Annotated in this window: 100 protein-coding genes, 8 tRNA genes and 5 pseudogenes (1 of these 113 cut by a window edge); 72 read left to right on the top strand and 41 right to left on the bottom strand. The window is 42.0% G+C overall.

What is annotated here, in order from left to right:
* From aspS to GQR89_RS13980, 15 genes are all read left to right on the top strand, one after another.
* Window positions 1-1,542: the 3' portion of an aspartate--tRNA ligase gene (aspS, locus tag GQR89_RS14050; RefSeq protein ID WP_158770614.1), read on the top strand. Its footprint begins 237 nt before the window's first position; the window shows 1,542 of its 1,779 coding nt (coding positions 238-1,779); the start codon falls outside the window, past its left edge; it ends in the stop codon at window positions 1,540-1,542.
* A gap of 5 nt (window positions 1,543-1,547) precedes the next feature.
* Entirely contained in the window at window positions 1,548-2,012 is a 465-nt protein-coding gene (gene nudB, locus GQR89_RS14045) for a dihydroneopterin triphosphate diphosphatase (RefSeq protein ID WP_158772274.1), read from the top strand.
* Between the two features lie 83 nt (window positions 2,013-2,095).
* A complete protein-coding gene (gene ruvC, locus GQR89_RS14040) occupies window positions 2,096-2,617 on the top strand; it encodes a crossover junction endodeoxyribonuclease RuvC (RefSeq protein WP_158770613.1) in 522 nt (173 codons plus the stop codon).
* Window positions 2,618-2,643: 26 nt separating this feature from the next.
* Entirely contained in the window at window positions 2,644-3,267 is a 624-nt protein-coding gene (gene ruvA / locus GQR89_RS14035; protein WP_158770612.1) for a Holliday junction branch migration protein RuvA, read from the top strand.
* Between the two features lie 118 nt (window positions 3,268-3,385).
* Window positions 3,386-4,393: a Holliday junction branch migration DNA helicase RuvB gene (gene ruvB / locus GQR89_RS14030; RefSeq protein WP_158770611.1), complete on the top strand. Its 1,008-nt coding sequence runs from the start codon at window positions 3,386-3,388 to the stop codon at window positions 4,391-4,393.
* Window positions 4,394-5,024: 631 nt separating this feature from the next.
* Complete coding sequence (gene ybgC / locus GQR89_RS14025; RefSeq protein ID WP_158770610.1) at window positions 5,025-5,444, top strand: tol-pal system-associated acyl-CoA thioesterase; 420 nt, start codon at window positions 5,025-5,027, stop codon at window positions 5,442-5,444.
* A complete protein-coding gene (gene tolQ / locus GQR89_RS14020; protein ID WP_158770609.1) occupies window positions 5,434-6,147 on the top strand; it encodes a protein TolQ in 714 nt (237 codons plus the stop codon). The genes ybgC and tolQ overlap by 11 nt, the downstream gene beginning before the upstream one ends.
* Window positions 6,148-6,160: 13 nt before the next feature.
* Window positions 6,161-6,583, top strand: a complete 423-nt coding sequence (gene tolR / locus GQR89_RS14015) for a protein TolR (protein ID WP_158770608.1) — start codon at window positions 6,161-6,163, stop codon at window positions 6,581-6,583.
* A 13-nt stretch (window positions 6,584-6,596) separates the two neighbouring features.
* A complete protein-coding gene (gene tolA, locus GQR89_RS14010) occupies window positions 6,597-7,490 on the top strand; it encodes a cell envelope integrity protein TolA (RefSeq protein WP_158770607.1) in 894 nt (297 codons plus the stop codon).
* A complete protein-coding gene (gene tolB / locus GQR89_RS14005) occupies window positions 7,490-8,845 on the top strand; it encodes a Tol-Pal system beta propeller repeat protein TolB (RefSeq protein ID WP_158770606.1) in 1,356 nt (451 codons plus the stop codon). The genes tolA and tolB overlap by 1 nt, the downstream gene beginning before the upstream one ends.
* Window positions 8,846-8,894: 49 nt before the next feature.
* A complete protein-coding gene (gene pal, locus GQR89_RS14000; protein WP_158770605.1) occupies window positions 8,895-9,452 on the top strand; it encodes a peptidoglycan-associated lipoprotein Pal in 558 nt (185 codons plus the stop codon).
* 11 nt (window positions 9,453-9,463) lie between these two features.
* Window positions 9,464-10,219, top strand: coding sequence for a tol-pal system protein YbgF (gene ybgF / locus GQR89_RS13995; protein ID WP_158770604.1), 756 nt, complete (start codon window positions 9,464-9,466; stop codon window positions 10,217-10,219).
* A 240-nt stretch (window positions 10,220-10,459) separates the two neighbouring features.
* Window positions 10,460-10,535, top strand: a tRNA-Lys gene (locus tag GQR89_RS13990).
* 35 nt (window positions 10,536-10,570) lie between these two features.
* Window positions 10,571-10,646 (top strand) — tRNA-Lys (locus GQR89_RS13985).
* 449 nt (window positions 10,647-11,095) lie between these two features.
* On the top strand, window positions 11,096-11,941 hold the full coding sequence (locus GQR89_RS13980; protein WP_158770603.1) for an HDOD domain-containing protein: 846 nt from the start codon (window positions 11,096-11,098) through the stop codon (window positions 11,939-11,941).
* A gap of 117 nt (window positions 11,942-12,058) precedes the next feature.
* On the opposite strand, the gene GQR89_RS13975 is transcribed toward GQR89_RS13980, so the two are convergent.
* Window positions 12,059-12,871 carry an acyl-CoA thioesterase II gene (locus GQR89_RS13975; protein ID WP_158770602.1) on the bottom strand — a complete coding sequence of 271 codons (813 nt, stop codon included), beginning with the start codon at window positions 12,869-12,871 and terminating at the stop codon, window positions 12,059-12,061.
* Between the two features lie 219 nt (window positions 12,872-13,090).
* On the opposite strand from GQR89_RS13975, the pseudogene GQR89_RS13970 reads away from it, so the two are divergent.
* Together GQR89_RS13970 and GQR89_RS13965 are read left to right on the top strand one after the other, a co-directional pair.
* Window positions 13,091-13,519, top strand: a pseudogene (locus GQR89_RS13970) (MFS transporter); the annotation flags it as partial.
* 12 nt (window positions 13,520-13,531) lie between these two features.
* Entirely contained in the window at window positions 13,532-14,341 is an 810-nt protein-coding gene (locus tag GQR89_RS13965) for an alpha/beta fold hydrolase (protein WP_158770601.1), read from the top strand.
* Window positions 14,342-14,408: 67 nt separating this feature from the next.
* Here GQR89_RS13965 and glgC read toward each other — a convergent pair whose 3' ends face one another.
* Window positions 14,409-15,671: a glucose-1-phosphate adenylyltransferase gene (gene glgC / locus GQR89_RS13960; RefSeq protein WP_158770600.1), complete on the bottom strand. Its 1,263-nt coding sequence runs from the start codon at window positions 15,669-15,671 to the stop codon at window positions 14,409-14,411.
* Window positions 15,672-16,137: 466 nt separating this feature from the next.
* On the opposite strand from glgC, the gene GQR89_RS13955 reads away from it, so the two are divergent.
* Window positions 16,138-16,674, top strand: a complete 537-nt coding sequence (locus GQR89_RS13955; RefSeq protein ID WP_158770599.1) for an SRPBCC family protein — start codon at window positions 16,138-16,140, stop codon at window positions 16,672-16,674.
* Between the two features lie 109 nt (window positions 16,675-16,783).
* A complete protein-coding gene (locus tag GQR89_RS13950) occupies window positions 16,784-17,194 on the top strand; it encodes a hypothetical protein (RefSeq protein WP_158770598.1) in 411 nt (136 codons plus the stop codon).
* A gap of 46 nt (window positions 17,195-17,240) precedes the next feature.
* Here GQR89_RS13950 and GQR89_RS13945 read toward each other — a convergent pair whose 3' ends face one another.
* The 6 genes from GQR89_RS13945 to GQR89_RS13920 form a co-directional block, all read right to left on the bottom strand.
* The gene (locus GQR89_RS13945) at window positions 17,241-18,149 is read right to left on the bottom strand and encodes a hydroxymethylglutaryl-CoA lyase (RefSeq protein ID WP_158770597.1); all 909 of its coding nucleotides are present in this window, start codon (window positions 18,147-18,149) and stop codon (window positions 17,241-17,243) included.
* Window positions 18,146-20,173, bottom strand: coding sequence for an acetyl/propionyl/methylcrotonyl-CoA carboxylase subunit alpha (locus tag GQR89_RS13940; protein ID WP_158770596.1), 2,028 nt, complete (start codon window positions 20,171-20,173; stop codon window positions 18,146-18,148). The genes GQR89_RS13945 and GQR89_RS13940 overlap by 4 nt, the downstream gene beginning before the upstream one ends.
* Window positions 20,170-20,985 (bottom strand): enoyl-CoA hydratase/isomerase family protein, encoded by an 816-nt coding sequence (locus GQR89_RS13935; RefSeq protein WP_158770595.1) that lies wholly within the window; start codon window positions 20,983-20,985, stop codon window positions 20,170-20,172. The genes GQR89_RS13940 and GQR89_RS13935 overlap by 4 nt, the downstream gene beginning before the upstream one ends.
* Before the next feature lie 12 nt (window positions 20,986-20,997).
* Window positions 20,998-22,605, bottom strand: coding sequence for a carboxyl transferase domain-containing protein (locus GQR89_RS13930; RefSeq protein ID WP_158770594.1), 1,608 nt, complete (start codon window positions 22,603-22,605; stop codon window positions 20,998-21,000).
* Window positions 22,606-22,706: 101 nt separating this feature from the next.
* Window positions 22,707-23,876: an isovaleryl-CoA dehydrogenase gene (locus GQR89_RS13925; protein ID WP_158770593.1), complete on the bottom strand. Its 1,170-nt coding sequence runs from the start codon at window positions 23,874-23,876 to the stop codon at window positions 22,707-22,709.
* Window positions 23,873-24,268 carry a MerR family DNA-binding transcriptional regulator gene (locus GQR89_RS13920; RefSeq protein ID WP_158770592.1) on the bottom strand — a complete coding sequence of 132 codons (396 nt, stop codon included), beginning with the start codon at window positions 24,266-24,268 and terminating at the stop codon, window positions 23,873-23,875. Before GQR89_RS13920 ends, GQR89_RS13925 begins: the two co-directional genes overlap by 4 nt.
* A 257-nt stretch (window positions 24,269-24,525) precedes the next feature.
* On the opposite strand from GQR89_RS13920, the gene GQR89_RS13915 reads away from it, so the two are divergent.
* From GQR89_RS13915 to kynU, 3 genes are all read left to right on the top strand, one after another.
* Window positions 24,526-25,710: a thiolase family protein gene (locus GQR89_RS13915; RefSeq protein WP_158770591.1), complete on the top strand. Its 1,185-nt coding sequence runs from the start codon at window positions 24,526-24,528 to the stop codon at window positions 25,708-25,710.
* Window positions 25,711-25,881: 171 nt separating this feature from the next.
* Window positions 25,882-26,826 (top strand): S9 family peptidase, encoded by a 945-nt coding sequence (locus GQR89_RS13910; RefSeq protein ID WP_158770590.1) that lies wholly within the window; start codon window positions 25,882-25,884, stop codon window positions 26,824-26,826.
* A complete protein-coding gene (gene kynU, locus GQR89_RS13905; protein WP_158770589.1) occupies window positions 26,823-28,067 on the top strand; it encodes a kynureninase in 1,245 nt (414 codons plus the stop codon). The genes GQR89_RS13910 and kynU overlap by 4 nt, the downstream gene beginning before the upstream one ends.
* Window positions 28,068-28,120: 53 nt before the next feature.
* Here the strand turns inward: kynU and GQR89_RS13900 are convergent, their stop codons facing one another.
* From GQR89_RS13900 to GQR89_RS13890, 3 genes are all read right to left on the bottom strand, one after another.
* Window positions 28,121-29,737, bottom strand: a complete 1,617-nt coding sequence (locus GQR89_RS13900; RefSeq protein ID WP_158770588.1) for a response regulator — start codon at window positions 29,735-29,737, stop codon at window positions 28,121-28,123.
* A 1,016-nt stretch (window positions 29,738-30,753) separates the two neighbouring features.
* Window positions 30,754-30,829, bottom strand: a tRNA-Val gene (locus tag GQR89_RS13895).
* Between the two features lie 170 nt (window positions 30,830-30,999).
* A tRNA-Val gene (locus tag GQR89_RS13890) sits at window positions 31,000-31,075 on the bottom strand.
* Window positions 31,076-31,660: 585 nt separating this feature from the next.
* Here GQR89_RS13890 and gltX point away from each other — a divergent pair.
* The 6 genes from gltX to GQR89_RS13860 all read left to right on the top strand — a co-directional run bounded on the left by gltX (window position 31,661) and on the right by GQR89_RS13860 (window position 35,022).
* Window positions 31,661-33,070: a glutamate--tRNA ligase gene (gltX, locus tag GQR89_RS13885; protein WP_158770587.1), complete on the top strand. Its 1,410-nt coding sequence runs from the start codon at window positions 31,661-31,663 to the stop codon at window positions 33,068-33,070.
* Window positions 33,071-33,179: 109 nt separating this feature from the next.
* Window positions 33,180-33,255: transfer RNA gene (locus tag GQR89_RS13880), tRNA-Ala, on the top strand.
* 216 nt (window positions 33,256-33,471) lie between these two features.
* Window positions 33,472-33,547: transfer RNA gene (locus tag GQR89_RS13875), tRNA-Glu, on the top strand.
* 323 nt (window positions 33,548-33,870) lie between these two features.
* Window positions 33,871-33,946, top strand: a tRNA-Glu gene (locus tag GQR89_RS13870).
* 323 nt (window positions 33,947-34,269) lie between these two features.
* Window positions 34,270-34,345: transfer RNA gene (locus GQR89_RS13865), tRNA-Glu, on the top strand.
* A 272-nt stretch (window positions 34,346-34,617) separates the two neighbouring features.
* The gene (locus GQR89_RS13860; protein WP_233268975.1) at window positions 34,618-35,022 is read left to right on the top strand and encodes a hypothetical protein; all 405 of its coding nucleotides are present in this window, start codon (window positions 34,618-34,620) and stop codon (window positions 35,020-35,022) included.
* On the opposite strand, the gene GQR89_RS13855 is transcribed toward GQR89_RS13860, so the two are convergent.
* Together GQR89_RS13855 and GQR89_RS13850 are read right to left on the bottom strand one after the other, a co-directional pair.
* Window positions 35,015-36,040 (bottom strand): M48 family metallopeptidase, encoded by a 1,026-nt coding sequence (locus GQR89_RS13855; protein WP_158770586.1) that lies wholly within the window; start codon window positions 36,038-36,040, stop codon window positions 35,015-35,017. The two genes, GQR89_RS13860 and GQR89_RS13855, sit on opposite strands and share 8 nt — an antisense overlap.
* Before the next feature lie 4 nt (window positions 36,041-36,044).
* Window positions 36,045-37,244 (bottom strand): YjgN family protein, encoded by a 1,200-nt coding sequence (locus GQR89_RS13850; protein ID WP_158770585.1) that lies wholly within the window; start codon window positions 37,242-37,244, stop codon window positions 36,045-36,047.
* A 260-nt stretch (window positions 37,245-37,504) separates the two neighbouring features.
* On the opposite strand from GQR89_RS13850, the gene GQR89_RS21565 reads away from it, so the two are divergent.
* Together GQR89_RS21565 and dusC are read left to right on the top strand one after the other, a co-directional pair.
* Entirely contained in the window at window positions 37,505-37,633 is a 129-nt protein-coding gene (locus GQR89_RS21565; protein ID WP_233268974.1) for a DUF1289 domain-containing protein, read from the top strand.
* Between the two features lie 85 nt (window positions 37,634-37,718).
* The gene (gene dusC, locus GQR89_RS13840) at window positions 37,719-38,651 is read left to right on the top strand and encodes a tRNA dihydrouridine(16) synthase DusC (RefSeq protein WP_158770583.1); all 933 of its coding nucleotides are present in this window, start codon (window positions 37,719-37,721) and stop codon (window positions 38,649-38,651) included.
* Between the two features lie 128 nt (window positions 38,652-38,779).
* On the opposite strand, the gene GQR89_RS13835 is transcribed toward dusC, so the two are convergent.
* Both GQR89_RS13835 and GQR89_RS13830 read right to left on the bottom strand, forming a co-directional pair.
* Window positions 38,780-38,944 (bottom strand): hypothetical protein, encoded by a 165-nt coding sequence (locus GQR89_RS13835; RefSeq protein ID WP_158770582.1) that lies wholly within the window; start codon window positions 38,942-38,944, stop codon window positions 38,780-38,782.
* 92 nt (window positions 38,945-39,036) lie between these two features.
* Window positions 39,037-39,678, bottom strand: a complete 642-nt coding sequence (locus GQR89_RS13830; protein WP_158770581.1) for an arylesterase — start codon at window positions 39,676-39,678, stop codon at window positions 39,037-39,039.
* Window positions 39,679-39,694: 16 nt separating this feature from the next.
* Here GQR89_RS13830 and GQR89_RS13825 point away from each other — a divergent pair, with 16 nt between their 5' ends.
* Window positions 39,695-40,435 carry an ABC transporter ATP-binding protein gene (locus GQR89_RS13825; RefSeq protein WP_233268973.1) on the top strand — a complete coding sequence of 247 codons (741 nt, stop codon included), beginning with the start codon at window positions 39,695-39,697 and terminating at the stop codon, window positions 40,433-40,435.
* A gap of 3 nt (window positions 40,436-40,438) precedes the next feature.
* The gene (locus GQR89_RS13820; RefSeq protein WP_158770580.1) at window positions 40,439-42,967 is read left to right on the top strand and encodes an ABC transporter permease; all 2,529 of its coding nucleotides are present in this window, start codon (window positions 40,439-40,441) and stop codon (window positions 42,965-42,967) included.
* Between the two features lie 131 nt (window positions 42,968-43,098).
* Here the strand turns inward: GQR89_RS13820 and GQR89_RS13815 are convergent, their stop codons facing one another.
* Window positions 43,099-43,992 (bottom strand): TIGR01777 family oxidoreductase, encoded by an 894-nt coding sequence (locus GQR89_RS13815; protein ID WP_158770579.1) that lies wholly within the window; start codon window positions 43,990-43,992, stop codon window positions 43,099-43,101.
* A 17-nt stretch (window positions 43,993-44,009) separates the two neighbouring features.
* Window positions 44,010-44,375 carry a dihydroneopterin triphosphate 2'-epimerase gene (folX, locus tag GQR89_RS13810; protein WP_158770578.1) on the bottom strand — a complete coding sequence of 122 codons (366 nt, stop codon included), beginning with the start codon at window positions 44,373-44,375 and terminating at the stop codon, window positions 44,010-44,012.
* A gap of 193 nt (window positions 44,376-44,568) precedes the next feature.
* On the opposite strand from folX, the gene GQR89_RS13805 reads away from it, so the two are divergent.
* The 7 genes from GQR89_RS13805 (at window position 44,569) to GQR89_RS13775 (ending at window position 55,332) form a co-directional block, all read left to right on the top strand.
* Window positions 44,569-45,657, top strand: a complete 1,089-nt coding sequence (locus tag GQR89_RS13805; RefSeq protein WP_158770577.1) for an AI-2E family transporter — start codon at window positions 44,569-44,571, stop codon at window positions 45,655-45,657.
* A 232-nt stretch (window positions 45,658-45,889) separates the two neighbouring features.
* Window positions 45,890-46,876, top strand: a complete 987-nt coding sequence (locus tag GQR89_RS13800) for a DNA topoisomerase IB (protein ID WP_158770576.1) — start codon at window positions 45,890-45,892, stop codon at window positions 46,874-46,876.
* A 103-nt stretch (window positions 46,877-46,979) separates the two neighbouring features.
* Window positions 46,980-47,486 carry a DUF2059 domain-containing protein gene (locus tag GQR89_RS13795; RefSeq protein WP_158770575.1) on the top strand — a complete coding sequence of 169 codons (507 nt, stop codon included), beginning with the start codon at window positions 46,980-46,982 and terminating at the stop codon, window positions 47,484-47,486.
* A 1,206-nt stretch (window positions 47,487-48,692) separates the two neighbouring features.
* Window positions 48,693-51,347: a TonB-dependent siderophore receptor gene (locus GQR89_RS13790; protein ID WP_158770574.1), complete on the top strand. Its 2,655-nt coding sequence runs from the start codon at window positions 48,693-48,695 to the stop codon at window positions 51,345-51,347.
* 479 nt (window positions 51,348-51,826) lie between these two features.
* Window positions 51,827-52,603, top strand: a complete 777-nt coding sequence (locus GQR89_RS13785; RefSeq protein ID WP_158770573.1) for a hypothetical protein — start codon at window positions 51,827-51,829, stop codon at window positions 52,601-52,603.
* Between the two features lie 30 nt (window positions 52,604-52,633).
* Entirely contained in the window at window positions 52,634-53,869 is a 1,236-nt protein-coding gene (locus GQR89_RS13780; RefSeq protein ID WP_158770572.1) for a hypothetical protein, read from the top strand.
* Window positions 53,866-55,332 carry a serine protease gene (locus GQR89_RS13775; RefSeq protein ID WP_158770571.1) on the top strand — a complete coding sequence of 489 codons (1,467 nt, stop codon included), beginning with the start codon at window positions 53,866-53,868 and terminating at the stop codon, window positions 55,330-55,332. Before GQR89_RS13780 ends, GQR89_RS13775 begins: the two co-directional genes overlap by 4 nt.
* A 402-nt stretch (window positions 55,333-55,734) precedes the next feature.
* Here GQR89_RS13775 and GQR89_RS13770 read toward each other — a convergent pair whose 3' ends face one another.
* On the bottom strand, window positions 55,735-56,169 hold the full coding sequence (locus tag GQR89_RS13770; RefSeq protein WP_158770570.1) for a hypothetical protein: 435 nt from the start codon (window positions 56,167-56,169) through the stop codon (window positions 55,735-55,737).
* Window positions 56,170-56,368: 199 nt separating this feature from the next.
* Between GQR89_RS13770 and GQR89_RS13765 the strand changes: the two genes are divergently transcribed.
* Complete coding sequence (locus GQR89_RS13765) at window positions 56,369-57,448, top strand: metalloprotease (protein ID WP_158770569.1); 1,080 nt, start codon at window positions 56,369-56,371, stop codon at window positions 57,446-57,448.
* 507 nt (window positions 57,449-57,955) lie between these two features.
* Window positions 57,956-58,813: pseudogene (locus GQR89_RS21560) on the top strand (NAD(P)-dependent oxidoreductase).
* Between the two features lie 227 nt (window positions 58,814-59,040).
* Here GQR89_RS21560 and GQR89_RS13755 read toward each other — a convergent pair.
* The gene (locus GQR89_RS13755; protein WP_158770568.1) at window positions 59,041-59,355 is read right to left on the bottom strand and encodes a DUF1840 domain-containing protein; all 315 of its coding nucleotides are present in this window, start codon (window positions 59,353-59,355) and stop codon (window positions 59,041-59,043) included.
* Between the two features lie 909 nt (window positions 59,356-60,264).
* Between GQR89_RS13755 and GQR89_RS13750 the strand changes: the two genes are divergently transcribed.
* The 10 genes from GQR89_RS13750 (at window position 60,265) to GQR89_RS13700 (ending at window position 67,011) form a co-directional block, all read left to right on the top strand.
* Window positions 60,265-61,107: a site-specific integrase gene (locus GQR89_RS13750; RefSeq protein ID WP_158770567.1), complete on the top strand. Its 843-nt coding sequence runs from the start codon at window positions 60,265-60,267 to the stop codon at window positions 61,105-61,107.
* Window positions 61,104-62,201, top strand: a complete 1,098-nt coding sequence (locus GQR89_RS13745) for an IS91 family transposase (RefSeq protein ID WP_158770566.1) — start codon at window positions 61,104-61,106, stop codon at window positions 62,199-62,201. The genes GQR89_RS13750 and GQR89_RS13745 overlap by 4 nt, the downstream gene beginning before the upstream one ends.
* Before the next feature lie 795 nt (window positions 62,202-62,996).
* Window positions 62,997-63,455 carry a hypothetical protein gene (locus tag GQR89_RS13740; protein WP_158770565.1) on the top strand — a complete coding sequence of 153 codons (459 nt, stop codon included), beginning with the start codon at window positions 62,997-62,999 and terminating at the stop codon, window positions 63,453-63,455.
* A 122-nt stretch (window positions 63,456-63,577) separates the two neighbouring features.
* Entirely contained in the window at window positions 63,578-63,802 is a 225-nt protein-coding gene (locus GQR89_RS13735; protein WP_158770564.1) for a hypothetical protein, read from the top strand.
* A 101-nt stretch (window positions 63,803-63,903) separates the two neighbouring features.
* Entirely contained in the window at window positions 63,904-64,311 is a 408-nt protein-coding gene (locus GQR89_RS13730; RefSeq protein ID WP_158770563.1) for a hypothetical protein, read from the top strand.
* Window positions 64,312-64,370: 59 nt separating this feature from the next.
* The gene (locus GQR89_RS13725) at window positions 64,371-64,775 is read left to right on the top strand and encodes a hypothetical protein (protein ID WP_158770562.1); all 405 of its coding nucleotides are present in this window, start codon (window positions 64,371-64,373) and stop codon (window positions 64,773-64,775) included.
* A gap of 90 nt (window positions 64,776-64,865) precedes the next feature.
* Complete coding sequence (locus GQR89_RS13720) at window positions 64,866-65,216, top strand: hypothetical protein (RefSeq protein ID WP_158770134.1); 351 nt, start codon at window positions 64,866-64,868, stop codon at window positions 65,214-65,216.
* A gap of 101 nt (window positions 65,217-65,317) precedes the next feature.
* The gene (locus GQR89_RS13715) at window positions 65,318-65,977 is read left to right on the top strand and encodes a hypothetical protein (protein WP_158770561.1); all 660 of its coding nucleotides are present in this window, start codon (window positions 65,318-65,320) and stop codon (window positions 65,975-65,977) included.
* Between the two features lie 206 nt (window positions 65,978-66,183).
* Entirely contained in the window at window positions 66,184-66,516 is a 333-nt protein-coding gene (locus GQR89_RS13705) for a hypothetical protein (protein WP_158770560.1), read from the top strand.
* Window positions 66,517-66,612: 96 nt separating this feature from the next.
* Window positions 66,613-67,011: a hypothetical protein gene (locus GQR89_RS13700; protein WP_158770559.1), complete on the top strand. Its 399-nt coding sequence runs from the start codon at window positions 66,613-66,615 to the stop codon at window positions 67,009-67,011.
* A gap of 425 nt (window positions 67,012-67,436) precedes the next feature.
* Here the strand turns inward: GQR89_RS13700 and GQR89_RS13695 are convergent.
* Together GQR89_RS13695 and GQR89_RS13690 are read right to left on the bottom strand one after the other, a co-directional pair.
* Window positions 67,437-68,494 (bottom strand): annotated as a pseudogene (locus GQR89_RS13695) (transposase).
* A gap of 85 nt (window positions 68,495-68,579) precedes the next feature.
* Window positions 68,580-68,873 (bottom strand): annotated as a pseudogene (locus GQR89_RS13690) (transposase); the annotation flags it as partial.
* 358 nt (window positions 68,874-69,231) lie between these two features.
* On the opposite strand from GQR89_RS13690, the gene GQR89_RS13685 reads away from it, so the two are divergent.
* From GQR89_RS13685 to GQR89_RS13660, 6 genes are all read left to right on the top strand, one after another.
* Window positions 69,232-69,519, top strand: a complete 288-nt coding sequence (locus tag GQR89_RS13685) for a hypothetical protein (RefSeq protein WP_158770558.1) — start codon at window positions 69,232-69,234, stop codon at window positions 69,517-69,519.
* An 85-nt stretch (window positions 69,520-69,604) separates the two neighbouring features.
* A complete protein-coding gene (locus GQR89_RS13680; RefSeq protein ID WP_158770557.1) occupies window positions 69,605-70,234 on the top strand; it encodes a hypothetical protein in 630 nt (209 codons plus the stop codon).
* Between the two features lie 59 nt (window positions 70,235-70,293).
* Window positions 70,294-70,644 carry a hypothetical protein gene (locus GQR89_RS13675; RefSeq protein WP_158770556.1) on the top strand — a complete coding sequence of 117 codons (351 nt, stop codon included), beginning with the start codon at window positions 70,294-70,296 and terminating at the stop codon, window positions 70,642-70,644.
* Between the two features lie 141 nt (window positions 70,645-70,785).
* Entirely contained in the window at window positions 70,786-71,133 is a 348-nt protein-coding gene (locus GQR89_RS13670; protein WP_158770555.1) for a hypothetical protein, read from the top strand.
* 172 nt (window positions 71,134-71,305) lie between these two features.
* Window positions 71,306-71,656 carry a hypothetical protein gene (locus tag GQR89_RS13665; RefSeq protein ID WP_158770554.1) on the top strand — a complete coding sequence of 117 codons (351 nt, stop codon included), beginning with the start codon at window positions 71,306-71,308 and terminating at the stop codon, window positions 71,654-71,656.
* A gap of 481 nt (window positions 71,657-72,137) precedes the next feature.
* Window positions 72,138-73,217 (top strand): metalloprotease, encoded by a 1,080-nt coding sequence (locus tag GQR89_RS13660; protein ID WP_158770553.1) that lies wholly within the window; start codon window positions 72,138-72,140, stop codon window positions 73,215-73,217.
* Window positions 73,218-73,453: 236 nt separating this feature from the next.
* Here the strand turns inward: GQR89_RS13660 and GQR89_RS13655 are convergent, their stop codons facing one another.
* A complete protein-coding gene (locus GQR89_RS13655) occupies window positions 73,454-75,370 on the bottom strand; it encodes a glutathionylspermidine synthase family protein (protein WP_158770552.1) in 1,917 nt (638 codons plus the stop codon).
* A gap of 258 nt (window positions 75,371-75,628) precedes the next feature.
* Here GQR89_RS13655 and GQR89_RS13650 point away from each other — a divergent pair, with 258 nt between their 5' ends.
* The 5 genes from GQR89_RS13650 (at window position 75,629) to GQR89_RS13630 (ending at window position 83,702) form a co-directional block, all read left to right on the top strand.
* The gene (locus GQR89_RS13650) at window positions 75,629-76,747 is read left to right on the top strand and encodes a mechanosensitive ion channel family protein (protein ID WP_158770551.1); all 1,119 of its coding nucleotides are present in this window, start codon (window positions 75,629-75,631) and stop codon (window positions 76,745-76,747) included.
* 265 nt (window positions 76,748-77,012) lie between these two features.
* Window positions 77,013-78,185 (top strand): beta-aspartyl-peptidase, encoded by a 1,173-nt coding sequence (gene iadA / locus GQR89_RS13645; RefSeq protein WP_158770550.1) that lies wholly within the window; start codon window positions 77,013-77,015, stop codon window positions 78,183-78,185.
* 2 nt (window positions 78,186-78,187) lie between these two features.
* On the top strand, window positions 78,188-79,006 hold the full coding sequence (locus GQR89_RS13640) for a cyanophycinase (protein WP_158770549.1): 819 nt from the start codon (window positions 78,188-78,190) through the stop codon (window positions 79,004-79,006).
* A 169-nt stretch (window positions 79,007-79,175) separates the two neighbouring features.
* Window positions 79,176-81,992 (top strand): cyanophycin synthetase, encoded by a 2,817-nt coding sequence (gene cphA, locus GQR89_RS13635; RefSeq protein ID WP_158770548.1) that lies wholly within the window; start codon window positions 79,176-79,178, stop codon window positions 81,990-81,992.
* 21 nt (window positions 81,993-82,013) lie between these two features.
* Window positions 82,014-83,702 (top strand): Mur ligase family protein, encoded by a 1,689-nt coding sequence (locus tag GQR89_RS13630; protein ID WP_158772270.1) that lies wholly within the window; start codon window positions 82,014-82,016, stop codon window positions 83,700-83,702.
* A 25-nt stretch (window positions 83,703-83,727) separates the two neighbouring features.
* On the opposite strand, the gene GQR89_RS13625 is transcribed toward GQR89_RS13630, so the two are convergent.
* The 13 genes and pseudogenes from GQR89_RS13625 to GQR89_RS13565 form a co-directional block, all read right to left on the bottom strand.
* Entirely contained in the window at window positions 83,728-85,062 is a 1,335-nt protein-coding gene (locus tag GQR89_RS13625; RefSeq protein WP_158770547.1) for an ATP-binding protein, read from the bottom strand.
* 3 nt (window positions 85,063-85,065) lie between these two features.
* Complete coding sequence (locus tag GQR89_RS13620) at window positions 85,066-85,746, bottom strand: response regulator transcription factor (protein ID WP_158770546.1); 681 nt, start codon at window positions 85,744-85,746, stop codon at window positions 85,066-85,068.
* On the bottom strand, window positions 85,746-86,021 hold the full coding sequence (locus GQR89_RS13615) for a PepSY domain-containing protein (RefSeq protein ID WP_158770545.1): 276 nt from the start codon (window positions 86,019-86,021) through the stop codon (window positions 85,746-85,748). The genes GQR89_RS13620 and GQR89_RS13615 overlap by 1 nt, the downstream gene beginning before the upstream one ends.
* A 146-nt stretch (window positions 86,022-86,167) precedes the next feature.
* Window positions 86,168-88,942, bottom strand: coding sequence for an XrtA/PEP-CTERM system TPR-repeat protein PrsT (prsT, locus tag GQR89_RS13610; RefSeq protein WP_158770544.1), 2,775 nt, complete (start codon window positions 88,940-88,942; stop codon window positions 86,168-86,170).
* Window positions 88,943-89,108: 166 nt separating this feature from the next.
* The gene (locus GQR89_RS13605) at window positions 89,109-90,080 is read right to left on the bottom strand and encodes a choice-of-anchor A family protein (RefSeq protein WP_158770543.1); all 972 of its coding nucleotides are present in this window, start codon (window positions 90,078-90,080) and stop codon (window positions 89,109-89,111) included.
* Window positions 90,081-90,251: 171 nt separating this feature from the next.
* The gene (gene arfB / locus GQR89_RS13600; protein WP_158770542.1) at window positions 90,252-90,665 is read right to left on the bottom strand and encodes an alternative ribosome rescue aminoacyl-tRNA hydrolase ArfB; all 414 of its coding nucleotides are present in this window, start codon (window positions 90,663-90,665) and stop codon (window positions 90,252-90,254) included.
* 135 nt (window positions 90,666-90,800) lie between these two features.
* Entirely contained in the window at window positions 90,801-91,100 is a 300-nt protein-coding gene (locus tag GQR89_RS13595) for a YciI family protein (RefSeq protein WP_158770541.1), read from the bottom strand.
* An 11-nt stretch (window positions 91,101-91,111) separates the two neighbouring features.
* The gene (gene trpA / locus GQR89_RS13590) at window positions 91,112-91,930 is read right to left on the bottom strand and encodes a tryptophan synthase subunit alpha (protein ID WP_158770540.1); all 819 of its coding nucleotides are present in this window, start codon (window positions 91,928-91,930) and stop codon (window positions 91,112-91,114) included.
* Window positions 91,923-93,111: pseudogene (gene trpB / locus GQR89_RS13585) on the bottom strand (tryptophan synthase subunit beta). Before trpB ends, trpA begins: the two are co-directional and overlap by 8 nt.
* Before the next feature lie 54 nt (window positions 93,112-93,165).
* Window positions 93,166-94,560, bottom strand: coding sequence for a bifunctional indole-3-glycerol-phosphate synthase TrpC/phosphoribosylanthranilate isomerase TrpF (gene trpCF, locus GQR89_RS13580; protein WP_158770539.1), 1,395 nt, complete (start codon window positions 94,558-94,560; stop codon window positions 93,166-93,168).
* Between the two features lie 11 nt (window positions 94,561-94,571).
* Window positions 94,572-95,594 (bottom strand): anthranilate phosphoribosyltransferase, encoded by a 1,023-nt coding sequence (trpD, locus tag GQR89_RS13575; RefSeq protein ID WP_158770538.1) that lies wholly within the window; start codon window positions 95,592-95,594, stop codon window positions 94,572-94,574.
* A gap of 9 nt (window positions 95,595-95,603) precedes the next feature.
* Window positions 95,604-96,233 (bottom strand): aminodeoxychorismate/anthranilate synthase component II, encoded by a 630-nt coding sequence (locus GQR89_RS13570; RefSeq protein ID WP_158770537.1) that lies wholly within the window; start codon window positions 96,231-96,233, stop codon window positions 95,604-95,606.
* Window positions 96,233-97,831 carry an anthranilate synthase component 1 gene (locus GQR89_RS13565; RefSeq protein WP_158770536.1) on the bottom strand — a complete coding sequence of 533 codons (1,599 nt, stop codon included), beginning with the start codon at window positions 97,829-97,831 and terminating at the stop codon, window positions 96,233-96,235. The genes GQR89_RS13570 and GQR89_RS13565 overlap by 1 nt, the downstream gene beginning before the upstream one ends.
* A 410-nt stretch (window positions 97,832-98,241) precedes the next feature.
* Here GQR89_RS13565 and GQR89_RS13560 point away from each other — a divergent pair, with 410 nt between their 5' ends.
* From GQR89_RS13560 to GQR89_RS13530, 7 genes are all read left to right on the top strand, one after another.
* Window positions 98,242-99,120, top strand: coding sequence for a PHP domain-containing protein (locus GQR89_RS13560; RefSeq protein ID WP_158770535.1), 879 nt, complete (start codon window positions 98,242-98,244; stop codon window positions 99,118-99,120).
* 20 nt (window positions 99,121-99,140) lie between these two features.
* Window positions 99,141-99,761, top strand: a complete 621-nt coding sequence (locus tag GQR89_RS13555; protein WP_158770534.1) for an L-threonylcarbamoyladenylate synthase — start codon at window positions 99,141-99,143, stop codon at window positions 99,759-99,761.
* A gap of 18 nt (window positions 99,762-99,779) precedes the next feature.
* Window positions 99,780-100,640: a ScpA family protein gene (locus GQR89_RS13550; RefSeq protein ID WP_158770533.1), complete on the top strand. Its 861-nt coding sequence runs from the start codon at window positions 99,780-99,782 to the stop codon at window positions 100,638-100,640.
* The gene (scpB, locus tag GQR89_RS13545) at window positions 100,641-101,381 is read left to right on the top strand and encodes an SMC-Scp complex subunit ScpB (RefSeq protein WP_158770532.1); all 741 of its coding nucleotides are present in this window, start codon (window positions 100,641-100,643) and stop codon (window positions 101,379-101,381) included.
* Window positions 101,381-102,250: a 23S rRNA pseudouridine(2605) synthase RluB gene (gene rluB / locus GQR89_RS13540; protein ID WP_158770531.1), complete on the top strand. Its 870-nt coding sequence runs from the start codon at window positions 101,381-101,383 to the stop codon at window positions 102,248-102,250. The genes scpB and rluB overlap by 1 nt, the downstream gene beginning before the upstream one ends.
* Before the next feature lie 332 nt (window positions 102,251-102,582).
* Window positions 102,583-103,059, top strand: a complete 477-nt coding sequence (locus GQR89_RS13535; RefSeq protein WP_233269162.1) for an STAS/SEC14 domain-containing protein — start codon at window positions 102,583-102,585, stop codon at window positions 103,057-103,059.
* 48 nt (window positions 103,060-103,107) lie between these two features.
* Entirely contained in the window at window positions 103,108-103,353 is a 246-nt protein-coding gene (locus tag GQR89_RS13530; protein WP_158770530.1) for a DUF6868 family protein, read from the top strand.
* 460 nt (window positions 103,354-103,813) lie between these two features.
* Here the strand turns inward: GQR89_RS13530 and GQR89_RS13525 are convergent, their stop codons facing one another.
* Both GQR89_RS13525 and GQR89_RS13520 read right to left on the bottom strand, forming a co-directional pair.
* Window positions 103,814-104,356 (bottom strand): DUF6491 family protein, encoded by a 543-nt coding sequence (locus tag GQR89_RS13525; protein ID WP_233268972.1) that lies wholly within the window; start codon window positions 104,354-104,356, stop codon window positions 103,814-103,816.
* 133 nt (window positions 104,357-104,489) lie between these two features.
* Complete coding sequence (locus GQR89_RS13520) at window positions 104,490-106,658, bottom strand: response regulator (protein ID WP_158770529.1); 2,169 nt, start codon at window positions 106,656-106,658, stop codon at window positions 104,490-104,492.
* Window positions 106,659-107,160: 502 nt separating this feature from the next.
* Here GQR89_RS13520 and GQR89_RS13515 point away from each other — a divergent pair.
* Window positions 107,161-108,051 carry a pseudouridine synthase gene (locus tag GQR89_RS13515; RefSeq protein WP_158770528.1) on the top strand — a complete coding sequence of 297 codons (891 nt, stop codon included), beginning with the start codon at window positions 107,161-107,163 and terminating at the stop codon, window positions 108,049-108,051.
* A 648-nt stretch (window positions 108,052-108,699) separates the two neighbouring features.
* Window positions 108,700-109,980, top strand: a complete 1,281-nt coding sequence (gene eno, locus GQR89_RS13510) for a phosphopyruvate hydratase (RefSeq protein ID WP_158770527.1) — start codon at window positions 108,700-108,702, stop codon at window positions 109,978-109,980.
* 283 nt (window positions 109,981-110,263) lie between these two features.
* Here the strand turns inward: eno and GQR89_RS13505 are convergent, their stop codons facing one another.
* Window positions 110,264-110,470 (bottom strand): cold-shock protein, encoded by a 207-nt coding sequence (locus tag GQR89_RS13505; protein ID WP_158770526.1) that lies wholly within the window; start codon window positions 110,468-110,470, stop codon window positions 110,264-110,266.
* Window positions 110,471-111,034: 564 nt separating this feature from the next.
* Between GQR89_RS13505 and GQR89_RS13500 the strand changes: the two genes are divergently transcribed.
* Window positions 111,035-111,817: a DUF599 domain-containing protein gene (locus GQR89_RS13500; RefSeq protein WP_158770525.1), complete on the top strand. Its 783-nt coding sequence runs from the start codon at window positions 111,035-111,037 to the stop codon at window positions 111,815-111,817.
* Between the two features lie 156 nt (window positions 111,818-111,973).
* Here GQR89_RS13500 and GQR89_RS13495 read toward each other — a convergent pair whose 3' ends face one another.
* Genes GQR89_RS13495 through GQR89_RS13485 form a run of 3 tightly spaced genes read right to left on the bottom strand, consistent with a single transcriptional unit; the run spans window position 111,974 to window position 114,984 of the window.
* Window positions 111,974-113,599: a peroxidase gene (locus GQR89_RS13495; RefSeq protein ID WP_158770524.1), complete on the bottom strand. Its 1,626-nt coding sequence runs from the start codon at window positions 113,597-113,599 to the stop codon at window positions 111,974-111,976.
* Window positions 113,596-114,285: a hypothetical protein gene (locus GQR89_RS13490; protein WP_158770523.1), complete on the bottom strand. Its 690-nt coding sequence runs from the start codon at window positions 114,283-114,285 to the stop codon at window positions 113,596-113,598. Before GQR89_RS13490 ends, GQR89_RS13495 begins: the two co-directional genes overlap by 4 nt.
* Window positions 114,286-114,288: 3 nt before the next feature.
* Window positions 114,289-114,984, bottom strand: a complete 696-nt coding sequence (locus GQR89_RS13485; RefSeq protein ID WP_158770522.1) for a hypothetical protein — start codon at window positions 114,982-114,984, stop codon at window positions 114,289-114,291.
* Between the last annotated feature and the right edge of the window lie 359 nt (window positions 114,985-115,343).

Here is a 115,343-nt window from a genome sequence, read left to right as displayed (position 1 = left end):
GAAGGCCAAGTTAACAAAGATATGGGCACCGGCGAAATTGAAATCCTTGGAAAAGGTTTAACGATATTAAATAAATCAGCGGTATTACCGCTAGATAGTAATCAGGAAAATTCGGAAGAGCAGCGCCTAAAATATCGCTATTTGGATCTTCGACGTCCTCTGATGAGCGACCGTTTGAAATTCCGCGCTAAAGTTACCAGCGCAGTGCGAACTTATTTAGAAGGCGATGGCTTTTTAGATATCGAGACACCCATTTTGACTAAGGCAACACCAGAAGGCGCCCGTGACTATTTGGTGCCTAGCCGTACGCACAAAGGTAAGTTCTTTGCATTACCTCAGTCTCCTCAATTGTTTAAGCAATTGTTAATGATGTCTGGTATGGACCGTTACTACCAAATCGTTAAGTGTTTCCGTGATGAAGACTTACGCGCGGACCGTCAGCCGGAATTTACCCAAATTGATATAGAGACTACATTTTTGCGCGCCGACCAAGTGATGGAAATCACTGAAGGTATGATCCGTAATTTGTTTATGAAAATGCTAGATGTAGATTTAGGTGTCTTCCCGCAAATGACATATGCAGATGCGATGCGTCGTTTTGGTAGTGATAAGCCGGACTTGCGCAACCCATTAGAATTGGTGGACGTAGCCGACATTTTGAAAGATGTAGAATTCAAAGTATTTGCAGGCCCTGCCAACGATGCTAAAGGCCGTGTTGCCGTAATCCGCGTACCGGGCGGTGCGAGTATGACCCGCAAGCAAATCGACGAATACACCAAGTTTGTGGGTATTTACGGTGCGAAAGGCTTGGCTTGGATGAAAGTTAACGACATCGATGCCGGTGTTGACGGTTTGCAATCGCCAATATTGAAATTCTTGGGTGAAGATATTGCTAAACAAGTATTAGCACGTGTTGCAGCACAAAGTGGCGATATTCTATTATTTGGTGCGGATACCGCAACGGTCGTTACTGAAGCGCTGGGCGCGCTGCGACTTAAAGTTGGTGAAGACTTAGATTTGCTTGAAGGTGAGTGGAAACCGCTTTGGGTGATTGACTTCCCAATGTTTGAAGAAGTTGATGGTCAGTTCTATGCTTTGCATCATCCATTTACCGCACCACGGGATATGTCGGCTGAGCAATTGGCAGCTGATCCTGCTAATGCCTTATCTAATGCCTATGACATGGTGCTTAACGGTTGTGAATTAGGCGGTGGTTCTGTACGTATTCATGATCAGGAAATGCAGGCGAAGGTTTTTAGTATTCTAGGTATCAGCGATGAAGAAGCAGAAGCGAAGTTTGGTTTCTTACTGGAAGCACTAAAGTTTGGTGCGCCGCCTCATGCAGGTTTAGCGTTTGGTCTGGATCGGTTAGTAATGCTTATGACCGGCGCTACTTCTATTCGAGACGTTATGGCCTTTCCAAAAACCACCACTGCCGCTTGTCCGTTAACGAATGCGCCAGGTTTTGCTAGCGATGAGCAACTTAAAGAGTTGTCGATTCGAACGCAGCTAGCCAAAGATAAAGCGCCAAGCGCGGAGTAACGTTTCTGCTAGATAATAAAGACGTTTACCGACGGCCAGAGTCAGCATTGGTGGTTATTTATGACCGCCAATGCCGGATTTTGGTGATGCAAAGACAAGACGATCCACAGTTTTGGCAGTCAGTTACTGGTACCCTCGAAATGGGGGAGCTACCTATTTGCACGGCTTTTAGAGAAGTAAAAGAAGAGACCGGTATTGATATTCGTCAAGCCGGTTATCAATTAAGTGATCATCTGCAGACGAATCGTTATGCGATCCGCGATATTTGGCAATATCGTTACCCTCCAAACACGCCTTACAACACTGAACACGTGTTTTCCGTGCAGATCGCGGGAAATGATCAAATAACGTTAACTGAACACTTAAGTTATCAATGGTTAGATAAAACCTCTGCTATGGCTAAGGTATGGTCCGATACTAATCGCGCCGCCATCAAACATTGTGTGCCTGATACGTTCGTTTCAGATTAGTCCTGAGTTATACCTTTTAACCTGACATATTGAACGACGTTAGGCTATTTACAGCAACTACAACCGATAGGTAGACCCAAACCGTGGCAATTATTCTTGGTATTGATCCAGGCTCACGTATAACCGGATACGGTGTCATTCAACGAGTAGGACGCCAGCAAGAATATTTGGGTAGCGGCTGTATTCGTATGCAAGGTGATGCCTTGGCTCCGCGTTTACAACAAATATTCGACGGCGTCAGTGAGTTGATCCTGCAATATAAACCCGACATGTTTGCTATAGAGCAAGTCTTTATGGCGAAAAATCCCGATTCAGCTTTGAAGCTAGGTCAAGCACGAGGCGCTGCTATGGTTGCAGCAACTAATCAAGGTTTAGATGTGGCAGAGTATTCAGCTCGGCAAATTAAACAATCGGTTGTAGGCAATGGCAATGCCCAGAAAACACAGGTGCAACATATGGTGACGTTTATTTTAAAACTACCGGGCACTCCCCAAGCTGATGCAGCTGATGCGCTGGCTGTTGCGTTATGCCACAGTCATACGCACGAGAACTTAATCAAGATGTCTGGACAAGTGAAAAAAACGGTTCGTGGTCGATTACGTTAATTTAATAAACGAAAAAGAGAACAAATATGATAGGTAGAATTCGTGGCACGGTAATCGAAAAACAACCACCAGAGGTATTGATTGATGTTGCGGGGGTAGGGTACGAAATACAAATTCCTATGACCAGCTTTTATCAGTTACCCGAAATTGGTGCGCAAGCCTGTGTTTATACCCATTTCGTTGTCCGTGAAGATGCCCAATTGTTGTTCGGTTTTGCCGATAAGAATGAGCGTGCTGTATTTCGGGAGCTAATTAAAGCCAGTGGTGTTGGGCCGAAATTAGCGCTGACTATTTTATCTGGTATGTCAGGCCAACACTTTATGCAATGCGTTGCCCAAGAAGATATCACTGCCCTGGTTAAGCTTCCTGGCGTAGGCAAAAAGACGGCTGAGAGATTAGTTATCGAGATGCGCGATCGCTTTAAAAAGCTGACCTTGGAACAAACGTCGAGTGATGACTTTACATTACAGGGGAGTAGCAACATTGAAAATACGTTTGTGACTTCCAGTGACGCAAAAGAAGAAGCGTTAAGTGCGCTTGTCGCTCTTGGCTACAAGGTGCCACAAGCGAGCAAGGTGATTAATGCTGTGTACGTGAAAGATATTACCAGTGAAGAGCTAATACGTGAATCTTTGCGAGCAATGATCTAAGTAACAGGTGATAGGCGGGTGCCTAGGAAATTGTGGAGGTAGATGCTTGAGTATCCGGCTCGACTCTCATAGACTAGGCACTGTATATAAAACCACTACCAAAAGTTAAATTATCCCCATGATAGAAGCCGATCGTCTAATTCAACCCACCGCTATTCGCGAAGATGAAATCATCGATCGTGCTATTCGCCCAAAAATGCTGGCCGATTATACTGGGCAAGATCATGTGTGTGAGCAAATGGATATATTTATTCAGGCGGCACGTAAACGCAGTGATGCGTTGGATCATTTACTTATATTCGGTCCCCCAGGTTTAGGTAAAACAACGCTAGCTAATATTGTTGCCAATGAAATGGGGGTTAGCATTAAAACCACCTCTGGGCCGGTACTTGAAAAAGCCGGTGATTTAGCTGCTTTGTTAACCAATCTTGAAGAAAATGATGTGTTGTTTATCGATGAAATTCATCGTCTTAGCCCAGTTGTTGAAGAGATCCTTTATCCTGCAATGGAGGATTATCAACTGGATATTATGATTGGTGAAGGGCCAGCCGCACGCTCTATCAAGCTTGAACTACCGCCTTTTACGCTGATCGGTGCGACGACAAGGGCGGGTTCATTAACGTCGCCATTGCGCGACAGATTTGGCATAGTTCAACGCCTAGAGTTTTATAATATTAAAGATTTGACCCAAATCGTTAAACGCTCAGCGAATTATTTAGCGCTCGATTTAGACGCTGATGGTGCTATAGAGATAGCTAGACGTTCCAGAGGTACACCGCGCATCAGTAACCGATTGTTGCGAAGAGTGCGAGATTACGCCGAAATTAAGGCTGATGGGATTATTAGTAGTGAAGTTGCCTCAGCAGCACTTGATATGCTCGATGTAGATAAAGAAGGATTTGACTACATGGATCGAAAATTGCTCGTCACTATAATTGATAAGTTTATGGGCGGACCCGTCGGGCTCGATAACTTAGCGGCAGCAATTGGTGAGGAGAAAGATACGATTGAAGATGTTATTGAGCCATTTTTAATTCAACAAGGATTTTTACAACGAACGCCCAGAGGACGGATTGTTTCCCAGCGAGCGTATTTGCATTTTGGCTTTGATTATACCCCTACCTGATAGCGTTAATGACCTGCTAATTTTTAGGGCGACTACTTTGCTCATACTGAGTAAATAGTAATGGGCTAGTTTTTTAAGATAAAAAAAAGCCCGCAAAAAATGCGGGCAAAGCAACAAATAAAGTTGAATGGAATAAAATTCCAGGGAACATGTCAGTCAACAGGGAGTCAACATCAGCATCTGATTAACAATCGGTTGGAAACGTTTGCTAATCGAGAAAACAAGATCATTATAGCCCTGAGAACAAAATCTGCAATTGAGAAAAATTACCAGCCTGCCATTAGAAAAACTAATGGTTGCTAGATTTCATTTGATTGTATATAAGTTGTTAAAAGCATATATATATTTTATTTTCCTTATAAAACAAAGATTTATTTAATTAGCTTGTTATTTAACCTATTATTTTTTTTGTTACAAATTTCATTAGGTTATGTATTTTTGCAAATATTTTGAATATCTATGCAGTTATCGAATTTGAATGAAGAGAGTTACCCATGCTAATGTCTGATTTTATGTTTTAAATCATTGAATTTAAAAATATTATTTTTGATTGGGCGAGGTTTGTTTATTGTTCATTGTGCATATATATGCGATACAAGCAGAACAGGTTTAGATATCTTGGAATAAAGCCATGTCAGAAGATAAGTTAGCTATATTTGAGCATCACATTAGGGTGTATTATGAAGATACTGATGCGGGAGGGATCGTTTATTACGCCAATTATTTAAAGTTTCTAGAGCGTGCCAGAACTGAGTGGTTACGTACGTTAGGTATAGAGCAAGATGAGTTATTGGAACGATCCGTTGGTTTTGTCGTCAAACGAGTCGAAATGGATAATCATGCCCCTGCAAGGTTTAATGAACTATTGAGAATTCAAAGCGAAATAGTAGAATTAAAGCGCGCTAGTTTGATGTTCAAGCAAACAATAGTCAGTCCAAGCGGTCAACGCTTGGTCAGTGCATTAATCAGAGTGGCTTGTGTGGATCTTCAAGCAATGAAGCCACTGGCCATTCCGGCATTTATTTTAGAGGAATTTACGCGTGTCGTCTGAGTTATCAATATTTGGTTTATTTTGGCAAGCTAGCTTGTTAGTACAGTTAGTGATGTTGTTGTTATTAGGGGCGTCGGTCGCATCTTGGACATTTATTTTTCAACGCTCTCAAGCGCTCAGGCGTGCTAAAAGCGAAATGAAAAAATTCGAAGACAAATTCTGGTCAGGAGTCGATCTCAATAGACTCTATCAAGAATTAGTTGCTCGTCAGTCAGTACAGGGTATGGCGAGTCTATTTTGTGCCGGATTTAAAGAATTTGTACGTCAGCGTAAGACGACGTCAACGCCACCAGAAGCTGTTATGGATGGAACTTATAGAGCCATGCGTGTTTCTCTTTCTCGTGAAGTTGATGAACTTGAAAGCCGCCTGCCATTTTTAGCTACCGTTGGGTCTATCAGTCCTTATATTGGTCTGTTTGGGACGGTTTGGGGGATCATGAATGCATTTATTGCCCTAGGTGAAGTACAACAGGCAACACTAGCAATGGTGGCCCCTGGTATTGCGGAAGCATTGATCGCGACTGCGATGGGTCTATTTGCCGCAATTCCAGCTGTTATAGCTTATAACCGATTTAGCCATCAAGTGGAAAAACTAGAGAATAATTACGGTAATTTTATGGAAGAGTTTTCTAGTATATTGCAACGTCAGGCGTCAGTAGCAAAATCTGAATCGTCTATGTCTAGCGGACAACCCCAAGGGTAAACAGGCTTCTATTATGTATGTAAGAAAACGCCGTCGTCCGGTCTCAGAAATCAACGTTGTACCTTATATTGATGTGATGCTAGTGCTGCTGATCATTTTTATGGTAACAGCACCACTTGTCACCCAAGGTGTTAAGGTCGATTTGCCTAAAGCACAAGCGCAACCATTACAGGATGACAGTAAACCGCCTTTGATCGCTTCGGTTGATGCAGAGGGTAACTATTATCTCAATATTGCTGAAAACCAAGAGTTGGCTATGTCTGCAGTAGACGTAGCCACATTAGTGGCTGCGCAATTACGCATCGAGCCTGACACTCCAGTTGTGGTCAAAGGTGATGGGGCAGTGCCTTATAGTAACATCGTGCAATTGATGGTCTTGTTACAAAGAGCCGGTGCACCGTCTGTCGGTCTTATGACTGATGCACCTGAAAATTAGGCATTAAACGAAGATGAAAAAAATGCCAATACCGCTGATCAAGTCTGTGAGTTTACATTTGGCTTTTGGTGCGCTTATTTTTGCGGGTATGGATTTTAAGTTACCCCAAGAAAGCACTGATATGGCTGTATCTGAACCTATTATTGAAGCGGTTGCCGTGGATGCTAATGCGGTTGATGATCAGGTTAAGCGAATTGAAGACAAAAAAAAGCAACAGCGAAAAGCTGAAGAAGACCGTACCGCCGATTTAGAGCGCCGTGCTCGTGATGCAGAGCGCAAGCGTAAACAGCAAGAACAAGAAGCGATAGATATTGAACAGCGTACCAAGCGTCAACGCGAGGAGCGTAAACAAGCAGAGCAGGCCGCAATTTCTGCGCGTAAAAAACAGCAACAAGAAACAGCCAAGGCTAATGCGGCTGAAGCTGAACGTAAGCGTAAAGAGTTAGAACAGAAAAAAGCCGAAGAACAGGCTAAAAAAGCCAAAGAGGCTCGTGAAAGAGAAGAAAAAGCGTTAAAAGAAGCCCAGCGTAAAAAAGCTGAGGCAGCTGATAAAGCTCGCCAGGAAAGAGCATTGCAAGATCAGCTTGAAGCAGAACAAGCTGTGCGTCAACAACGACGCAGCAAGCAAGTATTGACGGAAGTACAGAAATACCAGGCTTTAATTCACCAAGCGATTCAGCGGCAGTTGATAGTCGACAACTCAATGAAGGGAAAGTCCTGTCAATTGAATATTCGACTAGCATCGTCAGGGTTAGTTATTCAGGTAAGAGAATTAAGGGGAGATCCTATTTTATGCCGAGCTGCTAAATCTGCTGTATTTAAAGCAGGTACCCTTCCGGTATCCAAGGAAGCTGATGTGTATGAAAAACTTCGAGATATTAATTTAACCGTAGAGCCCGAATTATAATGACAAGAATTACCCGAATTATTACTTTATTAGCCGTATTACTAAGTGCATCTTCCCATGCTAGTTTAGAGATTGTGATCACAGAAGGCACCGATTCTGCTCGTCCTGTTGCGGTTGTACCGTTTAAATGGAATGGCCCAGGTCAGATGCCGGAACAGCTATCTGAGATCATCAGCGGAGATTTATTACGTAGCGGAAAATTCAGCCCTATTGATATTTCTAGCATGCCTGCGCAGCCATACTCCGATGCAGGAATAGATTATAGTGCATGGGCAGCGACTGGCGCTGAAGCAATTTTAGTTGGCTCGGTTACACCGGAAGGCCCTGACAAGTATCGTGTTAGCTTTAGTTTAATAGATGCTATTCGTGGTCAAATTACCGGCGGCAAGGCGCAAGCGTTAAGTGGCGGAAAGCTCACGAATAGCAATGACCATATATTAGATAGTCGTCAAACCGTTATTACGGGTCAAGGATTTAGGCAATACGCGCATCGTATAAGTGATGTGGTGTATGAAAAGCTAACGGGTGAGAAGGGCGCGTTTATGACGCGTATTGCTTATGTCGTGGTACGTGATCGCAAAACGACTGAGTTCCCCTATCAACTTGTTGTGGCTGATTATGACGGCGTAAATGAAACAATGTTATTGCGCTCAAAAGAGCCATTAATGTCACCTTCATGGTCACCTGACGGGACTAGATTAGCTTATGTAACATTCGAAAATAAACGTTCACAAATATATATCCAGGATTTGTATACTATGAGTCGCACACAAATGACGGACTTTCCCGGCATTAACAGTGCGCCTATATTTTCGCCCGATGGTAAAAAACTGGCCATGGTACTTTCTAAAGATGGCAACCCTGAAATCTATGTAATGGATCTGGCATCAAAACGTCTAGAACGCATCACTCGCAACCGTGCTATTGACACAGAACCAAGCTGGACTCCGGACGGAAAGAGCTTGATATTTAGTTCTGAACGGGGTGGTAAACCACAAATATATCGCGTAGATTTAGCGTCTAACAGCGTCAGAAGGCTAACGTTTGACGGCGATATGAACCTAGGGGGAACTATTACCCCAGACGGTAGTCGCATGGTGATGGTTAACCGTACAAGAGGTAATTATCATATTGCGGCCCAAGATTTAAATAACGGTAATATACAGGTATTGACCAAAACGTATTTGGATGAATCTCCGAGTATTGCACCCAATGGAAGTATGATTATTTACAGTACGTTACATCAAGGTAAACAAGTTTTATCCTTGGTTTCTTTGGATGGTCGCTTTAAAGCGCGCTTACCGGCTTCTGATGGCCAGGTGAAGTCGCCTAGCTGGTCACCATTTTTGTTGTAACTTATTTCACAAGCAATTTATAACTTTGATAATAATAAGGATTTAGAAAATGCAACTTAACAAAATATTCAAAGGCATCACACTTGCACTACCAATCGTAACAATGGTTGCTTGTTCATCTGGGCCTAGCGAAGAAGAATTGGCAGCAGAAAGTAACCGTGTTGCGGCTGCCCAATCTGAAGCTGACCGTCTAGCTGAAGAAGAGAAAGTGCAAGCTGGCAACCTTATGCCAATGCTATCCCCTGAAGAAGTCATGCAAAAAGAGAAAAGTGCATTGATGGAAGATCAGGTTGTTTATTTTGATTTTGACCGCTCTAGCGTAAGCTCAAAATATTATTCTTTGCTTGATCAACATGCTGCATTTTTGGTGAAAAATCCACAACAGTCTATTGTTGTTGAAGGGCATTGTGATAGCCGAGGCACACCAGAGTATAATATTGCTTTGGGCGAGCGTCGCGCTAAATCTGTAGAAACATATTTAATGAATGCTGGTGTGAGTGCATCACAACTTTCAGTTGTTTCATATGGAGAAGAGAAGCCAATCAATACTTCAGGCAGCGATGCTGCATTTACTGAAAATCGTCGCGGTGTTTTGGTTTATCAATAAAAGTTGGACTTATGAATAAACGCATTATTGCGCTTACTCTGTCAGCGATATTTGGAGCCGCAGTTAATGCGGCTCCTGCGCCTGTTGCAGACGTAAGCAGTGGCAGTACAGAGTCACGTTTAAGTACCTTAGAACGTATTTTCAATACTCGAACTGAGCAACAGCATCGGGTTCAGGAGCAGCTTGATCTTCTGCAGAATGATGTAAACGAACTCAGAGGCAGTATTGAAAAACACAATTATCAACTAGAGCGGATCCTGGAACGTCAGAGAGAGCTTTATTTAGAGATTGATAAGCGTATAGCTGCGGTGATGACACAACCATCTTCTGGAGGCTCTGAGTCGCTTTCTCAGGGTGAAGTAACAAGCCAGCCATCTCATCAGACGACCTTAAATGAAGATCAAGCCTACGACAAGGCTGTGAATCTCATTCTAAAAGATAAATTGTATGATGATGCAATACCTGAGTTTCAATCTTTCTTACAAAACTTCCCCAATTCAAGTTATGCGTCAAATGCACATTATTGGTTAGGGCAATTATTGTTCAATAAACAGGATTGGTCAGCAGCAGCTTCTCAGTTTGAAACCCTTATTAATTCATTTCCCGATTCGTCGAAGCGTGCAGATGCGATGTTAAAATTAGGAATATGTGAACAAGAGCGCTCAAATATTGCGCGGTCAGTAGAATTATGGAAAAAAGTCGTATCAGAATACCCTACGTCTTCGGCTAGAAAACTGGCAGAAATAAAATTAAAAGCAGTTAATTAATTAGCCAGTCGGTATATTTTATTAAAGTTAGAGCTTCGTATAGTTCAAAAAACAACCTTGTAAACCGTGATTTGTATGCTTTTTCAGCAAACGATACGATTTATGAAAATAAAGCTAAATTTAAGGTTGCATGAAGTTTCGAATTCAGTATTATATGCCGCCTCGTTGCAGTGAGACGAGATGCGAAGCAAGAAAGGAATTTATTCCAATTAATTGATTTGCAGTAAGATTTAATTAGATGGGTCGTTAGCTCAGTTGGTAGAGCAGTTGACTTTTAATCAATTGGTCGCTGGTTCGAATCCAGCACGACCCACCAATTAAATCAAAATATTTATAGCGTTACAATTAGATGGGTCGTTAGCTCAGTTGGTAGAGCAGTTGACTTTTAATCAATTGGTCGCTGGTTCGAATCCAGCACGACCCACCATCTTATTTTAGTTACTTTACATTCAAACCTTATTTCTTTCCTGATACCAGCATTAGCTACTTAAATATCTCTGATGAATTCTAAGTTTCTTTTAATACATTTTTTATTTTGAATTAAATTCCAATTTCTTAGTTACTGTCTATCCATCCATTTCAAAATTATGTTTATACAATGAAGTGTTAAAATTTATAACATCATTGATTAGATCTTCTATCGACTATTGATATTTGTTACTCGCATATCTAAGCTACTGAAATGATTTATGTAAGCGTAATTCAGATACCTCAAAAAAATACCCAATATTGGTTAATTCTTTCATGGAATTAAATTTACCATGGGGCTATCCTTTTATCTTTCTAATTACGACTCAGTGTTCACTTTTAACCTTGAATACTGGGAATACGATGGATTACACTAAATTCATAATCTAGTTAAGGATATGTGCGCGTATGAATGCTCTTGAGTATGCAGAAAAAGCAGGTGATCTGTTTGTTTTACCGGATTCTGTCACAAAAATTAAGCAGCTCATTGATGACGGCAGTGCATCGATAAACGAAGTCGCAGAGGTCATTAATCATGATCCCGCCATTGCGGCACAAATCCTAAAAATTGCTAACAGTGCGTTATATAAGTTCCCCGCCGTGATCACGACTGTGAATAAAGCGATTCAAATCATAGGAACAGACTCAGTATACGATTTAGTGCTCGCCTACGGTATCTCACACGCTTTTAAAGATATGAATGACAGTGACATTGATTTCACTGTCTTTTGGGAGCTAGGCGTGAGCTGCGGCTTATTAGCCAAGTACTTGGCGCAAGAAACGGCAGCTAAAAACCCTGACAAGATGTTTTTATGCGGTTTATTACACAACATCGGTGAATTAGCCATAGTTCAACTTGAGCCCGCTCTTGCCAAAAAATGTAGCGCGTTCAGCGAGCAAAGCTGCCCAGTAACCTTACAAAATGAGTATCTTGGTTTTACCTACGCAGAAATTAGTGCCGAGTTGCTAAAACTGTGGGGGATCCCAAGTGAAATATACGGACCTATTGCTCACCAACACGCCGCTTTACACAAGCCACAAAGTCATGAAGAAAAAGTGTTGCAGCTTGCCGCTAACTTAGCCTTAAATAATGTTTACGGCGAAATTTATAATCGTTTAGATAACATCATTCCGGCGCAATATGAAATGTTGAACTTAGATTTAGATGATTTAGATGCAGCACTGGACTTTACTAACATGCAATTAATTAGCACGTTAGCGATTTTTAGTCCGTCGACATTTAGTATTTATTAAAGATAAAATGGCATAGATCATAAGTAGCAAAATTATTTTGCTAAAGTTCTTAAAGCTAGAGCGCATTTGTGCGCTCTTTATCAAGTTGCCTAAAGGCATTTTGTGTATTTCAAATAGTTAATCAAATACTGCTATTGTTTGGCGACTGATAGCTATCAATTGTCCTTTTGAATCCCAAATATTGGCTTCCGTCTGTGCATAGCCATCCGCTGCTTGGCGGGTACGTACTTGATACGCGAACCATTCCAGGGGGGAAAATGCATAATGCGGATAAACAAACTCTATATTCCAACTCATTGTGCTGGCAGGTGCGGGCCAATTAAGCATTTGTAATGTGGTCGGTGGCCAACCATCTATTAGGGCAATCAAATGTGCATCAGTTAATACTTTTGGTGGTTTAGTAAAGCGCATCCACCCATCAATCTTACTTTCTTTACTGCCTGTAAATGGTAGTCCACCTGCTTGGCGAGCTAAATCTATATGGCGTAAAAATTTAGGGGTTATTTTAGGAATTTGCGGTAAAAAATCAGCCTTAGTTGGCGCTCGCATAGAATGATGGTCAGTGTTTGGAACGTCGATTTTTGAATCTCGGGACACACCAAAAGCAGCTTGAACCATAACGCATACATTTCCGTCCTGTATTGCCTTACCGATTACCTGTGTCACGTTTTTACCTTGGCGCAAAACCTCCACTTCGATATCGTAAGGCGCTTCGGTTATGACAGGACCAACGAAATTACAGGCAAATGAACGCAGTAATCTGTCATTGCTGACTTTCTCCCGAATAGCACTGTAAACCAAAGCACCCGTTAGTCCGCCGTAAGCAGTTCGTCCCTGAGCCCATTCTTTAGGAATACTCAGCTGAGGTCGGTCTTGTTCTTCGCTATTAATATAAAGATTTGTAGCGTCGATAAGGTCATCAATATGCATAAATCCATTCACTTATGTAGGGCCTGTGTTTAAACAGAGCTGGTCGGATGTGTTTAGGTTATTCTATCACGGAAAAATTCTAACACTGTATGTGTTCAGGAGAACAATTTGTCCCTGTTATTTGTGTATATAAGTACTTGTTATGTTTACATTTATTTTACACTATTGTCACAATAATGGTTGTTATTTAGACACTGACAAGATTAGTATGGAATTCGAAAAACAAACAAAGGCGCTTATGATTGGGTGCCAGCAATAGGACGCGTGCTTGGTGTCCCAGCATATATAGTATCCGTGCAGATGGAAGATCTTAATACATCCCTAGCGTTACTGACTATATTGCTATTTGCCAGTGGGTTCTATTTGGGTCCATCGTTTGCGTTAGCGCAAACCTTAGCACCTGTAAAAGTACGGGCTATGTCTACCGCCTTGTTCTTTTTTGTGTTAAATATCATAGGCCTTAGCGGTGGTCCGACCTTTATTGGTATTTTAAGTAAGTCGTTAACAACAGAGCATGGTGAAGTTGAGGCCCTGCGATTCTCCTTATCAGCCGTTTCAGTACCATATGTATTAGCGATCATCGCTTTTATTTGGACCGCTAGAAGGATCCCAGCAGATTGGGCAGCAGCAGAAAAACGTAACGGTTAAAAGGAAGACAAGTTGGAACATAATAACGAAGTGAATGTGCATTTTGCCCATGCGAATGGCTTTCCTGCAGGGAGTTATCGTAAGTTATTTGATGCACTTAACGACGACTATGGCTTATGTGCCCTAGAAAAATTTGGTCACACCAATCGATTCCCTATTTCAAAGAACTGGCATAATCAAACTCAGGAATTGATTGACTATATTGAGTCAACGCAGCGACAACCTGTTTATGCGGTAGGGCATTCGTTTGGTGGGGTCGTCTCATATATGGCGGCATGTACGAGACCTGACTTATTTAAGGGCCTGATTATGCTCGATCCGCCTATGATTACCGGATTAACTCGCTGGTTTTTTGGGGGAATAAAAGCTACGTCCTTAATAGATAAATTAACACCTGCAGGGAAAACCGCTAATCGTTGTCGTCGCTGGGGAAAAGATCAGGATTTAGTTGCGTATTTTCAAGCTAGAACGTTATTTAAAGGCATGGATAAGGACTGTATTGCTGACTATGTAAACAGTGTGACTGAGCAACGAGATGAGCATCTACATTTAAATTTTAAACCGGAGATTGAAGCGAATATATTTCGTAACGTTCCTGATGATATTCCGCGCTACTACGGTAAGCTTGTCTGTCCGGCACTATTGGTAACAGGGGAACATACTATGGTGTGCACAGAGCGTCTTATACGCCCCTTTATTCGCGGTAATCATTTAGAACATAGAGTATTTTCTGGTGGTGGGCATATGTTCCCTCTTGAATCCCCAATTGAAACCGCTGTGTTAATTAATCAGACGATTGAAAGGTGGCGCACAGAACAGTAAAAAATGGGATAAAATCAATCCATAAAAAAACCAGACTAAGTCTGGTTTTTGGGTTTATATCTAGTGATTAGATCCCGACTTTAAGACCAAGCATTTCCCTGGTTACTAAAACAACACCTTTGGCGGTAACGCGAAACCCTCTTGCCCTGTCTTCGTCATGATTGTGTCCAATCACCATGCCTTCTGGCACGATGCAACCACGATCGATAATGGCTTTTTTTATCTTACAATTACGCTTAATTTCTACATCGGGTAGCAAAACAGACTCTTCTATTTCACTAAAAGAATGAACGTGTACATTTGAGAAACACAAGCTCTTACGCACGGTCGCGCCAGATATAATACAACCACCACTGACAACAGAGTCAATCGCGGCACCACAGCGGTTATATTCTTCCCAAACGAATTTTGCTGGTGGCAACTGCTCTTGATAGGTCCATATTGGCCACTTTTTGTCATACAGATTAAGCGGTGGTTTAGGTGATACTAATTCCATATTCGCTAACCAAAAAGAATCCAAGGTGCCTACATCTCGCCAGTAGGAAACTTCTCCGTCTTCGTTGGCAAACGGATAAGCATAAACAGCATGCTCTTTTATGATTGAAGGAATAATATCTTTACCAAAATCACGCTCAGACCCTTCATTTTGAGAATCTCGTTTCAGGTGTTCAAACAGAAAGTCAGTATCAAAGACATAATTGCCCATGGATGCAAGACAGCGCGTTGGGTCATTAGGTAATGGGGTAGGGTGTTCTGGTTTTTCTTCAAAACCTAAAATACGATAATTTTCATCAACCGACATAACGCCAAATGCACCTGCTGCTTCTTCGATTGGAACAGGCATACAGCTCACAGTCATCTTCGCGCCAGACTCTACATGGTGTGCAAGAATATTCGCATAATCCATACTGTAAATATGGTCACCAGATAAAATCATGACATATTTAGGTATTTCATCACGAATGATATCGATGTTTTGGAACACAGCATCGGCCGTACCTTCGTACCAATTACCTGATGAGCGCTGAGATGCAGGTAAAATTTCTACAGATTCTCCTAATTCTTTTCTGAAGTGGCCCCAACCTCTTACGAGATGACGGATCAAAGAGTGAGATTTATATTGGGTCACGACGCCAATACGTTTTATCCCTGAATTTATACAGTTTGATAATGGGAAGTCGATGATTCTAAATTTCCCACCAAAATACAAAGCAGGCTTAGCCCGCCAGTCGGTCAATTCGTGGAGACGAGAACCTCTACCGCCAGCTAAAATCAAGGCGTAGGTTTCGCGGGTCAGGTTGCTAATATAACGAGGACTTGGATTGGGCATAACAATTGACTCCATTCTTATTTGATTTTTTTTTTGACGTTCGTAGTGCACAGATGAGACACAATAACGGACTTTAATTTATTCGGTAGCCGTTTTCGTGAATCCCAGTGTGGCACGGGCTGGCTTTGATTTCAATTTGCTTATTGTCGAATTGACTCGAATTTTTTACAATTTAGTAACTTAATTGATATGAGCCGATAGAGTCTTCGAATGAACAGGTTTTACTTTCTTTATCTGTTATTCCAAACTCGCTTTGAGTTAGTCCTTATCTATGAAGTGATGCATGTTTTTGAGAGTTTACTTGATTGGTCGTTTTTCTTCTCGTATGGTGCTGTTAGGCTATGATATATTTTTGATTAATATAATTTTTTTTCCAAGATCTGAGTATATGTATTCGCGGTAAATCATGGGAAAGTGTTAAGTAAATGTTATATATTTCACACACTGTTGAGTGAGGAGCTGCGTCATGTTGAAAAAGTTAGGCTTGGGGATTGTTGCATTTTTGATTTTTTTAGTTGTGGTAGGTTGGTGTTTACCTTCAGATTTTAAGGTTGTACGTACCATTAGAATAAATGCTCCGGCAAATATCATATTCGACAATGTAAAAGATTTACGTCAATGGCAAAATTGGGGCGTGTGGTTCAAGCGCGATCCTAATATGCAAGTGGCATACGCAGGTCCTGATGCAGCTGTAGGGATGAGTTCAACGTGGCAAAGTGAGTCCCAAGGGAATGGAGAAATGGAAGTGATTGCGATCGAAGAAGATCAGCGATTTATTTACACGTTGACCTTTCCCGATATGGGGATGGGTTCAACAGGCGAACTTACGTTGCGTGATAAAGACGGTGAAACTGTTGTTATTTGGCATGATTACGGCGATGTAGGTGGAAATCCGTTGTTGCACTATGTTGCTTTCTTTATGGATCGTATGATTGGCGAAGACTTGCAGATGGGTTTAGAAAATTTGAAAGTTATATCCGAAGCAGAATTTCAGCGATTGTAAAGTGGGGTTCGCACGGGTTTAATCTAGGTGTGATCCATAGCTTTTAGTTGAAAACATCTCAATCTCCCATTATGGGATAACTGTGAAAGTAATTGATTTGAGAGGTGATATGAGTCGATTTCCCACCCATGGCAGCGTAGAGCTTGATGTTGTTGATAACATTTTATTGGTAGAAGGTCATGGACCGTGGAATTTGGAATCTGTAATGGAGTCTGAAAAGCACATGGAACCCATATTGAAACAACTGAGCGGTAGTCGCTGGGGGGCATTAGTTGTGCTGCATGGAGACCCGATTTATGTTCCTGACGCGGCAGCATTTTTATCAAAAGTTATACAAGCTCAAAAAGCGTTGGGTAGAGTCGCAACGGCCATGGTCGTAGAACAGTCAAATACACCGGCATTTTCAAAACGTCATTTGGCACAAGTATTTGATGACGCCGGCGAAAATTACCGTTTTTTCCCTGATAAAAAGCAGGCTAAGTGGTGGTTAATACAGCAAATAATGAAGCTATCAGATTAAATAGCTTACCTGTAATTACAGCGTAAAAACTGGAGTAGCTTATTTGCTAATCATTTTGGGCTAATATATTGGCAACCTTTGAAGTCGAATTAATGCCCAATTTAGCACAGACATGACGACCGGCCTGTGCTAACAAAGTCAAATCTATTCCACTTGAAATACCCATACCATTTAGCATATAAACCACATCTTCGGTGGCTACATTACCCGATGCGCCTTTTGCGTACGGACACCCTCCTAACCCCGCTACTGCGCTATCCACCGTATTAATACCTAGTTGCAGGGCAACTAAAATATTGGCTAATGCTTGGCCATAGGTATCGTGAAAGTGAACAGCAATTGCTGATTTAGGTATGATTTCTAATACGGCTGTAAGCATAGATTCGGTTGCGATGGGCGTACCCACACCGATAGTATCTCCCAAGGAAATCTCGTAGCACCCCATGTCGAGAAGGGTTTTTGCTACCCTAGCAACGCTTTCGGGGGGGATATCCCCTTCATATGGGCAACCTAAGACACAAGAAACATAGCCTCTAACTTTTATACCCTGTGCTTTAGCTGCAACTATAACAGGCTCAAAACGCTCGAGGCTTTCGCCAATAGAACAATTTATATTCTTCTGAGAAAAGGTTTCAGATGCTGAGCCAAAAATAGCGACTTCATCGGCACTGGCCAGCATTGCGGCCTCAAAACCTTTTAAATTAGGCGTTAATGCACTGTACGTCACCCCTTTTTTGCGATCAATAGCACAGAATACCTGTGATGAATCCGCCATTTGGGGTACCCATTTGGGTGATACGAAACTGCCCGTTTCAATCATCGTTAAGCCCGCTTTCGCCAGTTCTTCGACTAAGGTTACTTTGGTCGCCAAATCGATATTTTGCTTCTCATTTTGCAGCCCGTCCCTTGGACCGACTTCAACAATTTTGACATATTTAGGTAAATTGCGGTTCACGATGAGGGCTCCTCACTGGCAATAAAGTCCAATAATGTGGCTCCACCGTCTACGAGTTCACCTGCCTGATAATAAAACTCGCTTACTAAACCGTCTTGCGTGGCTTTAATTGCATGTTCCATTTTCATGGCTTCCATTATCATCAATGTATGTCCTTTTTTAACGCTTTGATTGGCCTCAACTAATAGCGCTACAATCGTACCGTTCATCGGCGCAACAAAGGCACCGTGTAGCTCATTGTCATCGCTCACCCCTAAGTCTTTTTGCACATGGGTAAATTTAGCGATTCCATGGCTATGAAATACTGCATATTCATGTTCAATTTGGTTTACGGTGACACTTTCGCTATGTCCGTTGATGGTAGCGAGTAGTCGATTACCAGTTAGTTGCCCCTCACATTGATAAGACTGACCCTGCAAAACAATCATAAACGTACCCTGTGGTGTGCACGCTTGATTATCGACTTTTAGTCTTTGTACTTTGACTTCATGCTCTTGATTATCCAACAGAACCGAGTAGTTATTTACGTATATATCGTTTGCGCGCCAGTCACAAATAAGATCCCAAGGTGATTGACTGTCCCGGTTATTTACTGATGTGAGAGGCTGCTCAGACAAAGACAAGTACATGGCTAAATTTAGTAGTTGGTTTTTGCTGTCCAAGCTATTTTTTTGGAAGATTTGCTCATGATGCTTTTCGATAAAGCTCGTATCAATTTCTTCATCTTTAAAGGCTTGAGTATCGATTAAGCGACGTAAAAATGGGATATTGGTGGTAACACCGTCAATACGGTATTCTCCAAGAGATTGACTTAATCGTGCTAACGCTCTTTCTCGGTCTGTATCCCATACTATTAACTTAGCGATCATCGGATCGTAATAAACAGATACTTCATCACCTTGTACTACTCCGCTGTCGATCCGAACATGAGCAGATTCTTGTGGCGTTTCCAGTAAGTGTAGAATACCGGTCGCGGGCAAAAATTCGTTGTCTGGATCTTCAGCATAAATACGCGCCTCAAAAGCGTGACCATTAATGCGTAATTCATCTTGAGTTTTAGGTAAGGTTTCATTGGCTGCGATGCGTAATTGCCATTCCACTAAATCTTGTCCTGAAATCATTTCGCTGACAGGGTGCTCGACTTGTAATCGAGTATTCATTTCCATGAAATAGAATTTGCCATCCGTATCAAGTAAGAACTCGACGGTTCCTGCGCCTACATAGTCAATCGCTTTGGCTGCTTTTAACGCTGCATCACCCATGGCCGCGCGTAGGGCTGAAGACATTTTGAAGGCAGGTGCTTCTTCAATCACTTTTTGATGGCGTCTTTGCACAGAGCAATCACGCTCAAAGATATGCACACCATTGCCATGATGGTCACAAAATACTTGAACTTCGACGTGGCGAGGTTGCGTCAAATATTTTTCAACCAGCATGATATCGTCGCTAAAACTCGACATGGCTTCACGCTTTGCGGCCGCTAGCGCATCGTCAAATTCGTCTGCGCTCCATACTTGGCGCATGCCTTTTCCGCCGCCACCGGCGGCGGCTTTAAGTAAAACAGGGTAACCCATGTCGTCTGCGTGTTGTTTGATAAGCGCAGCTGATTGGTCTGCGCCATGATAGCCGGGTACTAGAGGTACATTGGCTTGTTGCATAATATGCTTGGCTGCAGATTTAGAGCCCATCGCTTCAATGGCATGAATAGGGGGGCCGACAAAGATGATATTATTATCAGCGCAGGCCTTGGCAAAGCCCGCATTTTCCGACAAAAATCCATAGCCTGGATGAATAGCATCAGCACCCGTTGCTTTGGCAGCAGCGAGCACTTTATCAATTTTTAGATAACTCTGGTTGGATGGCGATGGACCAATATGAATAGCCTCATCAGCCATTTTGACATGCAGTGCTTTACTGTCCGCGTCCGAGTATAAGGCAACGGTTTGAATACCCATGCGCTTCGCTGTGTTGATAATACGACAACAAATTTCGCCACGATTGGCAATTAGGAGTTTTTTAATCATGAGATATACCAATTGGGTCGACGTTTTTGTAAAAAAGCACCTAAACCTTCTTGGCCTTCGGTTGATACCCGCGTTATAGCAATACGTTCGCTGGTTGTATTCCTAAGGGCCTCGTCAGGAATACGATTTACTACATCAAATATCAGCTGTTTGGCTGCCGATACAGCGTGGGGACCATTTTTAAGAATATTATCCAACATGCTATCAATAGTGCTATCTAGCTCTTCTTCGGTGACACTCTCACTTAATAAACCAATGCGTCTGGCTCGGCGCGAAGAGAATACTTCAGCTGTGGTAAAATAACGTCGCGAGTATCGTTCACCGATCGCTTGAATGACATACGGACTAATCGTGGCGGGTATCAACCCCAATTTGACTTCACTTAAGCAAAACTTGCTTAACTTACTGCCTACCGCCATATCACAGCAAGCTATTAAGCCTACAGCGCCACCGAATGCAGCACCCTGCACTCTAGCAATGGTTGGTTTTGGCAAGGTATTAAGCGTGTGCAACATAGTTGCTAGATTGTTAGCATCGCTTAGGTTCTGCTCATAGGTGTATGACGCCATGCGCTTCATCCAGTTCAAATCAGCGCCCGCGCAGAAACTTTTACCTGTCGCAGCAAGAATGACTGCGCGTACCGTTTGATCATTGCCAAGTTGAGTGAATATTTCGCTTAAACGAGCAATCAAAATGTCGTCGAAGGCATTGTGGACCTCGGGCCTATTTAGGGTAACGGTCGCCACCCCACGTTGGTCAATTTCACAGATTACATGCTCTGTAACAGTATTTGAGATTATAGGGTTGTCCATACTCAGGCGTCCTTACATTCTGAACACCCCAAACTGGGTGTCCTCAATTGGTTTATTTAAACTGGCCGAAATTGACAGCCCAAGTACCATGCGCGTGTCGGCCGGGTCGATTACACCATCGTCCCAAAGGCGAGCTGAGGCGTAATAGGGGTGTCCCTGACGTTCGTAAGTATTAATAATGGGTTGTTTAAAGGTTTTTTCTTCTTCGTCACTCCAAGTTTCGCCTGCTCGTTCACGTTGTTCGCGTTTTACTTGGGAGAGTACGCCTGCAGCTTGTTCACCGCCCATTACCGATATACGTGCGTTAGGCCACATAAACATAAAACGTGGGTCATAGGCTCGACCGCACATGCCATAATTACCAGCGCCGAAACTACCGCCAATTAAAACGGTAAATTTCGGGACGTTAGCACATGCGACAGCTGTCACCATTTTAGCGCCGTGCTTTGCTATGCCGCCTGCTTCATATTGCTTGCCGACCATAAAACCGGTGATGTTTTGCAAGAAAATAAGAGGAATTTTGCGCTGGGTGCAAAGCTCAATAAAGTGAGCGCCTTTTTGCGCCGATTCACTGAATAAAATTCCATTATTGGCGATAATGCCGACTGGATAGCCAAATATACGAGCAAATCCACAAATTAAAGTACTACCATATAGTGCTTTAAATTCGTCAAATTCGGAACCATCCACCACCCGGGCAATCACTTCACGTACGTCGTAAGGTTGGCGCGAATCCTTAGGGATAATGCCGTAAATATCTTCTTTAGGATAAATAGGATCTACGCTTACCTTCACATCCAAAGCCAAAGGTTTAACGCGATTCAATCGTGCAATTGCATCCCGGGCGATATGTAGTGCGTGCTGGTCGTTGTTGGCTAAATGGTCGACCACACCCGATGTTCTGCAGTGAACATCCCCACCACCTAATTCTTCAGCGGTGACCACTTCGCCCGTAGCCGCTTTAACTAAAGGTGGTCCACCAAGAAAGATAGTACCTTGGTTTTTCACGATAATTGATTCGTCTGCCATGGCTGGTACGTAAGCGCCACCGGCGGTGCAACTACCCATTACGACGGCAATTTGCGGTATGTTTTGTGCTGACATGGTGGCCTGATTAAAAAAGATACGGCCAAAATGCTCTCTGTCAGGAAACACTTCATCTTGACGGGGTAGGTTGGCGCCACCTGAATCAACCAAGTAGATGCAGGGTAAGTTGTTTTGTTGCGCGATGGTTTGTGCGCGCAAATGCTTTTTCACAGTTAAAGGGTAGTAGGTTCCACCTTTAACCGTGGCATCGTTGGCGACTATCATACATTCGATACCTGAAACTCGTCCGATACCTGCAATAACGCCAGCGCTGGGCACATAGTCGTCGTAAACTTCCCATGCCGCCAGTTGAGATATTTCTAAGAATGGAGAGCCTGCATCAAGTAATTCATCAATACGCACTCTTGGCAGCAATTTACCTCGATCGGTATGGCGCTTATTCGCTTTCTCGCCACCACCTTGTTTGATCAAACTAATTTTTTCGTTTAGATCATCTATTTGCGCCTGCATATGCGCTGCATTTTCTACAAACTCTTGTGATTTGGAATTTATTTTACTGATTATGCGGGGCACGGTATTGCTCCAAATTAATGGCCGTCAAGTCTGCTGATGGCACTGTGTTGCAAAGTAACGTTTAACTCGTGATGGGAGTTATATGCTTTTTTCAGGTTAAATTAAGCTGACTCTTTGAATAGTTCGCGACCAATTAACATACGACGAATTTCTGATGTTCCCGCACCAATTTCGTACAGCTTCGCATCACGAAGTAAGCGACCGGCTGGAAATTCATTGATATAACCATTGCCACCAAGAAGCTGAATCGCATCAAGGGCCATTTTGGTCGCCAATTCTGCTGAATATAGAATAACGGCCGCCGCATCTTTGCGGGTTGTTTCGCCCCTGTCACACGCACGCGCTACTGTGTATACATAGGCTCGGGCGGCGTTCATTTGAGTGTACATATCGGCAATCTTGCCTTGTACCAATTGAAACTCGCCTATGGACTGTCCGAATTGCTTACGGTCGTGAATATAAGGCACCACTAAATCCATACAGGCTTGCATAATCCCAAGCGGACCACCGGATAGAACAAGGCGTTCATAATCTAATCCGCTCATTAGCACGCGAACACCATCACCCTCATTACGGATCATATTTTCAGCTGGAACAGGGCAATCAATAAAGACCAGTTCGCAGGTATTCGATGAACGCATGCCTAACTTGTCGAGTTTTTGTGCTTGACTAAAACCCTCTGTACCACGCTCAACGATAAACGCACTCATTCCTTTTGAACCTGCGCTAAGATCAGTTTTGGCGTAAATCACAAAAGTATGGGCATCTGGTCCGTTGGTGATCCACATTTTATTACCATTGAGAATATAGTGGTCGCCTTCTTTATCAGCGCGCAGCTTCATACTGACAACATCGGAGCCTGCATTAGGTTCACTCATCGCCAAAGCACCGATATGTTCGCCACTGACCAACTTAGGTAGATATTTTTCTTTTTGCGCCTCAGATCCATTTTTATGAATTTGATTCACGCATAAGTTTGAATGAGCGCCGTAACTTAAGCCAATACCGGCAGATGCACGACTGACTTCTTCCATTGCTACAACATGGGCTAAGTAGCCCATATTAGAGCCACCATATTGCTCGGCAACCGTTACACCTAAGAGTCCCATTTCGCCTAGTTTTGGCCATAATTGATTGGGAAAGCTATTTTCCAGATCTGATTTTTCAGCTAGTGGTGCTATCTCACCTTGAGCGAAGTTATATACATGCTCGCGTAACATATCGATGTCTTCGCCAAGACCGAAGTTCAGAGTAGGGTAAGGGGCATTCATGCTGTTTTTCCTTGCTTAATTGTGGTCAGTTCGTCTTTACAACGGGCTTCTACGTCATCGAGCTCCATCATTAAGGCTTTAATATCTTCTAGTTGTTGATTCATCACGATACGTTTTTGCTCAGTCATACTAAGCATGGCTTCTAGTTGGGCTTCTGAATTTTGATTGCTGTCATATAAGTCAAATAGGGTCTTGGTTTCAGCCAAGGAAAAACCCAAGCGTTTACCGCGTAATATTAGCTTTAAACGTACTTTGTCTTTTTTCTTATAAACTCGGTTTTGTCCATTACGCGTAGGGTTCAGTAGTCCTGATTCTTCGTAAAAACGAATTGAACGTGAAGTAATATCAAGATTTTTTGCTAATTCGCCTATCGTGTAAATTTTTTCGGTCATGGTTCGGCCTTGTGACAAAATTATGGGTTATTAGGTAAATATTTATTACGTCAGCCTTTACGTTAACGTAAAGTGTAGGTTAATGTAAGGTAAAGTATGAGTTACAATTCGTCAACATTGATAGATAAAAAATATTTTTCTGTCATTTACTTTTTGTTAAAAGAAGTCTGGTTTATTTTTACGTAACGTTAACTAACTCCGTGTTTTTATTGACTTAAAATGATGCGGTGTACTGAAATAATATTGAGGAGAGCAAAATGAGTAGCGATTCGGTGGTAATTGTAAGTGCGAAACGCACCCCTTTGGGTGGGTTTATGGGCGGCTTGTCGGCACTAAGTGCATGTGATTTGGGAGCGAGTGCTATCCGAGCGGTGTTAGATGAAGCCGGCGCTAATAGACCTGTAGTAGATGAAGTTATTATGGGTTGCGTTTTGCCGGCTGGACTCGGCCAAGCCCCAGCACGACAGGCGAGCATAAAAGCTGGCCTTCCTTTAGCAAGCGGCGCAATCACACTCAATAAAGTGTGTGGTTCTGGTATGAAAGCGGTGATGTTAGCCCACGACTTAATCAAAGCGGGGAGTGCTAAAGTAGTGGTCGCTGGTGGTATGGAAAGCATGACCAATGCTCCTTATATCTTGCCAAAAGGACGTCAAGGCTATCGTATGGGCCATGGCCAGATGCTGGATCATATGATGTTAGATGGTCTCGAGAATGCTTATGATGGCAAGGCCATGGGTTGTTTTGCCCAATCTAAAGCTGATGAAGAAAATATCACTCGAGAGCAAATGGATGAGTTTGCGCTAAGTTCTTTGACAAAAGCCAGTGACGCTATTGCCAATGGATTATTTAAAGACGAAATTACGCCCGTCACCATTACGTCTCGCAAAGGTGAGGTTGTGATTGAAAATGATGAAGGGCCTGGTAATGCGCGTCCTGAGAAAATACCTTCTCTACGTCCCGCATTTACCAAAGATGGCACCGTGACCGCAGCTAATTCAAGCTCCATATCTGATGGTGCAGCAGCGTTATTAGTAATGAGTGAATCAGAGGCTAAAGCGCAAGGGTATACACCGTTGGCCCGTATTGTTGGACATAGTTCAAATGCGATAGAGCCAGAAAACTTTACCGTGGCACCAGTAGGCGCAATGGAAAAGTTATTCGCTCAAACTGGTTGGTCAAAAGATGACGTTGATTTATTTGAGATCAACGAAGCTTTTGCCATGGTGACTATGCTGGGTATGAGCAAACTTGGACTTGATCCCGCTAAAGTCAATGTAAAGGGCGGAGCATGCGCTTTAGGTCACCCAATTGGTGCATCAGGTGCGCGTATCATCGTGACTTTATTACATGCTATGAAGCAACGTAATTTGAAAAAAGGCGTTGCGGCTATTTGCATCGGTGGCGGTGAAGCAACCGCAATTGCATTTGAAATGCTCAACTAACGTAATATCGCTGTTAATTGCAACAGATGGCGTATCTGCGTCATCTTCTTATCCTGCTTGGTTTTCTTCCAGTAACTCTTTGTATCATATCGTGATAAATTGGTTTTAATTTTTAAAATGTAATGAATTAAAGCGTTATGTTGCTTGGTGAGCTAGCGCTATGGAAATAATATGGAATTTATACATCTCACTATTTTTGCTATTTTTCTCGGTGTATTAAGCGCTTGTGCAGATACCCCATTTAAGCAAAATAGTGCGAACGAAGACAAGGCATTGGAGTCAGTCAAACGGGGTTCGACCCTACTCAGTAATGTCAGTTTTGAGCAAGTTATGGCACTCAATATGACTATGCTCGATGAGGGAAGTGACAGCAGTATACAATTGGCATATGGAAATTCGCCATTGCAGTATGGCCGTTTGTACTTGCCAAAAGTTAGTGATGCAGACGGAGATCAGCATAAAGCACCATTGGTTATATTCATTCACGGAGGGTGTTGGTTGAATGCATATAATATTGAACATAGCGCTGCATTTAGTCAGTCATTAGCGCAACAAGGCTTTGCGGTTTGGTCCCTGGAGTACCGACGTACTGGGGATACTGGGGGCGGTTGGCCCGGTAGCCTGAATGATGTACTCAAAGGCGTGAGCTTCGCCCAATCATTTAGAGATTATCCTATTGATTTGAAAAATATCGTGCTCGTTGGCCATTCTGCCGGTGGACACTTAGCGTTACTAGCAAGCTCACCCCAAAGAAATTTGTTTAAAGGTGATGAACGGGTAAAAGGCGTAATTGGTTTGGCGGCAATCGTTGATGTGGTTAACTATTCTAAAGGACAAAATAGTTGTCAAACTGCCACTTCAGCTTTTTTCGGTGGAGATGCTGAGCAAAAACAAAATGCCTATCGATTAGGCTCACCTTTGTCTTACCCTTTACTTGAAAATACCCTCATGTTACAAGGCGATGCCGATACTATTGTAGAAATCGGCCAAGCAAGTAATAGCGGTTTGACGTATCAAATTGTGGCGGGGGCAGGGCATTTTGATTGGATCCATCCACAGACTAATGCGTATCAAGTTTTTTTATCTGCTTTAGAGAATCGAGTCAGTAATCCATGAAAGTCGTCAACCAAGAACAAATAGAAAAAAGGGATTTAGAGGATCCACTGGCATCTAAACGCTTAGCGTTTTCGTTGCCCGATAATATAGTTTACCTAGACGGCAACTCTTTAGGGGCCATGCCCAGTGGTGCAAAATTACGCGCTAAAACTGTGCTGGACGAGCAATGGGGTAATGATTTGATCACCAGTTGGAATAAGCATCACTGGATTGATCTACCGCTAAGAGTTGGCGAAAAAATAGCACCTCTTATTGGGGCGGCGTCTGGCCAAGTAGTTTGTTGTGATTCTACCTCTATCAACTTATTTAAAGTGCTAAGTAGTGCGATGGCATTGCAGAAACCACGCTCTGTGGTTTTGTCTTTAGCGGGTAATTTTCCCACTGACTTGTATATGGTTGAGGGCTTAGCTTCCGTCTTGGGCGAAGATGCATGTTACTTACAGCTTGTTGACGAGAGCGCGTTAGAAAACGCCCTCAATGTCAACGTTGCGGTATTAATGTTGACCCAGGTCGACTTTAGGTCAGGGAGATTGTTAAACATGCAGCGCTTGACTCAGATAGCACATGAGCATGGTATTTTGGTCATTTGGGATTTAGCCCATAGTGCTGGTGCTTTGCCAATCGAGTTAGACGTTTGTGAAGTTGATTTTGCAGTGGGTTGTGGTTACAAATATTTAAATGGTGGACCGGGTGCGCCTGCTTTTTTATATGTTGCACAGCGTCACCATAAGAATGTGTCTCAACCCCTCAAAGGGTGGATGGGTCATAAACATCCATTTGCCTTTTCCGCTGGCTATGAACAAGCAGACGACATCAGCCAGTATCTATGCGGTACCCCAAATGTGATATCTATGAGTATTTTGGATGCGGCGCTAGATGTGTTTGCCGATGTCAGCATGTATGCATTACGAGAAAAATCGGTGGCGCTTAGCGAACTATTTATTACGCTTGTGGAGAGCCAGCCAAGTTTAAGCGAGTTATATTTGGCTTCGCCAAGAGATGCCAAATTAAGAGGAAGTCAGCTTGCCTTTCGTCACGAACATGCTCATGCCATCTGCCAAGCATTAATCCAGTATGGGGTGATTGCCGATTTTCGCGCGCCTGACATATTGCGCTTTGGGTTTACACCGCTGTATTTGCGCTTTCAGGATATGTTGAAAAGTACCGATATATTAGCCAAAATTATTAGTCAAAAAATTTATCAGCATCCTCAGTTCAATCTTCAGCAAAAAGTAACGTGAATAAATCCAATGTAAGCTTTGCGATTTGGTAAAGCTTACATTGTGAAGCTGCGTTAAGCGATATCATCTAGCAGTTCGCGGATTTTGGTGTAACGACTTTCTTGTTCATCATTTAATACGCTGCTTTCAACTGTTTTGACGCAGCGTTGAATGGTTTTTTTGTAAGCTTCATCACAGTGTAACTGCTTGATAGTGAGAACTTGTAATAGGTTCAACGCGATGGCTGAATTTTTAGGCATCAAGGTAAAAGCATCAACGAAAGTGTGAAACGCGCTATCTATATCACCTTCTTGAAAACGTTGAACACCTGAATTATTAAGCTCTTTTGAACTTAATTTAATACGACCCTTCTCAACCTTTTCTTGCTCAATGTAGTGCAAGAAAATTTCGCTACTTTGATCATTCTCGTCACATCGACGAGCTATTTCTAGCAGTATTTCCTGACTGCGTGCATGTAGGCCTATTTCGTGGAACGCTTTGGCTTTATCAAGTAACGCTTCAATCGATTCATTTTCCCAGTTTTCATCGTCTAATTGTTCGAGTAGCGACTTAGCATTGTCTTTTTCATCAGCCAAATACAGCATTCGCGCATTGATGACGTTGATTTGATCTTGCATATCGGCCTTCGGAAATGCCTGACGGAGTTGACGGATATATTCATTCGCTTGCTTAACGAGGGTTGCAGTTTGTTCTTCATCTGCGGTCATGGCGTAATCAATACCCGCTCTAGCCACATTTAAATAATGTTCGGGCATATCATGAATAGAGTTTTTGGCAAACTTTACGATTTTTTTTGCTGCCTCAAACTGGATATGATAATCGTGGGTGATGCGCGATAGATCTAATGCTGTTTTATGTCTTCTAATGTTCCTTGGTGATATCTCTGACGCCATTAAAACGCATTCTAATGCGGTGTCAAAGTCACCTTGTTTTATTTGCAAAGACATTAATAAGTCATATGCGGCAAGCTGAGATTCTGGCTTAAATGCGAGACGTAATACGAGTTTTTCTGCCGCTTCATCTTCATTCAAAAAAAGATGGGTTTTGACTAAACCCAATTGTGCCCAAGTAAATTTCTGTACGTTCAATATGGCTTGATAAAATACTTTTGCTTGTGAGTATTGTCCACAAGCCTGCAAAATTTCGCCTTTTATCTTTAAAGCCAGTGGAAAAAACTCGGAGTTTTTGGGTTCACTCAAAAATATCTCTACTTCTGACAACGCTTTGGGGAATTGTTTTTTTTCTATACACCAATAAATATTTTGTAAGGCACGTTTACGGCTTAGTATTCGAGTAAGGCGGCGATCTAACTCTTTAACGGTAAACGGTTTAGCTAGGAAGTCGTCAGGTTGTAATTCGACAATACTTTGTACTAAATCTGCGGTGGTATCTGCACTGATAAAAACAAAAGCAGTACTGGGAGGTAATTCCCCATTACGATTAATTTCGTCGTAAAAGTAATAACCATCTTGCTCATGTTTGAGGTTATAAGAGCACACGATAAGGTCATAGCGCTGATGACGAATCTTATTAAGGGCAAGATTTACCTTGTCCACATAGGTAATGTCGCTAAAACCAAGCTCCTCCAGAGAATATTTCATGTATCCCTTGGCGAGAACCTGATCGTCAACAATCAGTACCTTGGTTTCTTTAGCAATCAGTGGGTTCATGTAAACAACTCAAAATGTTGATTATTAAAGGTTATCGTACTTTTACATAAAATTATAAGTACAAATCATAATCTTGAGAGATATTTTACACTGATAGTCTCGATCGTTTATTAAAATTAGCGAAATGTGTGCACAGAGGGCATCTGCTAGAGACGATTGTGAATATAAATTTATGGTGCTTACGCTTTGGTAAAAAAAAGCGATGCTTAACGCTGGAGAGGCTATGCAAATAGGGTTTTTTATAATAAATATGGATAGCAGGTAAAACAAGAAGTGGTGGTCGCTACTAGGCTTGAACCACGTCGCCTGTACTTTTAAAGAACGGCGAGGCTTATCGCTGGAGATGCTATACAAATAAGGTTTTTTTTAGAATAAATATGGATAGAAGGTAAAACAAGAAGTGGTGGTCGCTACTGGGCTTGAACCACGTCGCCTGGATTTGCAAAGAACGGCGATGCTTATCGCTGGAGATGCTATACAAATAAGGTTTTTTTTAGAATAAATATGGATAGAAGGTAAAACAAGAAGTGGTGGTCGCTACTGGGCTTAAACCACGTCGCCTGGGTTTGTAAAGAACGGCGATGCTTATCGCTGGAGATGCTATACAAATAAGGTTTTTTTTAGAATAAATATGGATAGAAGGTAAAACAAGAAGTGGTGGTCGCTACTGGGCTTGAACCACGTCGCCTGGGTTTGTAAAGAACGGCGATGCTTATCGTTGGTTATTCTATGAAGATAATTTAATATAGAGGGTGTAACAAGAAGTGGTGGTCGCTACTGGGCTTGAACCACGTCGCCTGGATTTGCAAAGAACGGCGATGCTTATCGTTGGATATTCTATGAAGATGATTTTTTTAAGATAATTTAATATAGAGGGTGTAACAAGAAGTGGTGGTCGCTACTGGGCTTGAACCACGTCGCCTGGATTTGTAAAGAACGGCGATGCTTATCGTTGGGGATGCTATACAAATAAGGTTTTTTTTAGAATAAATATGGATAGAAGATAAAACAAGAAGTGGTGGTCGCTACTGGGCTTGAACCAGTGACCCTCGCCTTGTAAGGGCGATGCTCTCCCAACTGAGCTAAGCGACCATATATTGAAATGTTGTTTATGCACTAGGCTTAACTAGTGCCCCTCGACCATTTCTTGTAGAGAGTGGCTATGCTTTCTCTTTTTCCAACTGAGCTAAGCGACCATATATTGAAATGTTGTTTATACACTAGGCTTAACTAGTGCCTCTCGACTATTTCTTGTCGAAAAGTGGTGGTCGCTACTGGGCTTGAACCAGTGACCCTCGCCTTGTAAGGGCGATGCTCTCCCAACTGAGCTAAGCGACCGTTTTCTTACTGCTTACTGAGTTACCTCGGTAAGTGGAGCGCTATTATAGGTATGCTCTTCTAAGTGTCAACTGTAAATTTAAAAAAACTGTTTAAGTGGGTGAAAAAGCAACGACAAGCTTAAAACTTGTGCGAATTTGGGCTGTAGCTGTCTTAAATAACCAGAAAAATCTAATCTTCAACGATGTTTACGTGTGCCATTACCATTTAAATGAATTAGATCTGCGACCTGATTTCAAATAAATTAACGATTAATTGCAGAATATTGCTGTTAAATTTTAGAAATATAGCGAAAAAAATAATTTTTATAACCTAATCTGCGTTTTTATAGCACTCAATAAAAAGATTACTCCGCTTTTAACCTTAAACTTGCAGCTTAAAAGCAGATACTTATACAACCATGTTTAAACGTTAATCTCGACGAGGGACCAATTACTCCGCTTCAAGCGTAATCTTTTAGCTTAAACGTAACGACTTACACCAATTTGTTTAGAACTTAACGGCGCATTCTTCGTTTAACCTTTCTTCTGGGGGCCATTGACTGGTAAAATGCCGGCAATTTTTAGCAATAGGATTATTTATACCATGACCGTGGTTACCCGTTTCGCTCCGAGCCCTACCGGATTTTTACATGTCGGCGGTGCACGCACAGCGCTTTATTCTTGGTTGTACGCTAAAAGCCAAGGTGGAAAATTTGTTCTTCGTATTGAAGATACTGACATTGAACGTTCAACCCAAGAAGCAATTGATGCAATTTTAGAGGGCATGGAATGGTTAGGTTTGACGTGGGACGATGGTCCCTATTATCAAACACACCGTTTTGACCGCTATAAAGCGTTGATTAATGAGATGCTAGAAGAAGGTAAAGCATACAAGTGCTTTATGAGCAGTGCTGAGCTTGATGACATTCGAGAAAAGCAAAAAGCGAATGGCGAGAAGCCTCGTTATCCTGGTACTTGGCGTGACCGAACAGATTACCCAGAAGACCAGCCATTTGTCGTTCGCTTTAAAAATCCACAGGAGGGTACGGTCGTTGTTAAAGACCATATTCGTGGCAATATCGAAATTGCTAATAGTGAACTCGATGATCTCATTATTTTACGCAGCGACGGCACGCCTACTTATAATTTCTGTGTAGTCGTAGATGACTGGGATATGGGGATTACTCATGTTGTGCGCGGAGAAGATCATATTAACAACACGCCTCGGCAAATTAACATATTAAAATCACTTGGTGCGCCAGTGCCAGAATATGCACATGTCTCGATGATCCTAGGCGATGATGGTAAGAAGTTATCTAAGCGTCATGGAGCGGTCAGTGTCATGCAATACCGTGATGATGGTTTTTTACCACAAGCATTGTTGAATTACTTGGTACGTCTAGGATGGTCTCATGGCGACCAAGAGATTTTTTCGAAAGAGGAAATGATTGAGTTATTCAGTTTAGATGCGATAGGCCAATCTGCGTCTGCTTTTAATACCGATAAGTTGATTTGGTTGAATCAGCATTATATTAAAGAGCTTCCGGCTCTTGAAGTACTGCCATATGCAAAATGGCATTTTGACCAACAAGGTATCGACGTAAGCAACGGACCCGCTCTAGAAGATGTTATCAGCGTGCAAGCCGATCGCGTGAAAACGTTGAAGGAACTTGCTGAGATAAGTAGATATTTTTACCAAGAATATGACAGTTTTGACGAAAAGGCGGCTAAAAAGCATCTTCGGCCTGTAGCGCAAGAAGCACTTGAAGCTGTTAAAGCCTCGTTGGAGGCACTGGAGACATGGAATGCTGAAACGATTCATGCTGCCATTAACCAAACTGCTGAAAATTTAGGCGTCGGTATGGGCAAAGTCGGTATGCCCTTACGTGTGGCTGTGACAGGATCAGGTAATTCACCTTCATTGGATGTGACATTAAATTTGTTAAAAATCGAGCAAATTGTTCAACGGATAGACAAAGCGCTCATATATATAGCAAACAGACAACAATCCTAGATAAAATTTAAAAAAATCGTTGACATAAAAGGGGGGGGTGCCTAGAATGCGCCCGCTGTCACGGAACGACACCCACTTAGTCAAAGCGAATGCGCTTTACGTTAAGTATGGGGCCATAGCTCAGCTGGGAGAGCGCTTGCATGGCATGCAAGAGGTCGGCGGTTCGATCCCGCCTGGCTCCACCATATCAAGGAGCATTTACGGCATACCTAGGCCAGTGAATGTGATGATATAGATATTGTTTTTTTGTAAATATAGATTGCTGCTCTTGCAGGTTTAAATCGCTTTACAGGAGACAATTGAGACAAATTAAGGTTTTTGTATGGGAGAAGGTTACGCGATTTAGTAACCTACTTTGTATTACAGGAATATCGAAAGTTTACTTTCGAAAACCGTTTTTTGTCCCCATCGTCTAGAGGCCTAGGACACCGCCCTTTCACGGCGGTAACAGGGGTTCGAATCCCCTTGGGGACGCCATATAAATGAACGAAGTGATAGCATTCTTTGCGTCACGAGGGGTGAGAGCCCCTTAGTTCGACAAATTCGTAGGAAACGAATTTGAACGTGCTTAGCACGGCCGCGAAGCGGTAAAATACAGGATGTATTTTATAATCCCCTAGGGGACGTCATTTTTAAGTAAACCTACGGATTGGGTTTATGTAGTACAAACAAGGACATTTACGGCATACCTAGGCCAGTGAATGAATCGTTTGGATAGAGTTTTGGTTTATGTAATGAAAGGACGTTAGTTAACCTTAAGTTACGGAACCTATCGAATTTTTTCGATAAAAAAAGTTTCTGTCCCCATCGTCTAGAGGCCTAGGACACCGCCCTTTCACGGCGGTAACAGGGGTTCGAATCCCCTTGGGGACGCCATATAAATGAACGAAGTGATAGCATTTTTTGCGTCACGAGGGGTGAGAGCCCCTTAGTTCGACAAATTCGTAGGAAACGAATTTGAACGTGCTTAGCACGGCCGCGAAGCGGTAAAATACAGGATGTATTTTATAATCCCCTAGGGGACGTCATTTTTAAGTAAACCTACGGATTGGGTTTATGTAGTACAAACAAGGACATTTACGGCATACCTAGGCCAGTGAATGAATCGTTTGGATAGAGTTTTGGTTTATGTAATGAAAGGATGTTAGTTAACCTTAAGTTACGGAACCTATCGAATTTTTTCGATAAAAAAAGTTTCTGTCCCCATCGTCTAGAGGCCTAGGACACCGCCCTTTCACGGCGGTAACAGGGGTTCGAATCCCCTTGGGGACGCCATATAAGAAAAGCCGTACATCACTGTACGGCTTTTTTTTTATTTTTTTATTCTAAATATTTCAAGTTTTAATCGGTGATATCTGAATGGTCTAATTTCAATATAGCGACGTATAGGTTTATATTAGATTCTACCTTAGCGTTTTGATGCTAATATATATGGTAACTGCTCTATGCGCTAACCCAGAGCATTTTATCGCCAAGTTAAATACAACAAATGCAGTATATTGATATTGAGTAACTCTAAATCATCTCCTCCATATTACCGAATTACGGTGAAATCACGCCTTATTGTTGTGCAAATTAAAGGTCATTGGACATTGCAAACTGACATGGCTTACCTGTCTGACTTAGGTGAAACTATGCACGCAATGCGCGGAAATACTTGGGCTGTGCTGGTTGATATGCGAGGCTGGGTTGTTCCTAAGTCAGTTAGTTCATCGCCACTTAAATCCGCTGTTAATTTGGACCGACGTAATCAAAAGCTTGAATGCTGGGTGGTAGATTCACCTTCGCAAGGTGACGCGCTATTGCCGTATTTTACGGAATCAGGCATCGTCCCTCGTTGCTTCAGTGACGGTTATGAGGCTTATGGCTGTTTACAAAATGCCGGATATATAGACAAAACGGAGTCTATTTGTGAAATCAATTGGCTCGCAAGATATTTAGCAACTAGTTAGGGGCATCTTGAACGGCTCTAGCGTTAGCAATTCGCTCACGTAGCAATGGATGAGTTTGTAACCAGCTGTCGACATTTGACTCTTTCGGTATCGTTTTCATCAGTTTTTCTAGCGCTAAAGCAAAAGCTTCAGTATCAAGCGCAGCAGTTTTCATCTGTTTCAGTGCGAAATTATCTGCTTCCCATTCCAATTCTGATGAAAACTGATTTTGTACCAGTGTTGTCGATATACCAGCAAAAGCATCAATCAGGCCACTTACATCGGCAAAAAAATAATCAATCACAAGAGACGAGAATAGACTTTGGGAAATAAGCCGCATCGAGTGATGATGTTCCACATGTCCTATCTCATGCAATAATACGGCTTGCAGCAAATCTTGACGACTTTCTATTAGTTGTATGAATTCATCGGTAACCACAATCGTGCCGTTTGGCAAAGCAAATGCATTGGCACCGAGCGACTCGCTTTTTCGAAAGAGTAGTGTGTAATATGCATTATCGAATGTAAGTTGACTCACTGCGCGCTGCCAGTTGGACTGAATTGTTTGTTGTTCGCTAAGAGTCAGTTCACTTGGCTGTAACATACTCTGATCCAATGCTTTGAGGGTATGTATAGACGCTAAATTTATTGCACTATAAGGGATTACTTCAGCAAAACGCTCAGCTGCAAGCGGAATAATATATTTAAAAATAATAAACAAACAAAGCGGCACCAATAATAAGCTAATGGCTATTGCTTGGTAGCTGCTTTCAAGCGTAGATGCCCATTGCTTTTTGCCGGAGGAATATATCAAAGAATCTAGCTCGGGCGTTGGCTCAAATGACAGTAAACCCATGTTCGGCAATATGACTTCGCGACGTGTTGCGGCTAATTTAGAGGTAGGGTTTAGCTGGCTTAATGGGATTGTGTGCAGTACTTCATTATTTGCATTGAGCACCCGCACTTCTTCTGCACTAAAATCGAGCTGAACTAGCAGGCAGCGAGCGCTGCCTGCAGGATAAAACATCGCGTTATGCATCGCTTTATCCTAAAGCAATATCTACGTCGAATACATTCGATATTTCTTCGCCTATCGCGCTTGTATCGTCCTGTGCTCCCTCAACTACATCAGTAATACCTTCTAAGACAGAGATTTTGGTCGCATTAGCATAAAATATCGATGTACGAATGTGGATCCACGGCAGCGCTAAGCCGAGCGTCACCACCAGTGCGATTAAGTTGCTCAAATGAAGCCATATTAATCTTGCTGCAGAGACACTCGAAGTGAAGCTAGCAACGTTGTTTATTTGCATCGAGTTGAATAAGTGATTGCGAACATAAGCTTGGTAAAAACTAGAAGCAATAAGGAATATCACCAGATACCCAAACATAATTCCCATTGTGAGCAAGGAAAACGATGGTCCCTGAGCGGCCTGAGCCTCAAACGCTCTAAATGATGCGCCTAGTGCTAACAAAGATAAAGCACCTATAACCAAAGCTAAGACCAATGCGCCGAACGAAGCAATGTAGTATTGAGAGCTACGCAGTTGAGTGGTGAATTTTTGCTGACCGTAAGTCATATTATTATGTAAAAATTCGTCCATTTTCTTAAATACCCAGGGAAGCGCAGTATAAAGGGTAAATACGCTGACGATTGGCAGTAAAACGAAGACAACAAATGCATCGCCATACTTTCCGTTGAAGCCAAATCTTATGTTGCGATATGCTGTCATACGCATTTTAAATCGAACCGCTAAGATAATCATCAATGGCGTTAGAAAGATAAAAGCCACGATGAAAACTAGCATCAACATAGGACTAAAAGCAGCAGCGATTGAATAAATAACAAATGCGACTACTGCTATAATTCGTCCTTTTAAAATTTGTATCGGGTTGGCTAAATATGAAAAGCAATGCCCATCAATCTCAGTGTTCGAGTAGAAATATCGATGAGTCCGCACGGTAGCCCAAGCTGAATAAATACCTAAGGTCACGATCGTCAGTAATATATTAACGATCCATATACCAAAAAACTCCGAGGTTTTACCATGAAACTTGACTTGAACTTGGCGTAATACTGCACTTTGGCCTGTGCTATCTGCTGACTCTAGCTTTGGGGCCCTTTGTGCGATCAGTCTATCAAGCTCAACTGCGCGCTCAGGATAGACGTCTGTGTCTATACCTGCTCTGGCGCTGAGTAAATCTTCATAGCTGTAGTTCGAATAATCTATATTATCGGTCATGTCGTTTTCCCTTCTTATTGATATTTATTTACTCAGTTCCCTGATCCCTGCGAGATACGCAGTTCGATAATACGGTAAAATGGTACGGAGTTAACCGATAAATTTGCTATTTCGATCTATGTTTAAGCTGATCAACGCTGTGGTACAATTAAATTTAAAGTTTCGCCTTAAGGAAACATGTGGAAAGTAAAGAAATAACGTCGCCATGCGTGCGAAATTGTTGCTTAGATCGGCAAGATATGTGCGTGGGGTGTTATCGAATGTTGGACGAAATAGTTGGCTGGGGGGATGCGTCCACTGAACGGCGAGCAGAAATTCTTAATCGTTGTTCATTAAGGGCTGAAAAGTCTGACCTTGAGAAAAATAAGCCGCTAAATCTAACACGATAGAATTTTCATATTTCGACTTTTCGTTTTACGTAAGGCTACTGATAGTCTTATGTTTTTTATTGGTTTTATTTACAGAGTAAACAAGTTGCAAGTAATTTTAGCGCCGATGGAAGGGGTGGTTGATCACCTCATGCGAGACATGTTGAGTAGGGTCGGTGGCTTCGACCTATGTGTCACTGAATTTGTGCGAGTCGTGGAATGCTTACTCCCTAAGAAAGTATTTTATCGTTTTTGCCCCGAGTTACATAACGATGGTTTTACCCCAAATGGTACTCCAGTGCGAGTGCAGTTACTTGGGCAGCATCCTCAACCGTTGGCCGAAAATGCTCAACGAGCAGTTGAACTGGGTTCTCACGGGGTAGATTTAAACTTTGGCTGTCCAGCCAAGACCGTGAATAAGAGTAAAGGGGGGGCCATTTTGTTGCGCGAGCCGCAAACTTTATACGATATTGTTAGTGCGGTACGCCAAGCCGTGCCAAGCGAACATAAAGTGACGGCAAAGATGCGCTTGGGTTTTGATGATAAAAGTTTAGCATTCGAAAATGCAGCGGCTATTGAAGCTGCGGGTGCAGATTTGCTAGTGATACACGCACGTACCAAAGTGGAAGGATATAAACCTCCCGCTTATTGGTCCTGGATCGCAGATATCAAACAGAAAGTGAATATCCCGATTATCGCTAATGGTGAAATATGGTCTTTTGATGATGCGATTAACTGCCAGCAGCAATCTAACTGTCAGAATATTATGCTTGGGCGGGGCATTCTCGCAGTACCTAATTTAGCGCGGGTTGTGCGTGGCGAGCAAGAAATCATGCCTTGGTCAGAGGTAAATCAACTACTATTAGATTACTCTGGATATGAAATATTTGGTGATAAGGGAAAATATTTTCCTAATCGTCTTAAGCAATGGTTAGGCTATTTAAGCCGTCAATATCCAGAAGCTGAAAGCTTATTTATGCAAGTACGCAGATTGAGCGACTCTCATGAAATAGTGCGCGTTTTACAGCAGCGGCACTAGACGTTTTTCATGGGCCAATGTAAAAATAAGAGGGTGTTGCAAGTGGTGTTATCACTCTGGTTTTTTCTCTTTTACCTTTCGATAAAGCGTTAAATCCTAACGTCTGCAATTGAACCCACCCGCTGGTTTTAATCTGTTGTTTGAGGCGCTTCAAACACTTGGGTGAACGCTGCTGGGTTACAAAATTCACTCGATTGAGTTTCTTGTGCTGGTGGTGGTCTGCGTTCAACCTCCTGCCTTGGTGATAGTTGAGTGGTTTGAACAGCATTCGCACTTGTTGAATTGACGCCCATAATGACGCTCCTAAGGAAACTCTTATTTGAGCTTAGTCTTGGTTAGCTAAGCCTGTCAGTGCGCCAATTATGTTAAAAACAAGCAACGGGTATTATGGCGCCACAAGTGGTTTTAACGTTTGTGCCATTGATTCAGCGATAATGGGCTGTGCTTTGGCATTTGGGTGAATACCGTCAGCTTGCATTAAGTCACTGTTTAGGGCGATATCTGCGAGGAAAAATGGTAGCAACACCACGTTATGATCTTTTGCTACTGCGGCGTAAGCGCCAGTGAAAAGCTCAGTATAGCGGCGCCCATAGTTTGTAGGTATCTGCATTTCTTGTAAGATAACCGTTGCCCCTGACGATTGACTGAGTTCAATTATTTTTGCTAGATTACTACGCATCTTAGCGACCGGATGACCCTGTAACCCGTCGTTGCCGCCGAGTTCGACAAATACATGACTAGGAGTATGTTGGTCTAACAAGCGTGGCAACCTTGCTAGTGCTCCGTCTGTTGTTTCGCCACTTATCGCAGCATTTACAACACTTATGTCGCTTTTTTGCCACGCATCTTGTAACAAACTTACCCAGCTTTGCGCTTGCGTCAAACCATAACCAGCACTTAGGCTATCACCTAGGATTAACAATTTACTCGATTTAGCCCAAAGTTGATCTGAAACCAGTAAAATTGGTAAAAGAAACAACATAACTTTCGCGCGCTTGCGCAGTGAATTACTTATCAAATTAAACACCATGGCTCCTACAAATATGATTAAAACGTCCGTGATTACGAAAACTGTTACTACGTCTCAAGGTGAGCTTTCGATCCTCAAGCCAATTAGTTTCGAAGTCAAGGCGGGTGAGTCGATTGCCATCGTGGGTGCGTCAGGCTCCGGTAAATCGACTTTACTAAGCCTTTTAGCGGGCCTTGATGAGGTCAGCAGCGGAGAAATTTATTTAGATGGACAGGGCTTGCATAACATGGATGAAGAACAGCGTGCTCAGTTACGCGGTGAAAAAGTCGGCTTTATCTTTCAAAGCTTTATGTTGGTGCAAAGTCTCACCGCATTAGAGAATATTATTTTGCCAGCTGAAATTGCCGGATTAGCTGACGCAAAACAACGTGGGCAAGATATTCTCGATAAGGTGGGCCTTGGACATAGAGGCGATCATTATCCTAATCAGTTGTCCGGTGGTGAACAGCAACGGGTAGCCATTGCTCGCGCCTTTATTACCAGGCCTAAAATACTTTTTGCTGATGAGCCTACCGGCAATTTGGATGCCGCCAACAGCGATAAAATAGAGCAATTATTGTTTGATCTAAATCGCGATTCGCATACTACGTTAGTTTTGGTTACTCATGACGGTGAACTGGCAAAACATTGTGAGCGTCAATTGTTAATGAATGCTGGCGAGTTGAGTGAAATAACGCCAGCTAATAATGCGGTAAATTCTGATGAGTCAGATGTGCCTGAAACGGCGCAGACTGCACAAAATCAGGTAGGGTAATGCATGACTAAGCAAACCTTTAATCTTGCTTGGCGATTGTTCAAGCATGAGGCTAAGCGCGGCGAGTTAACTATTATTTTACTCGCCATAATATTGTCAGTGGCCTCAGTGCTGTCTTTATCACTTTTCAGTGAACGTCTTCAATCAGCGTTAACCGCTAAAAGTGCCGAGTTTATTGCGGCGGATCGCGTCCTTAAGTCTCGTCAACCAGTGGATCAGAGCTGGATAGAAAAAGCACAAGAATTTAACTTGGATACGGCTAATCAGGTGTATACCCGCTCGATGGCGTTTTCTGGCGATAATATGATGCTAGTTGACTTACGCGCTGCAGCGCCGGGTTACCCGTTGAAAGGTACAGTAAGAGTTGCCGAGCAACCTTTTGCGCCAGGTCAAGCTATCAAGTCATTACCTAAGCCTGGTCACGCATGGATAGAATCTCGTCTTTTTCAAAACTTAGACCTAACACTTGGCCAAGATATTGAAGTAGGTGATAAGAAATTTACTGTCACTAAAGTGCTATCTGATGTACCGGATGCTGGTTTTAGCGTTTTTGGTGGCGATCCTAAAGTGCTGATCGGTGAGCAGGATTTAGCAGCAACAAATATTATCGGCCCGGGTAGTAGGGCTTCTTTTAGCTATTTTTTTACCGGTAGCGAAGCTGACTTAAATGCGTATTACGATTGGTTGATGCCAAAATTAGATAAAGAATTACAGAGTTGGATATCGGTCAGTGATGATGATTCTGCTATCGGGCGTTCCATAGCCAAAGCTGAGCAGTATTTTTTATTGGCAAGCTTGCTGGCGATTGTTTTGGCTGCAGTATCCATTGCTGTTGCCGCTCAGCGCTATAGCCAGCGACACTATGATCCCGTTGCCATCATGAAAACGTTAGGCGCGAGCAAAGCGATGGTGCAGCAAGTCTACCTATTGCAAATAACGTTTATTACGTTGTTAGGCATAGTGATAGGCACTTTATTGGGCTTTATACTTCAGCAGGTTGTGGTCTGGGCTCTGGCAGGCAGCGTTGAAGTATCATTGGACGTGTGGTTCTGGCGACCACTGATTATTGCTGTATTTACCGGTGCCATATGCGCAGTACTGTTCTCGCTTTATCCTTTGCTTAAGCTTTTTTCAGTTTCACCCTTGCGAGTATTACGTCGCGATTTGGGGGCATCGCTTAGTTCGCGCTTTATTCAGTTTTTAGCCTCAGGGGGCGCAATATTCAGTCTAATGTGGGCATATAGTGGTAATTTGGGCTTAAGTGCTATTTTATTTGGCTCAGGCATTCTATTGGTTATTAGTCTGTTGCTTGTGACATTTGGTTTGATCTGGTTGGGGCGCAAGCTCGGTAAAGGTAAAATGGGCGCATGGCAGTTAGCTTGGGCTCGTATTAGACGCCGGGCCATGGACAACGCCATTCAGCTCATTAGTTTTGCGGTAACGATTATGCTGCTCTTGATCGTCTTAGTTATGCGAAATGACATGATTGCTCAGTGGCAAGACCAACTTCCTAAGGGCACACCAAATTACTTTCTGGTGAATATTACTCAGCAGCAGTTGCCTGATTTAAAAACGCATTTTACTCAGGAAAATGTTGATATTGAAAATTTTTATCCTGTTGTACGAGGTCGTTTTGTAGCCATTAATGACGAAAAAGTTTCGACGGCTGTGAGCAAAGAAGATGCTGAAGCTGGCGAACGTCAGGGCCGTGAGGGATTAGGGCGCGAAGCCAATTTAACTTGGAGCGATACCTTACAGCATGAAAATACAATCGTCGCAGGTCAGTGGTTTGATACGAGTGAGCCGTTGGCCAGTGGTTTATATGGCGTGTCTGTTGAAGCGCGCATTGCACAACGGTTAAATATTAAGCTTGGGGATAAACTCACCTTTAATGTGGGTAGTGAAGTGATAAATACAGAGGTATCAAGCCTGCGTGAAGTTGACTGGCAAACTATGCAACCAAACTTCTTTTTTGTTATTCAGCCTCAAGCAATGAAGGATTATTTGCCGACATATTTGTCTAGCTTTTACTTAGATAAGTCTCGTAAATCAGATATTACAGAACTTATGAAGCCATTTGCCAGTGTGACGTTATTTGACGTCGATGCCAGAATTGAACAACTTCGAGGGATCGTCAAACAAGTGTCTTTGGCGGTAGAGTTTATCTTAGTACTGGTATTAGCCGCAGGTGCATTAGTGCTTATTGCGCAAGTGCAGGCAAGTATGGATGAACGACAGCAGGAACTGGCCATACTGCGGACATTGGGGGCTAAAGGGCGGTTGATACGCGCGAGTGTATTGTTTGAATTTGTTATTATTGGTTTAGTTGCAGGTTTAATGGCTGCGTTCGCTAATGAAGTCAGTTTATTTTTCTTACAAAGCCAAGTGTTTGATATGGACGCTTCTTTACACTGGGAGTATTGGTTTATTGCGCCTGTTGCTGGGGCAATTGTAGTAGGGGCTTTAGGTATGGTTGGTTGTTGGCGCTTGTTGCGTTTAAACACCAGTCATTTATTACGCCAAATGGTGTAAATTCAATTTCAAGCATTGGGTAAAATAAAAAAGCCGATAACTCGTAAGTGAATTATCGGCTTTTTTGTATGAACGCTCGAATTAATAAAATGAATTTGTTATTCGATTTATCTTAATGAGGGTCAATATGTCTATAAACGCAAGCACTCAAGAGCATGTGCTAATTCAGGGTAATGAAATTGATAACCACTTTCTTGCAAACGCTTAGGGACCACGCGCTGACCATGTAAAAGTAAATCTGCGGCATCACCCATGATTGTGCGTAAGACAAATGCTGGCATGGGCAAAAAGCACGGGCGATGTAACACCGATGCAAGCGTTTGACTAAACTCTGCATTGGTTACCGGCGTAGGTGCTGTGAAATTAAACACTCCGCGACATTCTGTGTGCTCAATTAAATGAATCAGCCCATCTATCATGTCTTCTAAATGTATCCATGACATATATTGACGACCTGTGCCCATAGGCCCACCTAAGCCAAATTTAAACGGCGGCACCATTTTCATCAATGCTCCACCGCGACGGGTAATCACGATACCGGTGCGCACTATACAAACTCGAGTGTGCTGCGACTCAGCTTCTTTAGCTAAACTTTCCCAGCGCTCACACAACTGATGACTGAATTCATCGTAAGGGCTGTCAAACTCTTCATCAATAATTTGATCGTCTTGACGGCCATAATAACCAATGGCCGAACCACTGATAAATAAAGAGGGTGGGCGGCTACTCGCTTTGATTAACGAGACTAACTTTTCGGTCATCCCCCAGCGACTTTGCTCAATGCGCTCTTTTTGTTCAGGTGACCAGCGCTTATCAGCAATTGGCTCGCCAGCTAAATTGATTACTACATGAAAATCATCAAGATTTTCAAAATCATCTAGTGATGAAATTAAAGTCACTTTGTGACCCAATAGCAACTCGGCCTGAGATACGTTGCGGGTGATCACTGTAATGTCGTTTGGTTTTAACTTTGGGATAAGGTTCGAACCAATTAATCCTGTACCTCCAGTAATCAAAATACGCATATAAAATCCTTGTTGTGTTACGTTTTAAAGCACGAAAGACAAAGGGAAACTGAATCAGAAAACCTTAGAGCATGGGGTTTATCGACTTCAGCTTCAGCATAAATTACCCGCGGATGTTCAGCTGCGATAGCCAATACATCTGCGGTCAATTTTTCTAATAGTGCAAATCTATTATCTTCGACCAAATGAATAATTCGTTTGGTGATAACCTTATAATTAAGCGCATCGTCCATATTATCAGACCCAGTCGCTTGGTCCGCCTTATATTCTATTTTCACATTCACGATCACATCTTGCTTATTATTTATTTCATCTTGATTAATACCAATATAGGTACGTAAACGTAGATTTTTTATCCGGATCGTCGCTGGATTTAACTTCATATTATTATCACCCTTGTTCTAGGACGTAAAAATAACCTAAAATCAGTACGTTAATATCTTTTAACCGTTTTGTACACGGATAATAAACGAGATGTCGCCAATATGCTCCATAATACTAAAAACGTGGCTTAAGGCTATAAAATAAGCTTATTATCTGATAGTTTCCCAGCTCACTTTAATAATGACCCAATCTATGCAAATGAAATACTCTCCTTCGCTGAAAATTTTAATAATATTAGCGTCTTTGGTAATTGTACTCGCAGGTATTAAGGCAGCCAGTGCCATCGTAGTACCGTTCTTGTTATCCATTTTCATTGCGATGTCATGTAGTCCCATTATCAACTGGGCTAACCAATATAGAATTCCCAGAGCAGTATCGGTGATATTAGTGATACTGCTAATGGTGGTTTTCGGATTTATGCTGGCGGGTTTGGTTGGTCAATCAATGAACGATTTCAGTGATAATTTACCAAAGTATCGCGAGCAACTCGTTGATCAGTTTGCATGGGCAATAGGGCGCTTGAACGACTTTAATATTCAAATCAACAAAGATCAGTTGCTGTCTTATTTAGACCCAGGTGCAGCCATGAACATGGCCACCAGCTTATTGACTAGCTTAGGCGGGGTATTAACTAACTTTTTGCTTATCCTACTTATTGTGGTTTTTATGTTATTTGAAGCGGAGTCATTTCCGCGCAAGATCCATATCGCGTTAGACGATCCAAACATGAAAATGCGTCAAATCGATAAATTTCTGATGTCAGTTAAAAACTATTTGGCAATCAAGACACTTGTCAGTTTAGGCACCGGCCTTATTATTGGGTTATGGTTGTATTTCCTCGGAGTAGATCATTATTTACTATGGGCTACGTTAGCTTTCTTACTTAACTATATTCCTAATATCGGTTCGATTATTGCCGCAGTACCGGCGGTATTACTGGCGTTAGTGCAACTTGGGCCAGGCGTCGCGGGGTTGACTGCACTTGGGTTTATTGTGACTAACACCGTGATGGGCAACATTGTCGAACCACGCTATATGGGGCGAGGCCTAGGGTTATCGACTTTAGTGGTCTTTTTGTCGTTGATTTTTTGGGGCTGGCTACTGGGTACTGTGGGTATGTTGCTGTCTGTTCCGTTAACGATGATCGTTAAAATTGCTTTTGAATCAGGACAAGATACTCGCTGGATTGCTCAATTACTGGCCAGTGATGGCCCTGAGCTTAAGGAGTTAGAGCATCAAGATGAAAAAGACCAAACTCAAGAAAATAAAGGCGCTCAATAATAAGTAACTTCCCTTATTACGCGTACTTCATGTATAGGCTACCGTCGGACTTGTTTGGTGCGTAGCCTTCATAATATGAAACGATCTCACCAATTCTGTATGTTTAACATTAATTTTTAGCATTACGGCTATAAATATGTCTATTTAGCCCTTATCAAGTGCCACAAAAAACTGAACCACACAGCGCTAATCTGTGTAGTAATTGATTTATGACCACTCAATAGGAGATAAAATGGTCCGCTATATCGTTCGCAAACCCTTTGGCAAAACGTTTACTTATAAATATCCGTCTGGTCGTACGGTCAAAAGTAAAGGCATTAAGCGTTGGGTAGACAGTTTAGCTATTCCACCTGCTTGGCAAGACGTACAAATCGAATTGGACCGCAGCGCTAAAGTATTGGCCTTTGGCCGTGACGAGAAAAATCGTAAGCAATATATTTACAATCAGAATTGGACCGAACAGGCGAGTAAACAGAAATTCGAACGTATTTTGCGTTTTGCCAAACAGTTGTCAACCATGCGCCGGGCAACCGGGCAGCATATCACTCAGCGACCGATTGACGAGAACGCAGTTCTCGCATGTATGACACGTATGTTAGATGACGCCTTTTTTCGTCCCGGCAGCGCTTCCTACACCCGAGACAATCAGACCTACGGCTTAACCACGCTGCGGGCAAAACATATGAACTTCGAACGTAAACATGTGGAGTTTGATTATGTTGGTAAAAGTCATCAGCAACAGCACAGGGAAGTGACAGATAAACACGTTAGAGATGTGCTGGCCCAATTAGAAACGATGACCGGTTATGAATTATTTGATATCACCTTGCCTGACGGAGAGCGCAAAAATTTAACGGCACAAGACCTGAATCAATATATTGCTGAAGTTATGGGGGAAGATTTTAGCGCTAAAGACTTTAGAACTTGGGCGGGCACAGTGTTAATGGCCGTAGCACTAGATGAATTAGGCCCTGTTGAGGATAAAAAACTGAATCAAAGTAATGTGCTTGCTGCGGTCAAAAAGGTCGCCAGTCAACTGGGTAATACCCCTGCCGTTTGTCGTTCAAACTATATTCATCCACACGTGATTATGCAGTACGAAAGCGGTCGAACCTTGGCTTATTTTCGTCAACAACTAAAACGTACCCGTTCTAAATATTTCAGCCCAGACGAAAAAGCGACCTTGAAATTACTAGAATATTTGATCGCAAGCGAATGAATAATATGTATTTTTATCATGATGACAATTTGGCTACTATAGCAACTTAAAACAACACCTAAAAAGAATGGCTCAGGCCCTAACTACACTTAAAGGACTAATAATGAAAATACGAATTTTCCTCTTCACCTTGACATGTTTGACCTTCGGCGCGCACGCTGAGAATAAAGCATCTCGGGAGTCAGTTGAACAGCTGATGGTGTTAACTGACGTATCGAAAATGATGCAGGCCATGCAAGAGCAAGTCAGTAACATGTTCAATAACATGGCGACTCAAATGAACATTTCTGAACAGGAAAGACCCGCATTTCAGAAGTATATGGGAAAACTAGATATCTTATTTAAAGAACAAATGACTTGGCAGCAGTTTAAAGATCCCATGATCAATGTGTATTTAAAGCATTTTAACCAAAAAGAAATTAATGGATTGATTGCATTCTATCAATCTGACGTTGGCCGCAGCATGACGCAGAAAATGCCCCTGGTGATGCAAGATTCTATGTTAGTTGGCCAGCAAATGATGCAAGGCGTGATGCCGAAAGTGCAAGCCATAGCGGAAGAATTGCAAGGTGAAATTCAACAAGCTAGAGAGCAGGAAGACGCCCAGTAAACTCGCTTCTATATACAGGGATTGGAAAATAAGCCGCTATGATACCAGTGGCTTATTAATTTGATAAAAATAAATACCTCACCCCAGATGCTCTTTAGTTGCTCGAAAGCCCCTTTAAGCGCTTCATACCTAGACTATACGCCTTTTCAAACATTCTGTGATTACGTCTTATAAAGCACATGCTGACCTACACATGACAAAAAACCATAAGAGGAACATAACATCTCTTAAAGATGCCTTTGTGACCCAGTTCGCAGGCGCAACAGTATTGATGGAATTAACACTGAATGTTGTAACATCATGCTGGGTATCTCCCATTCAAGAAATGAATGAGTTTATTATTGGGTATGTATTTAATGTAGAGGTATATTGATATGATACAAAGTTAAACGGAAAATAAGATAAGCTGCTAGTTACTTAAAACTAGCAGCTATTAGCACCAGGGAGGCACATAACAGTTCACTACGCTGTCGAAGGGTATTATTACTAATTTTGTGACTAATTATTAGTGTTTGAGTGTAAGTTATTAGTAAACAATGTGCATAAACTGTGCATTTAAATTCTTTTTTCACATATTTATCTTGTTAAATAAGCTTAATATATTCAGCAGAGCACATTGAATTGACTAAGATCTCATAAATTAAATATTGTGCTGAAAACGAAATATAAGCATAGATGTATTCCTATTGGTATTTTGCAAATGCCTATTCTTAGTATTGCCAATCAACCCTTCCCAATGCCCCATAAACGACGTGATTTACCAGATAATATGGCCTTCCATCATCAATGTATAGCTATTTTTCGCTATATGGCAGCTACTGTTGTGCATAGTTATTAACCATCATCACCCCTCTAAAAAGTAAATAGATCGTCTTCTAATCTTCTATTATGAAGATAAAAACCAAAAAAATACGCTATTGAACTCACCTTATACCAATCACCTTGGCGATTCTCGATTCTTCAAATGTGCATAAATATGCAATTTATCGTCAAGGTCTGTAAAGGTTCAGTCAGCGAAGCGTAAATTTCCGTTTAAGTGGATATTTTTTAACCACTTTGAATTGATTCTCGACTTGGCTAGGTGCTTAATTCGCCACTTGGGATGAGTCCCATAATCACATGTCGACGCACGGCTCATACAGCAAAATAATAATTAAATGACATTCAGCTTATTTATTTCAAATGGTATGAATGCGGGGAATTTATATGTTCAAAAATAATACATTAGCAAAGGCGATTAAACTTTCATTTATGGTCGGTGGCGCAGCTATGATTCTACCCAGTAGCTTTGTTGCTGCTCAGGTAAATGAAGGTGGTGACGCAAATTTAGTTGAAAAAATCCAAGTGACGGGGTCGCGTATCAAGCGTACTGATCTGGAGTCAGCAAGTCCCATCTCTATTATTAGCGCTGAAGATATTAAACTCGGTGGCTTTACGTCTATAGAGCAGGTACTGCAACAGAGTACCGCATCTAGCGGTATGGCGACTGGCGCCGCGACCAATAATGGTGGAGCCGGTGCAGCGCGCATTAACCTACGTGGTTTAGGTAGCAACCGTACGCTTGTATTAGTGAACGGTCGTCGCATGGTCAACTCGGGTACTGGGGCTGACTCGTCAGTTGATTTAAACACTATCCCGTTGGCTACCATTGAGCGGGTTGAAGTGCTTAAAGATGGTGCATCTGCGGTATACGGTTCAGATGCGATAGCAGGGGTAGTGAACATCATTACCAAAACTAATTTCGATGGTCTTGAGTTGTCAATGGGATACGCGGGTTCTGCAAAAGGTGATGCGAATACTGGCGATATTAGTTTGGTTACCGGTGGCGGTGGCGAAAAAGGTCACTTCGTTCTGGGATTAAGTTATGTTAACCGCGGAAAAGCCATGCAAGGTGATCGCAGTTTCTCTGCTTGCCCTGATAATGATTTTGATTCTATTGGTGCTTGCCAATCAGGCAGCTCATATATACCAGGTGGTAATTATAATTCTGGAGATGGTTGGGGAACGCTGGACAGTGATAAAAATTGGACTGAAGGTTACGACGCCTATAATTACGCAGATAGTTCATACCTTTACACGCCACAAAAGCGTATCGGCTTATTCGCAAACGCCAATTATGATGTGAATCAAGATACCCAAGTTTACCTAGAAACCTTATATACCAAGCGCACCTCTACGCAGCAAATGGCACCATCGCCTATTAGCGCTACACTAACGGCGGATGCAACGGGTAATCCTTTTGGCGTGGCAACATCCATGCGTCGTCGTATGACGGAAGTGGGTGATCGTGTGTTCGATCAAGTTACTGACACGCTTCGCACGGTTGTCGGGGCTCAAGGCTTATGGGATGTGGGCTCTGGCTATGAATGGGACGTGTCATATTCCTATGGTCGTAACGATGCCACTGACCGCTCGTCTAACTATATTAACCTAACCAAACTTTATAATACGATGGACTCGTCAGTTTGTAATGATGTGGGCATTCCATGTCAAGATTGGTTTGTTGGGGAAGGGGAGTTGTCGGCTGATACAATTGATTACATCTCATATACCGACCAAGCAACCGGTGGCAATGAATTCAATATCGTTAATCTTAATCTAACGGGAGATTTATTTGAGCTTCCCGCTGGTTTTGTTGGGTTTGCCGCAGGTGCAGAATATCGTCGTGAAAAAGGGTGGTATCAACCTGATGCAGTAACTGTAGCGGGTGATGGCAGTGCCTCTGCGCAAGAAGCCACCTCTGGTAGCTTTGATACTACGCAATTTTACGCTGAGTTTGCTATTCCTTTGTTAGCTGATTTACCTTTGGTTAAAACGTTATCGATTGACGCGGCTGTACGTTGGTTTGATTATAGTACGTTTGATTCAGATACCACGTGGAAGATGGGATTAAGCTGGCACGTAAATGATGACTTGATGATTCGAGGCGTAGCGTCAACGGCCTTTCGTGCGCCAACCGTTGATGAGTTATATGGCGGTGATGTGGGTTCATACGATTACTTAACCGATCCCTGTTCTGGTTACGGTGGCAGCGATTCAAGTTCAAGCCTGTATCAAACTTGTCAGTCAGAAATTGGCAATACAAGTTACCAATATACTGATGGACAAATTGAAAATACCTATACGACTGTGGCGAATTTAACGCCTGAGCAAGCGGATACGGTGACGGTTGGGGTAGTGTATAACCCACACGATATTGAAGGTTTATCGCTCACTGTGGATTACTTTAATATTGAAGTCAGCAACGCGATTTCGCGTATTTCGACACAGACTTATCTGGATCAGTGTTATGCAGGCGAATCAAGCTATTGTGATGTGTTAAATATCACCCGTGATGAAGTAACAGGTAACATTGACTACATGGAATCTCCTTTGACCAATGTTGGCACAATTGAAACCCGCGGCGTTGATATGAACATGGCTTACGTTTTTGAAGCGATGGGCTTTGATTGGTCAGTAGATCTGGATGCAACTCGTCTTCTTGAATATACCGAAGATGAAGTCGAATACACGGGGAAAATTGACGGCACTAATGGCGGGTTCGCCAAATGGAAATCTAACCTAGGCATTAAAATGGGCCAAGACGACTGGACCCTAAGCTGGAAGGCGCGTTATATCGGCAGTATGACCGACGACTATTATGCATCTTATGATCTAGTGCAAGATGTCAGTTCGGTGACGTATCACGATCTAGCGGCGCAGTATTTCGTCAATGACACTTGGTCAATATCTGCCGGCGTGGATAATTTGTTTGATAAAACGCCTCCATACATCTATTCATGGAATAACGCGAATACCGTCCCTGAGGTATACGATGTGATGGGACGTTATTACCATGCAAAAGTAACGGCGCGTTTCTAAGCTCATTCTTTGCCAAGTCCATAACACGCGATTTAGGCTTAACGAAGATCGTTAAAGCCTAAATCGTTTAACGACATACTAGTGGGCATTGCATGTAAAGTGGGTAAACGAAGTAAATCACAATCCGGTAAATGACCTTTACCGGATTTTTTTATGGGTATTTTATGTGTAATAGCGTGACGAGCAGGGGGGGATGTATTGATCGGCTGAAGGTTATTATCTTGTTTTAAAAAAGCTTTAATCGATCAAAGTTAGTAAGTTGCAATATAGGGTAGTTATAGCTATTCTTTTTTTAACTTTATAGACAAGTAGCCTTCCATCCCTTGAGTCTAAGTTAATTGCTTATAGTGGGAATTTGTCAAGTGGTATAAAGATGAGATAAAAAATACAATTCAATCAACTTCGGATTTGTAAACCGTAGTTAGCACATATTTTTTTTAATACTCAATTTTAAACACTTACTTCCACAAGGATGGCGTATGGTTAAGTTTATAGAACGTGGTGTTGCTTCGCATATATTCGCACTTGCTACATTATTCTGTCTTATCCTTTCTTCTCCATTATTCGCTCGAAATTGCAACATTAGCGTTAACATTAAGTCGATTGAAGGTGAACTTGGATACCAAAGTCGAGGGCAATTTTGCGAGGGGCTTTATGAATCGAAAATTTCAGCTGACTTCGAACTTGTCTCACTATTATATTCTCCTTTCCCCACATTTTCTGTAAACGACGTTTTGAATGTGTTTGTTCCTAAGCTCTCCTCTGAGCTTTTCCCCTCAGGCGCAAGTATAACCGCGTTGTCACTCAAACCACGAATGTATTATCGAATGGATGCAACCATGGCGGACAATTCATCACTTACATGGCCGCTTAATCAAGTTATTTCTAAAATACCATTGACTCATGCTGAAATAGGTATGTTTGGTTGGACAAATAGAAATACCGATATTCTTTATACGCCGTTAAGCATCCAATTAGAACGTGAAAAACTATTTTCTATCAAACCTGAGACTGTGCAAGTCGCGGTGCGAGCGGGGGTGAATATTGAGTACCTTGTATGGCGAGTGTTTTCACAAAACATATACGGGGAAGAGCATTTAATAGAAGAGTTTCATGCCGCTGGTCATCCGATTCGATTTAATTTTGAGTTACTTGAATTTACCAATGGCATTTACCAAATTCAATTAGATGCAAAATCCGTAGGCAGCGATGAGTGGTTAACACAAATATTATCAGTTGCTGCACCAACGGAATAGTCGTATCTAATTAGCTAAAGGATAAGCAATTTGAACAACGAAACGCACAACTCTGATGTTGAAGAACCAGAACCAGAACCAGAACCAGAACTAAAACCAAAACCTCAATCACAAGCAGTAAAATTCAGTCACCAAATAGCGAGCATTGTTGCGCGTGAAAAATCCTTAAAAATTGAAGTTGTAAAAGCGTTGGCTTCGGGCCGATACGAAAGGGTTAAAGAAAAATTACTTGTTATAGAACAATTACAGAAAGTCATGGAATGGCACAGACATTCCTACTTAATGAAGTTCAGTATAATGGCATCCGCTTTGTTAAGTATTTTAGTTTTTTTGGCTGTTATCCCGTCAAATTCATTATCGCTTTCTACACCTGGTTATTTAGATATCAGCACCCAAAGTGTCAATTTCACTCTCTCTGAGGATTTAAATTGGAGCGGAAATGCCTTGTTAAGTAAGCATCGAGCGATTGCAGTTGAGAACTTTAGAGAATTACATTCTGGCAACCACCCACAAATTGATCTTAAGATTGACGCTAATTATACACTTCTATTATCTCAAAATGGTGGAGGTTTAACGTCACTCTTTATTCCCAGGGGGAGTAAAATTTGGCTTACGAAAAATGTCTCTGAGCAAGTATTGAAAATAGATATTTCTACCGATACAGACCAGCTTGATAGTAAAGCTGAAACGAAATTAACGGTAAAATTGTATGGAGATTTATTGATAGGCCCGACTAAAAGCAGTCAACAAACCTATCGTGCTAGAAGATGCCCTGCTAACTTAAAAAACTGCCAAATTCCCAGACTTGTTTCACTTACAGGCGGTAGAGCGGAATTGCTGCGTATTACCTTACCTTTAAATGACGAATTAGATATAACTGGCATCGGTTTAAAGAATCTATCATTTTCTGATTTTCAACTTAGCCCTTCACCTATACAAACCTTAAGGTGTGCAATTGATATAGGTCGCTTTCAACTTAGTAGTGATGCAGCGCCCATCAGCATCAACAAAGGTGAATGTGTTGGTTTAGTAAGTGATAGCAATAGATTTAGTATTTTAAGCGCCCCTTCTTTGCCAATAAAGGTTAAGTTTTTTGGTGAAATTACGTCTCTTTTACTTGGTACACCTGAATTTAATAATCAACAAACCCCTAGTATGCTGAACTGGCTTCTAGCATTACCAAGCGCCCGTGAAATAGGGGCTTTGTTCGCAGGAATTATTACTGTTATTGGCATAATAATCACCACAATAGGTATTAAAAAATGAAAAGAAACATATTGGTTCTCTTCGTCATTTGTATGTTATCCAGTGTCTCTACGCATACTCTAAGTAGCGGAGTATTCGAAGACGCGAGGTCGTTACGTCATAACGTTGTTGCCATTAGGGCTAAATGGGAAAACAATAAAACTAATAACGGATTTGGTTGGGTAGTGGGTGTTCACGACAATAAAGTTTATATTGTGACTGCTAATCATGTAGTGCGAGGTAAGAAGAGGGGGGCTATTGACAGATCACCAACAGTCACACTTTATTTAGAGAAAAAAGAAATTATAGGGACAGTTACTTTACTCCCTCAGAGCGATAGTACGATGGACTTAGCTATTCTCGAGATGCCTCTACCTGATAATCTACTTCTAAAATTCGCAGTCGCTGATTTTGGCGAACCAACACAGTCAACTCGTGTTAGCTATATTGGCGCGGCTAATCAATGGGATGTGCCAAGCTCACCACAAGGTATTATTACAAACTCAAGTGAAACCCAACTATTTGTAGAAGGCTTGAATGTTGATGTCGGAACTTCAGGAGCTCCCTTAGTCGGAGAAAATGGTATTTTGGGAATGTTTATATCGAATGCGGCTACGAGTAGTGCAAAGCTGTCAGCGAGTACCGCAACAGTTTTAAAAATTAGTGCCATTAAAAATAAAGTCGAGGAATGGCACTATCCATGGTCATTGGTTTCTTCAGTACCAATATCATACGTTTCGGGAGATTGGCATTATTTATACCCAGGCGACAAACCAATTAAAGCAAGCGCGTTTGCGTATGATGATGCGCCACATCACTATGCCTTTAAAGCATATCTTGAGTCAGGCGATCAAGTTGCTTCAGGCGCTGGGGTAATGGATGGAGGTAAGTTTCGTATTGTGTATGAATCAGTTTTAATTCCATCAACCATTAAAGCTGATTTACTTGTAAAAGTATCGCAAGCCTCGAGTAATCAAAATGAAGCGCTGTTGATGGAAGGAGTCGTTAGCTTTATAGATGAATTTGGCGAGCCTACTACAGAGTTTATGCGTTTGGTGAAACTCAATAGCAATGGTCGTTATTATGCTCAAGCGAACGCCTATATGAAAAATAACGCTAACCCAGAATTAGAACGAGTTAGCGAAGGCGAAGCCATTGTTAAAAAGCTATTGCGTGATCAAAATGAAGGCAAGCAAATGTCACAATCTCCGCAAATACCTAAACAGCATTCTAACGATTATACTAACACGCCAAATATCCCTGCTAATCCTCAAATTGCCGCTATGATGATACAGCAAATTCAAACTATGCTTAGGTTGTCAAATATGACCAATGTCTCACTTTCAATTAAAGATAATTGCATTGTTGCTGAAGGACAAGTAGATGAGTCAAGCTCAATTGAGAAAATAGGCGGTTTACTGCGAGTTATTGGCACCCAAGGCGGCATGCAAGCTTGTAATAACGTTACTTTGGCTATTCCATAATCAGAACTATATGGTAAATACACGGTGCAAATACATCCATGATGAAATGGTTAACCTTAAACTTTGGACAATTGTGTTTCACGTTATTCATTTCTGCTGGGCATTAATAATAATTCAGGTCAAAGCTAACAGTATCATCAGGCGAGCTAGAAGAGCGTTTATTGTTTTATTGACCGTATTTGCGATTGATATTTCTGCGCTGCGGATTTGAGTATTAACCCAATCTCATTTCTTGGCGGAACGCACTGGTGACATTTGTCTGTTGGGTCCCACTGTCATTCTTATTGTCAATTCGAGCATCAGTTAACACTTGCACAAACTACGTAGGTGTGAGGTTTCGGTTAAAGACAGCTTCTGTAAGTTTGTATATAGAGCACTTGCGCCTGCATCAACTCGTATAGCTCATCTTTCTTGTAGGGTTTCTAAAATATCAAGTACGTTTGCCCTTAGTGCCGCACCTTTGCTTTGCGCCGCAGAAAGGGATTGATCAAATGCGACGGATTTTCGTGCCGAGGCTACAGTGTCGTATTTTTCATCAGGATCGAAGTCTCTACTTGGAGGTGCTCTCATGGCTAAGCCCTCTTGCGACGTTATTAACCCGTTTAATTGTAATTCTGACGACATACGTGTTAATTCGCTATATGACATATTAGTTGGATCATACTTGTTGGCCATTTGTTTCAGTTTTCTTTCTGCACTCAAGCCAGCATCACTAATCGTTACTGTGTCTGTAGTGGTTTCACTTCGTGATAGAGGGCTGGCGTTAGGTGATTTATCGTTAATAGTATTGTCCATTTGATAGATACTCGTCATGTAGCTACTACTATTTATCTGCATAAGATCCCCTTAATTAAATCCAATGATAATGAATACTTTGCACGAAGAAGAGCAATGACTATGCCAGTGGGCTTTATCCCGCCCAGCCAGACTAAGATGGACTTTCACTGTGTCTTATAAAGTAAGAAGGAAAATTATTGCCGACTCTGACACAATAATGGCAATAATCGGGTTAGATTTTATATGTTGAGTTTTTATAGTGCATTTATTAGAAGTAGAGTGTTTAGGTAAAACACTTAAGTTAGAAGGTTCAATGGCTGGGTGGCAACAGCTTTTTTGGGGAGATGACTGCGTTTCGCAAATTAATGCTAGCGCTGACAATGATAACTTTTCACATCAATTTTCTCTAAAAAGTGAGCAAGGCGAAATTCAAGTAGAGCTCAGTGGTGTTCTGCAATGGCAACCTTTTGATCTGCAGTATCAGCTTTTCGTTAATGAGCAGCTGTTGCATGAAAATACGCTCACTGAAAAAGACATTGAGCAAAGGCAAGTTATCCAAGGTGAAAAACAACCGATGAAATTTAGTTTCATTGGTTTGGCGGGTTTAGGTTTAAAACTGTTAAAAAGCGCCAAGGTAATTAAAGTGTTGTTTGCTGCGGGCAGTTTAGCCGCTTATAGCTGGTTATTTTCTATTGAGTTTGCCATTGCTTTGATCTTGTGTCTGGTATTTCATGAATACGGTCATATCAAGGCGATGAAGTACTTTGGTTTGAAAACCAAAGGTATTTACCTTATTCCTTTTGTGGGAGGTTTAGCGCTCAGCGACGACAAAATTAATACCCGCTGGCAAGATATTGTTATTTCAATTATGGGGCCATTTTTTGGCTTGATATTGTCTATTGCTTGTTTAGTGGGGTATTGGCTTACCGATATAGAAATACTCGCAGGTTTAGCGGTATTTAATGCGTTGCTCAATTTATTTAATATGTTACCTGTATTGCCTTTAGACGGAGGGCATGTACTTAAAAGTATCGCATTTTCAATTAACTCTCGAGTAGGAATAATCGCCTGCGCACTGGGAGCCATTTTAGGTGTTTACGTTAGTTATCACTTCGGTTTGGCCTTGTTAGGTTTTTTACTTGCTATAGGTAGTGTGGAAATATTCTTTGAATATAAACGCCGACACTTAAGTGAGCTATTGCCCCTTAACCGTTATGCTCAAATTGTTTCCATTTTGTGGTATGTCACCACTTTGGGTGGCCTAAGTGCCATTATTTGGCTTGTGGGTCAAACAGATAACGGGGCGTTGTCATTACCTCTTAAAATATTGAGTAGTTAATGAGAAATATTCTTGGACCTGTACGTTAAGCGTCGTTGAAATCAGTATTTGTAGAGCCAGAACATGTCGTTTTTAACAGGAGCAATCTGCAGAATTGTGATGTGTGCTTATGCTGTTAACGTGTCATACGTTACAAACAAGACGCATGATCGTTGAACGCGCAAAGCCGCTAATGTACCATGTACTAATGGCGGTAATAGCTGATGAAAAGGATTTCCAACGTAGGTTAAATATTTAGAGGGATTTTTATTCCAGCTGTCGAAGTTCTAGTGGAGAGGGTAAGAGCATCAGATTCATGCTTTTAATAAAGTATAAGTTAAAAAAATCATCATTCTATACCGGTGATGCGATACTCAAACTCATTGCCAAGCGGCTTATTGATAAGCCTAAGGCTCACCTTAAACACATTATAGAGGACGGAATTCAGTGGAAAAAACAGCAAAAATCTTAGTGATGCACCCAGAGATGTAGACCTTGTTTTCGAATAAACCAAAGCGCTAGGAATTCATTGAGGCGCTTGATGATATCGATCGAACGATCTCCGAATCGGGTGCTACTGTAGAAGTTTTACTATCCGCTAGCATTGAAAAACTGGATAAAGAAATGCTCGACCGTCTCCCGAATCTCAAGATGATGGCATCTATTTCAGCAGGATACAGCAATGTCGATCTTGATGAATGCAGAGCTCGAAAAATATCGGTTACCAATGCCCTAGGTTTGAACTCGGGTGATGTGGCTGATGTCGCCGTCACTATGATGACCTCGTTGCTGATGAGTTTGCCGCAAAATCACCAATACATCATGACCGATCAATGGGTTACGAAGAGTGGTTTCGTTCGACATTCCATCCGGAACATGCCCATTGGTATCGTTGGCTTAGGTTCAATAGGTAAGGAGGTGGCTAAACGACTTGAAGCATTTGGCGTCGATATTAAATGGTGGGGCCCAAGACAGAAACCAGAAATACCCTATCCTTATTTTTCTTCACTCGAATAATTAGCAAAACAATGTCGAGGTCTTATCGTGTGCTGTCGATCTGACCAGTCAACATATCATCTGTTCAATGAAAAAATATTGGATCAACTCGGGAGTGATGGCGTTATCGTCAATGTGTTCAGAGGAAATGTTGTCGATCAAAAGGCGCTAATTGCATATTTAAAAGCTCAAAAAATAGCTGGCGCTGGGCTTGATGTGTTTGATCCAGAGCCGACAAACAGCTCTACGTGGACCGACGTGCCCAACATTATTCTATCTCCGCATCAGGGAGGGGCTACGTTTGAAACGCTATTCGCGCAAGCGAAAATTGCGCAAAACAACATTAAAAACTACCTCGATGGAAAGCCACTGCTTATCAGTATTTTCTAAGAGTAAGTGAAATGACTTTTTATAAATAAGTTTTGATATGGCGGCTCCGTGCTTATAGTGGGCATAGCTGATTAGCGCAATCAACGGTCCCAAAGAGCAAAAAGCCGGCAGTCAGGACTTTGTAAAGTGTTTCGAGTTGGAGCGGATCTAGCAATGCTTAACGCCTTGCCCTTGCTGGTAAAAATCTTATGTGCATTATCTTTTTACTTTAATATTACGCAACGGGCCTAATTATTGTCCGTCCACTGCACGTTACTTTCGTCTTTGACTGCGTTCTTTAGTAAATCGATTAAAGGTAAAGCACGGTGAGAAAGGCTGACAAAAGGCGTTTCCTCGATATCGTCCGTAGGTTCTTCTGATTCGGGTTGTTGTTCGTCTGCCCCGAGCGCAGCTTCCAGATTCGCCAGTGCTGCGGGTACATCTTTTGCAAGTATTGCACTAGGCACAGTACCGCTATGGCCCATCATTTTCAGTAATTGTACTGCTATATCTGCGAACATAGTAATGTTGGCGCTTGCCTGATTAGAAAAAATGACTAACATAATGATTTAACTCTTAAGGGTTGCTTAATAATTGTAAGGTGAGTGTACACCTAAACAAGACCCTTTACTGACTGCACCAGCTAACTAACCTTAATCGATCAGTCTACCCTCAGCTCAAATGACTATTAGTCCAAACCCAGAGTCCAATCATCCGAACATATTTTGACTCAGCAATACGGGCGCATACTAAACAATTGGTTTCGAGTATTGGTTTAGAGCATACTCAGTACAGCACTCATTCAATGGGAAGAAGCAAACCTGCTTTGATTTACAAGAAGACAAAAAACCTGAGAGCTTGCCAATTGCTCTTAGGTCACCGCAAGTTTGAAAGTGCCGAGATACCTAAGTATCGAGGTTGATGGCGCCCATGAAGTATCAAAGATCATTGATTAATAGATAATGAGTCAGGCTCTATCACGGAGTCTGGGCTGATCGTGCGTACTGCAGATATTATCAATCCAACAAATGAATGCGGCCATTACTAATTAACAAACACGGTTGATTAACAGTTAAAACGGCAAACTTGATGACCTAGAATACCGACTTCGCAGGTTTCAGATGTGGGTTAAAGAAGGTAGGTTTTCATTATATTCTATTACACAATAACTGTTTTTTTATACAGTTTCAGTCTCTCACCCGTATATATGCAAGATCTTGTGTAATAGCCGTATTTCCCCCGTATTTCCCCCGTGTTTAAACACGGTAATCAGAAAAACACTTTATATTGTAATAACTTACTTTATATGACTAAAATAGTTGAAAAATATATACGGCGAACGCCCGTGTTTAAACACGGGCGTTTGCGTCTTATTAATATTGTTGAACTAAGCCGCTGCGCGGAGCCTGTAATTTTTTACCTTTGAGTCACACTTATCTGTGGGCATGAGCCCAATTAATCGGAGATAAGTTATGACCCCTTTACGTCAAGCGCTGATCGATGAGTGTAAGCTCAGAGGTTATTCAGAGCGCACTCGTGACAGTTATCTTTATGCTGTTACGCAACTAGCCAAGTATTATCACCAATCCCCCGACACTATCAGTGACGAGCAACTAGAACAGTACTTTCGTTCACTGAGTTTGGAGCGTGAATTGTCAAGTGCCACCATCCATTTGCAGTTGAATGGCATTCATTTCCTCTACAAATATGTGCTTAAGCGCACGTTTTCTATTGATATTGTCTGGCCTAAACGACCACGCAGTATTCCTACATTGTTATCTAAAGTGGAGGTAAAACAGATAGTGGCGCACTGTCGTCATGAGAAGTACCGCACCATGTTGAAGGTTTATTATGGTTGTGGGCTGCGCCTCAACGAATTGGTGCATGCGAAAGTAGAGGACATTGACCGGGCACGTAAGACGTTACGCATTCACAATGGGAAAGGGAATAAAGACAGAGATGTGGTACTCACTGAGTCTGTATTGCATGTGTTACGCGGCTATTGGTTACATTTTCGGGCGACGGATTGGTTGTTTTATTCCAGCCGGGGCATGGAGTTTCAGGTGGGCGCTACGTCCGTGCAAAAAGCCTTTCGTGAAGCAGTGAAGCTGGCTGGGTTAAGTAAGAAGTGCAGTATTCACAGTCTACGCCATGCCTATGCGACCCACCAATTGGAAAGCGGGATGCCGCTGAATCAACTGCAACAGCAGTTAGGGCATGTGGATATTCGCACCACACAAACCTATTTGCATTGGTTACCTGAATTGAATAATAGTGCCCAAGACTTAATGGCCGATTGGGAAGGTGTGTCATGAGTGCTCTGCATGTGGCGGATGTGCTGCAGCAATTCCTGCCTGCGTATCGACAACATCATACGCTCAGTTATCAACAAGATAAGGTATGCCGGCATATTACAGATTGCCGAACGGGGCAACTAGGCATGCAGCAGTGTCGATGCGGGGCGTGTTCGTTTGAGAAGGTGGTGTATTGTTCTTGTCGGGACAGGCACTGCCCCCGTTGTCAGGGCAGGCAAACCGAGCAATGGGTTGAGCAGCAACAGGCGAATGTGCTGCCCTGTAAATACTTCCACCTGGTGTTCACCTTGCCCCATGAGTTAAATGTGATAAGTCAGTATGCACCAGAAAAACTGTACAAAAGTCTGTTTCAGGCTGTGTGGGCAACGTTGAGTCAGTTTGCGATGTCGCGCAAAACACTCAAGGGTCAACTGGGTATGACAGCGATGCTGCACACGTGGGGGCAAACCTTAACGCAACATATTCACCTGCATTGTCTTATTCCCGGTGGGGCCGTGGATGCAAAGACACACTGGCGAGGCGTAAAGAAGGCGTATTTATTTCCCGTGAAGGCGTTATCCACCGTATTCAGGGCAAAGATGTTGGCGGCACTAAGGGCATATGAGTTGGTCATCCCCCAAGCGCAGTTGCTGATGAGTAAACCGTGGTCTGTGTATAGCAAACCCTGTTTATGTCAGCCCAAAACGGTCATTCGTTATCTGGGGCGTTATACGAAAAAAGGCATGCTTAATGAGTCGCGATTGCAGCGTATAGACGAGGAGAAGGTCACCTTCAGCTATAAAGATTATGCTGATGATAACCGACATAAAAAAATGGTACTGACAGGTGAGGAATTCATTCGGCGCTACCTCAGTCATATTCTGCCCAAAGGTTTGATGCGAATAAGGCACTTTGGTTTTTTAGCCAATTGTTGTAGGCGTAAAAGATTAGATGTCATTCGACGACAATTACCGGACTTAGCAGAGCAAAAGGCCGATGATGAAACAAAGCAACCAGCTAAATGTTGGCCCTGTCCGGCTTGTAAAGCAGGTGTGCTGATGTTGATGTCAATCGCCTTGCCTTCTATTAACGTCCAGAGGATATCAAGTGGTTAAGATTATTGTATGACGGTCTAATACATACCGACAAACACGCAGTAACATGGCAGGTAAATCACTGTCACGGGGCAGGCTGGCCTATTGCATGGGAAACAAAATAAACAGGTGGGAATATGTTGTTCAGTAACGTGTTTAACATAACTATATCGCCCACGATGGCAGATATGTACGCGAATAAACTTGCCCTTCAGACGACATCATGTATTCCTTTCAAATACAAATTCCATTAGCATAAAAAGTACCAATAAATTTAAGGGCGGAGTCTCGGCTTTGTCCAACAAGGTGATTATTCGTCACACACTACGTGCCGTATAATCACTAAGTAGTTAGCCACTTAAAGGAAATAATATGACAGGCAGGTTTTTTAAGATCGCAACGGTTATCGTCGTGCTACTACTTCTAATAAGGCCAGACACTATAATGTTGGCTTTGTTTATAGATTCTGTTGGTTTAGAACTTTTTTTATTTCTAGTCAGCCTTCAATTTAAAACATTTACAATATTTTGGGGCGTGTATATCCAGCCTATCCTCCGAGTTATCACTAATAAATTTAAATATCGTGATAGTTTCTATTTTTGGCCTTCACTGAAATCAATTAAAATGCAGCCCGCAATCGCTTGTCACGCAATCCCTTACTATGGCTATTTATTAAATGCAGTGTGGCTAATAAGAGGGCAACCTCGTTGTTTTTAAAAACGTGGCTAACAAAAACATCATAGTGGGAATTTTACGCGCTGAAAAAGCGCTCCTAAAATCCCCATATGTTAAGCGTTAGGTGCTATGGAGAGTTCGTTGGTAGTTTACAAGGTTAAATGGAAAGAGTTGGCAAAACATATGACACGCCAACTTTTTTATATTTTGGCATTTGGGTTCATAGCTTTAATGCTTATTAGGTTTTTTTCAACAGGCTTTAGCGTAAGTATTACTTTCGAACATATTAAGATCTTTCAAGTACCTATAGCTTTCGTGTTAATTTACTTATTTAGTCTTACTTTTGGCTATGCTATTAGCGTTTTCTTTAAATGTGCATATGTCACAATTGATGATGATGTTATTAGTGGTAGAAATTATTGGTTATTTAAAAAATGCTTCAATTTAAATGATATTGAAAAAGCTTTTCCATTTAATAGTAATGGAATGCCTGTAGTCATTGTCGATGCAGGCAAGAAAGGTGAAATTTACATACCTGTTCATATAGAAAACTCAGAAGAACTTTTCTCTATATTGGATAAGTATGTAAAAAGCACCTAACAAAAACATCATGGTGGGAATTTTACTCGCTGAAAAGCGTTCCTAAAATCCCCATATGTTAAGCGTTAGGTATTTAGCGAATTTTGACGAGTAATAAGTTGATAATAAGTGGTAAATAACAAATGAAAATGGCAGATAAAATTGTTGTGAAAGAAGCGAAGTTTGTTTTTATTATTATGTTTCTTGCCATTTCCATCATTGTAGCAGTTGGTATAAGTGTTAAATATGCCAAATATGGAGTTTTCAAACCGGAAGGCTTGTTGCTCGCATGTGTTATTTTCATCCCGGTATTAATTATTTTTTCGTGGGTATATGCCTACTTTGAAGTAAAGAAAAACGTAAAGTGAAAAAGTTAACTTTGAAAAAAATACCTAACAAGCCAAGTCAGCGGGAATTTTACTTGCTGCACAACGCTCATAAAATCCCCTGCTTGGGGCGTTAGTTGCCTATGAAGCTTAAGCGCGTAATTTATGAATTGTTTGAAATTGACTTTGGTTCGTTAGCTGGACAATCAGACTCTGAATCTCATGAAATAGATCGTGAAATTTATTTGGAATTTGAAACGGGCGAAAAATTTTATTTCTCTTGGTGTAATGAGCCAGTTCAATACTGTATTGGATTTAAACCTGAGAGGTTTAATGCATCTGAACCGGATCATACAATTGATGTCAGTAACTGGGAAGTTTGGCGTGTGCTAATAGGACAAGAAATAGGATTTATATTCACTGATGATTCCCATCAAATATTAGAGTTAAAAGGGCAATCATCATCTGCCTATTTATCAAGTCAAGAAAGTGGAGTATGGCTCACGGATGTTTTACATATATCAAAAAAGTTGCCAATTTTCGGCAACTGACAAACAAAGCCACACAGACGCGCAAACTACGCGCGCCCGTGCTTTGAAGCGTTAGGCATATGAATACGATACTCTCCGAATCACCTGATAATTTTTATTTTCACAATATGTCATTTGGCTACAACAAAAATGAAGATTGTGATGAATTAACTCTGTTCCTAGTAGAGGGTAAATATGCTGACGATGAAATTCCGAGTAGACTCGCGAAAATCACATTCCTTGCTCCGATAATGTGGCAGCAAATGGAAGAGTCGCATTCATCATTTGACGAGTATGAAATACGTGATGACGGAGGTTTAATACAATTAATTGAAAGGTCGCGTTATTTCGATTTTGTAAATACAACTTACCCTTGGTACAAAGATATTCGTGGAGAAGCTCAACATATTCGTGTTTGGAGCCAAAATATAGTATCGGAAGTTATTACGAAAGAGATACCTTCTGTGTCGTGGCAATATGCCTAACAAAACAATAAACCACATTCGCTTCGCTCATTGGGAAAAAGCCTCGCTGTCGCTCAGCTTTTCCCGTTATTGTAGGCGTTAGGCATTAAAGTGAACATCAAAGATTGGAAGTTACTAAGAAATCTATCAATAGCTTATGTTGTATTGGTTGTAGGATTGATTATCGGCAATATTATAATCTTTAATTTAATAGAGTATGGTTCCAAACCGTCAGAATTCGTCGGGTGTTACGCTTATGACGCCATGCTGGTCGGTTTTAAATGCTCTGGTTTTGTTGGTTCAGAAGCTTTGGGCTTTGCTCTTAACGTTCCTCTTTATCATTTTTATATGCCTTTCTTCGTATTGTTCAATCCTTTGCTAATATTTGTAGTTTTAGCACTGTGGTTTTTTCCAGTGATGTTACTAGTTTCGTTTGTAAAATTACGGGGGCAAAATGCCTAACAAAACAATCAACAACATTCGCTTCGCTCATTGGGAAAAAGCCTCGCTATCGCTTAGCTTTTCCCGTTATTGTAAGCGTTAGTATTCAAAAGGAGTATCGAATGAATCAAAAGCTGTTGATTATTGTTGTTTCGGTGATTTTGGTGCTACCGATGGCTGCATATACCTTTCAATTTGGGTTTGGTTTCTGGCAATCCCCTTCGGAGTGGTCTGACTTAGGTGGGTATATTGGAGGAGTTTATGCTCCGATACTTGCACTGCTTACCTTGACCGTATTGTGTGTTCAAATCTACCTCCAAGTATTCCAACATCGGCAACATCTGGTCAGTTTGCAAGAAAAAGAGTTGGGCGAATATTTGACTCAATTAAATTATGAGTTGGATAAAAAGATAGAAGGTGAACTTACATTACGTCAATTCTTACTTAGTCAATTAAACGAGAGAAATATAGATGACATATCGCAAATGGATCTCAGTTTAATTTTGGGGCTCAACCAAAATCACCATAAACTTTACTCGATGTGGAGCGGGGTAAGAGCTTGCCTAAAAGATATAGAGAATCACTCAAAAATTAAGAATTATGAATCTACTCATTATGCTGTACAAAAAAATAAAATTGTTGCATACATGAGTCCTCAAGTTTGTAGTTCACTTGATAAATTTAACTACGCGATACTTATGTCTCTTCAGCAAATCAATGGAACCAGCATTAATGAGATAGCAGTGCAGTATGAGTTTTGGCAAGATAAGTCGCTAGCTTGAATACTAACAATCTGTTTAAGAGTGATTCGCAACGCGTGGCATTTTTACTATGCGTTTGTTTTAGTGTTTAAGGCGGTGTGCGTGTGCTTCGGTATTGCGTTGCTCACACCTTAACAGGGCGTTAGGTATACAATAGGATTCCGCTAGCCATGAGAGCTTTTTATCTGTTTGTTTTGTTTAGTTTCAACGCGGTTGGAACAACTTGCATGATAAGTGAACAGACTTTCGAAGAATGGAATGAAAAGTACGATTCTATGATCAATGTTGAAATTAAAAAGTCTACGGATGGAGAAAGCTACGCAGTCTTAGCTACATTCCCAAGCACTATAGAGAATAAGCTGCTCTCCTCTGTTTTATTGTATTTAGGTAAAAAGGATCAACCAACTTTTTCTTCGCAATTAGCAATATTTGAGGAAGACGGTAAAAAAGCAGTTTTTTACACTACGAATTTAAAACAAGGGCCGAACGGTTATTTAATCGCGGGTTACGGTTCTGATTGTGGCTTAGATGTGGGGAAGCCTGTTGTATTATCAAAGTAAACCTAACAAGCCAAGTCATCGGAAAACCACTCACTGGCTGCGCCAAAACGTTCGTGTTTTCCGCTGCTTGGGACGTTATACCCGCAGGAGAGTTCAGTGCTAGTTTGTGCAGAAGATGGATGGGTCGACTTTTGGTCTGACGGTATTCCTTCGGATTGGAACTACATGGGATGTACCAAATACCAATCAATTTTAATATATTGTTTACTTCCTGATGGCCAGCTTCAAAAAGTAAAACCAGTTTCACCTAATTTAAATTGGTTTGAGAAAACTCTTTGGAAAGTCACTAACTCTTCTAAAGAGGTTACGTTTGAAATTGCTGTTATAGGACAGTCATCGATAGAAAAGTTTAAAGCCATACTATTACAGGCTGTAAAAACTGATGACGATCTGTTGACCCAGTTTAAATCGGAGGATGAAATAACCCTAGGCATTGAAAAATCTAAGAGCTACTCAGATTTAAATACGCTTTTTACGGAGTGTGGCTGGGTATAACTAACGCATCAAACCTGACTCCGCAAGCAGGCCGGTTTTTTGCAAAATACACGGCGCAAAAAAGCGTCCAACTTGCTCCGCTGTTTATACGAAGCGTTATGTTGATGGTGCGAAATCACTAGTGTGTAATTGAGGTAATGCTTTGGCAAAGAACAAAGAAAATCCATCTGAAAGATTATTCGCTGAATTATGTGCGAAACAATATCTAAAGCAATTACATAGACACCCATTATAATTTTTAGGTAATAATTACACCCACATTCAAGTTGGAACTCCCCCAAAATAATTAGAATGATCTTGGTTCGGTAGATTTAAGATTTTTACTGGAATCTTGAGCGTTGAGGAAGGAAATGTCGCGCGAGGTCAGTTCTTAGGCAAGAGACTAGGCTACAAGATATGTATGGAATGTGTTCTTTAGGGTTGCTTCAAGCGCGCTTTAACAATTCTTTCGCTTTGGTTATTCCTCGCAGCCGTTGATGATGGGTGTGGCGTTTAAATGCATTCATCATTTGCTCTGCGCCCGCAGCGTAGCAGAAGTGTTTCTCGAACTCAGTGGTTAAGGTTAACCACTGAGCAGAGTCTAATCCTAATCTTTGTAGGATAGGGTTTTGGGTATTATCGATATGACCGGCTTTATCGTCCCTTATACATCGGCCAGTGGTATCGACAAGCTCACAATAGTCTTTGAGCGAATACGCGATACCTTTGGGCATTTCTTCACGAGAATTCCCTACAAAGGGCATTAAAACACTTGGTTGTGACTGCTGATTTTTAGCAGCATGAATTCGCTTGTTTATACTTGTGTATTTTGACGTTTCGGGTGTTTTTTCTATTTTGGCACGGATAGGGTTTAAATCCACATACGCCATGCACGCTAGCACAGCACTTTCATCTAGTAGTGCTTGCGACTTAAATCGTCCTTCCCAGAAACGACCGGTGCAGCCGTCCTCTTTATTGGCTTCGCGAGCAATATGCTCATTCAAGTCACGCATAAACCAGCTTATGTCGTACAAACGTTGTCGATAGGTTTCAACGGTCTCATCAAAGGTGATTAGCTCTCCTTGGCTCAGCGTATCGCCGTTCATAAACTTCTGGGTCAGCAATGTGCCTCTGTGTAGCTTGTGGTAGCGCCTCAACACTTCATGGCTATCCCAATTATCAGCCAACACTTTATCCACACATAGCACCACATGCGTGTGATTATTCATGACGGCATAGGCACAAATGTCGATGGAAAATACCGTAGATAAAAACAGTAAACGTTCTTCTACCCAACCACGGCGATGCTCGTAGCTCTGGCCAGAATACTTATCTATTCCACACAAAAAAGAACGTCGCACACACCGGGAAACACAATGACAAATTTATCGGGAATAAAATTTGAACAGCTTTAGCTGGCTTCGAAGAAGTGAACGACATGGATGTTGTGAATAAAATAAGGGGTATCGATTAAACTAATTTGGCTTTTTCGAGGTTGAAGCATAATCCATCTACCTGATAAAAATGAGATACACATCAAGTCTAGTTTAGCCCACAAAAATCACCATTTTTAATATGGGTGTCTATCTTTTTCTTTTCTGACCTATTGCCCCAGCGAAGCGCTTAATGTGAATAGGATTGGCGACAACGAAAGGTAAATTGGCATTTGCACATGCGATAATAAACGGCATTTCTAATCGGCCAGTTGCTTCAATAATAATGCGCCCAGGTGCGTGTTGTTTGATTATTTTTATGGCTTCTTTGATACCTTTTTCATCATTCGAAACGGTGAAATAAATATCGAGAGGGCGGATGTAAATATCTAATTGAAACTTGCCTATATCGACACCCACGTTAACGCTTTGATTTGTTTTTGTATTCATAATAAGCTAACTCTTACTTGCATAATGCGGGTTGAGACCCAGTAGACTATTCGAGTGTTTTGCTTGGAGTCCTTTGTGGCGTTCTTTCTTGTTATCGGTCTCTCAACTGAGGAGCCATCAATCAATCGAACTACCACAAAAGAAGGCTTTAGTTGCTGCTAAAGCTTGGGTCTCACTTTACCTCACCCCGATTAAAATCAGGATGATTTACATGAGTTATTATCCATACAAGCGCTCAAGCAAGGACGCGCTAACGCGCGCCGCTTAGCTTTGCGTTAGCATTACACGGAGACATTGTATCAACCTCAAGCTAAAAAGAAGAAACGCCAGACTCTCTAACTACCCATATGCCGCTCTAATGTTACCGGTATTAACTCTGGGAAATGGCTTTTGGGAAATTGGTGTTTTGTCTGCTACTGCATTTACTGTGTTATTTTATTTTGATCCTGTATTCAAATTTTATCGCAGTAAAGTACCGAATTTTCAAACTTTTATGCTCTGTTCGTTTTTACTAGGTATGTCGCTAGCGACTATCGCTTTTTTCATACCTGAACATTCTGGTAAGGTATTATCTTTATGGGGCTTACCTACATTAATTGGTGGTTTAATAATTGTTAAACAACAAGGCAAACTCCAGTATAAGTAATGCTAACAAAAAGATTATGATGGGAATTTTACTCGCTGAAAAAGCGCTCCTAAAATCCCCATATATTAAGCGTTAGCAAAACTAAATGAGTATTAAGGAATCAAATTTGAGAAAATACCTAATAGGCATTCTATTCGTAATTACGGGTTGCGCAACAACAACTACAATTCAACTGGAAGGGAAAGCCGGTGGGCAGCCAATCAAAAATGGTCTTGACTTTGATATATCAGTTAAAGAAGGACCATCTTCAAACTTTACAAAGCACTTTTCTAAGGGCTTTTGCGGTTTAAATCTTGATGCGAGTGTTACAAAGGTCAATGCTGAAGGGGAGTGGGATCCTTACTCAAAAATATCATTTTCAAACTCGGATAAAACTAAGCGTTTCGACATTATGTTTTATTATGATCGTTCAACATCAATGATAACGCCATTAATTATGCATAGCGATGATGACTCGGCCGAACCATTTGGAGCTACTTTCAACTTAAAAGAAGAAATAACAGTGGTGATCTATCGCGATCAAGCTGAACTTGGCATATCTGTAGAACCAGCGTCAAAAATGAAAAGTATTTTATCGTTAAATGGTTCTAAGGAGAAAACGGAAAACTTTGATTTTTCTATTGTAGACCTTGATTTTATACCTGTTAGCGTTACGTTTTTTGGAGTGTCATCCGATTCTCTATTTGAAAATATTACCTTTAGAAATGATTGCTAACAAGCCGCTGAATTCGACGAGCGAATTAGCTCTGCGTTAGGCTCTACAAGGAAAAGTTTATGAACCAGCTCTTTATATTTATGTTATCTATCGTACTGCTATCTGGTCCCACGCCAGTTAAAGCTGCGAGTGACGTCACAGAACTAGAAAAATTAGTGACTACCTCAGAGAAGCTTGCAGTGATAGCAAAGGAATGCACGGATTCTCAGGATACAAAATCCTCTTCCTGTAGAAACTTCATAAACGAATTTAACAAAGGCAATGCTAATCAACAGATAAAAGTTTTCGGAGCGAACCTTAGTCAGTATTTAAAATTAGATAAAGAGTTAACATTTAAAGCATTAACTGCAACAAGCACAATTTCAGCCGCGCTGGCTTTTGTACTTGAAGAAACAAACCAGAATTTATAAAAGCGAACATAAAAAACAACTGTTGGCACTCACCGCGTTCGCTGGGTCAATGACACGTAGGCTTAGTCGCTTCGCTCCAATTTTAGCCTACGTATTATTGCCCCAAAGTCGAGCCGTTATGCACAAATAAGGAAATGAACTATGGCATGGAATCCGAAAGAAGCTGAAACAGCGTTAAATGACTCTCTACTGGTAAAAGCTACAAGATCTGTGAAGAAGATTGCTGGCTATAAATTCAATTCAGGTCGTGAACTTGTACTTTTAAAAGAAAATGACTCTAAAGTTTCAATTTATGTCGATGTAGCTCCAACGAACATGCCTGACATTGTAGTAGAGACAGAATATCAACCCAACCCAAACAAAGAAGGCCGTCACGCTGATCTAGAGGCTGTAGCGCGATCGCTAGGCTTTTCTTTTACGGCTTATAAAGTACACGTAAAATCTAAGGCGGGTTTAACTATGCTACTTAATTGGATTCAATATGCATAACAAGGCCAGCCAGCTTCGCCCATGCAAAGGGCCGCATGGGCTCGACCTCGTTACACTCGGCCGCTGCTGGCGGCATTATGCATCAAATTAAGCTATGAGCAGACGGCCTTTATCGACAGGACCAGTAGACACTTACCTCCTTTACAAAGGAGCTTATTCGAATTGGTTTTTAGTGTTAATTGCACTAACGCTTTTAGGTTTTGCAATTAAAATTGCAGAGCCAGAAAGTATTATTTTGGCTTTAGTAGGCTTAACTTTTCTTTATTTGTTTTTTGATGCTGTTAATGACGGGCTAGAAATATCGATAATGTATAAAAATATCAGCTGGTACAGAAAATATTGCAACGCAACTTACATATCAGGTGCGTTAATTGGATCTCTAATTCCTTTTGATAGCACCCAGCTTATTTCATTATTAATGGCTTTACCTGCACTTATAAATGCAGCTTTAATATGGCCGCAGATAACAGTGAATACTTATAAAAAGAACTACACCAAACTATTTGGACTTGTTGATGCATAACAAGCCAAGTCAGCGGGCATTTTACTTATTGAAAAACACTCACAAAATCCCCGGCTGGTGGCGTTAAAACCAATGAGTGACTCTCGCTCATATTTGACGTTCCGCTCGGTAAGTTATTTAGTCCGTTTTGGGCGTGAAGCAGTTGTGCAATAGTGTCCGGTTTTGGTCGAAGACAATAACTAGAATACTGCGTAGGCAAAGCACTTGGTTCGCATGACTAAGGTGGTTGTCTTTATCATTTTTACTTATAATAAAAATAGAGAAAAAATTAATTAATTCAATTGGATATGAGTTTTTGGCTTTATTGGGAACCGTTTTAAGTCAGTCTATTTTAAAATTATTTCTCCGTGGTATCTTTTTCTTGTGGTCTTAGTCACTAGCCAGTGCATTTATCAGTTTTTTAATCTTTATTGTCGATAAGCCTTGTTGCGTCAGAAAATATAGCAATAATCGGGCTAGGTTTTTATGTTGAGTTTATATAGTGCGATTATTAGAAATAGAGTGTTTAGGTAAAACACTTAAGTTAGAAGGTTCAATGGCTGGGTGGCAACAACTGTTTTGGGGGGATGACTGCGTTTCGCAAATTAATGCCAGCGCCGATAATAATAACTTTTCACATCAATTTTCTCTAAAAAGTGAGCAAGGCGAAATTCAAGTAGAACTGAGTGGTGCTTTGCAATGGCAACCTTTTGATCTGCAATTTCAGCTTTTAGTTAATGATGAGTTATTGCATGAAAATACACTCACTGAAAAAGACATTGAGCAAAGGCAAGTCATTCAAGGTGAAAAACAACCGATGAAATTTAGTTTCATTGGTTTGGCGGGTTTAGGTTTAAAACTGTTAAAAAGCGCCAAGGTAATTAAAGTGTTGTTTGCTGCGGGCAGTTTAGCCGCTTATAGCTGGTTGTTTTCTATTGAGTTTGCCATTGCCCTGATACTGTGTCTGGTATTTCATGAATACGGTCATATCAAGGCGATGAAGTATTTTGGTTTGAAAACCAAAGGTATTTACCTTATCCCTTTTGTGGGAGGTTTAGCGCTTAGCGATGATAAAATTAATACCCGCTGGCAAGATATTGTTATTTCAATTATGGGGCCATTTTTTGGCTTAATATTGTCTATTGCTTGTTTAGTGGGGTATTGGCTTACCGATATAGAAATACTCGCAGGTTTAGCGGTATTTAATGCGTTGCTCAATTTATTTAATATGTTACCTGTATTGCCTTTAGACGGAGGGCATGTACTTAAAAGTATCGCTTTTTCAATTAACTCTCGAGTAGGTATAATCGCCTGTGCACTGGGAGCCATTTTAGGTGTTTACGTTAGTTATCACTTCGGTTTGGCCTTGTTAGGTTTTTTACTTGCTATAGGCAGTGTAGAAATATTCTTTGAATATAAACGCCGACACTTAAGTGAGCTATTACCCCTTAATCGTTATGCTCAAATTGTTTCCATTTTGTGGTATGTCACCACTTTGGGTGGCCTAAGTGCCATTATTTGGCTTGTGGGTCAAACAGATAACGGAGCGTTGTCATTACCCCTTAAAATATTGAGTAGTTGATGCTACGTTATCTCGGATTTGTACGTTAAGCTTTGTTGACGTGACGGGCAATATAGGTTGATTCAACATATCAATAATGCATGTTGAAAAAGTCCTTTTATCGTCCTTTTATCGTCCTTTTATCGTCCTTTCGAGTCTATTATTTTACAGTGATTTACCCGCTTAATCGATGTGCTGGGCTGGGCTTTATCTTAATATGTAAAGCCCAGTATTGATTATTTATTTTGGCGTGATGTTCACAACATCAAGAATGCTTCATCATCTAAAGTACGAAGTGCCATACAGTCGCTGTCTTTGCCAATGATCATCGATTTATCGACCCGTACATTACTTCCGGCATAGTGGCCAGCTGCGGTAAATGTGCATATTTGTACGTAATAATTATCAATTTTGGGTAAGGCAAAAAGTTGTTGGTATATTTGTTCCCGCTCGCCAAATGCACCGCCTTTATCTTCTAGTACGGTATTGTCTGCATCGATAAGTTGAATGTTTTCACCGCAGCGCCCGACGATAGGTTTGCTTACATAACCTGTTGCTTTAAGCTCTTCGCTTAGCGCGAAACTGGTGTTAAGTAATAAAGGATGATTTGGAAACAAAGACCACAGCACGGGCAGTATCGCTTTGTTGCTGGGTATCAGTGTCCACAGTGGTTCGTATACCATAATGTCATCATTCAGTAATACATCGGAAAGTTGTACTGCGTGCGCGGTATCGTGTGACTCCAAGGCATCTTGCTCTTCTTCTTGGCGCAGTTGATTTAGCGCGGTTTCCCAGGCCCACGTTTTCCATACCCAACGGATAGGATTACCGTGCTGATCAAGGATTTTTCCTTGTTCGCTAATGGTTAGCGTGCTTAAGCCAATGACTCTGACGCAATTAAACCCGGCTGCTTCGATGGCTTTTTTCATAAATAGCGCGTGATAGTCTTCTTCAGGGTCAACATCTTGCAGAACATGTATTGTTCTATCTGGCGCATCGACCACGTCACACTCTTGCCATGCAGCTACTAATTCTTTGAATAAATCGGCGCCGTTATCAAGGCCATTTTTGACCCCCACATGGCGAGCCCACTTGCCCTGAACCTTGCCTGCTTCCATGTAGCAAGAGGCAGAATCACAGTTGTACTCATAAACTTTAAGCCCTTGTGCGGTCATGGCGAAATCAAATCGGCTGGTGATCAGTTGATTGTTACGGTTGTCCCATGAGCGCGTCACTTTTGGCAGTATTGCGCTGGGTAATTCGAATGAATGCAATAGTTCTGGGTGCTGCAATACATAGTCGGTGGCGTGCATAAATAAACCATGCAGTTCATCGGTGGCCGATTCCAATGCGTCTACCGCGCTTTGTGATACCGCAAAGTATTTGAAATAATCTTCTTCTACCGACGTTAACCAATGTCCTTTCATCATATCGACATAGGCCGCTTCGTCTTCGTTAGCAATATTTAACCAAGGATGCTCAATGGCATCAGAGTGGCTATGCTGGGCCAATTTTATTTGAAATAATGCAGGTGAGGGTTCGGGCAGCTGAACACTGTGTAAGGTATCTGCTGTTTGTATCACCCAGCCTAAAATACTCGAGCCCGTAAACGCGCATTTAAGCCAATAGTCGCCTTTAGCACCTATTTTCGCTTCAATTTCCCGCGAATAAGGTTGTGCATTTGGCCAGGTCGTAAAATTCATGTTTTGCTCGGCCACGCGGATCTTATCGTCGAAGACTTCAGTCACTATGGCAATGTGGCCCGTGTGCTCAAATTCGCCGCCTTCATCCCAAATTAGCATACTGCCCACTTCAGGTCGGCGAACTGAGCCATTGGCAAAGGCATTGAGCGGCAGTTCAATGTTGTTTACCACATCGCGAATAGAGCGCAGCTTGAATATTTCATAGGCCATGGACACATCATTAAAGATGTGGCCCAAATTGATATATAACCAGCGCCTTGCGAACTCAACACATTGCCATTTGTAGCCCATGTAAATGCCATCGTAATAACTGCGAAATGCCTTACGATTCGGGTATTTAGCTTCGTCTACTGTGTCATAGTCAGACGAATAACTGACCACACCGTTAGCGGTAGTACCTTGTACTTTACCAAAGGCCAAAGAATGGGCTTTTTCGTCTAGCGACATTGATTTGCTGTGCGGTTGTGACATGGGTATTCCTTAACGAAAATAATATCTGATACTTGTTATTTGAGTCGTAGCTGCAAATAAGCATTCTTTGCAAACAATGGCCAATAGACGCAGTTATTCCTATAAAAGTCACAACCATTTACGCTGAAAAATATTACTGTATGGGCTTATAACAGGTTGATGGGATGATCGGTAAATAACGTCTTGCGATTGCACTGTACCTCCTTTAAACAAGTAATTCGGTTATACTTTATTTTCGAATTACTTTTGGAACGCAACATGTTTGAGCAATTTCACCGAGCGATAGCGCCTTTTTTAACGTTTTTTGGCGACAATCCCTACACACAGGCGGGGCTGGTTATTGTACTTTCGTTTGTGGTTGCTTCCCTTTTTAAATATGTGCTGATAGTTGGTTTGCAAGCTGTGATTGCACGTATTCATATTACCTTAGATAGCAGCTTTTTAACGTTACTGCACACGCCTATTTATTACAGTTTATTATTGATGGGATTTTCTAGCGCGGCACTGATAATTGCGCCAGCGGATCTTTACGCCCATATTATTTTTTCCTCGTTGCAGTCGGTTGCGATATTAATTTGGTCAGCGTTTTTCCTGCGCGCCAATCATGCGTTGTTAAGTAAAATAGCCGGTAACCCTAATCGCTTTCATGCGGTGAATAATAAAACCTTACCCTTATTCTTAAATTTGGTGAATATCATTATTTTGGTGCTTGCCGTGTACTTTGTTTTCTCCGTTTGGGGTGTAGACATGACCGCGTGGCTCGCGTCTGCAGGTATAGTGGGTATTGCTGTGGGTTTCGCCGCAAAAGACACCCTGGCAAATTTGTTTTCAGGGGTGTTTATTATGGCTGATGCACCCTACAAGATTGGCGATTACATCGTACTAGATTCCGGAGAACGAGGTGAAGTGACCCATATTGGAATGCGCAGTACGCGCATGCTGACCCGTGAAGATGTAGAAGTCACTATTCCTAACTCGGTTATGGGAAACTCGAAAATTATCAATGAGTCAGGCGGCCCCCATGAAAAATCTCGTTGCCGGATACCAATTGGTGTTGCCTATAATGCTGATATTGATGAAGTGCGCGAAGTGTTGATGCAGATTGCTCACGCAGAAAAAGAATATGTCTGTGACGATCCAGAACCGAGAGTGCGTTTTCGCCGCTACGGTGCTTCTGCTCTTGAGTTCGAATTATTAGTTTGGATAACTAAGCCTGCACTCAAAGGACGAGTTATCGATATTTTGAATAGCCAAATTTTCAAGCAATTCAACCAACATAAAATTGAAATTCCTTATTCTAAGCATGACTTGTACATTAAAGAGATGCCCAGTCGCGAGCCAAAAGTAATTAACGATGAAAATAATAGGCCAATTTAGACTAGGCTATGCCGTAAATACATTGATTGACTATTCATCGGTAGAAACGTTTTCTGGGGGAAATAGCCTGACAAATAAAGATATGTCTAACAAGCAATGCTTGGCATGTCTGATTTACTACTCGTAAATAAAGTTTGCTGTCAGTTAAAAGGAGCGTGGTCTGTTTTACATATCAGTATCAGTATCAGTGTCGGTGCGCTTTCGCTATCAGCATCAGGTGCTTTAGGGTAAAATGCCCCATAGAAATGTCTAAAATAGAATAAATGTGAATCAAGCCAGCCCCATCATATTGATAAAAAATGCCACAGTGTATTCACCTAAGAACCTTGGTTTGGTTCATTTGGTGATCGCCGGTGGTAAAGTCGTTTATATTGGCAAAAAATGTCCTTCTCTGGGTGACGAATTGGCCATTCAAACGATAGACGCCCAAGGTCAAGCTGTGATCCCAGGATTTATTGACGGCCATACGCATATTACTGGCGGCGGCGGCGAGGCGGGTTTTTCAACACGCGTTCCTCCCGTTCCCCTAAGTCAGTTTACCCGTGCTGGAGTAACTACTGTGGTCGGATTGTTAGGCACAGATGACTTGACGCGTAATACCGAATCAATCATTGCTCAGGTATACGCATTGCGTGAAGAGGGGTTATCAGCGTATTGCTATACAGGTGGATATCACTTGCCGCCGACTACGCTGACCGGCTCTGTAAAATCTGACATCGTATTTATTGAACCCATTATTGGTGTAGGTGAACTCGCGATCAGCGATCACCGTTCTAGCCAGCCCACGTTAAATGAGTTATTAAAAATAGCATCAGAAGCGCATGTGGCGCGTTTAATGACCGGCAAAGCTGGGATTTTACATCTGCATTTGGGTGATGGTGAACGCGGTTTGTCGCTTATTCGCGAAGCACTGTGTACGGCCGAAATTCCTGCTAGAACGTATAATCCGACGCATATTAATCGACGCAAAGCATTATTTGACGAAGCCTGTGACCTTGCCAAACAAGGTTGTTGGGTGGACGTAACGGCGTTTGAAACAGGAGACGTTGGCTATGAACCTGCTGAAGCGTTAATGCGTTATATGGGGCAAGATTTGCCGCAAGACAAATTGACCATTAGCTCTGATGGCGGAGGCTGTTTACCCTGCTTTGATCAACATGGTCATATGACCAAGATGGATTTTGCTAGTTCTTCATCAATGACGGATGTGTTTTATCAATTGTTAGATGAAGGTGTCACAATGGAAGCCTGTTTGCCATTTTTTACCAGTAATGTTGCAGACTTGATGAATTTTAAAAAGAAAGGCCGATTAACCCTAGGGTGTGACGCTGATTTGTTAATACTAGACCCTAAAATGCGTATCAAACATGTAATGGCACAAGGCCAATGGCATGTATTTGATACGCAAATAATTAAAAAGGGGTCGTTTGAGGAATGAATATGCCGTCTCCCGACGTAAATGGTACCCAACGAGGTTATATTATCCCTATTGGTGGTGCTGAAGAAAAAATAGACAAGCCAATGATATTACAACGCTTTGTAGATCTGGCTGGTGGCAAAGATGCCGTTATTTGTGTTATCCCAACAGCATCTCAGCTTGATGATACTGGTGATCGTTACGAAAAAATATTTCAGGAACTGGGCGCCGGTAGTACGTACTCTTTACCCATCACGGAACGTGCTGATGCGCAGAAACAGGAATATGTGGATCAGCTTGAAAAAAGTACCGCGATATTTATTACTGGCGGTAATCAGCTAAGATTATCCACTATTTTGGGGGGGACGCCCATCGTCACCGCTATACGCCAGCTCAATGCCAAAGGCGTGCATTATGCAGGTACGTCAGCAGGAGCCGCTATTGTGTCTCAGCATATGATAACGGGTGGGAATACTGGTATTGTGCCTACAGCGGACGGTGTAAGCCTTGCTCCAGGAATGGGGCTAATCAATACGGTTGTGATTGATCAACATTTTAACCAGCGCAATCGTCTGTCAAGGTTGCTCAGCGCTGTGTCTTATAATCCATTTCTAATCGGAATGGGACTAGACGAAGATACTGCAGCCTTTATTGATGGTGATAATGTATTGACCGTGGTCGGTAGTGGTGCGATTACAATAATAGACCCATCGGACATTGAGCATTCCTCAATGGCTGATGCTGGTGGCGACGAAGCGCTGACGTTATTGAACTTGAAAATGCATATACTGGCACCAGGCAGTCGTTACGATATAACGAACAAACAGGCCTATATTAAATAACATCTGCACTAGATTTATTTATGCTGTGCCCTTATAGAAAACAGTAGCTTAGGCTACTGTTTTTTTATACCTTAGGTACATACAACTCGGTGAGAAAATCAGTAAACATCTTCACGCTAAATTGTCTGCTCGATGTCCTACAACAAATTAAACTAAAGGGAAGAACGCTATGAAGATAATTAGCACAAATGTGTATGTTGGCCCCAATGTGTACGCAAATTTTCCTGTTATCCGACATCAGATCGATATTGGTGAATTAGAAAACTGGCCTTCAGTAAAGCTGGGGGATAATTTCATAAATGGTTTAGTTTCTGCTCTGCCTACTTTGCAAAGTCACGGATGTTCCTATCGCGAAGAAGGGGGGTTTTTACGTCGACTCAAAGAAGACGAAGGCACTTGGATTGGTCATATCTGGGAGCACGTTGCATTAGAATTACAACACCTAGCTGGTTCAGACGTTACATACGGTAAAACCCGTAGCGCAGGAAAACACGGCTGTTACGACGTGGTTTATCAATACAAGCAACGTGATGTGGGGCTTGAAGCAGGTCAATTGGGCTTGCGCTTACTAACACATTTAATGCCACGGGAAGTGCAAGAAACACTTGTGACAAAAGTCAGCGACGATTTTGATTTTTCAGATGAGCTACACGACTTTATTCGCATGGCTCAACGAAAAGAGTTTGGCCCCAGTACCGGTTCATTGGTCAGCGCCGCTGAAGCGCGTGATATTCCGTGGTTACGGCTCAATAATTACTCTTTGGTACAGTTTGGTCATGGCAAGTTTCAAAAACGTATTCAAGCCACTATTACCAGTGAAACGAAACATATTGCCGTTGAAATATCTTGCGATAAGGAAGACACCCACAATCTGTTGAATGATTTAGGGCTGCCCGTACCCCAGCAAACCATGGTCTATGGTATTCCTCAAGCTATTCGCGCTGCACGCAAAATTGGGTACCCTGTCGTTGTGAAACCGCTTAACGCGAATCATGGCCGTGGCGTAACGATTAATCTGCTCAGTGATGAGCAAGTAGGCATTGCATTTGAAGAAGCGCAGCAATATGGAACCGGTAAAGCGGTGTTGGTGGAGAGTTACCTAAGCGGATTTGATCACAGAATGCTAGTGGTCAACGATGAGTTGGTGGCTGTAGCCAAACGTGTGCCTGGCAATGTTGTGGGCGATGGTAAGGCGACGATTTCCCAGTTGCTGGATATCGTCAACTCAGATCCGCGCCGTGGTATCGGTCACGAAAAAGTATTGACCCGATTGGAACTAGATAATCAGGCTATGCGTCTGCTTGAAGACGCAGGTTATGACGAAAATACTGTGCTTGAAGAGGGACAGCTATTTTATTTGCGCTCTACCGCAAACCTCTCCACCGGCGGTACGTCTATTGATGTAACTGATATCGTGCATCCCGACAACCGCGATATGGCGGTGCGAGCCATTAAGGCAATTGGATTGGATATTGGTGGGGTCGACTTTTTAACTGAAGACATCAGCAAATCTTACAAAGAAATTGGTGGCGGGATCTGTGAGTGTAACGCTGCGCCTGGTTTCAGAATGCACGTCGCACCCAGCGAAGGCAAACCGCGAGATGTCTCAGGTAAAGTGATGGACATGCTATTCCCACTGGGAAGCGAAGCACGCATACCTGTAGCAGCTATTACCGGGACTAATGGTAAAACCACCACTAGTAGAATGCTCGCCAGTATCGTTAAAGCCGCAGGTTACACCACAGGCATGACTTCTACTGACGGGGTTTATATAGATGGTCATTTAACCGTGAAAGGAGATATGACTGGGCCAACTTCGGCGCAAATAGTGCTACGGGATCCCAGTGTCGACTTTGCCATTCTGGAAACCGCTCGAGGCGGGATCCTAAAGCGTGGCTTGGGTTATACAGAAGCGAATGTGAGTGCATGTCTCAATGTTACAGCTGACCATTTGGGTCAGCGAGGTATCAACACTGTCGAACAATTAGCGCAGATAAAACGTGTTGTGGTTGAAGTAGCCAAGGACTGCGTCGTGCTTAACGCGGACGATATTTTATGTCTGCAAATGGCTGACTATTGCGAAGCTGAACATATTTTTTATGTGACCATGGATCCAGGACACGGCTTAGTCAGGGAGCACATTCGCCGAGGTGGTTTGGCTGCTGTGCTGGAAAAGGGCATTAATGGTGACATGATAACTATTTATGACAAAGGCGCACATATTCCGTTGTTATGGACGCACCTTATCCCCGCTACGATAGAAGGCAAGGCAATGCACAATGTGCAAAATGCCATGTTTGCTGCTGCGATGGCTTATAGCTTTAAGATTTCTCTTGAAGATATTCGACAGGGCTTAAGAATTTTCAACACGTCTTTCTATCAAGCGCCTGGCAGATTGAATATTTATGACGAGCATCCGTTTAAAGTCATACTCGATTACGCTCACAACCCTGCTGCTATTCAGACTATTACTGATTTGGCTGGGCGACTGGATGTAACGGGTAAGCGACGTTTAGTGATAGCTATGCCCGGTGATAGGCGTGACGAAGATATTATCGAAGCCGCTAATATTACAGCCAAAGGTTTCAATACCTTTATCTGTAAAGCGGACGATGACAGACGTCGTCGTGGTCATGATGAAGTACCGCAATTATTGAAGAAAACCCTACTCGAAGCGGGTGTAAATGAATCTGATATTCAGGTTATCCCCAGTGAACAAGAAGCAATTGAAGCTGCCTTAAACCAATGCGAACAGGGAGATTTGTTGATCATATTAGGCGACGACATCACGCGTTGCTGGAAGCAAATTGTTCACTTCAATGGCGGCGAAAGCGTGAAACCAAGTCAGGAAGAGCCTTCTCATGCTTATCCAGAGAAATTATTTGAGTCCATTGAGCATAAGTTCGAATTGGCTGAAGGACAGCGTCTGGCGCACGATGAACGTGGTGTACGTTTAATCGTCGAACACGATGAGGAGTCAGATTAATTGAGCGCAAGTGCGAGTAGCATGATAGAGCTTGATGAAGTCAGGCGCCTGACTGGGCCCAACCTTTTATGGGATAGGCCTGGTGCCATCGTGGATGTTTTATTGTCAGGTGTTGATAAACCTACGGTGCTGAAGCATTGGCAAACGTGGATTGAGCGGCTGTTAGTTGATTTTGGCTGGCAAAACGAGACGCATATTTATCGAGAACATGAATACGGTTTTAATTTTGCCATTAGCGCTCCTGTTGATGCGCTTTACACCGCTTGCGAGTTAGCTGAACTAGCGTGGCATTGCTGCGCTAGTGAACTACAAAATATTGCCCTACCGGCATGGCGGGAGCGGCTAAAAGAACTCGAAGTTGAACTTGCTGAAGAGATAAATCCGCAGCTGCTGAGTATTCTAAATGCGGCTGAGCATCATCGGGTGAGCTGTCTATTTGACGATGATGAATTGAGTTTAGGCATGGGGGGCAACCTAGATAGTTGGCCGGTGCGAGCGTTACCTGAGTTACATCAGATAGATTGGAGCAAGTATAAGGATATTCCCTGTGCACTGATTACCGGTACCAACGGAAAATCTACCTGCGTACGATTAGCCTCACAGATAGCTAAAGCACAAGGGATTTGTGCAGGGGTTACCTCCACCGACTTTATTCGAGTGGGGGACGAAATCATCGATCATGGGGATTATTCGGGACCGGGCGGAGCACGCATGTTATTGCGCGATAAACGCACCGAGCTCGCTTTTCTTGAAGTCGCTCGTGGCGGGATCCTGCGTCGTGGTTTGCCGGTAACCAGAGTGGACGCGGCGCTTATCACCAATGTAGCCAGTGATCACCTTGGCCAATATGGCATCAATACTGTAGAAGAGTTAGCAGAGGCTAAGTTCGTGGTGGCCAAGGCGCTGGACGAAAATGGAGTATTGGTACTTAATGCAGATAATGCATTAGTTATTGAGCAGTCAAAGAAACTCGACAAAACGCTGTGCTGGTTCAGTCTTGATGAGTTCAATCCACTTGTTCAACAGCAAATCGCCGAAGGCGGCCGTGCCGTTTTTGTGCGCTCGAACGAGTTGTTTTATCATCACACTGGTGTGTTTGAGGCCATCTGTAAGGTAAGTGATATTCCTATGACTTTACAGGGCGCTGCTGAGCACAATATACAAAATGCACTTGGCGTTGTGGGATTAAGTAAAGCATTGGGGTTATCGAATAACGCTATCGTTTCTGGGTTGATGAGCTTTGGTAGCAATGCCCAGGATAATCCAGGGCGAGGTAATATTTATCAGCTTAAAGGCTGCCAAGTCATCGTGGATTTTGCCCATAATGAGCACGGTATGAAAGCGGTGGTCAATATGGCCCGCCAGATGCCTGCGAAGAAGTATATCGCCATGTTTGGCCACGCGGGAGACCGCAGTGACCAGGAGTTGTACGCCCTTACTGACGCTGTTCTTGAGCTTAATGCTGAGTTGTATATTCCTGTTGAGGTTGAAAAGTATTTACGCGGTCGAGAATTTAATGAAATCTCTACATTAGTGAAGCAATATATGTTGCACAAAAATATCCCAGAAAAACATATTCAACTTGCTGGGAGTGCGTTAGAGGGCACCAAATTAGCGTTGGCACATGCATCCCCCGGGGATGTTATTTTGCTATTTGTGCTCGATGAACGCGAGCAAGTGCATAAATGGCTTAGTAATATTACAGACTAAGCGGTGCATACTTTTAGATTCAGCGTCACTTAAGTGAATGCGGGGTGGTAAATCTTAAGCTAATTTTAGCCCCCCCTAATTCACTATCTTCGATAATCAAGGTGCCTTGGTAAGCGTCTACTAAATCTGCTACCACGGCCATACCTATGCCTTGGCCTTCTTTGTAACTGTCTAAGCGAGTACCTCTGGTGAGCAATAACTGACGTTTCTCTTTAGGAATACCTGGGCCGTCATCTTCCACGTCAATTTGGACAAAGTTAGGGTTGGTCTGCACGCTTGCCCACACAGAGAGGTCGGCGGCCTTGCAGGCGTTGTCTAAGAGGTTGCCGAGTAACTCCATCAGGTCTGTGCTATCACCATAAAAATACCCCTTGGGCTCACTTATTTTTTGCGTGATATTAAGATTCTTTTGCGCGTGAACTTTATTCATGGCATTAATCAGCTTTGTTAAAACTGGGGCAATATCAACCGCTTGTTCCCATGCGGCTGCACTACCAGCAACTGCGCGCTTAAGCTGTCGTTGTATTTGCACATCAATTTGATTAATGGGCTCTTTAGCATCTTCTGGCAAGGCTGTGTTACCTGACAGCACAGCTAAAGGGGTTTTTAAGCTATGGGCGAGGTCACTCAAGCTATTTTTATAGCGGCTGCGTTGTTGCTGTTCAGTGGCCAATAAATTATTGATGCTGCGCTTGAGCTTTTCAAGCTCAGGAGGATAGGTTTGGCTAATGTGCTGAATATGTCCAGACTCTGCTTGTTTTATTTGCTTAATCAAACGGTTAATCGGCCATAACGCGGCGTTTAAGCTGAGGATAAGCAAGGCAAGTAATATCAATGCAATCAAGCTTAACCAGCGCCAGAGCGTACCAATAAAGTTTTGTTCTTCGGTGTTATAAGCACTTTTGTCTTGCAGAATATAAAAGCTGACCGGTACAAAATGTCCCCCTGCGTCAAATTCAGCGGTATAGGCAAATAAGAAGTAAGGCGTGAGCAGTTGAAAATCTTCGTTGAAGCGTTCGTTGCCTATGTCAGGCGCGATAAACTCAGGCATAACTTGCCAATTTAGCGATGACAATGAACGCCATACTAGGCGACCATCGATTTTAATAAACGCATATAAACCTGAGCCAGGAATGTTCAGTTGGTCATTAAATAATTGTTCAGGCATTAATGGCTGGTCGTCAGACATTTCAAATTCTGAGATAAGCGTTAAGCTTTGCACCCGCAGTTGTTGCAACATTGATTGACTTAAACTGTTGGTAAATGCGCCCTCAAGGGTAAGCGCCGTCAATGGAATAAACACTACTAAAACGAGCAACGCAGCTGCAAAGCTGCGCAAGCGTAGAGATAAACTATGCACCAGTTAGACTTGGAATTCTCGGCTGATACGATAGCCGCGTCCACGCATGGTTTCTATCGGATTGATGAGGCCTTCAGGGTCAAGCTTTTTACGTAAACGTCCAACGAATACTTCAATTACGTTACTGTCTAAATCAAAATCTTGATCGTATATGTGTTCGGTTAACTCCGTTTTTGATACTACTTTTTTAGGATTAAGCAGTAAATATTCCAATACTTTATATTCGTAAGCTGTTAACTCGATGTCCGCGCCATTCACGCTGACTTGCTCACTTAAGGTATTAAGGCTGACAGGACCGAGTTCGATAGTAGGACTAGCTTGACCGGCCGAACGACGAATAAGCGCTTTTACCCGAGCTAATAATTCTTCGTTTTGAAAAGGTTTGGTTAAATAATCGTCGGCACCTGCATCGAGACCTTCAACTTTTTCTTGCCAGCGATCACGAGCCGTTAAAATCAAAATAGGGCAGGCTACATTACTTTTGCGCGCTTTTTGGATGACCTCGAAACCATCCATTACCGGCAAGCCGATATCGATAATGGCTAAATCGTACGGGTGTTCACTTAACAAGAAAAGCGCTTTGGCACCGTCATCGGCTAAATCTACGCTGTAACCATTGGTACGTAAAAGTGCGTCTAACTGGGTTAATAAACGGCTGTCGTCCTCGACAATTAAAATACGCATTAGTCGTCCTTTTTACCGGTTTTCAATACTCTGCCAGAGCGTTTGTCTACGTCAACATTGACGACGCGCCCTGACTTTTGCAGTACCTTCACGCGATATTTATTTTTACTTTGGTCAACTTTCAATACACGGCCTTGTACTTGCTGCTGCGCTTTTTGGGCAGCTTGGCTTTTATCTATTTTGGCGTTATCGTCTTGGGCATAAGCATACCCAAACAAGCCCGTAGACAAGCTAATAAGTAGCAGAAATAATGTATTTTTGGCGATATGTTTCAACGATTGACCCCATTCACAAACGGTTACGTACTAGTTTAGCGCAATCGATCCTCCGGTGGAAACAATTCCAAGCAGGTAAATGCATGCCAGAGAAGATGTTTGCGACGATAACTAGCATACTTGAGCTAAACTGAATTTGGCCTGAATTACTCCTGCATTTCGTTACGTAATGTTTGGGCATCTTCTCGACCATAAAAATCACTCGCGGAATCCAGCGCACTTTGCAACGAGCTCTTACTTTCCCTATAACGATTTAATCCGTGAAGTGTGTAGCCCAGATGATATTGAATCAAAGGTGAGGTGGCTTCACGAAGAGTCGCTTCACGCAGCACCGTTAACGCTTCAGTGTATCGGCCTTGTTGAGCAAGGGTCCAACCGTAAGTATCGAGCACGTTAGGGTTATCGCGATCTAGCTCGTAAGCTTGTGCAGCAAAATCAGCACTTTTGAGTATGTCGTTTGGCAAATAAAGCCAGGCTAGACGGTTGAGTAAGGCCGCTTTGTCAGGTACTTCTGATAACGTTAGTAGTGCTTCATAATGGCGCAACGCTTGGACAGGCTGATGGTTGTAGTAATAATATTGCGCTAGCAAACTACGCGGAAAGTAGCGGGATGGCTGATCAACCACTAATTGATTGGCTATTGCTACAAATGACGATGCACCAATACCGTTGCTAGCAAAGCTAAACAGTTTACTGAGGGCTAAATCGAACTGTGGATCCTGCGTTAAGGCTTTTTCATACATGGATTGCGCCATAGCGAGATCTTGTCGTTGCTCCGCTAAACGCCCTTGCATAAATGACACATTAGCTAGCATAGGGTATTTTTTAGCTAATTCGTCAATGCGCCCAGCGACTTGTTCAGTCAGTCGATTATTCAACATAAATTCAATTACCTGCAAAGCCAGAGCTGCGTTGTCTGGACGAAGCGCTTGGGCTTGAGATAGGGCGTCCATAGCGTGGCGGTTATCGCCCTGCTTGATATACAGTTTAGCGAGTGCAAATAACGCTTGGGGATTGTCTTGTCCTAAATAACTCAGTTTATGAAGCATCTGGTTAGCGTCATCTGTCTCTTTACGCATTTGATGTAATTGGACTTTTTGAACGATATATTTTATTGCATCCGGGCGCAGGGTTAGTAACTTGTTAACCTGATAGAGTGCATCTTTACTATCGTTCTGAATTAGGGCTATATACATCAAGCCCTCCCTAGCTTCAATATTCTTAGCACTTAGATTAAGCACTGTATTGTAACGCTCTTTCGCAAGTTCAAACTCGTTGTTCTTAGTGTTAATTTTCGCAAACAATAACAAAGAAGGTAAATGTAACCGGTGATCTTGCAGTATAAGTCTAAGGGTACGTAGTGCTTCCCCATTATTACCTTTTAAGTACCAAATGTTAGCGAGATTGTATTGTGCAGCGACCATATTGGGTTGTAATCGCAATGCGTGTTCAATGGTAAGTAAAGCGTTATTTAGTTGGTTTTGTAGGGTCAGTACCGATGCATTAAGGTTTAAATAGCTCACATTTTTTGGCTGCATATTAAGTAGCTTTTCGCTACTTTTAGCCGCTACTTCTATGTTATTTGCTAATATATTCATCACGCTGTGAGTAATAAGAATTCGCTCATTATTCGGTTCTTTCACCAAAAGTGTTTCAAGGATCTGTAAACCTTGAGCGGTTTTTTGCCGAGCTAAAAACAACTTTACAGCATAGAGCTGAACATCAACGTTGTTAGGGTATAGCTGTTGCAATTGGGTGAGCAACTCAACACCTTTAAAGATTTTCCCGCGACTTAAGTACAACTCGCCAAGCAACAAAGCACCATCAATATTGCCGAGTAATTCAGGCTCGTGTATTGCTAATGCGTCAAGTGCGGCTTTGTCTTTGCCCAGCGCTAATAGTGTCTTAGCGAGTAAGGTACTAATTTGTACATCAGGTTCACTGATGGCTTGTAGTCGAGTAAAATCACGTGCTGCTTGTTCTAAATTTCCCTGTAAATATGACACCAGCGCGCGCAGGTATAACAAAGGTTTGCGCTCATTAACAATCTCACTGGGCAGACTATTGATTTTCCCTGCTAGTGTAGCGAGCTCTTCATCTACGACGGTCTCGGCTTGGCCTTGCTGTAACAACCAACTATTGATCAATAGCGCAAAGGGATCATGGGGACTGGCGCTCAATATATTTTTTACAATATTACTGGCGGCAAGGTTGTCTCCCATCGCAAGATAAATATCAGCTAAATTACGCGATATAAATGGATTATGTGGATCCAATTCAAAAGCGTGTATCAAATCTGTTTTAGCATGCGCTAGGTTGCCTTGTGCTTTTGCTAATTGTCCTTTGAGCTGCCAGCTGTTGGCATTGTTGTTGTCATGTTTTAAGGCAAGATTGATGTAGTGCTCGGCTATTTCATATTTCTTACTGGTCAAAGCAATGCTGGCCAACCCATTGACGCCAATTGAGTTTGAAGGTGATATATCGAGGAGTTGTTGATATTTTTTTTCGGCACACTCCATTTGTTCCAATAAACTACAGGCATTAGCTGCAATGCCCAGCCAGTTGACTCGCTGCTTTTGAGATAAAGAGTGGGGTATTGTAAAAGCGATAATATCTTCAAATCGCTGCAATGAAATAAGACTGTAGCCCCAATAGTCGAGGTATTCATTTGCATCAGCACCATCAAAATAGGCTTTGGAAAACTCTTGCTCTGCTTCAGCATATTGCTCTCGGATAAACAATACCTTACCCATCAGAATGTGCGCGGGCAAATAATCAGGCGCGCCATGTAGACTGGTTTTTAAATAGATATAAGCTTCGTCGAAACGTTCGTCGTTATAGGCTCTTAGCGCTTTTTCATAATCAACGGTTTGTGCCAAAGCTGGCGTGCTGGTTGACAATATAAGAAGCAGCAATGACATACACAAGGTGCCAACCCTAATGAATTTAGAAAAAAAAGAGCTAACCTTAAACATCATATTGTTGACACCTAAAAGAGGATCTAAATAAACAAAAAAGACGGCCAGAGCCGCCTTATTTATAATAATATCAAGTTACCATGCTTGTAATTTGGCTAAACTGACAATATCACGCCTGCTTAGTTTGATATTTCTTACGACGAGTCAATATTAGCAAACCGAAAGCCAGTCCGAACAAAGCCGCAGAAGTCGGCGCACTGACTAGAACAGTGGGGGGCTTTGGCGCAGGGGTCTCATAATCGAATAAAAAGTTATGGAATTCACGGGCTCCGGTATAAGAGACCGCAGCAAATGCACCGTCAAACGATGCTCCTCCCGTTGTGTTTGCATAGGGTGCAAGCACTGAGCCTTTCATCGCCAGATTATTAAAATCAATATCGGTAGCTTCAAAGAAGTTCCAAACAATATTGGTCGCCGTTTGTTGACTGAAACCATTGTTAAGATTAACCCCGCCACCTGCCGTAATATCAATACCAGCCACATTAATTACAACTGTTGATGCTGAAGCTTGCTGTAAACTCAATGAGTTATTCTGGGCGAATATATCCGACGCATTAACGTTGAACACAGCGACGCTTTGTGTCCCCGTGTAAAGCAATTCGGCCTGATTGCCTGGGCCTGAAAAAACCCCTGTAGCGGACAAACTATTATAGTAAAGGCTTTCGTTATAAATCTCTGCGAATACCGCGTCGATCTCTGCATCAAGAACTGCTTGAGGGGCTTGCGTTGCAGACCCGCCGCTACCATTGAGGTTAACGTTGGCGTTACTTGAATTGCTGCCATAAACAAGGTTGTTACCATTTTGAATCGTAACGTGATTCGCTTTGATGTCACCCACAATTGTCACTGCATCAATGGCAGAATCTGTATCGGGGAGTCGACTACCGAATTCTACTGCTTGACCTGAACCATTTAAATTACCGCCGATTAAGGCTTTGCCTTCTACGTCTCCACCCTGGAAGTTATAATCTTCTAATAAAATAAGATTATAGGTACCGATAGAACCTGATGAGGCGTGAGTGCTCATTGCGCATGTTCCAGCGAAAATTAACGCTGCAATTTTTAAAATAGGGTACTTCATATACATCGCCCTTTGATTATGTCGTGTCGGCTAAGCAATTTTCGAACCCAAATTTAAGTCATTGTAAAATATGGTGAAATTTATATTTTATAATAATTGAATTGTAAGTTGTAAATTTTTTTGACAGTTGCTGTACTTGATGTGTTGATATTAGCATACAGTCGGGCGGGGTTAGTATTCGACTTTCTTCCTAAGTTGCTTTCTTTGACCAGATTTTTTCTTGCTATCGATTCTTCGAAGTTGAGAACCTTTTGTGGGTTTTGTCGCTTTACGGGGTTTTTGTACGACAGCAGCTTCACACACGATTGCAGCCAAACGTTCTAAAGCATCTTGGCGATTCATTTCTTGGGTACGATGAGCTTGCGCTTTAAGAACCAATACACCATCTTGCGTGATGCGATTATCGTTACTTTTTAATAGTTGCTCTTTGTAGAACTCTGGCAGTGATGAGGCTTTAATATCAAAACGTAAATGGATAGCACTGGACACCTTATTAACGTTTTGTCCGCCGGCGCCCTGTGCGCGAATAGCAGTCAGTTCAACCTCATGATCTTGAAGCGAAATATAGCTTTTAATAAAAATCATCTTGTTGTCCTTTTGCGAATTTTTTCATGCATTGTCCGCCGTATTTACTACACTATGGACAATTAAGCGCGAGACAAACAGCTGGTTTATCTCGCGCTAATGCTGAATGACAGTCGTACGTGTTTGGCCTGATAATTACGGCAGTACCTTAAGATAAGGTTTAACGGTTACTTGTTCGTATACGCCTGCATCCATATAGGGATCGGCCGCAGCCCAAGCTTGTGCTTCTTCTAAGCTTGTGAAATCGGCGATCACCACTGAGCCTGTAAAGCCCGCTTCACCAGGGTCGGTACTATCGATCGCGGGGCAGGGGCCGGCAACTAACAGACGCCCTTCGTCACTAAGCTGTTGTAAACGCGCTAAGTGAGCACTGCGTGTTTTTTTCCGCAAAGGTAAGCTGTTTTCGACATCTTGTGAATACACTACATACCACATAATTTTGTTCCTTATTTTTTAGTCGCTTGTTTCATAGCGCTGACGAATTCGCGAAGTTTGCTTAGCATGACTTCCGGTTGTGACAAATTAGTCTCGATGATATTGACCGTCGCCGAGCCCGAAATTGCACCTGCAGCTCCAGCTGAAATCGCCTCTTTAACCTGTTCGGGTTTAGATATACCAAAGCCTAGCAGTGGTGGAGCAACCTTATATTGGGTTAACTTAGCGATTAATTCGTGAGCTGGAATAGTCGCCGCTGTTTCGGCGCCAGTTACACCAGCACGACCGAGCAGATAGGTATAACCTTTTGATTTCTGACCTATTTCAGCTAATGTCTCATCACTAGCATTAGGCGGTGCAATAAGGATTTGTTTGATCCCGGTTTGAGTTGCTATCTCAATAAATCGATCGGCTTCACGCAGTGGTACATCAGCAATCAAAATAGAATCAACACCAGCGTCAGCCGCGTCGTTATAGAATTTTTCCAAACCAGGCTTAATCACTAAGTTGCTGTATAACAATAAGCCAATAGGCATATCAGGATATATTTCACGGAATTGTTGGATAACATTTAAACAATCACTTGGATGTATATGATGGCTAAGCGCGCGTATGCTGGCTTGTTGAATCGTTGGGCCATCAGCGATTGGGTCAGAAAAAGGAATACCTAATTCAAGGGCATCAGCGCCGCCTTCTGCCAAGGCTTTTAATATCTCTAAAGATGTAGCGATGTCAGGGTCGCCGAGCATAACGAATGGTACGAAAGCGCCTTCATTTTTTGCTGTTAAACGGGTGAACATATCACCGTAACGATCGTTTTTATTACTCATTGATTTGGTCTCCCAGAATGCTGTGTACGTGGGCTAGGTCTTTGTCGCCACGACCCGATAAATTCACTACTATGATTGTGCCGTCTTCGGCTTCGTCTGCCATATTTAAGGCATGAGCGAGTGCGTGAGATGACTCAAGCGCAGGAATAATGCCTTCTTTACGTGACAGTAACTGAAACGCATAAAGTGCTTCATCGTCGCTTACTGCAGCATAAGTCGCTCGGCCAATATCGTGTAAATGCGCATGTTGAGGACCTACAGCTGGGTAATCAAGACCCGCTGAAACTGAATATGATTCTTCAATTTGCCCGTCTTCGTCTTGCATAATGTAACTATAAGCACCGTGTAAAATACCTTTGGTGCCTTTACTAATGGCGGCACCGTGCTCAGCCGTATGTAAGCCTTTACCTGCAGGCTCAACACCGATTAGTTTTACGCTTGGCTCATCGATAAAGTCAGCGAACATACCTATCGCATTTGAGCCACCACCGACACATGCCACTACTGCATCCGGCAAACGACCTTCTTTAGCCATGATTTGAGCGCGGGTTTCTTCGCCAATCATGCGATGAAATTCACGCACTATGGTAGGGAAAGGATGTGGTCCCGCGGCGGTACCTAACAAATAGTGGGCCTTGTCATAAGTTGCTGACCAATCTCGCATAGCTTCGTTCACGGCATCTTTTAGGGTGCCAGAACCTGAATTGACAGGTATTACTTCAGCGCCCATTAAGCGCATTCTGAATACATTAGGTGCTTGCCGTTCAATGTCCTTTGCGCCCATATAGATCCGTGCTTTTAGACCGAGCAGTGCACAGGCTAATGCAGTGGCAACACCGTGTTGCCCCCGCGCCAGTTTCGGCTATCACTTCGGTCTTGCCCATGCGCTTGGTTAATAATGCTTGGCCCAATACCTGATTGGTTTTATGCGCACCACCGTGCAGCAAATCTTCACGCTTTAAGTAAAGCTTAACGGTTGGGTTAGACACCAAGTTACGGGTAAGTGTCATGGCTGTTGGACGACCAGCGTAATCAGTCAATAATTCCATGAATTCTTTCTGAAACTCGGGATCGTTCTGGGCATCGATAAATGCTTGCTCTAATTGGTCCAGTGCGGGTATCAGCAGTTCAGGCACATACATACCGCCAAACTGTCCGAATTTACTTTCTAAATGATTCATAATATTTCTCGTCTTTAACACGTTAAAATTTGGTCTGTCTGATTAGCTTAATCGTTAGTAAGCGCGTAACTTTTCAAATGCGAGCTGCAGCTTTTTCTCAGATTTTATGCCTGGGGCGTCTTCAACACCTGAATTCAAATCAATGCCACCTAGGCCCAGACTTGCAGCTTGTTGCACGTTGTCTGGGTTGATCCCGCCAGCTAAAATAATTTTGCTGCGAAGTTGTGCGCTTAAAGACGTTTGCGCGAACAACTGCCAATCAAATGCTTGCCCGGTACCGCCACTTTGCTCACCAACTTTGCAGTCAAGCACGAATCGGTCAACGTCTATTTCGTCGAGCTGGGGCAGGGTATTAGTAATGCCTTTAGCTAACCAAATCTGGCATTTATCAGCGAGCTGCGCCCGCAATTCGCTGATATAGCGTGGTGATTCGTTTCCATGAAGTTGTACCGCAACTAAGTTCAGCGCATTAGCATACTCAACGACTAATGAAATGGATGCATCAACAAATACACCCACATAATAAAAAGGCACTTCTTCAACAATCTGTTTAGCCTGCTGTAATGTAAGACATCGTTTTGATTTTTCAGCGAATATTAACCCTGCATAACTAGCGCCACTGGAGGCTATTTTGGCAGCGTCTTGGGCTCGAGTGATACCGCAAACCTTGATAACCCCGTACACTAAGCTTTTAACTGCTTGGGCTACATTGTCTTGCGACATCAGCGCACTGCCCACTAAGAAGCCATCAACTATGGGTGATAAGCGTCTTACATCCTGATGAGTATAAATACCGGACTCAGATATAATCACATGCTTATGTTGCGCTTTATTGATGATAGGTACCAGTTTTTCAGTCGTCGCCAAATCGGTACTTAAATCACGTAAGTTACGGTTATTTATACCAATAATATTCGCTTTTAGGGCCACAGCGCGATGTGCTTCCTCTTCATTGCTGACTTCGGTGAGCACATCAAGACTTAACGTTTTCGCTATACTGGCCAATTCGCTATATTCCTCGTCTGACAACACAGATAACATCAACAATATTGCGTCAGCCTTGTGATAACGGGCCAAATAGACCTGATAGGGCTCTATAAAAAAGTCCTTGTTAATTACTGGCTGGGTGACGCGTTGACGAACGTATTCAAGATATTCAAATTTACCCTGAAAATACTTTTCGTCGGTCAAAACAGAAATACACGCTGCGTAAGGTAAATACGCCGCTATGATTTCGTCCAAATTAAAATCTTGTCGGATTAAGCCTTTAGAGGGCGATGCTTTCTTACATTCTAAAATATAACCAGCGTTTGGTTGGCTCAGGGCATCGTAAAAGCTGCGAGTTGACAGTGTCAAACCACCAATAAATTGTGCAAGTGGCAAGTCAATTTTGCGTTGAGCAATTTCTTGACGTTTATCTGCTACGATTTTCTCTAATACATTTGCCATTAATGCTTCCTTTAAATTATGTCGTGGCTGCGACTAATTGCCGAAGAATTTTCGATTACCTGCATGGGACGTTTTTCATGCATAGCGTCCAGCGCCATTTGCGCGCCTTGCTTATAGGTATCCGCCTTGCCGCATAGCTTAATCAGCGCGCCAGCATTCATCGCAACAGCGGCTTGATGTGCTGCTTGACCGCAGCCGGTGAGCACATCTTGAATCAACTGTTTGTTTTCATCAGGCACCCCACCTTCAATGGCGCTTAACGGATATTCTTCAAGGCCAAAGTCGATCGGGGATAACGTGTATTCTGTTAACGTGTCATCGTTTACTTCGACAACAATGGATGGGCCATGCACTGCAAGCTCATCTAAACCGCTACCGTGCACGACTAATGCTTTTTTGTAACCGAGTAACTGCAATGTACGTGCAAATGGCATAACTAGTTCAGGTGAATATACACCGATCATCATATGACTCGGTTGAGCGGGATTAACGAGGGGGCCAAGCAAGTTAAAAATAGTGCGTGTTTTAAGGGTCGTACGCACGGGCATCGCGTGTTTTATGCCTGCATGATAAACAGGCGCAAACAGAAAGCATAGATTCGACTGGTCTAAGCAATCGCGTGCAATTTCTGGTGACATATTTAGTTTCATGCCAAAGGCATTGAATAAATCAGCCGAGCCAGATTTACTTGAGACACTACGATTGCCGTGCTTAGCTACTTTTACACCACAACTGGCTGCAACAATCGCCGCGGCGGATGAAATATTGATAGTGTTATGGCCGTCTCCACCTGTACCAACAATATCAGCAAAATCATAAACAGGTCGCTCGATAGGGCTCGCGTTTTTGATCATAGCCTGAGCAGCACCAGCTATTTCTTCAGGGGTTTCGCCTTTAATTTTTAAAGCGGTCAACAGCGAAGACAGCACAATGTTATCTACTTGGCCGGTCACGATTTGATTGAATGCATCAGTGGCTTCGTTCTGACTAAGGGCTGTACCTTGATAAAGCTTTTCAAGTAATGGAAATAGCATGACGGTCCTTTAATTGTTGGCTTGGTTTTGGGTTAAGTAATCAATGCTTTGCATCAATAACTGACTCCCAAAGGCGGTTAAAATGGATTCAGGGTGAAACTGGAAGCCCAGCATTCTATCTTTCTCATGACAAACTGCCATAGGCACATCGTCAAAATTGGCTAAAACGGTTAATTCAGCTGGCATATTGCTCGCCATCAATGAATGGTAGCGGGCTACTGGTAAGGGCTGAGGAAGATTGGAAAACATTTTATCGCCCTTATGCGTGATCAAAGATGATTTACCGTGCATAACCACGTTGGCGCGAATAATGTCGCCACCATAAGACTCAACAATTGCTTGGTGGCCCAAACAAATACCGAGTACTGGGAATACCCCTTTTACTAAATTGATAAGCGCTGGCATGCAGCCCGCATCGGCCGGTGCGCCGGGTCCTGGTGATAACAGTAAAATCACTTGGCGGTCTTTGGCTTGTTGTCGCATTTTATCAAAAATGGCTTCGGGTGAAACTGAATTACGGTAGACCGTTAGCGCTAGGCCCATGGTACGTAATTCATCCACTAAGTTGTAGGTAAACGAATCGAAGTTATCCACTAAAAAAACATGCGTCTGCGGGTCGGTAGTATTAGCTAAGCGCATTATTTTGCCTCCGGTGCTTGATGGGACGTAAGAATAGCGCGAATAACCGCTTGGGCTTTGCCGCGGGTTTCGTCTGCTTCTGACTGAGGATCTGAATCGAAGACCACACCCGCACCAGCTTGAATATGGGCGGTTTGATTTTTAATAAATGCCGAGCGAATAACGATACAGGTATCCATATCACCATGGCCATTTATGTAGCCAACTGCGCCACCATAACTGCCTCTACGCTGCTTTTCTACTTCGCGGATAAGACCTGCAGCGCTGACTTTTGGTGCTCCCACTAAGGTGCCCATGTTCATGCATGCTTGATACGCATGTAGCGCATCTAAATCATCCCGTAATTGCCCCACAACTTTAGATACTAAGTGCATCACATGTGAGTAGCGGTCTACTTTTAGTAATTCTTTTAAATGGCGAGTGCCGGGTTTAGAAACTTTCGCCACATCGTTACGCGCTAAATCAACTAGCATTAAGTGCTCTGATTTTTCTTTTTCATCTTCGCGTAAATTCAATTCAATACGACTGTCTAAATCTAAGTTAATAGAGCCATCTGCGTGTTTACCTCTTGGGCGCGTGCCTGCAATAGGATAAATCTCAACTTGATTGGTATCTTTAAGATATTTAAGAGCCGATTCAGGTGACGCGCCAAACATACAAAAATCGATGTCTTGCATAAAAAACATGTATGGGCTGGGATTTTGCACTTTCAATGCTTTATAAGCTTTGTGTGGGTCTGGGCAGGGTAAGCTAAAGGTCCGTGATGGAACGACCTGAAAAATGTCACCGGCTAAAATATGCTGTTTAAGATTTTCGACGTCTCGAATAAATTCTTGGTCCGACTTACTAATTTTTAATTCGTCAGGGCTGACGTGGCGCGATTCAATTTCAGGGGCAGGTTTTACGTTACGCAATTTATGTTTAATTTGCTCAAGGCGCTGACTGATTGCAAAGTAGTTATTACCGACATTTTTCCCACTGAATACGCTGCCAATCACTTCGGTTTTTTTCGCTTGGTGATCAATTAACAGTAAGGTTTCTGCGAGATAAAAAACAAAGTCAGGGCAGGTGTTATCACTATCACTAACCTGTGGTAGATGTTCAAAGGTAGCCAGTAAGTCATAAGCAAACGCCCCGCCTAAAAATAGCGCTTCAGGGTGCGAGCGAATCGCCACCACGCGATTAATCAGTAGGCGCAGGGCATCAAATACCGCGGGTGCCTTTAAACGACTATCTTCATCTAGCTCTTCTTGTGCGAAGGTAAATGTTAGGGTGACTGTACGCGTTTGTTGGTTGAATGCGTGCTTAACACCGTCTGGGCAATATTCGACAAACAAGGGCAAGACTGCAGCACCGTTATCAGTTAACGCTTGGCACGTGACAATTGGGCCATCGCATTGCAATTTTATCGCTGCGTCGACTAATAATAAGCTTTTTAGATCGTCTTTACTGTCGATTTCCGCTGACTCAAGTAGCAAATTATGAGGTTTACCCTGACAAAGGTATTGATATGCTTGGAGTGGATCTGCCACATAATCGGCCGATAGTAGTAAGGTTTCTACTTTGCCTGCTTGTTCTGTTAACTGCGCTAAACTCATGATTTTTCTCGATAACCTTGTTTGTAACCTGTCTTAGGCAAGGATGATAAAAGGGTCGTAATTTTCAATCGGGCATAAAAAAAGCCCGTATTATACGGGCTTTTCTTGTTCAATCGCACAAATACATACGCTCACAGCCCGCTAGTTAGGGATGTGCCACCACCAAATTAGGTTAGTTGTAACGCGTAAAACAGTATTCATGGGTATATAATCTCTTCAGTATTAAGTGATAAAACTATCACTTAATAACAAACATTATCCTTTTTTCAGGTTTTGTCTGCTATTCATGACCAAATGCGTATAATACGCACTTCAGGCGTATAGAAGAAAACAATTTTGCTTCTCTGTCAACAGTCAATTTTGAAATAGTATTCTGCGAGTACTCAACAATAGGTCATATTTAACGCTTTATGAAAATCGATTTGCATTGCCACACTTACTATTCTGACGGCCAACTTTCCCCTGTAGAGTTGGTGGACCGGGCGCACAATATGCAAGTGGATGTGTTGGCGATTACCGATCACGACACGGTGCAAGGATTAGATGAAGCGCTTGCTCATCAAGCAAAACAAAAGCGTGCCATGCACATAATTAATGGTATTGAGCTATCTACGTCGTGGCATAATTTTGATATTCATATTTTAGGTTTGAACGTTGATAAAGATGATCCGTTGTTCTGCGAACGTTTAGTCGCACAAAAAGATGAGCGCGATGCCCGAGCACAAAAAATGTCAGATAAATTGGCCAAAGCAGGGATTGAAAATGTATTGCGAGATGCCAAATTATTAGCAGGAGAGGGGCAATTGACACGAGCGCATTTTGCCCGGGTGTTGGTAGATCGCAAAGAAGTACGTGATTTCGAAAGCGCCTTTAAAAAATATTTGGGTAAAGGCAAACGCGCTCACGTCAAACCCCAGTGGATTTCGATCGAAGAAGCAATTGAGTGGATCCATGATGCTGGTGGTAAAGCCGTACTTGCTCATCCGGCGCATTATGATATGACCACAAAATGGCTGCGCAAGCTGGTAGCTGAATTCAAACAATCAGGGGGCGATGGCATAGAAACAACCCATGCGCGGATTAACCCTGAAAAACGTAAGTTGATTGTTGAATTAGCCATGGAGCATAATTTACAGGCATCAGCGGGTTCTGATTTTCATTTCGTCAGCCGCTGGACTGAACTGGGGAAAAACCTGGGATTACCAGAGCATCTTACCCCTATCTGGCATGACTGGCCGTTTATCGACCAGCCAGTTGATATAGCATCTCACGCGAAAAACAGCGTGTAACTTACTGGGAAGTAACGATTATGAGCCAATTTTTTTATATTCATCCTGATAACCCACAAACTCGTTTAATTAAACAGGCTTGCGAGCTTATCCACAGCGGCGAAGTGGTGGTTTATCCCACCGACTCCGGATATTCCATTGGTTGCCATATGGACGACAAAAACGCTTTAGAGCAAATTTGTCGCATTCGCCAAATCGGTAAAGATCACAATTTCACCTTGATGTGCCGAGATATGTCGGAGTTGTCTGAATATGCGCGCGTAGATAACAGCGCATTTCGTATGATTAAAAACAATACACCTGGGCCGTATACTTTTATCTTAAAGGCGACTAAAGAAGTCCCCAAGCGGTTACAAAATCCTAAACGTCGTACTATCGGTATTCGCGTACCTAATAACGCCATTGCGCTCGCCTTACTTGAAGAGTTAGGCGAACCTATGATGTCAACCACGCTGATTTTGCCTAATGCTATAGTGGCTGAATCTGATCCCGACGAGATACGTGACAAGCTTGAAAAACAAGTTGGCTTGATTATTCACGGTGGTTTCTTGGGTGAACAACCCACCACAGTGGTGGATTTGTCGGACGGTGAGCCCGTCATTATTAGACAGGGCAGCGGCGACGCTAGCCCATTTAGTTAACATCGAAACTTACCTGCTATGACGGTTGATAAAGCGCCTCTCAAGTCACCCCTTGAACAGGAAGCGATGCTGCACATGCAACCAGTGCAGCAACCTTTGCCGCTAGCATTTATTAACGGTCAGGCATTTACTGATCAACCTGAAGATTTATACATTCCGCCAGATGCATTAGAGTTAATTTTAGATGCATTTGAAGGGCCATTGGATTTATTACTGTATTTGATCCGCCGACAAAAATTCGACTTAGTTAACTTGCCTGTTTATGAAGTAACGAAACAGTACATGTTATACGTTGATATGATGAAAGACTTAAAGCTTGAGCTTGCCGCTGAGTATTTACTGATGGCGGCGATACTGGCTGAAATAAAATCGCGTTTATTGCTGCCCAAAAGACCGGATGTTGAAGAGGACGAAGATGATCCTAGAGCCGAGCTTATTAGGCGATTGCAGGAATATGAACTCGTAAAAACAGCTGCACATGAGCTTGATGATATTCCACGCATGGAACGTGATGTATTTAGTGCAGTGGCGCAAACCAGTGAGTCGGTCGCGCCTATTAAGATTTTACCTAAGATTAATTTGCAGGAATTAGTGGTGAGTTTTCAAAATGTGATGCAACGAGCGAGTGCATTTGAGCATCATCATATTGCTCCTGAGGCGTTATCTACCCGAGAGCGAATGGCGTTGATTTTAGAGAAGCTTAACAGTGAGCATTTTACCGGTTTTGATTGCTTGTATAAGACAAGTGAAGGCCGAGCAGGTGTGGTTGTCACCTTTTTGGCTATACTTGAGCTGTGTAAAGAACAGCTTATTGAGCTGGTGCAAAGTGAACCTTTGGCTAATATTCACATTAAGCTCAAAGCAGAAGAGCCGCAATAGATGGCAAAATTATCCTTAATGCAGTTGAAGCAATTGGTTGAAGCTGCGGTGTTTGTATCTGACACGCCTGTTAGCCAAGAACATTTGCAACAAACAGTATTAAGCGGTTTGAAGGTGGGTAAAAAAGCGCTGAATCAAGCAATTGATGAGTTGCAATTAGAATATCAATCTCGCGGCGTACAATTGGTTGAAGTCGCGAGCGGTTATCGGTTTCAGTCAATGGATAGTTTAGGCCCTTGGTTAAGTAAATTATGGCAAGAGCAAGCGCCTAAATACTCTAGAGCCTTGCTAGAGACCTTGTCTATGGTTGCCTATCGTCAGCCGATAACGCGAGGTGAAATTGAAGATGTACGTGGTGTAGCTGTTAGCAGCAACATTATGAAAACCTTAATAGAACGGGATTGGGTGAAAATCGTAGGGCATAAAGAAGTGCCTGGCCGCCCAGCCTTATATGCTACAACAAAAGGATTTTTAAACTATTTTTCGCTTAAAGGCTTGAAAGACCTTCCTAGTCAAGATGCCTTTGATACGAGTAATAGTCAGGATGAACGAAAGATTTTAACGCCGCCGAGTGAAAGTGCTGAACCGGTCTGTGTCGAGCAAACAACCTCTGAGCAAGACGCAACAGCGCACAATGTGATAAAGCAACAGACATCGGCCGAACAAACACCGTCAGAACAAGCTACAGAGACTAAGCTTGATGATACTGACAACCCTAATCAAAGAGAGCAGTTACACTAATGAGTGAAAAATTACAAAAAGTCCTAGCCAATGCTGGTGTGGGCTCCCGTCGTGAGATGGAAAAGTGGATAGCCCAAGCCCGAATTTCGGTTAACGGAAAAGTTGCCACGTTAGGTGATCGCGTTGAGCCATTGGATCAACTACGCGTTGACGGCAACTTAATTAGTGCTGCCGCGAAAACGACTATTTGTCGCGTACTTATGTACAACAAACCTGAGGGAGAACTATGTAGTCGTAAAGATCCTCAGGGACGTCCTACTGTTTTTGACCGTTTGCCTAAAATTCTAAATGGTCGTTGGATAGCCGTTGGCCGTTTAGATATCAACACCAGTGGTTTGTTATTGTTTACTAACGATGGTGAACTGGCTAATCGTTTAATGCATCCTAAACATGAAATCGAAAGAGAGTACGCGGTTCGTGTATTTGGTGATGTTGATCAAGACATTATTAAGCGTCTTAAGAAAGGCGTGGAACTTGAGGACGGAGTGTCTAAATTTACTGAGATACGCAAACGCCCTGGTGATGATGAAAGTCTAAATAGTTGGTATAACGTGACGCTATCTGAAGGCAAAAACCGTGAAGTCCGTCGATTATGGGAATCTCAAGGCTTACAAGTTAGCCGCTTGATCCGTGTTCGATACGGTACCCTAGACTTGCAAAACCGCTTACCTCAAGGTGGCTGGATTGAGTTGCCGTTAACAGATCTTAATACGTTGCGTAAAAGCGTGCAATTAGATTTAGAACAAGAGTCGATGATAGAAGACAAACAAACCAAGCTGGACCATGTGCGTCTGAGTCGTATGCGCCGTTCTGTGCAAAAGCACAAAGTGAATCAAGGTCGCGCCAAGGCAAGACCTAAGAAAAAGTAAGTACGCATTGTTAGGTCGTAAGCCGTTGCTTACGACCTAAGTTCACATCGAACCGTTTGATTTACGACTAAGTTTCTATGCCAGCAAGCTGAAAATGCACTTGCAGCCGTGCATCAGTCCTGTATTCCTTCCGTTTTTGTTAAGCATTTCGACAAACATAAGCCCGACTATTTCTGGGCGCATTAGTTTTCAAGCTGGGTTAATCACCTTCGCTATTTTTAGTATTCTGCTTCTTTAATCTGAATATACATTTTCAGATGCGGAAGTCATCCCGCGGTTACTTTTCCTGTGCAGTGCTAATATTGATAGTTTAGGTTTACGCTTTGACCCATGTGGCATGTTTCAAGCCGCAATGGATAAATCTACAATGTAAGCGCATTGTAGATAAAATCTGTTTACACCCCATCTCTATTTTATATGCAACAGCAAATGAGAAAAAGCCAGTGATTAAAATATTACCTAAAAGTGAAGGTGCCACCATTGGCATTCAGGTCGGCGGTAAAATCGATAAAGCTGAAGAAGATAAGTGGATAGCCATTTTCGATAAACTGCTCGAAGAACATCGCACAATTAATGTTTTGGTTCTGCTTAATGGTGAAATTAAAGTGGGTCTTGATGTGGTATATGAAGATCTGATGTGGACTTTGCATCACATGAGCAATATAAACAAACTAGGATTTGTCTCATCCAGTCGGGTACTTAAATGGTTAGTAGCAATTGACAGCCCCTTTGCCAAACTTGTTGGAATTGACGAAAAATATTTTACCTCAGATGAGCTGCAAAATGCTTGGGATTGGGTTAAGAAATAGCCTACTTAGAGCGTAATTTTTTATACCAAACTAAATGGAGTTAGCGATATGAACAATGTTATTCAGTTAAGTGAAATTTTCGGTTGGATGTCACTTATTAATATCGGCTTATTATGTGCCGCATCGTTGGTGTTAATCTGGATGAAAGATAAAATCACCACCATACACGGTAGGCTATTTAACGTTGCACCCAGTGAATTGAAAATCCTTTATATGAATTATTTGGCACACTACAAGTTGCTTATTTTCGTCTTCAATCTCGTCCCATATATTGTTTTAAAAGTCGTTGTTTAACACTTTTTTACTATAAAGGTTTGAGCGGTGTGCGATATTTTTTATGCTAAAACGGACGACCTTGATTGCTTTGGACTAGAAAGAAAAGTCGATATTGAAGGTAGTCAGCATAGTAAATATAGCTGTGTATGTGCACTGATTTAGCATGTATACAGCGGACTGCGTTATTAAATTTGTTTGAGGTATGGTGAGGACCTCAGCAAAATTGTTAACGCAGGCGTAGCATTGGTTGTTGCACTATATCGGCTAAACTCTATCGGCTAAACTCTATCGGCTAAACTCTATCGGCTAATCAATGCTGTATTAAGTTAATACTGGTACTCAACTATCGCCCAGACCGTTTACATTCCTCAAATTAAGCACTATAAAAGTAACTTAAACAGTTTACAGTTATATGCTTAATACGGTCTGTACAAACATTCTGGCTTATTTAAATTTAACCGGGTGTCGCATCAAATGATTATTCACCAAAAATAGTGCGCGCTGGCGGTTCTTCAACTATGTTTGCCTGAGCGTTTTCTGTATCCTTTCCTGCCTCCATATTACCTGTCTCATCGTCAGATTTTTCGACTGGCTTATCTGTTGCTTTAGGATTAACGGCCGCGATCAAGGCTTTGTTCTGTGCTTTATTTAGTGGGTAGATGCGACTGATATTGCATCTGAATCTATGATTATCGGGGGTGAAAACACTGTCGAAACCAGCGCTTAATGTGTTGGGGATACGTGAATACACCAGCAAGCTAGGCGAAAAATCTAAATCGTTACAGCGCATTGTTAGCTTGACCAAATAAGATCGAAAAGGAGAAGTGCGTAAGATCAAATATTGGTCGCTTAATGATGTCCAGCTATCCATATCAAACGCACTAATAGTATCGCGAGCTTCTAAGTTTTCAGTGGTGATAAATTTTTCGATAATGACTAATTTTTCGGGGTCTGATAAACGATTTGACGCGCATCCACCAAGCGCCAGTAGCACAAAGACCAGTATCATAATGTGTTTCATATTAGCTCCAAGAATATATAAAATTTGTACGCTTTAGTTTCGAACATTTAGTGACTAAATGGTTTCCTAAAAATCGCTTAAATTACAATTTATTACATATATTTACATTGGCCGATACACAACCTAGACAACGTCAACCTAATCGTCTTTTAATTGCCGCCAATAGGGCCATTTTTTCAACCGGTTTAGAAAGGAAGTCATCCATGCCAGCGTCAATGCAACGCTCTCTGTCTTCAACAAATGCGTTCGCTGAAAGGGCAATAATAGGGTTAAGGAAATTCATTTTTTGTCTAAGTCTTACGGTAGCGGTAATACCGTCCATAACGGGCATATGCATATCCATTAAAATCAGGTCGTATTGCTCGAAAATACAGGCTTGAATGGCTTTTTCACCGTCAGTCGCAATAGTAACTTGGTAACCCGCGCCCTCAAGCATGATTTTGACTACTTCTGCATTAATTTCATTATCTTCTACGACCAAAATTTTATGCTCGCTTGTTGATTCTGATATATCCGGCTCAGATCTAAGTTGGATGTTATGTAATTCGCGTAAATCAGCCTCAAGCTCTTGTCTCATGACTGGCTTAGCGTGGGTTCGCCAAATAAGACTGCGCACGTCATCATTGCATTCAAGGTGTTCAATGACCGCTGATATTAAAATGATGGACGGCGTTTTTTTAAGGTTACGCTCACGCAATGCGTTGATAACATCAACACCGTTGATTTCGGGCATCGATAAGTCAAGTAACAATGCGTCGAATTGACTGATATCACTGGCCAAAAATGCTGCGGCATGTTCAAAAACGGTTGACTTAAAACCTTGAGATTTAACCACATGCTGTAAGTATTCTCTGCTTGTTTGCAGATCGTCGACTATCGCGCAGTGCAGTTGAACATGAGGTCGAATATTTTCAACTTGCTTGTGGTCAATTTCGATAGGAAGCGACAACTCAAAGCAACTTCCTTCGTTAACTACGCTGTGAACCGTTAACGTTCCATGCATCAAATCAGTCAATTGTTTAGCGATAGATAGGCCGAGACCGGTCCCACCAAAAAGGCGTGTGGTCGTTTGATCGGCTTGTTCGAATTTATTAAATATGGTTTCTATTTTTTCAGGTTCAATCCCAATTCCGGTATCGTGAACCTTCGCTGATAGCCAGAATCGTTTTTCTTTAACGTAAACACCAACTTCTAAATTTACCGAGCCTTCATGGGTAAATTTGATCGCGTTGCTCAGTAAGTTGTGCATAATTTGCGCGATTCGCGTGGGGTCGCCAAAAATATGTGCTGGTAGTGTGGTATTTTTCTGATAATTGAATGTCAGTCTTTTCAAGCGACAATTTGCTGATTGCACAGACGTCACATCATCAAGAAGTTGCAGTAAATCTAACGAAGTGCGTTCGATACGTAACTTGCCAGCCTCTATTTTGGATAGGTCTAGTACGTCATTTATCAACACTAACAATTGCTTACCGGCGCTTTTCGCTTTCTTTAGATATTCACCACTTTTATGTGGATTGTCGATGGCTAGCTCCATCATGCCAAACAAACCATTCATAGGTGTTCTTAATTCGTGACTCATGCTAGCCAAAAACTCGGATTTTGCTTTGCTGGCGTCAATTGCCTCTTGTTCGGCTGTTCTAGCTTTGAGCAACGTGGCTTTTAAGGACGCAAGGGTTTTGTTAATTTGCGTTTCCATGGGACGAAAAATGAATATCACTTCACAAACCAATAATATCAACGTAAAAAGCCATAAAAGCATTTCTATATTTTCAACAAGCTGAACACGCTCGCGGGCAGATACCTCAAAGGCTTGTACAACTTGATCTAATTCAGATAATAGCGCATCAGTATTGTTTGCATTGAAAATTGTCGGTGATAGGCCACATCGATTAGCACTACCGAGAAAACCATTGGCATCGTTAACATATGCCGTTGTTTTCGCATCTAAAGCGCTTTTACCGAAGTTAAATTTCTTAACGGTTGCAGGCAGATTAGGTACGTTATTTAATTCAATTCGGTTTTTATCGAATTTGCTTATTGCGGTTTGCAGTGAATATTCGAACTTTTCAATAGTGATTTTATCGCTTGGGCAATGAGATAATCTTGCAACAAATAGCGCTATACGTTGGGATAACATGCGTTGTTGACCCGCCATATTGATTATATAAGCGTCATTTTCTTGTACACTGAATATGTATTTTAGCGTTAACGCTGAGCCAGAAGCCGTCGCCGCAATCAGGGATAAGGCTAGAATATATCGCGCACGAATAGAGAGGCCCTTTTTTATTACCTTTGACATCAAAATTGATACTCCATTGTGCCGTTTCGAATAAGAGTAGATGAACAAGAATACAGTTACTCGACATAAATGAAAAAGTTTTTACAAACAATCTGTTAAATCATGACAAGGCTTATTCAGTATATGAATGTAAGACTAGCCCTAGGTATGTTTTTTACGATTCTAAAGACGTAATTTCCCTGAGTTGCATGGAATACCGATTCACTGTCGCTACTTGTAAAAAGAGGATTTTCTTTTTGAGGATATTCCAGTAATACCTGAAACTGATGGTCCGAATCACCAGTGGGCGTTTTGATTGAATTCTTATGCGCAGATTGATTATTTACCCATTATCCTAAGGGGGTATCTGTTTTAACATTTTATATTTTTCGTTAGACGTTGCTATATGGAATATTAAAAACAGCGATGACATCTATAACCCCACATCACAGTAAAACGTTATATACTCGCGGCGTTAATATCGACATGAAAGACCTCTATCACATCATTAACGAGTGCAATTATGGCCATCGCGATTACTCCATCTAAACTCAGTCTACCCCAGCATAATCCGGGAGTATCGACAGTTCTAGAGTTTCTTATTATCAAATTTCCGGCAATATCTGCTGAGATTTGGCAACAACGTATGGCTGAAGGTAAAGTTCATTGGCATGATGGTCGTTTGATCAATGTACAAACGCCATTTAAGGCTCAGCAACGCGTTTATTATTACCGCGAAGTAAAAAGTGAACCCGTTATTCCTTTCGCTGAAAAAATAATTTTTCAGGACGAGTTGATTTTGGTGGCCTACAAACCACATTTTTTGCCCGTAATGCCAGGCGGTGGATATGTTGAAGAATGCCTACAAAATCGATTGCGTACTAAGACCGGTAATCAACATCTGCAAGCCGTGCATCGCATCGATAAAGCCACTGCAGGTTTGGTACTATTTTCAGTAAATCCCAATACGCGCGCGCACTACCATCGACTTTTTGAAACCCATCAAATCAATAAAACTTATCAAGCTGTTGCCAGCACGAGTCACAGCGAACCGGCGGACAATCAGCAATGGGAAATAAAAAATAGGTTGGAGAAAAGCACGCCACGGTTTTTAATGCATGCTGTTGAGGGGCCGGCTAACGCACATTCACATATTCGTTGTGTAAAGCGCTCAGCCAACAAGGCATTATTTGAACTTAATCCCGTAACTGGTAAAACGCACCAGCTGCGACTTCATATGCAAAATCTTGGTTGGCCGCTATTACATGATACCTATTACCCTGTGTTGCAACCAAGTCAGCCGGATGACTTCAACAAACCCTTGCAGTTATTGGCTCAGCAGCAGGAATTCATAGACCCAATAACACATCAACTAAGACACTTTTCGAGTAACACTGAACTCAATTTAGATTAACGTCCTAATCGCGTGCGTATTTAATGGTTCGTCGATTGTTTTAAAACGAATTCAACCAAACTCTCTATATTTTAGATGTATTCAGTATGTTGGCTGTGCCGAAAATAGCTTGTGAGCATAGGATTTTGCGCATAAACCGTACCTGTTCTTGCGCTGTGTCATTATCTTTGCTTATTCTCATTTCAGTCATATTGACAGCAAATATCAATATTATACTGTGGGCTTTCACGCATGTAGGAATTATCTTCCCAGCGCGTGATGTGTTCCTGAAAAGTACGTCAGATGAAAAATACTGGTTTGAATGACACATGGAGAAAATACTCGATGAGTACGTTTCGTGTGCGTGGAAATTACCTGTATAGAATGATTTTTCACTCGGATTTATGACTGGTTCGTCTCAAGGAAATGAGCACTATTTTAGAGTGGGCTCTATAAAGGGCAATAACTTTCATTAATACCATTTAGGCAATGTTTCGTACCGGCTATTTAAATTCGAACTCACAGCAGATTTTAGTGATAGTGGGACCTCAAAGGCATTTAAATATTACCAAATATATGAAACATACAAAACATACAAGGCAAAATAGCACTAACATTTTTGACTAACATCGCGTTAGTTAACAAACTTAATTACCAAGGACTTACGCTATGAAAATCCAAAAAATTAACGCAATTGAAATCCTGGATTCAAGGGGTAACCCTACAGTAGAAGTGAATTTGAAATTAGAAGACGGAACGATTTCCCGGGCTATGGTTCCCAGCGGTGCATCAACCGGTGAACGCGAAGCGACAGAGTTAAGAGACGGTGATAAAAATCGATACGGTGGTAAAGGTGTATTGAAGGCGGTCAATAACGTCAATACGATTATAGCGAAAGCAATCGAGAACAAATGTTTTACCAGCCAACGAGAGCTTGATTATTTTTTGATAGGACTAGATGGAACACCGAATAAAGCGAAATTAGGTGCCAATGCAATACTGGGGGTTTCCATGGCTTTTGCTCGAGCCAAGGCGTTAAGCTCGCGTATACCTTTGTACCAGTATTTGGGGGGGAGTAATGCTCACATACTGCCAGTTCCTTGTATGAACGTAATAAATGGCGGAAGGCACGCTGATAATACGATAGATTTTCAAGAGTTTATGATTACCCCCCACAACGCTACGTCATTCAAAGAGTCGATTCGTATGGGGACAGAAGTATTCCACACTTTAAAGGGTATTTTAAAATCCAAAGGTCTCAGCACAGGCGTTGGTGATGAAGGCGGTTTTGCGCCTGATTTAAATTCTAATGAGCAAGCGGTTGAAATAATATTGGAAGCCATCAGCAAAGCAGGATATTCCCCTGGCAAAGATGTCAGTATCTGTCTCGATCCCGCGACAAGTGAAATGTGGGAAGGTGGTAAATACAAATTTTTTAAAAGTACCCAGAAATCATTATCAAGTGATGACATGATCAAGCTATGGGAAAGTTGGGTGGACCAATATCCTATTGTTCTGCTTGAAGATGGCTTAGCTGAAAATGATTGGGATGGTTGGAAGAATATGACTGATTCCCTCGGCAATAAAGTCGAAATAGTAGGGGACGATTTGTTCTGCACCAATAAAACTATTTTAAAAGAAGGGATCAGTAAAGGCGTTGCCAATTCTATACTGATTAAACTTAATCAAATAGGGACGGTAACTGAAACGCTTGAAACTGTTGAACTTGCTAATAAAAATTCATATAACTGTTTTGTTTCACATCGAAGTGGAGAAACGATTGATAGCTTTATTGCCGATTTAACCGTTGGTATTGGTGCTGGGCATTTGAAAACGGGTAGCGGTTGTAGAGGAGAGCGAATAGAAAAATTTAATCAGCTTATGCGAATTGAAAATGAATTAGGTTCTGTATCAAAGTTTGCAGGTATTAAAGCATTTAAAAATGCGTGATTAGGTCGATAAATAAATAACGTAAAATAGGGGGGGCTGTTTTTTCTCGTTACTCCCTATTAATAGCGTACATGGATATTTTAAGAGAGGGATAATTTTATAGTAGGATTATAATTATTTTATTTCAGGCAACAAAAAAGGCGCTGTGGTAACCATACCTTTACTTTACGTAAGCGGTATAACCAAACCAGCACCTTCTATATTCAATCACACTAGTAATGTAAACGATGTCTACATGTACTATTTATATTCAAATTGCCATTACAGCAGCTTGAAAATCAGATTAAATTGCAACAACTTTGTTAGCGCAAGGACCTTTTTGACCTTGTCCAACTTCAAATTCAACTTCTTGGCCGTCATTTAAAGACGCAAATTGGCCACCTGCTTGAATTTCAGAATGGTGAACGAAAAGATCCTTTCCGCCATCTTCAGGAGTAATAAAGCCAAAACCTTTATCTGCGTTGAACCACTTAACTGTACCTTTACTCATTTATATATACTCATTTAATTAGGTGAAATTTTGTTTATTTAGTACCCGAACTCACCAATCCGCATACCCAAAAACTTATGCGGTGTATCTTACACGCATTAGCTCAATAACAATACCTCATTCCCCATTATTTAATATTTAATTGCTCATCGACCGTTAAATATGGGATGTAGAGATATAAAATCTATAATTAATGTCTAAAAAAACCGTAAACGACAATGATTTTGTTATTTTGACCCTATCAATGTGCTCAATTTTCATTTTATTTAATACGTATTTTTTACGTCACTTTCATTTCGCGCCTAAATTTTTAGCGCTAAATAATAATTCTAGTTATAAATTCCCACGCGTTTGCGTTTCTACTAAATTTAAACCTCGAATGAGTCGTCTAATTAAATACTATAAGAATGGTTGCTTAAGATGAGATACTGCGTGGCTTATAGTTGAAAATTTAAAGCAAACTCAATGGGTTAGTTTTGCTATCATCCAATAATATAATTTTGAATAACGCACTATCCCTAACCCCCAAAAAAAACACTGCCCAAATAGGATTATAAAAATAATATGGACGATCTAAAAAACATATTCTTGCTTTTGTCTTGGGTAGATTACTTCGGGGTAGCGTTATTTTTTAGCTGTTGGATGGGTTACCGCTTTATTTTAGAGCGAGGGGACATGGGTCGAAAGGGGCTAATAGGGATCACCCACGAATATCGTTTACAGTGGGCTATGGAGTCGGCTTCACGCGAGATCCCCGTTGCTTGTGCTGGTCTCACGAGTAATCTTATGGCTAGTGTCTCTTTTTATGCCTCAACGACCATTTATATTATTGCTGGCCTATTCGCATTAGTTGGCTCGGTAGAGCGTTTACTCAGTTTTTCTGAAGACATTCCTTTTGCTCAAGCGGTTTCCAGTGGTTTGATTGAATTGAAACTGATTTTATTGATATTTATTTTTGTTAACGCTTATTTTAAATTCACCTGGTCGTTAAGGCAGTTTAACTTTTTGTGTATTTTGATTGGCGGTAGTCCTTACCGCGAGAACATGCCCTCAGAAGAATACCGACTGAAAACAGCCAAAAGAATGGCTCGAGTAAACTCTTGTGCAGGTAACGAGTTTAATCGAGGGATCCGTTCTTACTATTACGGCATAGCTGCTTCAACTTGGTTTTTACATCCCGCGGCCTTTATTGTGGCGACTATTTGGGTAACTTGTATTTTATACGTACGGGATTTTCATTCACCAGTGCTTGAAATATTAAGAGACTCTTATCCTCCTGAACTTAGGGACTACACGTTGGACCCAGAGCACAAGAGCGCTGAAGATATTGATCGTGCTGTAAAGTAAAAACGTTAGTAAGCAACTGAACGACGAAAAAATAGTCAGCTATATTGTTGGCATTAATGCGCAAAGGCGAAGTGACCCAACTTGCAAGCGCATTAATCACTAATAGCAGCATCGCGCCCCTCGCAAATTAACCTTGCTTACACGAATATGGTTTGCTTAGGTTGGGTCTATAATTCCTTCGGCAATCATACGTAGGGCGGTTAAGCTTGGAATGAAAAAATAATCACCACCTCGTGTTTCCACAAATCGAGGCATACCAGAGCACATGAAGGTAGGTTGCCCCAATGATTTGTTTGCATTGATCAAGGTTCTACCATTTGGGTCGCCATTTTGAGTAATTTCGTGATTACCTAGCAAAACATCTTTTTCATTACTTAGTTTGAAATCGTTTCCGTAATTGATCCATTGCTGTTGCACAAATTCAAATTGACGCTCAATACTGGCATTGATCACCATGAAAATTGTACCGTGTTCACCTTCATTGTCAGTTCGATCAGTTGAGTTACCGTAGGGTAATCCCCGCCTTAGAATTCGTCGTCTATTGACCATTGCACCAGGTGTGTCAAATGCGCCATCCGTATCAAATTCGAGTGAACCGCGTGGGTTAGTACGCCGAGTATGGGCACCTAAAGGACACCTCGCACCTTCGGAGTCGTTAACGTAATTAAATCCGCTTCTTTTGCTTTTCAAATCTTGATAAATTGCTCGAGCTTGGTTTTTCTGTTCACTCGTTGCCTCAGGTTGATAAAATAAGACATCAGTGGCATTTTGCCACTGCTCGCCAAACTTACGCGCCGAAGCATAGTCGGGATAAGTTGCCAAGGGGGCGCCGTTAGACCAACGTCCTGCAAACTTAGCCTTTAAAGTTTCATGTTTTTCATCATCGGCTAATTTCTTATCGCCATAGTGCTCACTTGTTTCTTTTAAATAAGAAGTGAATTTTCCAACATTTTGATGAAGTTTGCGGTACACCATAAAACTGCCGTTGTATGAGAGCAATCTAGGGCTTGGTGCTTTGGGATATTCGGCACTTTCATCTTTGTGACCCAGTACAAATTCTCCCGTCTCTAGAGGCTCCCATCCGTCTTCAGTGTTAGCAGCAGCCCTGGTGGGTTTTCCTGCGCCAACAGTATCAGTTCGATTTCTACCTTGACCTTTAAAGACTGGGTTAGTTATACCATCTACGTAGTGAAAGTGTTCATTTGCGGTGGGTTTGCCATCGATAACTATCGCGTTACCAGATTGGAATTTGCTTAAAGCTTTACCGTCACCATCTCTGTGTCCGTCTAGTAGCTCTACGCCAATTTCCGCTCTATTAACGAGTGCCATTACTTGATCAAACCGTTGGGTTAAGTCGAGCTCTGATGTCGCATTGATGCTTAAAAACATATGTACGTCGTAATTATTCTGCCAAATAGGATCCCAATTTTCAGGTGAACTGGGGCCATCATCCCCTAAAATATCTTTGCGTGCCTTCATGCCCATACGAAAATCTTCTGGAAAACTTCGCATAGATTCATCCGGCAAACCCAATTCACGCAAACCCGCGTAGGTGAAAGCCAAATTAGTTGTTGCTAGTGGGGGAGCGCCATTATTTTGCTTGTCCAATGGGGCGGAACTAGTGACTAAAGGAACCAGACCTTTTACAAATTCCATTCCTTGTTGTTTATCGTTTATTTTGAAAAACAAATAGCGCGACAATGGATACCCCCACCGCCCATATCCAAACACTATATTTCCTTGAATATCATGCAGATCAAGAATTGATTCATTTATATTCATTTGCTCGCCTCCTTGTGAACAACGACAGTTGCCTTTACATCTCTTTCAATTTCAACAGGTACTTGGGTTGCGGCAATCGGCCAACTGTTAGTGTTAAGATTTTCAATATCAATTAACGTAATAAATTTTTTAAACGACTGTTGTAAATTGATTGCACCAGTATCACCCTGATAACGAAAATGTTGGGTTAAATATGCGAAGTGAATAAACGCTTGTTTGACATAAAGAGCCTTGAGTTGCTCAGGTAAAGGCTTGTCATTCGACCCATTAAAAAATAGGCTATTATTGATTTTACATTTTTTAATATAACTAACAAAATCGCGGCCAGACGTTACGTTTTCAAAGGCGAAACAATGTTTGAGTAATTCTTTGAGAACAACACTAATTTCTTCCCACATGCCATACAAATAACTGTCTAATTCGCCATAGAAATTGCTTGTGAAAACTAAGTATTTATTTTTTAGGTGTTCTTCAACAGCAGGTGCTCCTTCATAAAAGACATCTTGCAATAAAAATACTCTTGCTAGATAGGTATTTGGTACAAGCGCCAACGGGGAGTCGCTATCTTTAGGCCATTTTTGTATCTGATCGCGAATGATTTTGTCGTAGGATCTATTGTTCTCCATGCCAGGTTTGACTGGGATCAGAACGGTAAGGCCGTAAGCATTTCCATATCGATTACCCATAATTTATGACTCCCTTTCTATTACAGCTTTGGCAGATAAACTTATTATTGGCGTAGGCGCCATCAACCCCAAATTTCGTTGCTGGCTAGCTAACAGTAATTCGAATCGTCGTTGAAATAATTCAGCGTCATTGTTTAAATCGCTTTCATTGATAAATTTTGCCAGCGCTTCCTTTAATTCTTGTGCACCTTTAACGTCATTCGATGCAGCAAGGGGATAAGCATTGTAATAGTGGTTTGTCCAAATTTGATTGTATGTAATGTAGTTATGGAATGGTTGTAACGGCACAGAATTTGGGTATTTAACATTCTTATACCAGAGTAGATCGAGTCCACTGGGGATTGCCATATGAAAGGAATCAACATATTGCTTCCAACTTCCATTAAAGTTACTAAAAAATAACATGTAGTGATATTTAAGCTCTTCTTTGGGTTGAGACGCGTCAATATGTGGGAATTTTTTAATGATGGTCCATCGAGCATAATGAATAAGTGACAAGGTCAATAACCCGTTTAACCGCGCGTATATTAGATTAGTCAGTTTTAATGGTACTAAATTACCCCAAAAACCTGTGGTTCCGAGTTTTCTTGATACAGAGAATTGAACGGCTGCAAATTTAATTCTATTTAAATAATATACCCAGCCCGTGATTGGCGTAATCACGTTCATAGCATAGGATTTACCGGCGATATTAGACATCAATCCTTCCTTTTAATGATGTTTTATGTAAAGGCTCTAATATCGATTTACCTTGAAAATCATGGAGCCAAGAATTTTTGAACAATAATTAAAAAGCTTATATTTCTTTTTTATTTATAGTCCACTACCGTCAAATTTGCTCAATGGTTAGCGCTATATGCATGAATTGTTTGTTCGAAGGCGATGCATGGAAGGCAGCCGGGCGTGTAACGTGATCCTGAATATGAACAAATAATTCCGTTACCGTGCAATAGTGAACTTTGCTCCTAGCGGCCCAAATATCGGTAGTAGCAAATGTCAGTGGAACTAATTTTATTTTTCTAAGCTGCCTCATTGCCCGTCTACCAATTAAAAATGGA

Origin of the sequence: Paraglaciecola sp. L1A13, assembly GCF_009796745.1 — a bacterium.
Taxonomy (GTDB): Bacteria; Pseudomonadota; Gammaproteobacteria; order Enterobacterales; family Alteromonadaceae; genus Paraglaciecola.
The sequence above is the reverse complement of the archived record's forward strand: the minus strand, read 5'-3'. Positions and strand labels throughout refer to the sequence as shown.

Bases quoted from the DNA above. Each gene is read 5' to 3' on its own strand.
- GQR89_RS13520 (WP_158770529.1), bottom strand. From the start codon at position 106,658: ATGTCAAAGGTAATAAAAAAGGGCCTCTCTATTCGTGCGCGATATATT.
- GQR89_RS13925 (WP_158770593.1), bottom strand. From the start codon at position 23,876: ATGAATGCCCCTTACCCTACTCTGAACTTCGGTCTTGGCGAAGACATC.
- GQR89_RS13650 (WP_158770551.1), top strand. From the start codon at position 75,629: ATGTTTGAGCAATTTCACCGAGCGATAGCGCCTTTTTTAACGTTTTTT.
- GQR89_RS13550 (WP_158770533.1), top strand. From the start codon at position 99,780: ATGACGGTTGATAAAGCGCCTCTCAAGTCACCCCTTGAACAGGAAGCG.
- GQR89_RS13495 (WP_158770524.1), bottom strand. From the start codon at position 113,599: ATGAATATAAATGAATCAATTCTTGATCTGCATGATATTCAAGGAAAT.
- gltX (WP_158770587.1), top strand. From the start codon at position 31,661: ATGACCGTGGTTACCCGTTTCGCTCCGAGCCCTACCGGATTTTTACAT.
- GQR89_RS13705 (WP_158770560.1), top strand. From the start codon at position 66,184: ATGATAAGTGAACAGACTTTCGAAGAATGGAATGAAAAGTACGATTCT.
- GQR89_RS13505 (WP_158770526.1), bottom strand. From the start codon at position 110,470: ATGAGTAAAGGTACAGTTAAGTGGTTCAACGCAGATAAAGGTTTTGGC.
- pal (WP_158770605.1), top strand. From the start codon at position 8,895: ATGCAACTTAACAAAATATTCAAAGGCATCACACTTGCACTACCAATC.
- glgC (WP_158770600.1), bottom strand. From the start codon at position 15,671: ATGCCCAATCCAAGTCCTCGTTATATTAGCAACCTGACCCGCGAAACC.
- GQR89_RS13800 (WP_158770576.1), top strand. From the start codon at position 45,890: ATGGTCCGCTATATCGTTCGCAAACCCTTTGGCAAAACGTTTACTTAT.
- GQR89_RS13915 (WP_158770591.1), top strand. From the start codon at position 24,526: ATGAGTAGCGATTCGGTGGTAATTGTAAGTGCGAAACGCACCCCTTTG.
- GQR89_RS13655 (WP_158770552.1), bottom strand. From the start codon at position 75,370: ATGTCACAACCGCACAGCAAATCAATGTCGCTAGACGAAAAAGCCCAT.
- GQR89_RS13850 (WP_158770585.1), bottom strand. From the start codon at position 37,244: ATGACCGATAATATAGATTATTCGAACTACAGCTATGAAGATTTACTC.
- GQR89_RS13920 (WP_158770592.1), bottom strand. From the start codon at position 24,268: ATGACCGAAAAAATTTACACGATAGGCGAATTAGCAAAAAATCTTGAT.
- GQR89_RS13785 (WP_158770573.1), top strand. From the start codon at position 51,827: ATGGTTAAGTTTATAGAACGTGGTGTTGCTTCGCATATATTCGCACTT.
- eno (WP_158770527.1), top strand. From the start codon at position 108,700: ATGAAAATCCAAAAAATTAACGCAATTGAAATCCTGGATTCAAGGGGT.
- GQR89_RS13640 (WP_158770549.1), top strand. From the start codon at position 78,188: ATGCCGTCTCCCGACGTAAATGGTACCCAACGAGGTTATATTATCCCT.
- ruvB (WP_158770611.1), top strand. From the start codon at position 3,386: ATGATAGAAGCCGATCGTCTAATTCAACCCACCGCTATTCGCGAAGAT.
- GQR89_RS13485 (WP_158770522.1), bottom strand. From the start codon at position 114,984: ATGTCTAATATCGCCGGTAAATCCTATGCTATGAACGTGATTACGCCA.
- GQR89_RS13595 (WP_158770541.1), bottom strand. From the start codon at position 91,100: ATGTGGTATGTAGTGTATTCACAAGATGTCGAAAACAGCTTACCTTTG.
- trpCF (WP_158770539.1), bottom strand. From the start codon at position 94,560: ATGGCAAATGTATTAGAGAAAATCGTAGCAGATAAACGTCAAGAAATT.
- GQR89_RS13735 (WP_158770564.1), top strand. From the start codon at position 63,578: ATGAAAATGGCAGATAAAATTGTTGTGAAAGAAGCGAAGTTTGTTTTT.
- GQR89_RS13755 (WP_158770568.1), bottom strand. From the start codon at position 59,355: ATGTTAGTCATTTTTTCTAATCAGGCAAGCGCCAACATTACTATGTTC.
- GQR89_RS13900 (WP_158770588.1), bottom strand. From the start codon at position 29,737: ATGAACCCACTGATTGCTAAAGAAACCAAGGTACTGATTGTTGACGAT.
- GQR89_RS13560 (WP_158770535.1), top strand. From the start codon at position 98,242: ATGAAAATCGATTTGCATTGCCACACTTACTATTCTGACGGCCAACTT.
- scpB (WP_158770532.1), top strand. From the start codon at position 100,641: ATGGCAAAATTATCCTTAATGCAGTTGAAGCAATTGGTTGAAGCTGCG.
- GQR89_RS13935 (WP_158770595.1), bottom strand. From the start codon at position 20,985: ATGGACAACCCTATAATCTCAAATACTGTTACAGAGCATGTAATCTGT.
- GQR89_RS13775 (WP_158770571.1), top strand. From the start codon at position 53,866: ATGAAAAGAAACATATTGGTTCTCTTCGTCATTTGTATGTTATCCAGT.
- ruvA (WP_158770612.1), top strand. From the start codon at position 2,644: ATGATAGGTAGAATTCGTGGCACGGTAATCGAAAAACAACCACCAGAG.
- GQR89_RS13750 (WP_158770567.1), top strand. From the start codon at position 60,265: ATGACCCCTTTACGTCAAGCGCTGATCGATGAGTGTAAGCTCAGAGGT.
- GQR89_RS13940 (WP_158770596.1), bottom strand. From the start codon at position 20,173: ATGATTAAAAAACTCCTAATTGCCAATCGTGGCGAAATTTGTTGTCGT.
- GQR89_RS13795 (WP_158770575.1), top strand. From the start codon at position 46,980: ATGAAAATACGAATTTTCCTCTTCACCTTGACATGTTTGACCTTCGGC.
- GQR89_RS13530 (WP_158770530.1), top strand. From the start codon at position 103,108: ATGAACAATGTTATTCAGTTAAGTGAAATTTTCGGTTGGATGTCACTT.
- GQR89_RS13950 (WP_158770598.1), top strand. From the start codon at position 16,784: ATGAGTCGATTTCCCACCCATGGCAGCGTAGAGCTTGATGTTGTTGAT.
- GQR89_RS13555 (WP_158770534.1), top strand. From the start codon at position 99,141: ATGAGCCAATTTTTTTATATTCATCCTGATAACCCACAAACTCGTTTA.
- rluB (WP_158770531.1), top strand. From the start codon at position 101,381: ATGAGTGAAAAATTACAAAAAGTCCTAGCCAATGCTGGTGTGGGCTCC.
- GQR89_RS13565 (WP_158770536.1), bottom strand. From the start codon at position 97,831: ATGAGTTTAGCGCAGTTAACAGAACAAGCAGGCAAAGTAGAAACCTTA.
- GQR89_RS13725 (WP_158770562.1), top strand. From the start codon at position 64,371: ATGAATACGATACTCTCCGAATCACCTGATAATTTTTATTTTCACAAT.
- tolA (WP_158770607.1), top strand. From the start codon at position 6,597: ATGAAAAAAATGCCAATACCGCTGATCAAGTCTGTGAGTTTACATTTG.
- trpD (WP_158770538.1), bottom strand. From the start codon at position 95,594: ATGCTATTTCCATTACTTGAAAAGCTTTATCAAGGTACAGCCCTTAGT.
- GQR89_RS13680 (WP_158770557.1), top strand. From the start codon at position 69,605: ATGAGTATTAAGGAATCAAATTTGAGAAAATACCTAATAGGCATTCTA.
- arfB (WP_158770542.1), bottom strand. From the start codon at position 90,665: ATGATTTTTATTAAAAGCTATATTTCGCTTCAAGATCATGAGGTTGAA.
- GQR89_RS13825 (WP_233268973.1), top strand. From the start codon at position 39,695: ATGATTAAAACGTCCGTGATTACGAAAACTGTTACTACGTCTCAAGGT.
- GQR89_RS13670 (WP_158770555.1), top strand. From the start codon at position 70,786: ATGGCATGGAATCCGAAAGAAGCTGAAACAGCGTTAAATGACTCTCTA.
- GQR89_RS13525 (WP_233268972.1), bottom strand. From the start codon at position 104,356: ATGAAACACATTATGATACTGGTCTTTGTGCTACTGGCGCTTGGTGGA.
- ybgF (WP_158770604.1), top strand. From the start codon at position 9,464: ATGAATAAACGCATTATTGCGCTTACTCTGTCAGCGATATTTGGAGCC.
- GQR89_RS13490 (WP_158770523.1), bottom strand. From the start codon at position 114,285: ATGGGTAATCGATATGGAAATGCTTACGGCCTTACCGTTCTGATCCCA.
- GQR89_RS13790 (WP_158770574.1), top strand. From the start codon at position 48,693: ATGTTCAAAAATAATACATTAGCAAAGGCGATTAAACTTTCATTTATG.
- GQR89_RS13570 (WP_158770537.1), bottom strand. From the start codon at position 96,233: ATGCGCTTAGCTAATACTACCGACCCGCAGACGCATGTTTTTTTAGTG.
- GQR89_RS13515 (WP_158770528.1), top strand. From the start codon at position 107,161: ATGGCCATCGCGATTACTCCATCTAAACTCAGTCTACCCCAGCATAAT.
- GQR89_RS13910 (WP_158770590.1), top strand. From the start codon at position 25,882: ATGGAATTTATACATCTCACTATTTTTGCTATTTTTCTCGGTGTATTA.
- ybgC (WP_158770610.1), top strand. From the start codon at position 5,025: ATGTCAGAAGATAAGTTAGCTATATTTGAGCATCACATTAGGGTGTAT.
- GQR89_RS13730 (WP_158770563.1), top strand. From the start codon at position 63,904: ATGAAGCTTAAGCGCGTAATTTATGAATTGTTTGAAATTGACTTTGGT.
- GQR89_RS21565 (WP_233268974.1), top strand. From the start codon at position 37,505: ATGTTGGACGAAATAGTTGGCTGGGGGGATGCGTCCACTGAACGGCGA.
- GQR89_RS13605 (WP_158770543.1), bottom strand. From the start codon at position 90,080: ATGAAGTACCCTATTTTAAAAATTGCAGCGTTAATTTTCGCTGGAACA.
- prsT (WP_158770544.1), bottom strand. From the start codon at position 88,942: ATGTCATTGCTGCTTCTTATATTGTCAACCAGCACGCCAGCTTTGGCA.
- trpA (WP_158770540.1), bottom strand. From the start codon at position 91,930: ATGAGTAATAAAAACGATCGTTACGGTGATATGTTCACCCGTTTAACA.
- kynU (WP_158770589.1), top strand. From the start codon at position 26,823: ATGAAAGTCGTCAACCAAGAACAAATAGAAAAAAGGGATTTAGAGGAT.
- cphA (WP_158770548.1), top strand. From the start codon at position 79,176: ATGAAGATAATTAGCACAAATGTGTATGTTGGCCCCAATGTGTACGCA.
- GQR89_RS13745 (WP_158770566.1), top strand. From the start codon at position 61,104: ATGAGTGCTCTGCATGTGGCGGATGTGCTGCAGCAATTCCTGCCTGCG.
- tolB (WP_158770606.1), top strand. From the start codon at position 7,490: ATGACAAGAATTACCCGAATTATTACTTTATTAGCCGTATTACTAAGT.
- GQR89_RS13715 (WP_158770561.1), top strand. From the start codon at position 65,318: ATGAATCAAAAGCTGTTGATTATTGTTGTTTCGGTGATTTTGGTGCTA.
- GQR89_RS13815 (WP_158770579.1), bottom strand. From the start codon at position 43,992: ATGCGTATTTTGATTACTGGAGGTACAGGATTAATTGGTTCGAACCTT.
- tolR (WP_158770608.1), top strand. From the start codon at position 6,161: ATGTATGTAAGAAAACGCCGTCGTCCGGTCTCAGAAATCAACGTTGTA.
- GQR89_RS13805 (WP_158770577.1), top strand. From the start codon at position 44,569: ATGCAAATGAAATACTCTCCTTCGCTGAAAATTTTAATAATATTAGCG.
- GQR89_RS13620 (WP_158770546.1), bottom strand. From the start codon at position 85,746: ATGCGTATTTTAATTGTCGAGGACGACAGCCGTTTATTAACCCAGTTA.
- GQR89_RS13675 (WP_158770556.1), top strand. From the start codon at position 70,294: ATGAACCAGCTCTTTATATTTATGTTATCTATCGTACTGCTATCTGGT.
- GQR89_RS13630 (WP_158772270.1), top strand. From the start codon at position 82,014: ATGATAGAGCTTGATGAAGTCAGGCGCCTGACTGGGCCCAACCTTTTA.
- GQR89_RS13685 (WP_158770558.1), top strand. From the start codon at position 69,232: ATGTTACCGGTATTAACTCTGGGAAATGGCTTTTGGGAAATTGGTGTT.
- GQR89_RS13500 (WP_158770525.1), top strand. From the start codon at position 111,035: ATGGACGATCTAAAAAACATATTCTTGCTTTTGTCTTGGGTAGATTAC.
- GQR89_RS13975 (WP_158770602.1), bottom strand. From the start codon at position 12,871: ATGCATATTGATGACCTTATCGACGCTACAAATCTTTATATTAATAGC.
- GQR89_RS13955 (WP_158770599.1), top strand. From the start codon at position 16,138: ATGTTGAAAAAGTTAGGCTTGGGGATTGTTGCATTTTTGATTTTTTTA.
- GQR89_RS13980 (WP_158770603.1), top strand. From the start codon at position 11,096: ATGAATGCTCTTGAGTATGCAGAAAAAGCAGGTGATCTGTTTGTTTTA.
- GQR89_RS13835 (WP_158770582.1), bottom strand. From the start codon at position 38,944: ATGGGCGTCAATTCAACAAGTGCGAATGCTGTTCAAACCACTCAACTA.
- GQR89_RS13855 (WP_158770586.1), bottom strand. From the start codon at position 36,040: ATGCATAACGCGATGTTTTATCCTGCAGGCAGCGCTCGCTGCCTGCTA.
- GQR89_RS13820 (WP_158770580.1), top strand. From the start codon at position 40,439: ATGACTAAGCAAACCTTTAATCTTGCTTGGCGATTGTTCAAGCATGAG.
- folX (WP_158770578.1), bottom strand. From the start codon at position 44,375: ATGAAGTTAAATCCAGCGACGATCCGGATAAAAAATCTACGTTTACGT.
- GQR89_RS13770 (WP_158770570.1), bottom strand. From the start codon at position 56,169: ATGCAGATAAATAGTAGTAGCTACATGACGAGTATCTATCAAATGGAC.